Source organism: Novosphingobium sp. AAP83, assembly GCF_001295795.1.
Classification (GTDB): Bacteria; Pseudomonadota; Alphaproteobacteria; order Sphingomonadales; family Sphingomonadaceae; genus Novosphingobium.
The window spans coordinates 1-115,343 of the sequence record NZ_LJHY01000001.1 but is presented as its reverse complement, the minus strand read 5'-3'; the positions used below and the strand labels follow the sequence as shown (position 1 = coordinate 115,343).

The 115,343-nt window shown below is 59.6% G+C and carries 109 protein-coding genes, 1 tRNA gene and 2 pseudogenes (1 of these 112 running past the window's edge); 54 read left to right on the top strand and 58 right to left on the bottom strand.

Going from position 1 to position 115,343, the window contains the following annotated elements:
• Positions 1-35, bottom strand: the 5' portion of a protein-coding gene (locus IP81_RS00565; RefSeq protein WP_054106008.1) for a hypothetical protein. Its footprint begins 1,990 nt before the window's first position; 35 of the gene's 2,025 nt are visible here — the first part of the coding sequence; the start codon lies at positions 33-35; its stop codon lies off the left edge, out of view.
• Complete coding sequence (locus tag IP81_RS00560; RefSeq protein ID WP_082355854.1) at positions 35-304, bottom strand: hypothetical protein; 270 nt, start codon at positions 302-304, stop codon at positions 35-37. The genes IP81_RS00565 and IP81_RS00560 overlap by 1 nt, the downstream gene beginning before the upstream one ends.
• A 205-nt stretch (positions 305-509) precedes the next feature.
• On the opposite strand from IP81_RS00560, the gene IP81_RS00555 reads away from it, so the two are divergent.
• The 3 genes from IP81_RS00555 to IP81_RS21570 are packed head-to-tail and all read left to right on the top strand — an operon-like array spanning position 510 to position 3,353.
• Complete coding sequence (locus IP81_RS00555; RefSeq protein ID WP_157573019.1) at positions 510-1,811, top strand: O-antigen ligase; 1,302 nt, start codon at positions 510-512, stop codon at positions 1,809-1,811.
• A gap of 10 nt (positions 1,812-1,821) precedes the next feature.
• On the top strand, positions 1,822-2,769 hold the full coding sequence (locus tag IP81_RS00550) for a glycosyltransferase family 2 protein (protein ID WP_054106005.1): 948 nt from the start codon (positions 1,822-1,824) through the stop codon (positions 2,767-2,769).
• A gap of 59 nt (positions 2,770-2,828) precedes the next feature.
• On the top strand, positions 2,829-3,353 hold the full coding sequence (locus tag IP81_RS21570) for a DapH/DapD/GlmU-related protein (RefSeq protein ID WP_197274465.1): 525 nt from the start codon (positions 2,829-2,831) through the stop codon (positions 3,351-3,353).
• Between the two features lie 5 nt (positions 3,354-3,358).
• Here the strand turns inward: IP81_RS21570 and IP81_RS00540 are convergent, their stop codons facing one another.
• The 3 genes from IP81_RS00540 to IP81_RS00530 form a co-directional block, all read right to left on the bottom strand.
• Entirely contained in the window at positions 3,359-4,555 is a 1,197-nt protein-coding gene (locus tag IP81_RS00540) for a glycosyltransferase (RefSeq protein WP_054106004.1), read from the bottom strand.
• Between the two features lie 96 nt (positions 4,556-4,651).
• Positions 4,652-6,850, bottom strand: a complete 2,199-nt coding sequence (locus IP81_RS00535) for a polysaccharide biosynthesis tyrosine autokinase (protein ID WP_197274464.1) — start codon at positions 6,848-6,850, stop codon at positions 4,652-4,654.
• Between the two features lie 42 nt (positions 6,851-6,892).
• On the bottom strand, positions 6,893-7,507 hold the full coding sequence (locus IP81_RS00530) for a polysaccharide biosynthesis/export family protein (protein WP_231626185.1): 615 nt from the start codon (positions 7,505-7,507) through the stop codon (positions 6,893-6,895).
• Positions 7,508-7,780: 273 nt separating this feature from the next.
• Here IP81_RS00530 and IP81_RS00525 point away from each other — a divergent pair, with 273 nt between their 5' ends.
• A complete protein-coding gene (locus IP81_RS00525; protein ID WP_054106001.1) occupies positions 7,781-8,335 on the top strand; it encodes a hypothetical protein in 555 nt (184 codons plus the stop codon).
• Positions 8,336-8,348: 13 nt separating this feature from the next.
• Here the strand turns inward: IP81_RS00525 and IP81_RS00520 are convergent, their stop codons facing one another.
• The gene (locus IP81_RS00520; RefSeq protein ID WP_157573017.1) at positions 8,349-9,614 is read right to left on the bottom strand and encodes a glycosyltransferase family 4 protein; all 1,266 of its coding nucleotides are present in this window, start codon (positions 9,612-9,614) and stop codon (positions 8,349-8,351) included.
• Positions 9,611-10,876, bottom strand: a complete 1,266-nt coding sequence (locus tag IP81_RS00515; protein WP_054106000.1) for a nucleotide sugar dehydrogenase — start codon at positions 10,874-10,876, stop codon at positions 9,611-9,613. The genes IP81_RS00520 and IP81_RS00515 overlap by 4 nt, the downstream gene beginning before the upstream one ends.
• A 715-nt stretch (positions 10,877-11,591) precedes the next feature.
• On the opposite strand from IP81_RS00515, the gene rplM reads away from it, so the two are divergent.
• Together rplM and rpsI are read left to right on the top strand one after the other, a co-directional pair.
• Positions 11,592-12,071 (top strand): 50S ribosomal protein L13, encoded by a 480-nt coding sequence (rplM, locus tag IP81_RS00510; RefSeq protein ID WP_054105999.1) that lies wholly within the window; start codon positions 11,592-11,594, stop codon positions 12,069-12,071.
• A 2-nt stretch (positions 12,072-12,073) separates the two neighbouring features.
• On the top strand, positions 12,074-12,622 hold the full coding sequence (rpsI, locus tag IP81_RS00505; RefSeq protein ID WP_054105998.1) for a 30S ribosomal protein S9: 549 nt from the start codon (positions 12,074-12,076) through the stop codon (positions 12,620-12,622).
• 129 nt (positions 12,623-12,751) lie between these two features.
• On the opposite strand, the gene IP81_RS00500 is transcribed toward rpsI, so the two are convergent.
• On the bottom strand, positions 12,752-13,378 hold the full coding sequence (locus IP81_RS00500; protein WP_054105997.1) for an SOS response-associated peptidase: 627 nt from the start codon (positions 13,376-13,378) through the stop codon (positions 12,752-12,754).
• Between the two features lie 29 nt (positions 13,379-13,407).
• Here IP81_RS00500 and IP81_RS00495 point away from each other — a divergent pair, with 29 nt between their 5' ends.
• Positions 13,408-14,172: a class II aldolase/adducin family protein gene (locus IP81_RS00495; RefSeq protein ID WP_054105996.1), complete on the top strand. Its 765-nt coding sequence runs from the start codon at positions 13,408-13,410 to the stop codon at positions 14,170-14,172.
• A 32-nt stretch (positions 14,173-14,204) separates the two neighbouring features.
• On the top strand, positions 14,205-14,714 hold the full coding sequence (locus IP81_RS00490; protein ID WP_054105995.1) for a (2Fe-2S)-binding protein: 510 nt from the start codon (positions 14,205-14,207) through the stop codon (positions 14,712-14,714).
• Positions 14,715-14,789: 75 nt separating this feature from the next.
• Here IP81_RS00490 and IP81_RS00485 read toward each other — a convergent pair whose 3' ends face one another.
• A complete protein-coding gene (locus IP81_RS00485; RefSeq protein WP_054105994.1) occupies positions 14,790-16,877 on the bottom strand; it encodes a TonB-dependent siderophore receptor in 2,088 nt (695 codons plus the stop codon).
• A gap of 193 nt (positions 16,878-17,070) precedes the next feature.
• On the opposite strand from IP81_RS00485, the gene arsC reads away from it, so the two are divergent.
• Positions 17,071-17,412 (top strand): arsenate reductase (glutaredoxin), encoded by a 342-nt coding sequence (gene arsC / locus IP81_RS00480; RefSeq protein ID WP_054106083.1) that lies wholly within the window; start codon positions 17,071-17,073, stop codon positions 17,410-17,412.
• 28 nt (positions 17,413-17,440) lie between these two features.
• On the opposite strand, the gene IP81_RS21485 is transcribed toward arsC, so the two are convergent.
• From IP81_RS21485 to IP81_RS00465, 4 genes are all read right to left on the bottom strand, one after another.
• The gene (locus IP81_RS21485; protein WP_255352407.1) at positions 17,441-17,569 is read right to left on the bottom strand and encodes a hypothetical protein; all 129 of its coding nucleotides are present in this window, start codon (positions 17,567-17,569) and stop codon (positions 17,441-17,443) included.
• Between the two features lie 44 nt (positions 17,570-17,613).
• Positions 17,614-18,744 (bottom strand): M14-type cytosolic carboxypeptidase, encoded by a 1,131-nt coding sequence (locus tag IP81_RS00475; RefSeq protein WP_054105993.1) that lies wholly within the window; start codon positions 18,742-18,744, stop codon positions 17,614-17,616.
• Positions 18,741-19,346 (bottom strand): DUF4136 domain-containing protein, encoded by a 606-nt coding sequence (locus IP81_RS00470; protein ID WP_054105992.1) that lies wholly within the window; start codon positions 19,344-19,346, stop codon positions 18,741-18,743. Before IP81_RS00470 ends, IP81_RS00475 begins: the two co-directional genes overlap by 4 nt.
• Positions 19,347-19,422: 76 nt before the next feature.
• On the bottom strand, positions 19,423-20,094 hold the full coding sequence (locus tag IP81_RS00465) for a hypothetical protein (RefSeq protein ID WP_054105991.1): 672 nt from the start codon (positions 20,092-20,094) through the stop codon (positions 19,423-19,425).
• Between the two features lie 138 nt (positions 20,095-20,232).
• Between IP81_RS00465 and galE the strand changes: the two genes are divergently transcribed.
• The 3 genes from galE to IP81_RS00450 all read left to right on the top strand — a co-directional run bounded on the left by galE (position 20,233) and on the right by IP81_RS00450 (position 22,231).
• Positions 20,233-21,237, top strand: a complete 1,005-nt coding sequence (gene galE, locus IP81_RS00460; RefSeq protein ID WP_054105990.1) for a UDP-glucose 4-epimerase GalE — start codon at positions 20,233-20,235, stop codon at positions 21,235-21,237.
• A gap of 107 nt (positions 21,238-21,344) precedes the next feature.
• On the top strand, positions 21,345-21,470 hold the full coding sequence (gene ykgO, locus IP81_RS00455; RefSeq protein WP_011446910.1) for a type B 50S ribosomal protein L36: 126 nt from the start codon (positions 21,345-21,347) through the stop codon (positions 21,468-21,470).
• A 137-nt stretch (positions 21,471-21,607) separates the two neighbouring features.
• Positions 21,608-22,231: an HAD family hydrolase gene (locus IP81_RS00450; protein WP_054105989.1), complete on the top strand. Its 624-nt coding sequence runs from the start codon at positions 21,608-21,610 to the stop codon at positions 22,229-22,231.
• 13 nt (positions 22,232-22,244) lie between these two features.
• Here IP81_RS00450 and IP81_RS00445 read toward each other — a convergent pair whose 3' ends face one another.
• Positions 22,245-23,549, bottom strand: coding sequence for a UDP-glucose/GDP-mannose dehydrogenase family protein (locus IP81_RS00445; RefSeq protein ID WP_054105988.1), 1,305 nt, complete (start codon positions 23,547-23,549; stop codon positions 22,245-22,247).
• Positions 23,550-23,740: 191 nt separating this feature from the next.
• Between IP81_RS00445 and ung the strand changes: the two genes are divergently transcribed.
• Entirely contained in the window at positions 23,741-24,457 is a 717-nt protein-coding gene (gene ung, locus IP81_RS00440) for a uracil-DNA glycosylase (RefSeq protein ID WP_054105987.1), read from the top strand.
• A 16-nt stretch (positions 24,458-24,473) separates the two neighbouring features.
• On the opposite strand, the gene IP81_RS00435 is transcribed toward ung, so the two are convergent.
• The 9 genes from IP81_RS00435 to IP81_RS00390 all read right to left on the bottom strand — a co-directional run bounded on the left by IP81_RS00435 (position 24,474) and on the right by IP81_RS00390 (position 33,058).
• Positions 24,474-24,890, bottom strand: coding sequence for a DUF3035 domain-containing protein (locus tag IP81_RS00435; RefSeq protein ID WP_054106082.1), 417 nt, complete (start codon positions 24,888-24,890; stop codon positions 24,474-24,476).
• On the bottom strand, positions 24,890-25,411 hold the full coding sequence (gene lspA / locus IP81_RS00430; RefSeq protein WP_231626183.1) for a signal peptidase II: 522 nt from the start codon (positions 25,409-25,411) through the stop codon (positions 24,890-24,892). Before lspA ends, IP81_RS00435 begins: the two co-directional genes overlap by 1 nt.
• Entirely contained in the window at positions 25,408-28,797 is a 3,390-nt protein-coding gene (locus IP81_RS19480) for an isoleucine--tRNA ligase (protein WP_082355840.1), read from the bottom strand. The genes lspA and IP81_RS19480 overlap by 4 nt, the downstream gene beginning before the upstream one ends.
• Positions 28,798-29,047: 250 nt before the next feature.
• Complete coding sequence (locus IP81_RS00415; RefSeq protein WP_157573015.1) at positions 29,048-29,977, bottom strand: bifunctional riboflavin kinase/FAD synthetase; 930 nt, start codon at positions 29,975-29,977, stop codon at positions 29,048-29,050.
• 88 nt (positions 29,978-30,065) lie between these two features.
• On the bottom strand, positions 30,066-30,548 hold the full coding sequence (locus IP81_RS00410; RefSeq protein WP_231626182.1) for a dihydrofolate reductase: 483 nt from the start codon (positions 30,546-30,548) through the stop codon (positions 30,066-30,068).
• 26 nt (positions 30,549-30,574) lie between these two features.
• The gene (locus tag IP81_RS00405; protein ID WP_054105984.1) at positions 30,575-31,633 is read right to left on the bottom strand and encodes a 5-(carboxyamino)imidazole ribonucleotide synthase; all 1,059 of its coding nucleotides are present in this window, start codon (positions 31,631-31,633) and stop codon (positions 30,575-30,577) included.
• Positions 31,630-32,115, bottom strand: a complete 486-nt coding sequence (gene purE / locus IP81_RS00400; RefSeq protein WP_054105983.1) for a 5-(carboxyamino)imidazole ribonucleotide mutase — start codon at positions 32,113-32,115, stop codon at positions 31,630-31,632. The genes IP81_RS00405 and purE overlap by 4 nt, the downstream gene beginning before the upstream one ends.
• 32 nt (positions 32,116-32,147) lie before the next feature.
• A complete protein-coding gene (gene gpmA / locus IP81_RS00395; protein ID WP_054105982.1) occupies positions 32,148-32,834 on the bottom strand; it encodes a 2,3-diphosphoglycerate-dependent phosphoglycerate mutase in 687 nt (228 codons plus the stop codon).
• A gap of 44 nt (positions 32,835-32,878) precedes the next feature.
• Entirely contained in the window at positions 32,879-33,058 is a 180-nt protein-coding gene (locus IP81_RS00390) for a hypothetical protein (protein ID WP_054105981.1), read from the bottom strand.
• Between the two features lie 146 nt (positions 33,059-33,204).
• Between IP81_RS00390 and IP81_RS00385 the strand changes: the two genes are divergently transcribed.
• Positions 33,205-33,279: transfer RNA gene (locus tag IP81_RS00385), tRNA-Thr, on the top strand.
• 65 nt (positions 33,280-33,344) lie between these two features.
• On the opposite strand, the gene IP81_RS00380 is transcribed toward IP81_RS00385, so the two are convergent.
• Positions 33,345-33,767, bottom strand: coding sequence for a MarR family transcriptional regulator (locus IP81_RS00380; protein WP_054105980.1), 423 nt, complete (start codon positions 33,765-33,767; stop codon positions 33,345-33,347).
• 134 nt (positions 33,768-33,901) lie between these two features.
• The gene (locus IP81_RS00375) at positions 33,902-34,216 is read right to left on the bottom strand and encodes a GNAT family N-acetyltransferase (protein ID WP_054106080.1); all 315 of its coding nucleotides are present in this window, start codon (positions 34,214-34,216) and stop codon (positions 33,902-33,904) included.
• A 53-nt stretch (positions 34,217-34,269) separates the two neighbouring features.
• On the opposite strand from IP81_RS00375, the gene IP81_RS00370 reads away from it, so the two are divergent.
• Complete coding sequence (locus tag IP81_RS00370) at positions 34,270-35,286, top strand: low specificity L-threonine aldolase (RefSeq protein ID WP_054105979.1); 1,017 nt, start codon at positions 34,270-34,272, stop codon at positions 35,284-35,286.
• Positions 35,283-36,230 (top strand): DMT family transporter, encoded by a 948-nt coding sequence (locus tag IP81_RS00365; protein ID WP_082355838.1) that lies wholly within the window; start codon positions 35,283-35,285, stop codon positions 36,228-36,230. The genes IP81_RS00370 and IP81_RS00365 overlap by 4 nt, the downstream gene beginning before the upstream one ends.
• Here IP81_RS00365 and IP81_RS00360 read toward each other — a convergent pair.
• The gene (locus IP81_RS00360; RefSeq protein ID WP_054106078.1) at positions 36,140-36,988 is read right to left on the bottom strand and encodes an epimerase; all 849 of its coding nucleotides are present in this window, start codon (positions 36,986-36,988) and stop codon (positions 36,140-36,142) included. The two genes, IP81_RS00365 and IP81_RS00360, sit on opposite strands and share 91 nt — an antisense overlap.
• 55 nt (positions 36,989-37,043) lie before the next feature.
• Between IP81_RS00360 and pepN the strand changes: the two genes are divergently transcribed.
• The 4 genes from pepN to IP81_RS00340 all read left to right on the top strand — a co-directional run bounded on the left by pepN (position 37,044) and on the right by IP81_RS00340 (position 42,102).
• Complete coding sequence (gene pepN / locus IP81_RS00355) at positions 37,044-39,659, top strand: aminopeptidase N (protein ID WP_054105978.1); 2,616 nt, start codon at positions 37,044-37,046, stop codon at positions 39,657-39,659.
• Positions 39,656-40,420 (top strand): peptidoglycan editing factor PgeF, encoded by a 765-nt coding sequence (gene pgeF / locus IP81_RS00350; RefSeq protein WP_054105977.1) that lies wholly within the window; start codon positions 39,656-39,658, stop codon positions 40,418-40,420. Before pepN ends, pgeF begins: the two co-directional genes overlap by 4 nt.
• Complete coding sequence (locus IP81_RS00345) at positions 40,417-41,040, top strand: glutathione S-transferase (RefSeq protein WP_255352406.1); 624 nt, start codon at positions 40,417-40,419, stop codon at positions 41,038-41,040. Before pgeF ends, IP81_RS00345 begins: the two co-directional genes overlap by 4 nt.
• Positions 41,041-41,340: 300 nt before the next feature.
• A complete protein-coding gene (locus IP81_RS00340) occupies positions 41,341-42,102 on the top strand; it encodes a hypothetical protein (protein ID WP_054105976.1) in 762 nt (253 codons plus the stop codon).
• A 333-nt stretch (positions 42,103-42,435) separates the two neighbouring features.
• Here the strand turns inward: IP81_RS00340 and IP81_RS00335 are convergent, their stop codons facing one another.
• The 3 genes from IP81_RS00335 to cysD are packed head-to-tail and all read right to left on the bottom strand — an operon-like array spanning position 42,436 to position 45,568.
• Positions 42,436-42,708: a DUF2061 domain-containing protein gene (locus IP81_RS00335; protein ID WP_054105975.1), complete on the bottom strand. Its 273-nt coding sequence runs from the start codon at positions 42,706-42,708 to the stop codon at positions 42,436-42,438.
• Between the two features lie 35 nt (positions 42,709-42,743).
• Entirely contained in the window at positions 42,744-44,651 is a 1,908-nt protein-coding gene (gene cysN / locus IP81_RS00330) for a sulfate adenylyltransferase subunit CysN (protein WP_054105974.1), read from the bottom strand.
• Complete coding sequence (cysD, locus tag IP81_RS00325; RefSeq protein WP_054105973.1) at positions 44,651-45,568, bottom strand: sulfate adenylyltransferase subunit CysD; 918 nt, start codon at positions 45,566-45,568, stop codon at positions 44,651-44,653. Before cysD ends, cysN begins: the two co-directional genes overlap by 1 nt.
• Before the next feature lie 179 nt (positions 45,569-45,747).
• On the opposite strand from cysD, the gene IP81_RS00320 reads away from it, so the two are divergent.
• From IP81_RS00320 to IP81_RS00310, 3 genes are read left to right on the top strand one after another with little or no spacing between them, the layout of a single operon-like run.
• Positions 45,748-46,365, top strand: coding sequence for a ribonuclease D (locus tag IP81_RS00320; RefSeq protein WP_054105972.1), 618 nt, complete (start codon positions 45,748-45,750; stop codon positions 46,363-46,365).
• Between the two features lie 24 nt (positions 46,366-46,389).
• A complete protein-coding gene (gene lptC, locus IP81_RS00315) occupies positions 46,390-47,034 on the top strand; it encodes an LPS export ABC transporter periplasmic protein LptC (RefSeq protein WP_054105971.1) in 645 nt (214 codons plus the stop codon).
• Positions 47,031-47,582 (top strand): LptA/OstA family protein, encoded by a 552-nt coding sequence (locus tag IP81_RS00310; protein WP_054105970.1) that lies wholly within the window; start codon positions 47,031-47,033, stop codon positions 47,580-47,582. The genes lptC and IP81_RS00310 overlap by 4 nt, the downstream gene beginning before the upstream one ends.
• Here the strand turns inward: IP81_RS00310 and IP81_RS00305 are convergent.
• The 3 genes from IP81_RS00305 to IP81_RS00295 form a co-directional block, all read right to left on the bottom strand.
• A complete protein-coding gene (locus IP81_RS00305) occupies positions 47,579-48,298 on the bottom strand; it encodes a hypothetical protein (protein WP_054105969.1) in 720 nt (239 codons plus the stop codon). The genes IP81_RS00310 and IP81_RS00305 overlap by 4 nt on opposite strands.
• Positions 48,295-49,596: an O-antigen ligase gene (locus tag IP81_RS00300; protein ID WP_054105968.1), complete on the bottom strand. Its 1,302-nt coding sequence runs from the start codon at positions 49,594-49,596 to the stop codon at positions 48,295-48,297. Before IP81_RS00300 ends, IP81_RS00305 begins: the two co-directional genes overlap by 4 nt.
• A gap of 207 nt (positions 49,597-49,803) precedes the next feature.
• A complete protein-coding gene (locus IP81_RS00295) occupies positions 49,804-50,055 on the bottom strand; it encodes a hypothetical protein (protein WP_054105967.1) in 252 nt (83 codons plus the stop codon).
• Between the two features lie 612 nt (positions 50,056-50,667).
• Between IP81_RS00295 and rfbA the strand changes: the two genes are divergently transcribed.
• A complete protein-coding gene (gene rfbA / locus IP81_RS00290; protein WP_231626181.1) occupies positions 50,668-51,573 on the top strand; it encodes a glucose-1-phosphate thymidylyltransferase RfbA in 906 nt (301 codons plus the stop codon).
• Entirely contained in the window at positions 51,570-52,115 is a 546-nt protein-coding gene (gene rfbC, locus IP81_RS00285; RefSeq protein WP_054105966.1) for a dTDP-4-dehydrorhamnose 3,5-epimerase, read from the top strand. Before rfbA ends, rfbC begins: the two co-directional genes overlap by 4 nt.
• 36 nt (positions 52,116-52,151) lie before the next feature.
• Here rfbC and IP81_RS00280 read toward each other — a convergent pair whose 3' ends face one another.
• The 6 genes from IP81_RS00280 to IP81_RS00255 all read right to left on the bottom strand — a co-directional run bounded on the left by IP81_RS00280 (position 52,152) and on the right by IP81_RS00255 (position 60,258).
• Entirely contained in the window at positions 52,152-53,618 is a 1,467-nt protein-coding gene (locus IP81_RS00280; protein WP_054106075.1) for a glycerol kinase, read from the bottom strand.
• The gene (glpD, locus tag IP81_RS00275) at positions 53,618-55,123 is read right to left on the bottom strand and encodes a glycerol-3-phosphate dehydrogenase (RefSeq protein ID WP_054105965.1); all 1,506 of its coding nucleotides are present in this window, start codon (positions 55,121-55,123) and stop codon (positions 53,618-53,620) included. The genes IP81_RS00280 and glpD overlap by 1 nt, the downstream gene beginning before the upstream one ends.
• A 1-nt stretch (position 55,124) precedes the next feature.
• The gene (locus tag IP81_RS00270; protein WP_054106074.1) at positions 55,125-56,213 is read right to left on the bottom strand and encodes an LLM class flavin-dependent oxidoreductase; all 1,089 of its coding nucleotides are present in this window, start codon (positions 56,211-56,213) and stop codon (positions 55,125-55,127) included.
• Between the two features lie 114 nt (positions 56,214-56,327).
• Positions 56,328-57,242: an aldo/keto reductase family oxidoreductase gene (locus tag IP81_RS00265; protein ID WP_054105964.1), complete on the bottom strand. Its 915-nt coding sequence runs from the start codon at positions 57,240-57,242 to the stop codon at positions 56,328-56,330.
• Positions 57,239-58,252 (bottom strand): LacI family DNA-binding transcriptional regulator, encoded by a 1,014-nt coding sequence (locus tag IP81_RS00260; RefSeq protein WP_054105963.1) that lies wholly within the window; start codon positions 58,250-58,252, stop codon positions 57,239-57,241. The genes IP81_RS00265 and IP81_RS00260 overlap by 4 nt, the downstream gene beginning before the upstream one ends.
• Entirely contained in the window at positions 58,249-60,258 is a 2,010-nt protein-coding gene (locus IP81_RS00255; protein ID WP_054105962.1) for an alpha-glucosidase, read from the bottom strand. Before IP81_RS00255 ends, IP81_RS00260 begins: the two co-directional genes overlap by 4 nt.
• Positions 60,259-60,434: 176 nt before the next feature.
• Between IP81_RS00255 and IP81_RS00250 the strand changes: the two genes are divergently transcribed.
• On the top strand, positions 60,435-62,765 hold the full coding sequence (locus tag IP81_RS00250; protein ID WP_054105961.1) for a TonB-dependent receptor: 2,331 nt from the start codon (positions 60,435-60,437) through the stop codon (positions 62,763-62,765).
• 291 nt (positions 62,766-63,056) lie between these two features.
• A complete protein-coding gene (locus tag IP81_RS00245) occupies positions 63,057-64,013 on the top strand; it encodes a M48 family metallopeptidase (RefSeq protein ID WP_082355834.1) in 957 nt (318 codons plus the stop codon).
• A gap of 365 nt (positions 64,014-64,378) precedes the next feature.
• Here IP81_RS00245 and IP81_RS00240 read toward each other — a convergent pair whose 3' ends face one another.
• Positions 64,379-65,608: an MFS transporter gene (locus IP81_RS00240; RefSeq protein ID WP_054105959.1), complete on the bottom strand. Its 1,230-nt coding sequence runs from the start codon at positions 65,606-65,608 to the stop codon at positions 64,379-64,381.
• 116 nt (positions 65,609-65,724) lie between these two features.
• On the opposite strand from IP81_RS00240, the gene IP81_RS00235 reads away from it, so the two are divergent.
• The 3 genes from IP81_RS00235 to IP81_RS00225 all read left to right on the top strand — a co-directional run bounded on the left by IP81_RS00235 (position 65,725) and on the right by IP81_RS00225 (position 68,167).
• Entirely contained in the window at positions 65,725-66,819 is a 1,095-nt protein-coding gene (locus tag IP81_RS00235; RefSeq protein WP_054106073.1) for a YeiH family protein, read from the top strand.
• Between the two features lie 143 nt (positions 66,820-66,962).
• Positions 66,963-67,418, top strand: a complete 456-nt coding sequence (locus tag IP81_RS00230; protein ID WP_054105958.1) for a cytochrome c — start codon at positions 66,963-66,965, stop codon at positions 67,416-67,418.
• Between the two features lie 11 nt (positions 67,419-67,429).
• Complete coding sequence (locus IP81_RS00225) at positions 67,430-68,167, top strand: cytochrome b/b6 domain-containing protein (RefSeq protein ID WP_082355832.1); 738 nt, start codon at positions 67,430-67,432, stop codon at positions 68,165-68,167.
• Here IP81_RS00225 and IP81_RS00220 read toward each other — a convergent pair whose 3' ends face one another.
• From IP81_RS00220 to IP81_RS00205, 4 genes are read right to left on the bottom strand one after another with little or no spacing between them, the layout of a single operon-like run.
• A complete protein-coding gene (locus IP81_RS00220; RefSeq protein ID WP_054105957.1) occupies positions 68,168-68,578 on the bottom strand; it encodes a GtrA family protein in 411 nt (136 codons plus the stop codon). It lies immediately after the preceding gene.
• Positions 68,556-69,284 carry a bifunctional 2-polyprenyl-6-hydroxyphenol methylase/3-demethylubiquinol 3-O-methyltransferase UbiG gene (locus IP81_RS00215; RefSeq protein WP_054105956.1) on the bottom strand — a complete coding sequence of 243 codons (729 nt, stop codon included), beginning with the start codon at positions 69,282-69,284 and terminating at the stop codon, positions 68,556-68,558. The genes IP81_RS00220 and IP81_RS00215 overlap by 23 nt, the downstream gene beginning before the upstream one ends.
• Positions 69,285-69,286: 2 nt before the next feature.
• On the bottom strand, positions 69,287-70,276 hold the full coding sequence (locus IP81_RS00210) for a glycosyltransferase family 2 protein (RefSeq protein ID WP_231626180.1): 990 nt from the start codon (positions 70,274-70,276) through the stop codon (positions 69,287-69,289).
• Positions 70,269-71,771, bottom strand: a complete 1,503-nt coding sequence (locus tag IP81_RS00205; RefSeq protein WP_157573013.1) for a glycosyltransferase family 39 protein — start codon at positions 71,769-71,771, stop codon at positions 70,269-70,271. Before IP81_RS00205 ends, IP81_RS00210 begins: the two co-directional genes overlap by 8 nt.
• A gap of 179 nt (positions 71,772-71,950) precedes the next feature.
• Between IP81_RS00205 and IP81_RS00200 the strand changes: the two genes are divergently transcribed.
• The 9 genes from IP81_RS00200 to IP81_RS00160 all read left to right on the top strand — a co-directional run bounded on the left by IP81_RS00200 (position 71,951) and on the right by IP81_RS00160 (position 83,876).
• Positions 71,951-73,456 (top strand): integral membrane-like protein, encoded by a 1,506-nt coding sequence (locus IP81_RS00200; RefSeq protein ID WP_157573012.1) that lies wholly within the window; start codon positions 71,951-71,953, stop codon positions 73,454-73,456.
• 224 nt (positions 73,457-73,680) lie between these two features.
• On the top strand, positions 73,681-75,477 hold the full coding sequence (gene peaA, locus IP81_RS00195) for a quinohemoprotein amine dehydrogenase subunit alpha (protein WP_231626179.1): 1,797 nt from the start codon (positions 73,681-73,683) through the stop codon (positions 75,475-75,477).
• A complete protein-coding gene (peaB, locus tag IP81_RS00190) occupies positions 75,474-76,928 on the top strand; it encodes a quinohemoprotein amine dehydrogenase maturation protein (protein ID WP_054105953.1) in 1,455 nt (484 codons plus the stop codon). The genes peaA and peaB overlap by 4 nt, the downstream gene beginning before the upstream one ends.
• Positions 76,925-77,251, top strand: coding sequence for a quinohemoprotein amine dehydrogenase subunit gamma (gene qhpC / locus IP81_RS00185; protein ID WP_054105952.1), 327 nt, complete (start codon positions 76,925-76,927; stop codon positions 77,249-77,251). The genes peaB and qhpC overlap by 4 nt, the downstream gene beginning before the upstream one ends.
• 54 nt (positions 77,252-77,305) lie before the next feature.
• On the top strand, positions 77,306-78,394 hold the full coding sequence (locus IP81_RS00180; RefSeq protein WP_054105951.1) for a YncE family protein: 1,089 nt from the start codon (positions 77,306-77,308) through the stop codon (positions 78,392-78,394).
• Complete coding sequence (locus IP81_RS00175; RefSeq protein WP_231626178.1) at positions 78,391-79,425, top strand: hypothetical protein; 1,035 nt, start codon at positions 78,391-78,393, stop codon at positions 79,423-79,425. The genes IP81_RS00180 and IP81_RS00175 overlap by 4 nt, the downstream gene beginning before the upstream one ends.
• Positions 79,422-81,137 (top strand): ABC transporter ATP-binding protein, encoded by a 1,716-nt coding sequence (locus IP81_RS00170; RefSeq protein ID WP_054105950.1) that lies wholly within the window; start codon positions 79,422-79,424, stop codon positions 81,135-81,137. Before IP81_RS00175 ends, IP81_RS00170 begins: the two co-directional genes overlap by 4 nt.
• Positions 81,130-81,843, top strand: a complete 714-nt coding sequence (locus IP81_RS00165; RefSeq protein ID WP_082355830.1) for a S8 family serine peptidase — start codon at positions 81,130-81,132, stop codon at positions 81,841-81,843. The genes IP81_RS00170 and IP81_RS00165 overlap by 8 nt, the downstream gene beginning before the upstream one ends.
• Entirely contained in the window at positions 81,840-83,876 is a 2,037-nt protein-coding gene (locus IP81_RS00160; RefSeq protein WP_054105949.1) for a tetratricopeptide repeat-containing sulfotransferase family protein, read from the top strand. The genes IP81_RS00165 and IP81_RS00160 overlap by 4 nt, the downstream gene beginning before the upstream one ends.
• Positions 83,877-83,882: 6 nt before the next feature.
• Here IP81_RS00160 and ruvC read toward each other — a convergent pair whose 3' ends face one another.
• From ruvC to IP81_RS00145, 3 genes are read right to left on the bottom strand one after another with little or no spacing between them, the layout of a single operon-like run.
• Complete coding sequence (gene ruvC / locus IP81_RS00155; RefSeq protein ID WP_054105948.1) at positions 83,883-84,359, bottom strand: crossover junction endodeoxyribonuclease RuvC; 477 nt, start codon at positions 84,357-84,359, stop codon at positions 83,883-83,885.
• A gap of 4 nt (positions 84,360-84,363) precedes the next feature.
• A complete protein-coding gene (locus IP81_RS00150; RefSeq protein ID WP_054105947.1) occupies positions 84,364-84,915 on the bottom strand; it encodes a hypothetical protein in 552 nt (183 codons plus the stop codon).
• Positions 84,912-85,676 (bottom strand): YebC/PmpR family DNA-binding transcriptional regulator, encoded by a 765-nt coding sequence (locus tag IP81_RS00145; RefSeq protein WP_054105946.1) that lies wholly within the window; start codon positions 85,674-85,676, stop codon positions 84,912-84,914. The genes IP81_RS00150 and IP81_RS00145 overlap by 4 nt, the downstream gene beginning before the upstream one ends.
• Before the next feature lie 36 nt (positions 85,677-85,712).
• Between IP81_RS00145 and IP81_RS00140 the strand changes: the two genes are divergently transcribed.
• Positions 85,713-86,459, top strand: a complete 747-nt coding sequence (locus IP81_RS00140; RefSeq protein ID WP_157573011.1) for a type II CAAX prenyl endopeptidase Rce1 family protein — start codon at positions 85,713-85,715, stop codon at positions 86,457-86,459.
• Here IP81_RS00140 and IP81_RS00135 read toward each other — a convergent pair.
• From IP81_RS00135 to IP81_RS00125, 3 genes are all read right to left on the bottom strand, one after another.
• A complete protein-coding gene (locus IP81_RS00135) occupies positions 86,456-86,773 on the bottom strand; it encodes a heavy metal-binding domain-containing protein (RefSeq protein ID WP_054105944.1) in 318 nt (105 codons plus the stop codon). The two genes, IP81_RS00140 and IP81_RS00135, sit on opposite strands and share 4 nt — an antisense overlap.
• Before the next feature lie 44 nt (positions 86,774-86,817).
• A complete protein-coding gene (locus IP81_RS00130; protein WP_054105943.1) occupies positions 86,818-87,054 on the bottom strand; it encodes a DUF2312 domain-containing protein in 237 nt (78 codons plus the stop codon).
• Between the two features lie 103 nt (positions 87,055-87,157).
• Positions 87,158-87,490 (bottom strand): DUF1244 domain-containing protein, encoded by a 333-nt coding sequence (locus IP81_RS00125; protein ID WP_231626177.1) that lies wholly within the window; start codon positions 87,488-87,490, stop codon positions 87,158-87,160.
• Between the two features lie 100 nt (positions 87,491-87,590).
• On the opposite strand from IP81_RS00125, the gene pyk reads away from it, so the two are divergent.
• A complete protein-coding gene (gene pyk, locus IP81_RS00120; protein ID WP_054106068.1) occupies positions 87,591-89,036 on the top strand; it encodes a pyruvate kinase in 1,446 nt (481 codons plus the stop codon).
• 7 nt (positions 89,037-89,043) lie between these two features.
• On the opposite strand, the gene IP81_RS00115 is transcribed toward pyk, so the two are convergent.
• Complete coding sequence (locus IP81_RS00115) at positions 89,044-90,345, bottom strand: GGDEF domain-containing protein (RefSeq protein WP_054105942.1); 1,302 nt, start codon at positions 90,343-90,345, stop codon at positions 89,044-89,046.
• A gap of 117 nt (positions 90,346-90,462) precedes the next feature.
• Positions 90,463-91,128: a YggS family pyridoxal phosphate-dependent enzyme gene (locus tag IP81_RS00110; protein WP_054105941.1), complete on the bottom strand. Its 666-nt coding sequence runs from the start codon at positions 91,126-91,128 to the stop codon at positions 90,463-90,465.
• Between IP81_RS00110 and IP81_RS00105 the strand changes: the two genes are divergently transcribed.
• On the top strand, positions 91,127-91,687 hold the full coding sequence (locus IP81_RS00105) for a thiamine phosphate synthase (protein ID WP_197274463.1): 561 nt from the start codon (positions 91,127-91,129) through the stop codon (positions 91,685-91,687). The genes IP81_RS00110 and IP81_RS00105 overlap by 2 nt on opposite strands.
• A 94-nt stretch (positions 91,688-91,781) precedes the next feature.
• A complete protein-coding gene (locus IP81_RS00100; RefSeq protein ID WP_054106066.1) occupies positions 91,782-94,172 on the top strand; it encodes a DNA translocase FtsK in 2,391 nt (796 codons plus the stop codon).
• A gap of 150 nt (positions 94,173-94,322) precedes the next feature.
• Here the strand turns inward: IP81_RS00100 and IP81_RS00095 are convergent, their stop codons facing one another.
• Both IP81_RS00095 and IP81_RS00085 read right to left on the bottom strand, forming a co-directional pair.
• A complete protein-coding gene (locus tag IP81_RS00095) occupies positions 94,323-94,724 on the bottom strand; it encodes a thioesterase family protein (protein ID WP_054105940.1) in 402 nt (133 codons plus the stop codon).
• Positions 94,725-94,977: 253 nt separating this feature from the next.
• Positions 94,978-97,053, bottom strand: coding sequence for a S9 family peptidase (locus IP81_RS00085; protein ID WP_054105938.1), 2,076 nt, complete (start codon positions 97,051-97,053; stop codon positions 94,978-94,980).
• 62 nt (positions 97,054-97,115) lie between these two features.
• Between IP81_RS00085 and IP81_RS00080 the strand changes: the two genes are divergently transcribed.
• The 6 genes from IP81_RS00080 to IP81_RS00055 all read left to right on the top strand — a co-directional run bounded on the left by IP81_RS00080 (position 97,116) and on the right by IP81_RS00055 (position 105,175).
• A complete protein-coding gene (locus tag IP81_RS00080) occupies positions 97,116-98,915 on the top strand; it encodes an aminopeptidase P family protein (protein WP_054106065.1) in 1,800 nt (599 codons plus the stop codon).
• Between the two features lie 58 nt (positions 98,916-98,973).
• Positions 98,974-99,342 carry a VOC family protein gene (locus tag IP81_RS00075; protein WP_054105937.1) on the top strand — a complete coding sequence of 123 codons (369 nt, stop codon included), beginning with the start codon at positions 98,974-98,976 and terminating at the stop codon, positions 99,340-99,342.
• 227 nt (positions 99,343-99,569) lie between these two features.
• Complete coding sequence (locus tag IP81_RS00070; protein ID WP_054105936.1) at positions 99,570-100,202, top strand: EF-hand domain-containing protein; 633 nt, start codon at positions 99,570-99,572, stop codon at positions 100,200-100,202.
• A gap of 5 nt (positions 100,203-100,207) precedes the next feature.
• Positions 100,208-100,945: a response regulator gene (locus IP81_RS00065; protein ID WP_054105935.1), complete on the top strand. Its 738-nt coding sequence runs from the start codon at positions 100,208-100,210 to the stop codon at positions 100,943-100,945.
• Positions 100,946-100,992: 47 nt separating this feature from the next.
• On the top strand, positions 100,993-102,357 hold the full coding sequence (locus IP81_RS00060) for a HAMP domain-containing sensor histidine kinase (RefSeq protein WP_231626176.1): 1,365 nt from the start codon (positions 100,993-100,995) through the stop codon (positions 102,355-102,357).
• Positions 102,358-102,496: 139 nt separating this feature from the next.
• Positions 102,497-105,175, top strand: coding sequence for a M1 family metallopeptidase (locus IP81_RS00055; RefSeq protein WP_054105934.1), 2,679 nt, complete (start codon positions 102,497-102,499; stop codon positions 105,173-105,175).
• A 206-nt stretch (positions 105,176-105,381) separates the two neighbouring features.
• On the opposite strand, the gene IP81_RS21600 is transcribed toward IP81_RS00055, so the two are convergent.
• The gene (locus IP81_RS21600) at positions 105,382-105,630 is read right to left on the bottom strand and encodes a transposase (RefSeq protein WP_082355825.1); all 249 of its coding nucleotides are present in this window, start codon (positions 105,628-105,630) and stop codon (positions 105,382-105,384) included.
• A 111-nt stretch (positions 105,631-105,741) separates the two neighbouring features.
• On the opposite strand from IP81_RS21600, the pseudogene IP81_RS21185 reads away from it, so the two are divergent.
• Positions 105,742-105,969: pseudogene (locus IP81_RS21185) on the top strand (transposase); the annotation flags it as partial.
• Between the two features lie 7 nt (positions 105,970-105,976).
• Here IP81_RS21185 and IP81_RS19470 read toward each other — a convergent pair.
• The 3 genes from IP81_RS19470 to IP81_RS00025 all read right to left on the bottom strand — a co-directional run bounded on the left by IP81_RS19470 (position 105,977) and on the right by IP81_RS00025 (position 110,511).
• Positions 105,977-106,755 (bottom strand): IS5 family transposase gene (locus IP81_RS19470; protein WP_157573023.1). Its coding sequence is split into 2 segments (ribosomal slippage): positions 105,977-106,398 and positions 106,398-106,755, totalling 780 coding nucleotides; the frame shifts between segments, so codons are not numbered across the junction.
• A 145-nt stretch (positions 106,756-106,900) separates the two neighbouring features.
• Positions 106,901-109,531, bottom strand: coding sequence for a TonB-dependent receptor (locus IP81_RS00035; protein ID WP_054106062.1), 2,631 nt, complete (start codon positions 109,529-109,531; stop codon positions 106,901-106,903).
• A 431-nt stretch (positions 109,532-109,962) separates the two neighbouring features.
• On the bottom strand, positions 109,963-110,511 hold the full coding sequence (locus IP81_RS00025) for a lipocalin family protein (protein WP_054105931.1): 549 nt from the start codon (positions 110,509-110,511) through the stop codon (positions 109,963-109,965).
• Between the two features lie 266 nt (positions 110,512-110,777).
• On the opposite strand from IP81_RS00025, the gene IP81_RS00020 reads away from it, so the two are divergent.
• The 3 genes and pseudogenes from IP81_RS00020 to IP81_RS21180 form a co-directional block, all read left to right on the top strand.
• Positions 110,778-113,204 carry a TonB-dependent siderophore receptor gene (locus tag IP81_RS00020; protein ID WP_054105930.1) on the top strand — a complete coding sequence of 809 codons (2,427 nt, stop codon included), beginning with the start codon at positions 110,778-110,780 and terminating at the stop codon, positions 113,202-113,204.
• A gap of 183 nt (positions 113,205-113,387) precedes the next feature.
• Complete coding sequence (locus IP81_RS00015) at positions 113,388-113,771, top strand: hypothetical protein (RefSeq protein ID WP_054105929.1); 384 nt, start codon at positions 113,388-113,390, stop codon at positions 113,769-113,771.
• A 160-nt stretch (positions 113,772-113,931) separates the two neighbouring features.
• A pseudogene (locus IP81_RS21180) lies at positions 113,932-114,060 on the top strand (IS5/IS1182 family transposase); the annotation flags it as partial.
• A 55-nt stretch (positions 114,061-114,115) separates the two neighbouring features.
• On the opposite strand, the gene IP81_RS00010 reads toward IP81_RS21180, so the two are convergent.
• Positions 114,116-114,868: a ferredoxin--NADP reductase gene (locus IP81_RS00010; RefSeq protein ID WP_054105928.1), complete on the bottom strand. Its 753-nt coding sequence runs from the start codon at positions 114,866-114,868 to the stop codon at positions 114,116-114,118.
• A gap of 201 nt (positions 114,869-115,069) precedes the next feature.
• On the opposite strand from IP81_RS00010, the gene IP81_RS21175 reads away from it, so the two are divergent.
• On the top strand, positions 115,070-115,343 hold a 274-nt coding region (locus tag IP81_RS21175; protein WP_231626173.1), incomplete at its 3' end, for a hypothetical protein.

The window sequence follows — 115,343 nt, the reverse complement described above, 5'->3', positions numbered from 1 at the left end:
CGCTGCGCGCGAAAGCCAAACGAGAACTGTCCCATTACGCGAGCCCCACGATCTCTCTGGCAGTCGTACCGGTAACCAGTATCCGCCGGACGCGAATGTCCAGTATGCTCCCGGGTGCGATATTCGTGAATGTCACGGGCGACTCGTTGCGGACAGAGATGATCGCCAGGTTTCCACCTTGACCGACATAGATTGCCTTGGTTGCCATCTGGATGTCTGCTGAATCGTTCGGAATAATCTCGAAGCAGGTCTCGGCGGGTGATGTCGGGTTATTGCTGGTGTGAATGAAAGGGTCGACGAACATGATGGTCCTCCAAGTTGAACATAACAAGAACAACTGGCATATCAGAGGGCGCATATTGTAGGAAAGCAGATTCAGGCTTGTTGCATTGCAACAGATGCTTGCGGCAGTTGGTCTAATAGGGCAAGAACCGCCTGAGCCAAGGAGGTCAGGCATTTTGACGGCAATGTCGCGCATTTTGGTCGATGGCCCGGTTCCAGGCGGACATATGGCCCGCGCTGTACCTGTTCCTGCTCGGCGGTCACTCCTCGATATCCTGCCGGTCGTGCTTGTCGCCTATTCGACGCTACTGCCACAAGAAGTGCGCATCACTGTCGCAGAGCTTCAATTGTATCCTTGGCGGATCGCATGCTTCATGTTGCTGCCGTGGGTGCTCTCCCGATTGGCACGTGGCCATTTGAATTATCGGCCAGCCGATCTTTGGATGTTCATTGGCAGCGGCTGGATGATCATATCCTTTGTCGCGGTCTACGGATTTGGCGACGGTTTCGTGCGTGGCGCCGCTCTCGCTTTCGATGTGATCGCACCTTACGTGATCGCACGCGTCAGCATAAAGGACCTTTCTGACCTGCGCAGATTGCTGCTCGCAATCGCGCCGGGCGTTGCTTTTGTCGGTGCGATCATGGCGGTCGAGAGTATAACTCACGAGAAAATCATCAAACCTCTCGCCGCCTCGATATTCGGTGCGCTGTCCCGCTACGAAAACGGTGTCGCAGTAGGCTTGCTGACTGGTGGCTATTATGAAGTTCGTCTTGGGCTGCTGCGCGCGTCCGGACCGTTCAATCACCCAATTCTCGCTGGCATCTTTCTGGCCGCTCTGCTGCCTTTATACTGGACATCGGGCCTGCGGCGCTGGCCGCTCTATGCCGGTATCGCAGCAAGCTTTCTTTCATTCTTCTCGGTCAGCTCTGCAGCGCTCTTCGCGCTCGCGCTGGGAGTTGGGTTGCTGGCTTATGACTATGCCGGCAGATATGCGGCATTTCTGACATGGCGGCTGCTGTTTGTCTTGGCTGCAGCCATGATGCTGTTCATCCAGATCGCTTCCGGCAGCGGTTTGAGCGGTTTTCTAATCCGCGCAAGCCTTAATCCCGCGACTGGCTATTTTCGTCGTTTGATCTGGTATTTCGGCTGGCGCTCGGTTGAAAAATATCCCTGGTTCGGAATTGGTTTTAAGGAATACGAGCGTCTAAGCTGGATGGTTGGGAGCGTGGACAATTACTGGCTGCTGTTGGCGATGCGGCATGGCCTGATTGCCGCAATTGCATTTCTCGCGTTGTCTATTGCAGCAATTTACTCGGTGGCCCGCCTCACACAGTTCGCAAACCTGACTGACCGGACGTTTCTAGTCGGACTGGGAGTCGCTGTGTTCATCCTGGCGGTAGCGGGTTTCTCCGTCGCGCTGTTTGGCCCGATGGCGAGCTGGTTCTTCATGCTGCTTGGCATGGTTCTTTCGCTGCAAGGACCAGCTGCGGTCACCCCGCCCGCGTCAAATCGGGCCACGTTGCGATGAGGGGCGTCCAGTGACGGAGACGACAACACAGCCGCATGATACCACAGTTATCATCGTCAGCTACAATACGCGCGAACTCACGATCAAGGCCATCGAAACCTTGCTTCAAAACGCTGGAGCCGTTTCCATGCGTGTCATCGTCTGGGATAATGCGTCGCACGACGGTTCAGCCGATGCCGTCGCACAGCAATTCCCCGACATCGAGCTGATCCGCAGCACCGACAATATCGGTTTTGCACGCGCGAACAACGCCGTGGCTGAAATGGCAGATACGGAATGGCTCATCCTGCTCAATCCCGACACGGAAACGTATCCGCGCGCAATCGAAAATCTCGTGAATTTCGGTCGCAAACACCCCGAAGCAGGCATCGTCGGCGGGCGGACAGTATTTCCTGACGGATCGCTGAATATCGCGTCATGCTGGAACACGATGACACTTTGGAGCCTGTTCTGCTCTGCGACCGGGCTAACCAGAGTGTTTCGCGATACCACGTTCTTCAATCCCGAGGGTATCGGCGGGTGGAAGCGTGACAGTGTAAGGCATGTCGATGTCGTCGTCGGTTGTTTCTTGCTGATCCGTACGGCGCTGTGGCGCGAACTCGGTGGATTCAACGAACGCTATTTCATGTATGGCGAGGAACACGATCTCTGCCTGCGTGCAGCCAAGCTGGGCTGCCGCCCGATGATCACGCCGGACGCGCAGATCATGCATCTCGTCGGTGCTTCCAGCAACAAGCGGGAGGACAAGGTGCTGCGTGTGCTGCAATCCAAAGTCACGCTGGTCCGCGATCATTGGAGCAAGCCAAGGGCCCGGCTGGGGATTGGCCTGCTGTGGCTGTGGATTGCCAACCGCAGGCTCGGCGCCTGGTTCAAATCGCGCGTCACCGGCAAGAGCGATCAGGAGACCAGTTGGCACAACATTTGGAAGAAGCGCGGCGAGTGGCTGCGGGGGTACTGACTGTGGCTGATCCTTCTGCTCTGCCGAGGAAGAAATCTATTGGACGTATGGGGCGCCTCGTGCGGTTGTTGGCCTCGACATTCGATCCCAGGGCCTGGGCGCACTTGTTCAAGCTGGTCAATTACTACAACTACAGTCACGTCACGCCCTTACGGCAGATTTCGCTTGGTGTATCTCCGAGCATCAGCCCGGATGTGGTGTTTTCCAACCCCGACCGGATTACAATCGGTAACAGGGTGAGGCTGGGTTCGCGCTGCCATATATGGGCAGGTCCGCGCGATGGGCGTATCCGAATCGGTGACGACGTGCTGTTCGGGCCGGAGGTGATGCTCACGGCCGCAACCTACGCTTACAACGAAGGAAGCCCGGTCACGGATCAAGCCATGCGGGAAGCAGACATCGAGATCGGAAATGACGTGTGGCTGGCAACGCGCGCCGTTATCCTGCCTGGAGCAAGGATCGGCGATGGCGCTATCGTCGCGGCCGGCGCAGTCGTGAAGGGCGATGTCCCGCCTTTTGCGATCGTAGCTGGATCACCTGCGCGCATTGTCGGCCAGCGGACAGTGCGGGATGATGCAGGCTGAGGGCGTTAGCTGGCAATCGCTTCAGCGATACCGGCAGCAAATTCACGGCTTATCCATTCCCTCGTGAACCGGGCCGCTTCGTCGGTCACTTGCCACTGGGCCAGTGCTGCTTTCATCGATGACTCATTGACCAGCACATGCTGCATGGCGTCAGCAATTGCTTCGGGATCGTGCGCATCAACCTTGATCGCGAAAGGCTTGCCTTCGAAAAACCCGTCCACGGCGGCACCACGCGGGTAGATGATCGGAAGGCCGCAGAACAGAGCCTCAATAAAAACCAGCCCGAAACTCTCCCGTAATGACGGCATGACGAAGCCTGCTGCCCGGCTCATGTCGTCGCGAATGCCGCTCCGGTCTTTTGCTCCCGGAAACCCGACGACAGACTGCGCGCCCGCTTCCCTGAGGCAAGCTGCGAAATCGGATTGCGACCCGCCGCCCACGACCTTCAGGCTTGTCTCGACCCCGCGGGAACGAAGGACGTTCATGGCACGGCACATGCCCGGCAAGTTCTTTCGCTTGTAATTCTTCAAATGGAATACCGAGATGAACCCGCTGCCGCCTGCCAGTGGCGCAACGGGCGTGTCGATGTCGGTCGGGCAGGGCAGCAGGCGCGATGGCCCTTGACGCGGCCCGAACCTATCTTCCATCGCGTGCAATGCCCAAGGGGCGAAAGGGAATACCGTACTGGCCCGATGAAAAACACGCGAGAAGCTTTTGGCAAGGTCGGGCCGCGCCCTGACGATCTTGGTATCCGTGTCGCCCTGTATCGAGACCGCGTAGGGAATGCCTAGAAGATCCGCCGCCCGCTCTGCTACAAGCCCTTCGGTAGAGAGCTTGTGTCCCACGATCAGGGCCGGTCTTTCCCCCTTGGCCAGTTCACCCGCGAGCCAGTTGCCCAGCTTTACGAGTATCGTCTCGTGGAAGATGCCCTTCGACGGCGCTGCATACTCAATCGCCGTACCATAGGCGAAATCGCTTGATCGGACGCCGCGAAGATCTGCGCGATTACCGGAGAAAACATCTCTCGCAAGCTGACGAGGGCTTGGCGCAAGGCGATTCAAGGAAAAGACGCGGTGCTTGAACTGTGTGGCCGTCAGATCAATCAGAGTGCGGATAACCGGTGTCTTGAAGGGCTCCACCGGATCGGGGAAATCCCCCGATACGTGCACAATCAAAGGCCGGTTGGAGGGAGGGGCGGTCACGTCGTTCCTTGCTCTTGCAGCAGAACGGGTTGAAATACAGCCTCCGAAAGCCACCTCTCAACCCAAAAGATCGCCTCGATCTCCCAACCGGCTCGATCAGTCCTTCTTCCCGTGGCCGTAGGAGTAATAGTTGTAATGGTAATCGTAGGACAAGCCAGCTTCGGCCGAACGATACTTGGTCAGGACGACGCCAAGCACATTGGCGCCTACTGAACGAAGACGGCGCAACGCGGTCTTGGTCTGCCCGAAGTTCGAGCGATTGGCTTCAACGATAAACACGACGCCGTCGACTAGACGCGACACCAGCGGAGCGTCGGCCAGACCCATAACCGGCGCGGAGTCGATCATGATCAGTGCATAATCGCCACGGCACTTCTGGATGAATTCCGCAAGCCGTGGCGAGGATAGGATCTCGACCGGATTATGAGGAATCGAACCAACCGGCAGGACCGAAAGGTTGTCAATCGTACCTTTGATCAATGCAGACTGCAGGTCGATATCGCCCAGCAGGACTTCCACAAATCCTTGCGTCGGCCGCTTGGTCGCTCCGAACATCGCAGAAACCGTAGGCTTGCGAAGATCCGCGTCGATCAACAGCGTCTTGTGACCCAGCTCCGCGTACTTGCGTGCAAGCACGGTTGCGGTCAGCGTCTTGCCTTCCGATGGCTGACTGGACGTCACCATCAATACACGATTGTCACCCGACTGCGCAAAGTCGAGCGAGGTTCGAAGCGAAGAGTAGGATTCCATGAGCGCGCTGAATGGATCGGCTACCTGCGCCTCCACATCCATGCTCTCGACATTGGGGGTAAAGCCCAACAACGGGGTGCCGAGCTTCCGCTCGACGTCGTCGACAGACCGCAACCTGTCATCGAGCGAGTCGCGAAGAACCGCCAGAGCCACGGCTAGGCCAATGCCCACTACCATCGCTGCTAGCAGGTTCTTGGTCAGGTTCGGCGATATAGGCGCCCCCGGAACCGATGCATCATCGACCTTGGTAATCGCGCCCTGCTGGATATTGGCGGCGGCTGCGACTTGATTGTAGCGATCAAGCAAGGCGGCCAACTGCGTCCGCAAAGCCGCGGCTTCGCGGTCGAGCAGGTTGTAACGTACACGGCGGTCTTGCTCGTCCAGCGTGTCGCCCGAAACCTTCTTCAATTCGCCGGAAAGTGCTTCTTCCTGACGCAATGCAAGCTGGTATTGATCGCGAATACTGTTCTTGACGTCAGTGCTTAGCCGGGTGATCTGGCTGTCCAGAGACGTCAGCGTCGCTCGCGCTTCACTGACTTGCGGATAGTTTTCGCCGTAACGCTGGCGCAACTCCGAAATCTGCGCTGCAACCTTCGACCGTTCAGCGACCAGTGCCTGGATCGCGTTGTTAGCCTGCACCTCGGGGAGTTGCGATGCCGCAAGACCTTGCGCGTTACGCCAGCGTTGCTCGGCAGCAATGCGGCGATTGCGCGTTTCAGTGTAGGTGCCCGAAACCGTACCAAGGGTCGCAACAGTAATCGTCGCAGGTGGCGATGCACCATTGGTATCGCCTGCTGCCGGGGCGGTGGTGGCGATAATCCCGTTCGCCTTGGCATAGGCATTGGCTGCCATTTCGGCATTCTGAAGTTTGTTGCCGATTTCTCTGATCTGGGTCGTCAGGTAATTTTGCGCATACGTGCTGATTTCGATACCCCTGCGGGTATCTTCGAGCACAAAGTTGTCGACGTAAGCATTGGCGATGCTCGCCGCGAGGCGAGGGTTTTCGGACTTGAAGCTGATCGTCAGGATGCGAATGTCATCCGGCACGACCACCGAGACGCCACCCTTGAGAATCGCAGCAGCGATTTCGCGACGCCTGGCCTTCCATTTTTCATCGCTCAGGTTTGCAGGGCGGGTAGTGGCAGCATCCCCGAGAAGTTCGTCGTTATCCGCCAGCTTGAGCGTGTCAACAACTTGGTAGGCCATGCGTTTGCTCATGATCACCGCGCCTTGCGTGCTCATATAGCGACTGAATTCTCCACCGCGCATAGCGGGTTCAAGGTCTTGGCCTTCGACAATGTTTGCCTGGCTCGAATCGACCTGCACCGTCGCAGATGCCTGATAAACCGGCTTGGTCATCAAAGTGGCAACGAGACTAAGGACTAAGACTGCCAAAATCACGCCAATGAGCAGGTTCCGCTGGCGAAACGCCAATCCCCTGATCGTTTCAAGGCTGATCAGATTACCAGTTCGGTCGATGGCTGCGCCATCCGTCCTTGGGAGATATTGGTCTACCCAGGATTCGCGGCTGTTGGCCTCTGACATGCGAGCTTGTACCTTTTCATCCATAGCGCAAACCTCGAGCCGTCAAAGGCGTGTAAAGATCGCCAACGCGGGAACGGTCTTGAGGAAATCTTGCCAAAACTGCGAGAGGCCCGACGTACCCACGATAATGCGATCATTAGGCTGCAACACAGGGTCCATCATCGTGCCGAGGCGCACCTGAGCATAGTCGAACTTGGCGACAGCGATGCCATCGGCCCGCTGGCGAAATACAGCAACTTCATTAAGCTTGGCAACACGGCTTGGCCCCGCAGCAAGTGAGATCGCGCCAGAAAGGCGTGTACCCGGTTTGAACGAATACATCCCGGGCTTTTCGACCGACCCCTCGACTGTCACCACGTGCGATGCGAATTGCATCACGTTGATGCTGACCTTTGGGTTGACAAGTATACCCGCGCCAAGCTTCTGCATAACGTACTGCTCGACTTCGCGGGTGGTCATACCTTCGACCTTCAAGGCCCCCACGACGGGTAGAGACAATATGCCGTCTGCGCCCACTGGCACGTTCTGGATCGAAAGTTCAGGCTCCCGAAATACGTTGACCGAAATGATATCGGCAGGTCGCAGCACATATAGCGCCGGTTCAGTGGCAGAATAATCAGCCTGACCATACTCTGTAACCGCGCCGGTCGTAGCCATTCCAACACGAACTGGCGGGCTGCTTCCACACCCGGCAAGCGCACCAGCAAGCGTTATGCCGACAATAATACGGGCGCAAGGCCAAAAACCAAAACTTTGCATCCGAGATAGCGCCCTGAATGAGTACGGAAAGTTGCATATACCTTGGCACATGTTCTTCGCAACCCCTATGCCACAACTGTTGTGCACTGCAACAACAAACGCATCTTTCCGAACAAGAGCTAAAGCGATATCAGGCCTTTTGAAAAGCAACCTTTGAACGGGAATGCACTGATGATCGCGAATGGATACTCGCTTCTGACTCTCGCCGGCAGTACTATCTATCTCACGGTTGCAGCAATTTGCGTACTCGCTTTTATTTATGCTTTCAAACGCGACCGGCCGATGGCCGAAAGGTGTGCGTGGCTTTTTGCCGGCGGCTGCTTCATCGTGCTGGCTTTGATGCGCATTTTGGGAATTGAAGAAATCTTGCGGGATTTGTTGCGCCAGACCCTTTTGGCTAATGGTACTTATACAATGCGACGGACCATCCAGGGACCGATCGCGGCAATTGCAATCCTGACCTTGTTTGCCATCCTTTTTGGCGCATCTGGCGCTTGGCGACCTTCCCGCTCGCGCCTCGATAATGCGGTCAGGTGGGGGCGCTTGGGACTAACCACGATGGCCATGTTGGTAGCTCTAAGGCTGATCTCGTTCCACCCGGTCGACGCTCTTCTTTACAAAGGTCCGCACCTCAACTGGCTGATCGATATTGGCTCCAGCCTGGTTGTCGCAATGGCCGGGTGGCAATACACACGCTTACTCGGCATCATGGTGAAAACTCGTTAAGGGATCGAGGCAGTTACGTTACTGGTGAGGATTCAAGTTCCAAGGCACAACGGTAGGCTGCGACCAATGGCCCAATTTGATGACTCCAGTTCAGCTCTGTCTCGACCCGCCTGCGCCCCAGCGCGCCCATTGCCGCACGCCGTTCCGGATCGCCAAGTAATTCGACAATTTTTGCTGCAAAGTCGACCGGGTCGTTCGCCTTGGCGTAGAGCGATGCCTCCTGCGCCGAAAAGCGACCTTCGGTGACATCGAACTGCACGATCGGCTTTTCCAGCGACATGTATTCCATGATCTTGTTCATCGTGGACTTGTCGTTCATCGCATTGACGCGATCGGGATTGACCCCGACATCCATTGTCGAAAGCACTTCGAACAGGTCCTGATCAGGCGCGCGCCCGGTGAATTGGACGAAGTCGGCCAGACCTTTCTCGATCACTAGCTCCCTGAGCTTGGCCAGACTCGGTCCACCCCCGACGAGGCAGAATTGGATGTCTTCACGAGCTTCTACCTTTACGATATGCTCGACGGCATCGATCAGCAGGTCGATCCCCTCCTGGTCTCCCATTACGCCGACATAGCCGACCAGAAAGCGCCGCCCGTTCTTCCAGCTTTCGACCGGGGGCACACGCTTCAGGCGACTGAGGTCAGGGCCGGAGCGGACCACGAACACCTTCTCGGGCGCCATGCCGCCGCGTTCGATCGCGATCCTACGGTAGGATTGGTTGGTTGCCATAGAAACGTCGGCGAATTTAAAGGTCAGCCTTTCGAACAGGACCATCAATTTCCAGAAAAAGCCGCGCTTGTTGAACTTGGCTTCGTAAAGCTCGGGATTGATGTCGTGGTGATCGAAGATGTACTTGACGCCCAACAGCTTGAACGGGAGAGCCACCAGGAAGATCAGGTCCGGCGGGTTGCAGCCCTGGATCACGTCTATGCCGCGCCGGAAGTAGATCTTCCACGCGAGAACTGTTTCCCAGAATAGCGCCGCGCCATACTCCAGAAGGAAACCCAGCGCGCCGCTCGCCTCGATCGGTAACGGATGGCGGTGAATGTCGATGCCGTCGATCACTTCGAAGCGCTTCTCATAGCCTTTGCCGGTGGGGCAGATAATGGCCACTTCGGCGCCCGCTGCCTTGAGCGTTCGTGCTTCCTGCCAGACGCGCCGGTCGAACGGCAGCGGCAGGTTTTCAACCACAATGAGAACCTTCTTGCCCGCCAGCGGATGTCCCGGGATTTCTGTCGGGAATTCGAAATCCCCTATCGCCACTGGCAGCGTCATGCAATCGAGCTCACATCGACGATGCGATTGTCACCCAGATCGAGATCCTTGATCAGGCGGTTTGTCGCGATAACCGCTCCATACTGGCGTGATTGTGCGGTAGCCTTGTCGACGAGCAAACCGTCGATCGAGGGCAGGATTGCGTAAGCGTACCCAAGGTTTGCACCAATCAGGCTTTCAGGCTTCAGTTGCGGATCATAGATGTCGAGCGCGAAGCCGGCGTCGAGCAGCTTGCGCGCCATATCCACCGCAGGGCTTTCGCGCAGGTCGTCGGTATCGGCCTTGAACGCAAGTCCAACGAGCAGCACGCGTGCGCCCGGCTTCAGACCGTTCGTTACTTGAAGAAACTGGTGATGCTTGTGCGCGTCGTTGCTGCGCAGCAACGAGTCAAACAGGTGCGCCTGCGATCCTGTATCGGCAGCGATATGCTGCAACGCGCGCACGTCCTTCGGCAAGCACGATCCTCCGAACGGACCACCGGGACGCGTATAGTATGGCGAGATGTTAAGCTTGGTGTCCGAGACGAATATCTGGTGGACTTGGCGCGCGGAAATGCCGATGTTCTGGCATACGCGCCCGACCTCGTTGGCAAAGGCGACTTTCACCGCATGCCAAGTGTTGTCGACGAACTTGGTTATCTCCGCTTCACGGATGCCGACATGGAAGATCGGTGCCTCGATCCCTTCGTGCAGCGCGACCATCTTTTCCGACGGCACACCGTCTAGCGTACCCAGCACGATCTTGGGCGGATTGAAATAGTCCTCGATCGCGGTCGCTTCGCGCAGAAATTCCGGATTGTAAACGAGTTCGACCAGCTGGTCCACGGCATCGCCCAGAAGCGCGCGGAAAATCGGCTGGATCATTTGCTCGGTCGTTCCCGGCCGCATCGTCGAACGATAGACGACGGTGAGCGGCGTCCTGCGATCGGGCTTTATCGTTGCCGCAATCGCGCGGGTAACCTGCACGATGTAGCTCATGTTGTGGGCGCCATCGACTCCGCTCGGCGTGCCGACACATACAATCGCGATATCGCAGTCGTCCAGCTTGTCGCCGATTTCCGTTGTCGCTTCGAGCAGGCCATTTGCGCGGGCCTTGGCGATGAGGTCATCAAGCCCCGGTTCAAAGACCGGCGACTTGCCCGAATTAAGCGTTTCGACTTTGCCATTACTGACGTCGATGCCCAATACATGGTGACCTTGGCTGGCAATACATCCTGCTGCTGTGCAGCCCACGTAACCGAGACCGAGAATGGCAATCTTCAACGTTATCTCCTGAACCTTATCATGCTTCAGCCTCGATATGCCTTTGTTCGGGGTTCCACTTAGAAACACCTCCGGGCTCGACTATTTTTGCCGCAGTGCCAAAACCTCGAAAGAAAGACGGTTTCGTCTAGCAAGTAAGTTATGATGGTGCAATGCAATATACTGTATATCCGTGTTCCGGAATTGGCAGTTTTGCAGGAAATTCAGGGCTTCGCGATTATCTGCAAAAGTTTTTTCCACGCCTTATCGGCCAGTTTTTGCTGCGCTACTGCTATTTTCTGTTTTCGCGGCGACTAACGCTGACGAGGCTCCCACGCCATGGCCGGTCCTGCTGCAACACGATCTTTTCAGGGTGGCCATGATCGCATGGCGATTGCGCTCTCTTAGCCGGCAACGCTTGCCCTGTGCAGGCATCGGACGCCGGCATCATTTTTGATGAACATCGGGCATACGACAAGCGTGAGTGGCCGTTGATCGAAACATCGCTGAAGTATCACGAGTTGCAACATTGCCAAGCCGACATTGCGATTCACTTGCCATATGTATCTGTGCATTGTGGAGCGCCTTTGTGGAGAGGTATTATTTTACCTCCTCAAAAACACCCTGATTTGCTTGACTCCGGGGGGCATATGCAACAAAGGCGCGCTTCCTCGCCGTGATGCACAGGCAACCGCCTGTTGTGTCCGGGTATTGAAATTCAGGGAACCGAAGCGCCATGAAGGCACTGAGCAAGGTCACCCGGTCGATTAAACCGGCCGAGGTGGTAAAGAACTGGCATCTGATCGATGCCGAAGGTCTGGTGGTTGGCCGTCTGGCCGTCGTCATCGCCAATCGTCTGCGCGGCAAGCATAAGCCAAGCTTCACGCCTCACGTCGATTGCGGCGACCACGTTGTTGTAATCAACGCCGACAAGGTGCGTTTGACCGGCAACAAGCTGAAGAACAAGATCTACTACAAGCACACCGGTTATGCCGGCGGCATCAAGGAAGTGACTGCGGACAAGGTCCTTAGCGGTCGTTTCCCTGAGCGTGTGATTGAAAAGGCGGTCGAACGCATGATCCCGCGTGGTCCTCTGGGCCGTGCGCAGATGCGCGCTCTTCACCTCTATGCCGGTGCAGAACACCCGCATGCAGGCACTCAGCCAGTGGCGCTCGACGTCGCTTCGATGAATCGCAAGAACAAGGTGGGTGCATAATCATGGCCGACACCGACAACACAGTATCCAGCCTGGCTGATCTCAAGGATCTGACCGCTGCTGCACCCGTTGCTCCTTCGGCTCCTGCCGCAGAAGGCGAAGTTGCCGCTCCTGTCATCCGTACGGGTCCAGCAGCACCGATCCGCGATCGCGAAGTCGATGCACAGGGTCGTTCGTATGCAACCGGCCGCCGCAAGGATGCCGTTGCCCGCGTATGGCTCAAGCCTGGTTCGGGCAAGGTCACCGTCAATGGCCGTGACCAGACCGTCTATTTCGCCCGTCCAACCTTGCGCCTGGTGATCAACCAGCCGTTTCAGGTTGCCGGTCGCGAAGAGCAGTACGACATCGTCTGCACCGTCAAGGGTGGTGGTCTTTCGGGCCAAGCCGGCGCGGTAAAGCATGGCATCGCTCAGGCCCTGTCAAAGTTCGAACCCGAACTGCGCAGCGCCGTCAAGGCTGCCGGCTTCCTGACCCGCGATCCGCGCGTCGTTGAACGTAAGAAGTACGGCAAGGCCAAGGCCCGCAAGAGCTTCCAGTTCTCGAAGCGTTAATCTCGCTCAGGCTTTTGCCGAACAAAATCAAGGGGCTGGCCTTCGGGCTGGCCCTTTTTTTGGTTTACACAATCGTCGGAATGCCCACCCCGCTGCAACTAAGACTTGCCATGCAAGCCTAAGTCTCGCTCAAAACAAGCTCGCCTGCACCGGCGGCTCCTCCGGAAAATCCAACTCAATCATCGCTGCATCGGAATAGGCCCGCTGCATCGCCGCCGCACCCACGCCGTCGGCCGATAGCCAGCGATCTGCCGCCTGCGCCGAACCGATGATCACCGGCATCGCCTTGGGATGAATGCGCCCCACCAGTTTATTGGGCTCGCAGGTCAAAAATGCAAACCGCGCACCGTCCTCTGCCACTCGCCACAGTCCGGCAAAGGCGAACAGCGGTTGCTCTTTCAGCGCGAACCAGTGCTTGCGCTTGCGCCCCGTCACCGGATCTGCCGCGTGCGACCATTCCGAGAACGCTGTCACCGGCACAAGGCACCGCCGCGCCGGATCACCCAGCGCTGTGCGCCACATCGGTGAGCCAAGGTTGCGGATGTTGGTTACCGGGCGCTTTACGTCGCCGGACGGCGGCCAACCCCAACGCATCGTCTCGATCCGCCGTGCGTCATCGCGCGCCACCAAGACAGGCGCCTCACGATCCGGGTAAATCTCGTGAAATGGCGGCAAGTTCACTTGCGTGTTCACCACAGGCGCAAACAACTGCGCGATGGCTTGCACGTTGCTGGTCATGCGATACAAGTTACACATAGTACAAGATAATACCCGGAGAGCGCACGATGGCCACCCAATTGCGACCCAATGTCGAATGTAGCGAAGCCGAATGGCATGCGCGCCAAGAACTGGCGGCGTGCTACCGCATTTACGATCACCTCGGCTGGTCGGAATCGATCTACAATCACATCTCGTTGAAAGTGCCCGATGAAGAGGGCGCGTTCCTGATCAATCCGTTCGGGCTGCTCTACAGCGAGGTGACGGCGTCGAACCTCGTCAAAATCGATATTGATGGCAACACGCTTGATCGCAGCCCTTATCCGGTGAACAAGGCGGGCTTTACCCAGCACGCCTATTTCCACCGCCATCTGCCCTGGGCGCATGCAATCAGCCATGTCCACACCACCGAAACGATGGCCGTGTGCAGCCTTGAAGAAGGGCTGATGCCGGTCAATTTCTATGCCTGCAATTTCGTGAACCAGCTGGCCTATCACGATTTCGAAGGCGTCACCGTCCGCGCCGAAGAGGGCGAACGTCTGCTCGCCAATCTGGGCGACAAGCGCATCCTGATGTTGCGAAATCACGGTCCGGTCGTGCTCGCACCCACGCTGCACTTGATGTTCCTGATGCAGTGGAGCCTCCAGCGCGCTTGTGAAATCCAGATGGCCACCTTGTCGATGGGCCAGCCCGTCATCCGCGTGCGCGATGATATCGTGGCAGTGCACCAGCGCGATCTGGGACAAGTCAACGCAGGCGGCGCTCCCGGTGCAGCAGACTTTGCCGCATGGACCCGGCGGATTGACAAGATTGACCGTAGCTGGCGGGATTGATCGGGAGGCCACAGGCAGGCTAAGCCCCGCCTATGGCCCGCCTCACCGTCAACAACCAGCCCGTCCAGTATCGCCTCGAAGACGATACGCCCCTGCTCTGGGCGCTGCGCGATGGCGCAAACCTGACGGGCACCAAATATGGCTGCGGTACGGGGGAATGCGGCGCATGCATGGTGATCGTTGATGGACAGGCGATGCCCAGTTGCACGCTCTTGCTGGGCGAGGCAGAGGGCCGCAACGTGACCACGATCGAAGGTCTTTCATCAGACCGATCGCATCCCGTGCAACAGGCGCTAGTGGCCGAACAAGCCATCCAGTGCGGCTTTTGCACGCCCGGCATCGTCATGGCCGCCGCCGCTTTGCTTACCGCCAACGCCAATCCGGCGGATGAAGACATCGCGCGGGCCATCACCAACATCTGCCGCTGCGGCGTCTATCCCCGCCTGATCCGCGCCATCCAGCGCGCAGCCCGCGTGATGCGCGGTGAAGAAACGATCAGCGCCGCCCCGCCACCGGCGATCACCGCACCGGGCGCGGGGTAGCTTTGAAAAGTGTGGCGCCCTCCCCCGGTGGGGGGGTGGGGGGGACCGGCGAAGGACGCCAACGGGGGTTAGCTCTTAAAACTTGGCCTTGATCGAAATGCGCGCGTTCAGCGGTTCACCGGTCGAGATGTTGTTGTCAGTGTGCGCGGCGGGGAAATAGTCGGTGTCGGTCAGGTTCTCGACGTTCAACTGCACCGAGAAGCGATCCGATAGGTCATAGAACACCGCTGCATCCGCGCGGGTGAACGCAGGCAGCGTAACCGCGTTGCTGATCGTGGCAAAGCTGCCCGATTGATGCGTCACGCCCAATCCCAATCCAAGCTGTTTGGTCACGTCATAACGCGTCCATGCGGCAAATTGGTGACGCGGGAGTTGCGAGAGCTTTCGTCCGACAGGCGCGGCGGTGGTTTGCGAACGGACCTCGCCATCCTGCAAGGTGTAGCCCATACTCACTTGCAGATCGGGCGTCACGCGGCCCGCCAATTGCAGTTCAATGCCCTTGGTACGCGTCTTGCCTGACAGTTCGGGCAGGCCGGTAACGGGATTGTTAAACCGCGAATTGTCGCGCTCCAACCGGTATGCCGCAGCGGTGAAGGCAAGGCCGGGATTGATGTCCCATTTCACGCCTGCTTCCAGGTTTTCAAACTGTTCAGGCGCCAGCGTTGCCTGCGTTGCATCCAGCGCGCCAAACTGGTCGCCCGATTGCGGCAGGAAGCTGCGGGTAAAGCTGCCATAAAAGCTCACGTTCGGTTGCGGCTTGATCACCACACCAAAGCGCGGTGACCACTTCTTGTCTGTCCGCGAAGCGCCAACGCCGTTGATCGCGTTACGGCCGGTGATCCGGAATTCATCAAACCGCACGCCTGCCACCACTTGCAGGAACGAGGCAAGTTCCACCTGGTCCTGCACATAGGCAGAAAGTGTGCGCACATCGGTGCGGCTGTTGGTGACGAAATTGCCATACGTGAAGGCAGGCGCAACAATCCGCTCGGCCAGCGTCACGGTTGCATTGGCAGTGTTGCGGCGCGTGGCGTGCGTATCCTGATCGGCGGCTTCCACCCCTGCCAGCAAAGTGTGGCCGATGCCGCCGGTTTGCCCTGTCCACACAAGGTTGGCCTGCCCCACCCAGCTATCGCGCAACGTGGCGCTGTCATAACCCGAAAGAACAACGCTGTTGCCAATCACCGGTCCACCAGCGAAAATATTGCCGTAGTACTTGTCGGTGTGGCTGTATTGCCCCAGCACATTGAAGCTGAGGTTTTCCGCCAGTTCATGGTCCACGCGGGCTTGCGCGATGTGCGCCTTGACCGTGGCTGTGTTCAGATCGGTGCGGCCAAAGAAGGTATCGTCAAAACCGGTCAGCGGCTTGCCGCCCAGCGATGGCACCCCGCGATCGGTTATCCGGCGATCATCGTCGTAATTGTACGAAAGCTCTACCCGCGTCGCATCGCCCGGTTCAAACGCCAGCGTCGGGTTTACCCCGATAAAGCGGCCTTCAAATTCCTGCCGGTGATTGTCGAATTCTTCGTAAGTGGCATTCAGCCGCGCGCCGACGGCTTCGGCCAGCGGCTGGTTCCAGTCGGTAGCCAGTGCAAATGCGCCGAAGCTGTCGACATTGGCGGTGGCCTGACCCTGCACGCCATCAAAGTCGGGCGTCTTGCTCACACGGTTGATCACCCCGCCGCCGCCGCCACGGCCAAACAGCAGCGCATTGGCACCCTTCAGCACCTCGACGCGCTCGATGTTATAGAGCGAGCGGTAGTATTGCGTGTCGTCACGCAAGCCGTCGAGATAGAAGTCGGCGGTCGTGTTCTGGCCGCGCAGGGTAATCTGGTCGCGGTGGCCTTCGCCCTGGCCCAGCACCACGCCCGGAACATAGCGCAGCGCATCACCCAGTTGCGTGATGCCCTGATCATCAAGCTGCTCACGCGTCAGCACCGTAATCGTCTGCGGCACGTCCACCAACGGGGTCGGCGTCTTCACAGCATTGGCATCGACCGGGCGATAGCCGTCAGCCGAGCCGGTCACCACGATCACCGGATCGGCAAAACCTGCGTCCGCCGGGATCAGTTCGTCTGCGTAAGCTGCTGCTGGAACCAGCGTGGATCCGGCCAAAAGCAGGCTTGCAAGGCGGTTGAGGGGACGGTGTAGGGGACGGTTCACAGTAACTTCCTGATTTAATTATCATTCGCAAGAAGTTCACTATTGCGAGGCAATCTCATTTGCAAGATATTTATTGCGAAAAATTCGCAATAAGCTTGATCTGGATCAAGGACGCCACAAGACATCAGGCTTGCCGCAGATACGCAGCGCGCTAAACAGCCTGCCACACCAAACGGGCGCAGGGGCAGCAGCAATGAAGGCAACGATCTGGCACAATCCCGGCTGCGGCACGTCGCGCAACGCGCTGGCGATGCTGACGGATGCAGGGGCCGATGTCACCGTGGTCGAATACCTCAAGACCCCGCCCACTGCTGACAAATTGGCGCAGCTTTACCGTGATGCCGGGCTCACCCCGCAGCAGGGCTTGCGCCTGCGCGGCACCGATGCCGGAGAACGCGGGCTGCCCTCTGCCGATGATGCAACCGTGCTTGCCGCCATGGCAGCAGAACCCAAGCTGATCGAGCGCCCTTTGGTTGAGACAGACAAAGGCGTGCGACTGTGCAGGCCCAAAGAAAAAGTGCTGGAGATACTTTAGCGGCCCGAAACGCCATCAAACCCGCCGGTCAGAACGGCAGCGAATTGCCCGCCAGTATCAGCGCCGCAGCGCAGCCCAGAACAATCACCCTACGCGCGGCGTCTTTCAACGCGAGCGCAGGCAAGGGGTCTTGGATAAGGGCAATAGCGCGGGCCATTGCCGTTACATGCGCCCCAAGCCTTTAACAAACCGTAAAGGCGCTTAACCCTCTAGCCATTCATGCAGCGCGGCGAGGCATTCGCGTGCCAGCAGCTTGGACCGCTCGGGGCTCCACCCTTGCGCGGCGCAGGGCAGGTCGTCGTTGTCCTTGAACGGCATTTCCAGCGTCATCGCCACCGCGCCGAAGCGCTCCGCCACCTGATTGGTCGACATCGTCAGGTTGGCGCGGCCTGCACCGGCGGTGGGATAGCCGCGCTTGGTTTGAAAATCGGGCGTCCGCCGCTCAAGGATCTGGCGATAGCGGGTATACCCTGCGCCTTGCGCCTCGGTCCACGAAGGAATGCCCTCGAATCCCGCGATGAACACATAGGGAATCGCTTCGTCGCCATGCACGTCGATCGCAAAATCGACGCCCGTGGCATCCATTGCATTGCGGATCGCCAGCACTTCGGGCGAGCGCTCGCTCGTCGGCTCGCGCCATTCGCGGTTCAGGTTCACGCCCACCGCATTCGTGCGCAAATGGCCCCGGCACGATCCATCGGGATTGGCATTGGGCACCACATGAAACCGGCAGCGCTGGCGCAGCGCGCGTGCGTGCGGATCGGCCGGATCGGTCAGCATATCGAGCGCGCCTTCCATCCACCATTCGGCCATCGATTCGCCCGGATGCTGGCGCGCATAGAGCCAAACCTGCTGCGGCCCGTCGCCCAGCGAAAGGCAATCGATCGGCTGGCCCTCGATGCTCAGCCCCAGATTGCGATACTCCACGCCCTCACACGCAGCCGTTTGCGCCACCAGATCATGATGCCGCTCCATCGAATAGGGCGCGAAATAGGCGAACCAGCATGTCCCCGCTTGTGGCGTGTGACGGATGGTCAGCGTCCCGCCCTCTTCCTGCGCATCATACGCAGTATCTGTCCGTCCCCAGTATTCGCGATCTTCGGAAAAGACCGCGCGATAGGCAGGCCAGCCGCCGGGATAGGCCGACGCGCCAAGGCCGGTAATCTTCAGCGTCACCTCCCTGCCCGCAGCGCCATCCACGCGGAAATGGAACCACTGGAAGAAATCGGACGCTTTGTCCTTGCGGATCGCCAGCCGCGCAGTCGTGCCCGCAACGGAGAGGACGTTGATGTTGCCGGAATCAAACGCGGCGTTTATGGAAATATCGCTCATTTGGTGGTGATAGTCTCACCCGAGGTTCCGGGGAAGCCCGCGAACAGGGCGTGCGCCAATCGGGTTGCGGCCAGCGCCGGAGCAGCTTCCTTGGCCTTGGCATTCTCGCGCGTTTCGGCACGGCCTTCCCACAGCGAATCGCCAGTCACCCGGTCCCGGATGCGCACCGAAAGCCGCGTCAGCACCACATCCTTAGGCCCGCCGCCAAGGTTGAACCCCAACCCGACGCCCAGCCCGCTGCCAAATCCGCCAGTCTGTCCACCCACGCCCACGCTTACCGGATTGCGCCGGTTGGCCCGCTGGATCGTCTCGCGCTCGACCATCACTTGCACGATGCCGTCCGCCGCGCCCGGCGTTGCCGTGCCAAAGCCAGCAGCGGTCAATTCGCGCGCCACAGCCTCACGCCAAAGGCCCTCCTCCAAGCCCTGTCCGTTTTTGGCGGGATCACTCCCCGGCGCCATTTCCACGATCACCGCCGCACCCTTCAGCCGGGGCAAAGTCTGCGCGGTGTGAAAGCGCGTCACATCAACCGGCGCAGGCTTTGCGGCCAATGGAGTGGCGATCAGTGCCGCAAGGGCAAACGTGGCAGCAAAGCGTTTCATAAACGGGGCATCCCTCTATCCTGGTGCCAAGATGGCGTGCGTGCCGCTTCGCCGCAATGGCAAACGGCACAACAGCTCACCCGGCAGGCGCAATCACCGTTGCATCTTCAAACCGCGCAAACAGGGCCGAGGCCAGCCGCGCCGCAACCGCGCCGTTGTTCAGCCCGTCATCGTCCTCGCGTGTCTGGGCTTCGGCATGACCCTCCCACAGCACGCGGCCCGAAGCCTTGTCGCGGATGCGCACGTCCATGCGCGTTGCCACAATCGCCTTGCGCGGTTTGGAAAGGTCCACGTTGAGCGCCATCGCGGTGTAATTGCCGCGATTGGAAACGCCCACTTCCATCGCGCCTGAAACGGGTTTGCGCTTCTCCTCTTCGGGCACCAGCACGTTATGCGTTATCCCGATCTGCGCAATCTGCCCGCCATCAGCGCCGCTCACCGCCGTATCATACCCCAGCTTGGCCAGTTGATCGACGACCGCCGCTTCATAGACCGGCAGCTTCCACTCCGCTTCGGCCCCTGATGTTGCCGCCACCGTAATCGCGCCTTTGCCCAGCACTTCGCCTGCATCGCTGGAACGGAAAGCCTCCACGGTGATTCGCTTGTCCGGCTGGCTGGCTTGCCTGCTATCAGGGCCACGCCAGCCTTGGCCCATCATCGGCCCGCTCCGGCCACCAAAAGGCTGAGCCTGTGTGATCGCTGGCACCGGCAACAGCAAGGCTGCGCATATAAGCAATTTCACGTTCATTCCGGTACATCCTTATAGGGACTTTGGCGCAGCAAGACGTTAAGCGCGGCCACGGACTGGCGATAGCCGCGCCGCGCTGTCACTGGTATGAATGCGTCGGCACGCGTAAAGCCGCCACAAATTTGGAGTAACACGTTGATGACCAAGGTTCCCGTTCTCGTCACAGGCGGCGCAGGCTATATCGGCAGCCACGCCGTGCTTGCCCTCCAGGACGCTGGCTGGCCGGTTTGCGTGATCGATAACCTTGTCACCGGTTTCCGCTTTGCCATTCCCGAAGGTGTGCCTTTTTATCAGGGCGATATCGAAGACGCTGCACTGGTTGCGCGGATCATCGCCGAACAGGGCGTGAAAGCAATCATGCATTTCGCCGGATCGGTCGTCGTGCCCGAATCGGTCGAAAATCCGCTCAAATATTATCACAACAACACCGTCAAAAGCCGCGCACTGATCGAATCAGCAGTGCAAGGCGGCGTGCCCCACTTCATCTTCTCGTCCACTGCCGCCACCTATGGCATGCCCGATGTGTCCCGCGTGGACGAGTCCTGCCCCCAGCGTCCGATCAATCCTTATGGCATGTCCAAACTCATGACCGAGGCGATGCTGGCCGACGTCTCCGCTGCCCACCCGCTCAACTTCTGCATACTGCGCTATTTCAACGTCGCAGGCGCTGATCCGCAAGGGCGCGTCGGCCAATCCACCGCTGGCGCCACGCATTTGATGAAGGTCGCAGTCGAAGCGGCACTGGGCAAACGCGAATCGGTTGGCGTGTTCGGCACCGATCTGGCCACGCCCGATGGCACCGGCGTGCGCGATTACATTCACGTCTCCGATCTTGCCGCCGCCCATGTCCTCGCGCTCGGAGCATTGGTGGCAGAGCCCGAACGCTCTCTTATCTTGAACTGCGGCTATGGTCGCGGGTTCTCGGTCCTCGAAGTGCTGGATGCTGTGGATCGCGTGACCAATCGCAAGATTGTGCGCCACATGCAGGGCCGCCGCGCCGGCGATCCCGAAGCGCTGATATCGGACAACCGCCTTATCAAGGCCACGCTGGACTGGGAACCAGCCTATGCCGATCTCGATACAATCGTCGCCCACGCCGTCGCGTGGGAGCGTAAACTCGGCGAAATTCTTGATAAAGGATAAGAGTCTTTTGCCGTTTGGTGCGGTGAAAGGTTGACTTGCGGCAATGCCCTCTTTAACGGCCACGCTTCAGTTTTCAGCCCGGTCAGCTTCGGGCAAAGGGATTCGACATGAAGATTCGCAACAGCCTGAAGTCGCTCAAAGACCGTCATCGCGATAACCGCGTGATCCGTCGCCGTGGCCGCGTCTATGTGATCAACAAGACCCAGAAGCGCTTCAAAGCGCGTCAGGGCTGATTTTATCAGTTTCGGTGCAGTCTCGCGACGGCGGGGCTGCATCGGAAACACGGCCAACGACAGATTTTGGCTTCTTTGCGAAGCGCATAGCCCCCGCCTAACAACGGGGGCGCTGTCGTTTGTAGGGCGCAAAAAAGATGATTGAAGCCGTCGTCTGGGACATTGGCCGCGTACTTGTCGAATGGGATTTGGGGCGAATCTATCGCGATGCCATCCCCGACGAATCGGAACGCCGCCGCTTCATAACCGATATCGTCTCCGAACACTGGCACATGCAGCACGATGTCGGCGTCCCCTTCGCGCAGATGGTCGCCTCCCGGCAGGCCGAATTCCCGCAATACGCCAGCCTGATCGCGCTCTACGCCACCCACTGGCTCGAAAGCATCCCCGGCCCCGTCGCAGGCACCCACGCACTGATCGAACGCCTGACGCAGAGCGCGGTGCCCCAGTATGCCATCACCAACTTCGGCACAGACGCATGGGCGCTATTCCGCCCCACCTTCCCGATCCTCGATCACATGCAGGACATTGTCGTTTCGGGCGTCGAGCGTCTGGTAAAGCCAGATGAGGCAATCTTCGAATTGGCCGCACAGCGCTTTGACCGCAACCCTGCCACCATGCTGTTCATAGATGATAGCGCCGCCAATGTGGCAACAGCCAGCCGCCTTGGCTGGCACACCTTTCACTTCACCGGCAACGCTCCCGCGCTTGAGGCGGAAATGGTGCGGCTAGGGTTGTTGCCTGAAGGCCGGAGCCAGTAAACCAGGGCAGGCTTCAGGGCCGCCCCACGCTGGAATAGGCAAAACCCGCCGCGCGCAATTCGCCAGGATCATAGACATTGCGCAGGTCCACCAGCACGGGCGCTTTGACGAGGCGCTTTACGCGGCTGAAATCGAGCGCGCGGAAGGCATCCCATTCGGTGACGAGCACCACCGCATCCGCGCCCTCGACCGCTTCATATGTGTTTGCCACCATGGTGACGCCGGGCATGATCGCAGCCGCGGCATCCATACCTTCGGGATCATAGGCGACCACCTCTGCGCCTGCATCTATCAGCGCCTGCACCACCGCGATCGATGGCGCATCGCGCATGTCATCGGTGTTGGGCTTGAACGTCAGCCCCAGCAGCGCCACGCGCTTGCCCCGCGCCTCGCCACCCAAGGCCTCGATCACCTTGCGGCCCATCGCGCGCTTGCGACTGTCGTTGACCTTGACCACGGCTTCGACCAACCGCACCGGACTATTATAATCCTCGGCGGTTTTCAGCAGCGCCAGCGTATCTTTGGGGAAGCATGAACCGCCATAGCCCGGCCCGGCGTGCAGGAACTTTGCGCCGATGCGCCCATCCAGCCCGATCCCGCGCGAAACGTCCTGCACATCGGCACCAACCTTTTCGCACAAATCGGCCATTTCATTGATGAACGTGATCTTGGTCGCCAGAAACGCGTTGGCGGCATATTTGATCAGCTCGCTACTACGGCGCGAGGTGAACAGGATCGGTGCCTTGTTCAGGAACAGCGGGCGATAGACCTCTTTCATCACCCCTTGCGCCCATTCTTCTTCGGCGCCGATCACGATGCGGTCAGGCCGCTTGAAATCGCCGATGGCCGCGCCTTCGCGCAGGAATTCAGGGTTTGATACGACAGCGAATTGTGCGCTGGTGCCGCTCTCGGCAATGATCCTCTCCACCTCGTCACCTGTGCCAACCGGCACGGTCGATTTGGTAACGATCACCACAGGATCGGTCAGATGCTCGCTCAATTCCTGTGCCACCGCATAGACATAGCTGAGATCGGCATGGCCATCGCCGCGCCGTGACGGCGTGCCCACCGCGATGAAAATGGCCTGCGCACCGGCAATCGATCCGGCAAGGTCGGTCGAAAATGTCAGCCGCCCGCCTTTGACGTTGCTGGCGACCAACTCGGCAAGCCCCGGCTCAAAGATCGGCATCACGCCCTGATCAAGGCTGGCGATCTTGCTGGCGTCCTTATCGATGCACACCACGTCGTGCCCGAAATCAGCAAAGCAGGCACCGGACACAAGCCCTACATACCCAGAACCAACCATCGCAATCTTCATGCGCTTATCACCACTTCGCTAAATTGGACGCGCTGCCCGGGCTTGCAGCCCTATGCACGATCACATTTGTTCGCACTAGCAGCATAGAGACTAATACCAATGCTGCAATTGCTGACAAGCCCAGCAATAACCTTCTGCAAAATGCAGGCGTTGAAGTTGCTACATAGTGCATGCGGCCATAAACAACAATTATGACAGTTTTTCCCAACGCGGCATGGCATCAATCGTTAGGCTGGCTTGATTCAGATCCCGCCATCACATCCTTGTGCATCTTATTGGAAAGAGAAGAGCGCAGCGGCAAAACGATTTACCCACCTCGCTCGCAGAGGTTGGCCGCGCTTGATCTGACCCCGCCCGAACATGTGCGCGTCGTTATTCTGGGGCAAGACCCCTATCACGGCCCGGGTCAGGCCCATGGCCTTGCGTTTTCAGTGCCATCGGGCGTGAAAGTGCCGCCCAGCCTTGTGAACATTTACAAGGAACTGGATAACGATCTGGGCATTGCGCGCGCAGACCACGGTGACCTCACGCATTGGGCGCAGCAAGGCGTACTGCTACTCAACAATGCGCTCACCGTCGAGGCAGGCAAAGCAGGCTCGCACCAGAAATACGGGTGGGAGCCGTTTACCGATGCGGTGATCGCTGCTGTGGCACAGCAGGATCGCCCTTCCGTGTTCATGCTGTGGGGCAGCCATGCGCAAAAGAAGGCAGCGCGCATTCCGGCGCTTGTGGCTGGCCCCCATCTTGTGCTGCAAGCGCCGCACCCCAGCCCGCTATCGGCCTATACCGGCTTTTTCGGATGCCGCCATTTCAGCCAAGCCAACGCCTTTCTCGAACGCCACGGGCGGGGCAGCATCGATTGGCGTCTGCCAAAGAAAAACCCCGCACAAGCGGGGCTTTTCGACTAGCGCCTGACCGCAGGAATCAGCCCGGGATCGATGCCGATGCGGCTTGCCCATCGCCCTCGGGCGCAGCAAGGATATCGCGCACAACCTGGCCCTTGGCCACGGTCTGCGTTTGCGGATCACCCACGGTGGAACGGATCGAGGCTGCTGCCGTACCGGCACGGTTGAGCGAATCGGTTTCAATCCCCGAACGCGCCGATGGGCCACCGAACAGTGCATCCAAAGCCTGACGGCCTGCATCTGTATCTTGCGGGCGCGGCGAGCCAGGGTTGGGCGGGGTCAGCGAAAAGTCTGGCGGCACCACCAGCGGGGCGGCGCGGGTCACGGCCATTTCATCCGGACGATCGCGGTTAAGCAGCGAATTGCCGCCGCCGCCACAAGCAGAAAGCACAGCCGATACTGAGACGACGAGGGCAAGGACGGCAACTTTACGCATCATGCATTCTCCGTGGCGCCATGGTCGCCGCTATCAAGGGGCTTTTCGCGCGATTTGAACGAGCGGGCAAGCAGTATCAGAACGCCGAACGTGATCGCCACATCGGCAAGGTTGAAAATCTGGAACGGACGCCATTCCCCGATATGCAGATCGGCATAGTCAATCACATAGCCAAACATCAGGCGATCATAGATATTGCCGATGGCCCCGCCCAGCACTAAGCCGAGGCCGAGGATATCGCCGCGCGCCGTTTCGCGCAGCATCCAGATGCATACACCCGTGGCGATCAGCGCGGTAACGCCGATTAGCCCGAACCGCATTTCCAGCGATGTGGCCGAAAACATCCCGAACGAGACGCCATAATTTTCAGCATAGCGCAGATCGAACATCGACAGCAGATCGATCAAGCCCACTTCGCGCAAGGTTAGCGGGCCGACCATCAGCGCTTTGACCGCACGGTCGATCACAAAAACCGCCAGCGCGAGACCCACGCCCTCGATGCGCAAACGCTTCAAACTCACGCCGCAGCACCTGCGTCAATTTCAGCGACAACTTCCTCGCACCGCCCGCACAGATCGCCATCATGCGAAACTTCGGGCAGCGAGCGCCAGCAGCGGCCACATTTATGGTCAGTCGTCCGGGTCACCTGAAGCGTATCGCTGTAGGATACTGGACCGGTGATGAACAGTTCAGCCAAAATGTCGACAGCCTGGGAAAATGGCCCGGAAACTTTGGCTTCGAGGCTGGATCCGACGACCTTTTCGCGGCGCAGCGGTTCAATCGCCTCGCTCACTTCGCGGCGCATCTCGCGCAGCGACGCCCACGAAACCAAGGGCTCGCCATCTTCGAACAGCCACAACTCGCCATCATCACCATCGCGCCCTGCCGAGGGCACTTTGGGCCATTCGAGCAGATGGACGCTGTCCGCTTCGGGATAGCGCGAGGCCCACACTTCTTCCGCAGTGAACACCAGCACCGGCGCGCCATAGCGCACCAGCGCGTGGAACATCGTATCAAGCACGGTGCGATAGGCACGGCGCTTCAAATCCGTCGGCGCATCGCAATAGAGGCTGTCTTTGCGGATATCGAAGAAGAAGGCCGAAAGGTCTTCGTTGCAGAACTCGGTCAGCGCACGGACATAAGTGTTGAAATCGAAGTCATCCACCGCCTGCCGCAATGTGCCATCCAGCCGCTTCAGCAAGCCCAGCATATAGCGCTCAAGCTCGGGCATTTCCGATACGGGCACGCGCTCGTCTTCCGAGAAGCCCTCAAGCGCGCCGAGCAGGTAGCGGTAAGTGTTGCGCAGCTTGCGGTACTGGTCGGCCACGCCGCCAAGGATTTCCTTGCCGATGCGGTGGTCTTCGGTGAAATCGACCGAGAGCGCCCAGAGCCGCAGGATATCCGCGCCATAATCGCGCATCAGATCGATCGGGCTGATCGTGTTGCCGAGCGACTTGGACATTTTCATGCCCTTCTGGTCCATCGTGAAGCCGTGCGTCAGCACCGCATCATAAGGCGCGCGGCCACGGGTGGCGCAGGATTCGAGCAACGAGGACTGGAACCAGCCGCGATGCTGGTCAGAGCCTTCGAGATAGAGATTGGCGGGCCATGACAGATCCGGCCAGCGCCCTGATTCCAGCACGAAAGCATGGGTGGAACCGGAATCGAACCACACGTCCAGAATGTCGGTGACGCGCTCAAAATCGTCGAGCTTGTAGGCATCGCCCAGATATTCCTGCGCGTGCTCCTCGTCCCACGCATCCACGCCGCCTGCCATGACAGCGGCGACGATGCGCGCGTTCACGTCCGGATCGTTCAGATACTGGCCGGTCTTGCGATCCACGAACAGCGTGATCGGCACACCCCATGCGCGCTGGCGCGAGAGCACCCAATCGGGCCGCCCTTCAACCATCGCACCAATGCGGTTGCGGCCCTTTTCGGGCACAAAGCGCGTGTCGGCGATGGCCTTGATCGCCTTTTCACGCAGCGTGGCCGCAGCCGCTCCGATGGAAAAGCCGGTGTTGCCTTCGGGCAGCACGTCATCGTCCTGCACCAGCATATGGCTCACGCCATCCAGTTCAGCGGTGGCCCCTGCCAGCAGCGCACCTTTGAACAGCGCCGCGATTTTGAACTTTACGCCCGCTTGCGCGCAATACGCCTCGGCATACGATTCGCGCACAACATGCAACTCATCGCCAACAGGAATCGCGATGTAATCAATGCTGCGGTGATAGCCGATGGTGCCCGCAGGCGCGCCATCCAGCACCAGCCGCGCGCCGACGGTATCGGCGTCTTCGGGCACATGGGTAAGCACAGGCAGAACCGTGCCACTGGAAGCCGCACCGGCCTTGTCCATCGGCACGAACCACTGCGGCGTGCAGCGATAGATCACCTTGGCCTTCGAACGCCACGAATGCGGGTAGGAATGCTTGTAATCGGCACTCGCCGCCAGCAACCCGCCCGCTTCGCGCAAGGCGGTGCAGATCGGGCCATCAGGTGCGTTGAACTTCGGATTGATGACCGAGCCTTGCCCGCCGAGCCATGCCCAGTCCTCGCGGTACTTGCCATCGTCCAGCACCGCGAACACGGGTTCGATGCCGTTCGCCTTGCACAGCGCAAAGTCGTCCTCACCATGATCGGGCGCCATGTGGACGAGGCCAGTGCCGCTTTCGGTGGTGACGAAATCGCCTGCGAGCAGGGGGCGCGGGCGTAGGAAAAATTCGGCGAGTGGTGAGTTCACATCAACACCACCGTCGCCCCGGACTTGATCCGGGGCTTGGCTTTCCCCTTCCGGCGCGGCGCTTGAAGAAGAGCCAAGCCCCGTGTCAAGCACGGGGCGACGGAAGAGTTTTGCCATCGGGTGCTGGCAGATGGTTCCGGCGAGGTCGGCGCCTTTTAAAGCATCAACATAGAAAGTGTCTGGAGCCACTCCGATTTCACGGGTTAGCTGTGGAATGACTCGATGCTCATTTCCATCAACTTCAATAACTGGGGCTAAGCTTTCTAGGCGGCGGCGAAAGTCGTCCTTGAGAGATGACGCAATTAGCACCTTCTTGCCATGTAATGGATATGCTGCTGCTAGTGCGTCAAAATGATCTGGATGCCCGCCAGCGACAATCTCATAAAGCTGATACTCAACCTCCGGCCCATAAGCCAAAGCCTGGTTCACCGGGATCGTCCAAGGCGTCGTCGTCCAGATCACCGCATAAGCACCAACCAGTTCCGCAATCGGCGACTCAACAATCTCGAACGCCACGTCGATCTGGGTCGAGACGATATCCTCGTACTCAACCTCGGCCTCGGCCAGCGCGGTCTTTTCAACCGGTGACCACATCACCGGCTTGGCCCCGCGATAGAGCTGGCCCGATTCCGCAAACTTCAAAAGTTCGCGCACGATGGTGCCCTCGGCCTGCGAATCCATCGTCAGGTAGGGGTTGTCCCAATCGCCATTGATGCCGAGGCGCTTCAATTGTTCGCGCTGCACATCGACCCATTTCTGAGCATAGGCGCGGCATTCGGCGCGGAATTCCTTTGGCGGAACCTCGTCCTTGTTCTTCTTTTTCTTGCGGTATTCTTCCTCAACCTTCCATTCGATGGGCAACCCGTGGCAGTCCCAACCGGGAACGTAAGGCGCATCTTTGCCGAGCAGGTTCTGCGTGCGGCAGACCATGTCTTTCAGGATATGGTTCAGCGCGTGGCCGATGTGCATATCGCCGTTCGCATAGGGCGGGCCATCATGCAGGATGAACTTTTCGCGGCCCTTCCGCGCCTCGCGCACCTTGCGGTAAATGTCTTCTGCCTGCCAGCGCGCCAGAATGCCCGGCTCCTTCTGGGGGAGCCCGGCTTTCATCGGGAAATCGGTCTTCGGCAGGAAGACAGTCGGGCGGAAATCGCGTGGTTCGGTCATAAGCCCCGCGCGTTAGAACAATCCGGCGCTTTGGGGAAGTGTTTGGCGCGTTGATCTTGGTTTGAAGAATAAGAGGTTCACGCAGAGACGCAGAGAAGAAGGAGAGACGCGGAGGGGAGCTTTGGGCGCAGCCGCTTTTCAATCTCAACCATAGCGATTTACGCAAGGTCCGATATTGCAGCGGCCTATCGGCCTAAGCCTGCTCCTCTGCGCCTCCCTTTTCTTCTCCGCGTCTCTGCGTGAACCCCTCTTAAACCGAACCCAACAACCGCCGCGCCTCGTCACAATCCCGCGCCATTTGCGCCACCAGCGCATCCAACCCGTCAAACTTCGCCTCGGGCCGCAGGAAATGGTGAAACGCGACTTCGATTTCCTGCCCGTACAAATCACCCGAAAAATCAAAGAAATGCGGCTCCAGCAATTCCTTGGGTGGATCAAACGTCGGGCGGATGCCGATGTTGGCCGCGCCCTTCAGCACGCGGCCATCTGGCAAACGCCCCGTCACCGCATAGATGCCATAGCGCGGGCGCAGATAGGCGCCGATATCGAGGTTGGCGGTGGGGAAGTTAATCGTGCGGCCCACTTTATCACCGTGCTGCACCGGCCCGCGCATCGCGAATGGCCGCGTGAGCAGGCGCGTGGCGGTTTCGCAATCGCCCGATTTCAGCGCATCGCGGATGCGGCTGGACGAGACGACCTCGCCCTCAAGCGTCACCGCGCTGACCGCTTTGGCACGCAGGCCAACGGTTGCGCCATGATCGACCAGCACTTGCGGATTGCCGCCGCGCCCCTTGCCGAACGTAAAATCATCGCCGGTAACCACGCCCACCGCGCCCAGATGGCCGACCAGTCCCTGTTCGATCCATTGCTGCGCCGTCATCCCCGCAACTGCTGCGTTAAACTGGATAACCAGCATCGCATCGGCCCCGGCAGCGGCAAACAGTTCCTGCCGCTGATCGAGCGTGGTCAGGCGGAAGGGCGCGGCATCAGGCGTGAAATGGCGCACGGGATGCGGATCAAACGTGGCGACAATCGCAGGGCGGCCCTCGGCCTTGGCCCAGCGGATCGCCTCGCCCACCACGGCCTGATGGCCCAGATGGAAGCCATCGAAATTGCCCAGCGCAACGATCCCGCCGCGCAAGTTTTCGGGCACCGGTTCAAGGCTGTGCAGGCGAATCATTGCGTGGCCTGCGTTGTTTTGATTGCGTTACGGTCCATCACGCCGCGTATGTCGTCGCACATATCGGCAACGTCAAGCCGGACACAGGTCATGTTTTAGGCTTATCGCGGACGAGTGTGACGAAGGCATGGGCGGGGCGATTGTCGATCGCATCATGTTCTTCACGCGCGGCCTCGCGCCATTCTGCCCCAAGCGGCGGCATCACGGTATCGCCTGCAAAGTCCCCATGGACCTCGGTCAATTCCACCCGCGCCGCCAGCGGCAGGAACAGGCGGTAAATCTCTGCACCGCCGACCACAGCCACTTCGCCGGAACCGGCAAGGGCCAGCGCCTCATCAACTCTCGCGGCCACCTCTGCGCCGTCTGCCGACCAGCCTGCATCACGCGTGAGCACGATGTGGCGACGGCCTGGCAGCAAACCGGGCAGGCTTTCGAAGGTTTTGCGGCCCATGATCATCGGCTTGTTCATGGTCAGCGCCTTGAACCGCTTGAGGTCGGCCGGAAGCCGCCAGGGCAGCGCATTGTCGCGCCCGATCACGCCGTTATCGGCGCGAGCATAGATCAGAAACAAGCCCTGCCTGACTCTGGGATGAACCGTCACAGCACCAGCCGGGTGACATGGCCCATCTTGCGCCCCGGACGGACGGCGGCCTTGCCATATAAGTGCAGATGGTTGGCGCTGTCTGAAAGGATGGCGGGCCAATCGTGCGCATCATCGCCGATTAGATTGTCCATCACTACGCCTTTGGCGGCCAGTTGGGTTGAGCCCAAGGGGAGCCCGCAAATGGCGCGGACGTGGTTTTCGAACTGGCTGGTAAGCGCACCCTCGATGCTCCAGTGCCCGGAATTGTGCACGCGCGGCGCCATTTCGTTGAACACCGGACCTTGTGCCGTGGCGAAGAATTCCAGCGTCAGCACGCCGACATAGTCCAGCGCATCGGCGACTTTGGCGGCCAGCGCCCGCGCTTCGTCCACCTGATCGAGGATCACTTGGGAGGCGGGCACGGTGGAACGATCAAGAATGCCGTTCTTGTGGACGTTTTCCGCCGAATCCCAGAACCGCACTTCGCCCGCAGCGGTGCGCACGAGGATGACCGAGAACTCCGCCGCGAAGTTGACGAAGCCTTCGTAAATCTGCGGCACACCGGCAAGATCGAGCGCATCGGCATCGGCGGGCGTCATGATCCGCCACTGGCCTTTGCCATCATAACCATCGCGGCGCGTCTTGAGGATACCGGGCGCGCCGATTTTGGCGACGGCAGCCTTCAGATCATCCAGCGAATCGACTTGCGCCCATGGTGCGGGCCTGCCGCCCAGCGCCTCGACAAAGGTCTTTTCGTTGACGCGGTCTTGCGCCACTTCGAGCGCGCGCGCTGGCGGGTGCAGGCGGGCGTGGGGCGCAATCGCGCCCAGTGGCCCTGCGGCGACGTTCTCGAATTCGTAGGTGACGACGGCGCACTGTTCGGCAAAGGCCGAGAGCGCGGCCTTATCGTCAAACGCGCCTTGGGTGAAGGCGGCGCAGACATCGGCGGCAATCGGATCGGCTTCGGGCGCGTAAACGTGGCAGCGATAGCCAAGATTGGCTGCGGCCAGTGCAATCATGCGGCCCAGTTGTCCGCCGCCCAGAATGCCGATGGTCTCGCCCGGAGCAATCATCCGACCGGCTTCTCCGCAACCGAATCGGTCTGCGCCGTGCGGAAGGCGATCAGCCGCTGCGCCAAAGCCTCGTCCGATGTGGCGAGGATCGAAGCGGCGAGAATTCCGGCGTTGGTTGCCCCCGGAACGCCGATGGCCAGCGTCGCCACGGGAATGCCGCCCGGCATCTGCACGATCGAAAGCAGCGAATCCATGCCCTTGAGTGCTTTGGATTCCACCGGCACACCCAGCACCGGCAGATGCGTCATCGATGCGACCATGCCCGGCAAATGCGCCGCGCCGCCTGCGCCTGCGATGACAACGCGGAAGCCTTCAAGGTGCGCGCCCTTGGCAAAAGCCACCAGCCGGTCTGGCGTGCGGTGGGCCGAAACGATGCGGCAATCATGCGCAACGCCCAGCTTTTCCAGCACAGCGGCGGCGTTCTTCATCGTTTCCCAGTCAGACTGGCTGCCCATAACAATTGCAACGGCTGGCTTGTGCATGATCCCCGCCCCTCAACAGCGTGCCTTAGCGCTCAACGCTCCGACAGGTAATAGCGTTCGATTTCAGCCAGATTGTCATCCAGTTCATAGATGATCGGCTGGCCGGTCGGGATTTCAAGGCCGGTGATGTCCTCGTCCGAAATGCCGGACAAATGCTTTACCAGCGCGCGCAAGCTGTTGCCGTGGGCCGAAACGATCACCGTTTCCCCCGCCTTCAGCGCAGGCGCAATCTTTTCTTCCCAGCACGGCAAAACGCGCGCGATGGTGTCCTTCAGGCTTTCGGTGGCGGGCACCGTGATCCCGGCATAGCGCGGATCTGAGGCCAGATCGAATTCGCTGCCTGCTTCCAGCGGCGGCGGCGGAATATCAAAGCTGCGGCGCCAGACCTTCACCTGATCATCGCCATGCTTGGCCGCGGTTTCCGCCTTGTCGAGGCCCGTAAGCCCGCCATAATGACGCTCGTTCAAACGCCAGTCCTTGTCTTCCTGCAACCACAACCGGCCTGCCGCCTCAAGCGCCAGATGCAGCGTCTTGATCGCGCGGCTTTGCAGCGATGTGAAGGCCAGCGTTGGCAGGATACCCTTGTCTTTTAGCAGCTTGCCCGCAGCAAAGGCTTCAGCCGCGCCCTTTTCGGTCACGTCAACATCCCACCAGCCGGTGAAGCGGTTTTCAAGGTTCCATTGCGATTGGCCGTGGCGGATCAAGATCAGGCGGGGCATCAAGGCTTCTCTATTACTGTGAAGATTTGAGCAGAGCCCTAGCGTTACGCTGCTGTTTTGGGAAGGCCACATTCCTGCGATTCGGCTTCGTTTTGTCCGTCATCGCCTAAAGCGCGGGCCTGTGCCTTGCGCCGCTTGAGATTTTCACGAAGCCGCGCGGCAAGTCGTTCCTCGCGGGTAACAGGGCGTTCCTCGCGGCCTAAAGGGGATTTGGTGTCAGTCATCGCCCTCTTTAGTGCCCGCCTTGGCGTTATCCTGCAAGTTCTGCCAAACCCGCTGCTTGACAAAGCATCCCCCCACCGTCATTAGCCCGCCCCTGCCCACCCCGTCCGTCCGCGGACAAACGGTCAGGCAGTTTTGGAAATGGTGTGCTGCTGTAGCTCAGTGGTAGAGCGCATCCTTGGTAAGGCTGAGGTCGGGAGTTCAATCCTCCCCAGCAGCACCATTTCCCCGAACCGGTACCTTACCCGGTGATGGCCGATCTCGAAAGCATAACATCATCCGCTCGGCCTAGCGGATGCATGCCCACAAGCAAAAATCCAGCTTCTCGATGCCAAGCGCGGTAAGCGAAATCCATGTTCGCCTGCGATCTGTGGTGTCAGGCTGGCGCACAAGGAGTTGGCGCTGTTCAAGCAAGGCAATCCACCGGACCAGCGTGGCTGTAGGAATATGCCCGTCCAGCCCGATCGCGGTAACATTAAGTTTGCGCCCTTCAGCCTCGGCTATGTAGAGTTCCAACAGGATTTCCCAACCGGTTTCATGAAACGGCAGGCCTTCAAAATGGGCTTCGCGCAACAGTCGCGTTTTGAATTGATGCCGGGCCTCGCCCAGAAGCTCGTCCTTTGTGGGCTCAAGCCTGATGTTTTCCGGCTCACCAGTGCTATTGGCCAACGCGTGCAGGGCACGTGCCAGTTCCAGAAGCTTTTCCCGCATATCCCCCTGACCTCATTTTTATAACTTTATAGGTCTAGGTTAAAAATGATTAATGAATTGGTCAACTTAGCCTGAAGGGCAGATCTAGGCCACTTCCGCCAGGCACCGTGCGGGGCTGGTTGCGCGCAAGGCTGCTACGCCCGCAAATCGGCCCATTCCGGGTTCCGGCGGAATGCGGCTTCGATATAACTGCACTGCGGCACGATCCTGAAACCCGTCTTGCGCGCATCGGCGATCAACGCTTCCGCCAGCTTGGCTGCCACGCCGCGCCCGCCGATTTCGGGCGGTACAATGGTGTGATCTGCGGTCACGACATCGCCCTGCTGGCTATAGGTCAACCGGCCGATCACATCGCTGCCCGCCACTTTCGCATGATATTCCCCGCGTGCGCCCTGATCAAAGTGGCTGATCGTTACCCCGAAGGTTCCCTGGGCCGCCTTTTCTGCCATAGTCTCCGCTCCTTGCTTGACCGGAAACGCACGCACAGACATTGCGGTTTCCAATGAAATTTTTTTCCGACAACACCGCCGCCGTCCATCCCCGCATCTGGGAGGCAATGCACGCCGCTGACAACCCCGATTCGGGGTATGATGGCGATGCCCTTTCGGCGCGGATGGATGATGCCTTCTCCGATCTGTTCGGGACGGAATGCGCCGCAATGTGGGTCGCCACCGGCACCGCTGCCAATTGTCTGGCGCTGGCCGCGATGGCGCAGCCCCACGGCGGCGTGGTGTGCCACCGCGAAGCGCATATCGAAATGGACGAAGGCGGCGCTCCGGGCTTTTACACGCACGGGGCCAAGCTCATGCTGGCCGACGGCGAGGGTGCCAAGCTGACGCCCGATGCCATCCGCGCGGTGATCGATCCGCTGCGCGATGGCGTGCATCAGGTGCAGCCCCACGCCATATCGATCACACAAGCCACCGAATATGGCCGGGTCTATACGCCGTCCGAAGTCGCCGCCATAGGCTCGCTCGCCCAAGGGCGCGGGCTGGGCTTGCATATGGACGGCGCGCGCTTTGCCAATGCGGTGGCGCATCTGGGCTGCCATCCGGCAGAATTGACCGCGCAGGCAGGCGTCGATGCGCTCAGCTTTGGCATGGTCAAGAATGGCGGGATGAACGCCGAGGCAATGGTGTTCTTCGATATGGAACTGGCCGATGTGGTCCGCTTTCGCCGCAAGCGTGCCGGGCATTTGCAATCGAAAGGCCGCTATCTGGCCGCGCAGATAGTGGCCATGATCGAGGGCGATCTGTGGCTGGACAATGCGCGCGCGGCCAATACCGCCGCGCAAGAACTGGCGCAAGCTTGCGGAACGCGGGTGTTCCATCCGGTTGAGGCGAACGAGATTTTCGTGATCCTTTCGCCCGCAGAACAAGCCACACTGCGCGCCCAAGGCTTTGATTTCTACGATTGGACAGCGCCCGCAGGGGCAGCAGGGGCCGTCCGCCTCGTCACCGCATGGAACAGCGACCCGGCGCATGTTGCCGCCCTCGCCCGCGCGATTGCCGCCTTATGAACTCACCGCCTGAACACGAACTACCCGGCACAGAGATACCGGGGCAGGCGCGCTTCTGGCAGTGGAACGTGGCCGGGCCATTCTTCATCGTTGCGCTGATCTGGGGATCGACGTGGCTGGTGATCAAAGACCAGATCGGCAGCGTTCCGCCAAGCTGGTCGGTGACTTGGCGATTTTCGGTCGCCGCCATGGGCATGGCTGCACTTGCGCTGGTCCGGGGCGAATCGCTGCGGATAAACGGGGCTGGCCTGCGGATTGCAACCTTGCTGGGTCTTACCCAGTTCGTGATGAACTTCCAGTTTGTCTATCGCGCCGAACAGCACCTGACGTCGGGCATCGTGGCGGTGCTGTTCGCGCTTTTGCTGGTGCCCAATGCCTTGCTTGGCTGGTTTTGGTTGAAACAACCGGTGACGCGCGGCTTCATGACCGGATCAAGCGTGGCGGGCGCGGGCATCGCGCTGCTGCTGATCCATGAATACCGCATGGCCCCGCCCGAAGGAAAAGTCCTCGTCGGCATCTTGTTGACTGTCGCTGCCTTGTTGAGCGCCTCGCTCGCCAATGTCTTGCAGGGCAGCAAAAGTGCGCGCAGCCAGCCGATGATCCCGTTGCTGTGCTGGGGAATGCTGTTTGGCGCGGCGATGGACGGCTTGTTTGCCTTTGCCGTGGAAGGACCACCGCAATTCGATACGCGGCCAAGCTATATGTTCGGTGTGCTCTATCTTGGCCTGATCGGTTCGGTAGTAACCTTCCCGCTCTATTTCAGGTTGTTGCAACGTCTTGGCACCGGGCGAGGAGCCTATAACGGGGTTCTGGTGCCGGTGATCGCGATGATCTTGTCGACCATATTCGAAGGCTATCGCTGGTCCGTTCTGGCAGCATCTGGGGCCGGTTTGGCGATGTTGGGGCTGGTGCTGGCACTCAATGCGCGCAAGCCTTCGCGGTAAGTCGGGAACGCGGGCTTCCACCCCAACACGCGCTTGGCCTTGCCATTCGCCACGCGCCGGTTTTCGGCATAAAACGCCAGCGCCATGGGTGAAAGGTTCGCCTCCTCCAGCGATTGCATCGGCGGCGGCGCAATGCCCAGCATACGCGCGGCTGCTTCGATCACCATGTTCTGGCTGCACGGCAGGTCATCGGCCAGATTATAGGCGCCCGAAGGCCCGGCAAATCCGGCCATCACGCCGCTGACGATATCTTCCACATGGACCCGGCTAAACACCTGATCGGGAATGGCAATACGGTGCGCGCGGCCCTCGGTCACACGGTCCAGCGCGCTGCGCCCCGGCCCGTAAATGCCGGGCAGACGGAACAAGCGCACCCGTGCATCCAGCGCCTGCCAAGCAAGGTCGGCATCGGCCCGCGCGGTGCGGCGGCCCCTTCCCACGGGCGTGCTTTCATCAACCCAGGCCCCGCCCGCATCGCCATAGACTCCGGTGGACGAAAGGTAGCCGATCCATTGCACCCCGCTGCTGGCAATATCCGCGCCATAAGCGTCAAGCACCGGCTCTGTGCCATCGCGCGCTGGCGGCACGGATGACAGCACATGCGTCGCTTCGGCAAGCGCGGCGCGCACCGCAGCACCATCGGCAAAGGCCAAATCCCCCACGCTGCCGGTGCCGCGCACCTGCCATCCAAGAGTTCGCAACCGTCCGGCCAGCACTTGTGCGGTGTAGCCCATTCCGAAAATCAGCATGCTATTCATACAAAGCACTATAACCGCGATTGCCGCATAGGCCATCGCTTCCTAAGTTGGGGGCATGAACGATCTGTCCAGCGCCCCCTTCGCCCCCCCATCCGTCATCCACCGTGCGGACTATCGCCCGCCCGAATGGCTGGTGCCCGAAATCGCGCTCGACTTTGCGCTGTCGCTCAATGCGACGGTCGTGAAATCGGTGCTGAAAGTGCGCAAAAACCCCGCTGGCACCGGCTCTCCCCACTTGCGCCTCAATGGCGAAGGTATTGAGGCAAAGGCCGTTTCCGTTGACGGTGTGGCCCACACCGCATGGAAGCTAGATGGCGATGATCTGGTGATCGATCTGCCCGGCGGCGCGCATGATGTGACAATCGAAACCGTAATCGATCCTGCCGCAAACACCCAGCTTTCCGGGCTATACGCCTCCAATGGCCTGCTCTGCACCCAGTGCGAGGCCGAGGGTTTCCGCCGCATCACCTTCTTCCCCGACCGGCCCGATGTGCTCTCGGTCTATTCGGTGCGGATGAGTGGCGAAAAGGCCGCGTTTCCGGTGCTCTTGTCGAACGGCAACCCCGTGGCGGCGGGTGATAACGGCGATGGCACGCATTGGGCGGAATGGCACGATCCGTGGCCCAAGCCTTCGTATCTGTTCGCCCTTGTGGCGGGCGATCTGGTGGCTTCGCGCGACCATTTCATAACAATGTCGGGCCGCAAGGTCAGCCTTGCGATCTATGTCCGCGCCGGTGATGAATCGCGTACGAGCCATGCCATGAACTCGCTGATCGCTTCGATGAAGTGGGACGAGGAGGTTTACGGCCGCGAATATGACCTTGATGATTTCAACATCGTGGCGGTCAGCGATTTCAACGCGGGCGCGATGGAGAACAAGGGGCTTAACGTCTTCAACACGCGCTATATTCTGGCTGATCCTGAAACCGCGACCGACGGCGATTACGACGCGGTTGAGGGTGTGGTCGCGCATGAATACTTCCACAACTGGTCGGGCAACCGTGTCACCTGCCGCGACTGGTTCCAGCTGAGCCTCAAGGAAGGCTTTACAGTCCTTCGCGATCAACAGTTTAGCGCGGATCGCGGCTCGCCTCCGGTGAAGCGGATCGAGGATGTGCGGATTTTGCGCGCGGCGCAGTTCCCCGAGGATTCCGGCCCGCTCGCCCATCCGATCCGCCCCGATTCCTATCAGGAAATCAGCAACTTCTATACCGCCACGGTCTATAACAAGGGCGCAGAAGTGATCCGCATGATGACCGTGATGACCGGCATGGAGCGGTTTCTGAAAGGCACCACGCTCTACTTTGACCGCCACGATGGCGAGGCGGCGACCTGCGAGAACTTTATCCAAGCCATTGAAGACGGAGCGGAAATTGATCTGGCGCAGTTCCGCCGCTGGTACGAACAGGCAGGCACACCCAAAGTGGGCGTAAAGGTGGCGTTTGCGGGCGGAACGGTGGCGCTGACGCTGTCCCAGACGATGAATCCCACCCCCGGCCAGCCGGTCAAGCAGCCCATGGTGATCCCGCTGCGCACCGCGCTGTTCGATCATGCTACAGGCCAGCATAACGGCGAGCAATTGCTGGTGCTGACCCAGCCCGAGGAGACCTTCACCTTCGAAGGCTTCACCGCGCCGCCGGTGCTGTCGATCAACCGTGGCTTCTCCGCACCGGTCGAGATCATCGCGCCGGTCAGCGCCGATGATCTGGTGTTCCTCGCCGCGCATGATGACGATCCCTTCGCGCGCTATGAGGCGATGCAGCAGTTGATCGTGCGCCATCTGGTGGCCGCGGTTTCGGGCGCGATGTCCGATGCCGAGCGCGCATCCGGGCGCGCGGCGATTGGCGATGCGATGGCGGCGATTCTCGATGACACCGCCCTTGATGATCTGATGCGCGGCGAATTGCTGATCCTGCCGGGCGAGGCCTACCTTGCCGAACAGCTGACCCGCGCTGATCCGACCCGCATCTTTGCCGAGCGTGAGGGGTTGAAGCGCTGGCTGGGTGAGACATTGCAGGACAAGTGGCTGGCCCTGCATGACCGGTGCAGCGCGGTGCCGTATAGCCTTGATGCCGCCGCGCGCGGCGCGCGCAAGCTGAAGACGCAGGCGCTAGTCTATCTCGCGCCCGCCAACCCTGCGCAAGCCGCGGCCCGCGCCAAGGCGCAATACGACACCGCCACCAACATGACCGACCGCCAATCCGCGCTGATGGTGCTGTGCAGCCTAGATTGTGCGCAGCGCGAAGCCGCGCTGGCCGATTTCCACGCGCGGTTCGATGGCAACATGCTGGTGATCGACAAGTGGTTCTCGCTTCAGGCCGGATCGCTGAACCCCAACGCCACAGAACACGTCAAGGCTTTGGCGAGCCACGCCGATTTCACCCTGACCAACCCCAACCGCGTGCGCGCGCTGTGGATGGCCTATGCGGTCAATGCGCAGGCGTTCCATAAGGAAGGCGGCGAAGGCTATCGCCTGATCGCCGACCTGATCCTCGCGCTTGATCCGATCAACGGCAACGTCGCCGCGCGCTTCGTGCCACCGCTCGGCCGCTGGAAGAAGGTGGACGAAGCCCGCGCCGCCTTGATGCGCGCAGAGCTCGAGCGGATTGCCGCTGCGCCCAACCTTTCGCGCGATGTGCGTGAGCAGGTGACCAAGAGCCTTGAAGGGTGAGCGTCGAGGCGCTGACCCATCCGCTGCTGGCAGGCGCGGCGCACGGCTTTCTGGGCCGGCGCGGCGGGGTGAGCACGGGCGAACTGGCGGGGCTGAACGTCAGCTATAGCGAGGATGACCCCGCGCTGACCGCGCAGAACCGCGCGCTGGCGGTGGCGGCGGTGCGCCCGGGCGGCACATTGCAGACCTGCTACCAGATCCATTCCGCCGATGTGGTAACGGTGGCTCAAGCCTGGGCGGATGCTGACCGCCCCAGGGCCGATGCACTGGTGACCGACCGCCCCGGCATTGTGCTGGGCGTGCTGACCGCCGATTGTGCGCCGGTGCTGTTCCACGATGCCACCGCAGGCGTTGTCGGCGCGGCCCATGCGGGGTGGAAGGGCGCGTTCACCGGCGTGTGCGAGGCGACGCTGGAGGCGATGGAAGCGCTGGGTGCCAGTCGCGCAAACATCGCCGCCGTCGTCGGGCCTTGCATCGCACAGAAAAGCTATGAAGTGGACGCCGTGTTCGAGGCGCGCTTCCTGGAACAAGCGCCAGAGAACGCGCGCTTCTTCCGCGCCGGACGCCAAGGCCACGCATGGTTCGATCTGGAAGGCTATGTCGCCTCGCACCTGCGCGATGCGGGCACCGGCAAAGTCGGCATGCTGGGCGAAGACACTTATGCGCAAGAGGCGCGGTTCTATTCGTTCCGCCGCGCCACGCACCGCGCCGAGGCGGGTTATGGGCGGCAAATTTCGCTGATCGGGCTTGCCGCCGGGTGACGCCGGTCCTCTATAGCTTCCGCCGCTGCCCATATGCGATGCGCGCGCGGCTGGCGCTGGCGATCAGCGGGACGACCTGCGCCTTGCGCGAGGTAAAGCTGGCCGCCAAACCCGCCGCCATGCTCGCCGCATCGCCCAAAGGCACGGTGCCGGTGCTGGTCCTGCCCGATGGAACGGTGATCGAACAAAGCCTTGAGGTGATGCACTGGGCGCTGGCGCAAAGTGATCCCGAAAGCTGGCTTGCCCGCAACGATCCCGCCCTGATCGCGCGCAATGACGGCGCATTCAAGCACGACCTTGACCGCTACAAATACCCCGACCGCCACGGCTCGGATGCGCTGGCCCACCGCGAAAACGGCCTTACCTTCCTGCGCGATCTTGAGGCCCGGCTGGCCGCCCATGGCCAATTGTGCGGGCCACAACGCGGGCTGGCCGACATGGCCGTCATGCCCTTCGTGCGCCAGTTCGCCAGCGTAGACGCCGCATGGTTCGCCAGTCTCGACTTGCCCCACGTGCAACGCTGGCTGGCGGGCCACGTGGAATCGGCGCTATTTGCGGCAGTCATGGAAAAGTTCACGCCCTGGACAGAAGGCGATGCGGTGGTCCGCTTTCCGGAATAGGCGCGCGTTTGGCGCAGGCATTGGCAAATCAGGTTCGCGCCGAGGCGCGGAGAAATTGTGCTTCTTGCTACGAGGACCGTTAAATCATGAATGCTCTGAATGGGGGTTTTCAAACTTGTCACTGGAATCCGGCACTGCAATCCTGGAACCCACACCAGACAAAAAGCGCCATTAATCGGTGTATTTGTCCTGCGTTTTTTGGGCTCCGGACTCGACTCTTTTGGCGGTTTATGTGGGTTAGGTGGTGTGCTCAGCATCCGGTGAAGCACGTCATCTTCCTGCTGGTGGTCATTTTCGGTTATGGATAATCCCTTCGACAGTCCACGCATCCTACTAAAAGAGGCGAAGGAACACATCGCCCGCGTCGAACTTGGAGCAGAAGCCTTTCTCAACAACAAGGGTAACATCGGCGGAACCGAGGTCGACCCAAAAAGCGGAGAGATACTTCTCTATGTCCAGTTTGCTTCTGGCATCCCCATGCGGATTAATATGGACGTCAAGGCAGCCGCAAGAGACCTACGAGACGCCCTCGATCATGCTGTTTACGCCAGTGCTGTCGTGATTTCTGGCGGTGACCCTGAAAAGACCAAATTCTTGGTGGCCGACACAACCGATGGCATCCAGCAAGCTATCAAGCGAAGAACGTGCAAAGATGTCCATGAAGATATCATCGCCCTCATGGTCAAAGAAGGCGCCTGCGAAACCGGGAACCGAACTATATGGACCCTTAACAAGCTGCGGAACCGGGATACACACAAGGTTATATCGGCTGCACACCTCACATCCGAAGGTTTTAAGACGCAGAACGGAATAATTGATGCCGAGTTCACCCTTATCAGTGAATGGCGCACTACCCGAAATCGCGTGTATTTTGCTCGATGCTCCGCAAAATCTCAGTTCCACGTCGAGATAGGACCTACCTTGGCAGTATGCTTCAATAGGGCTTTGAATACCTCCCGTGAGCCAGCTTCTACGTTTCTGCATCGCGCTGCGGATGAGGTCGAACGCATCATTGGGGACATCGAAAAAGAGACACTCCGCATTATCGCGGACCGCCCTTAGCGCTGGCCTGTCATGAGCATCACTAGCAGGATTCGGCTGCTTTGTCGTCTACATCACCCCGGGGCTTGAACCGGGGTTAGGCTTTTCTTTGCGGCGTGCGGCAAGAACGGTAGTTCACGCAGAGAGCGCAGAGGCCGCAGAGACCTATCGTGGGGAAGCACAGGGGATCGTGGATCGATGGGAGGCTTTGTACATTCTCCACATCTCTGCGCTCGTGGCGGTCTCTGCGCGAAAAAGAAAAGAAGCGGGACCCCGGGTCAAGCTGTACAGACCGGGGGGACGGTGAAAGGGGGGAAAGAGTAGCCCTCCCTGGCCTGCCAGTCCAAAACCGCGCTAAACCGTGCCTGCCCCGTCCGGTTGAGACGCTGCTTCCGTCCCTTCGGGCCCGCGTTTTGTGCCCCAGTGGATCGAGCTCCAGACGCGTTCGTGGAAGTAATAGAGGCCGATCTTGGTGATCACTTCGGTGCCCGCAATCGCGCCTGCCTGGGCCGGGCTGCCGGTGAACAGCCAGCCCAGCAGGAACGTATCAATGCTGCCCAGCGTGCGCCAACTGATCGCTTTGACGATGGAACGGCTGTGGTCTTCGTGACCGCGAAACAGGATCATTCAGACAGTCCCCCAAAGCACCGTTGCCCCCGGCTCTACCCGATCAGCAAAGCAACGATGCGCTCTGCGGCATCTTCGGGTGTTTCGCGCGTGGTGTCTACCCGAATTTCAGGAGCCTCTGGCGCTTCATAGGGGCTATCGATCCCGGTGAAATTCTTGAGCTGGCCAGCGCGCGCCTTTTTATACAGGCCCTTTACGTCACGGCGTTCGGCCTCTTCCAGCGGCGTGTCGATGAACACTTCGTGGAATTCGCCCTCGGTCAAAAGGCCGCGCACCATTTCGCGCTCGGCGCGGAACGGGCTGATGAAAGCGGTCAGCACGATCAGGCCGGCATCGGTCATCAACCGGGCCACTTCGCCCACGCGGCGGATGTTTTCGATGCGGTCCGCCTCGGTAAAGCCCAGATCCTTGTTCAGCCCGTGGCGCACATTGTCCCCATCCAGCAGGAAGGTGTGCTTGCCCAGCGCGTGCAGCTTCTTTTCCACCAGATTGGCGATGGTCGATTTGCCCGAACCCGAAAGGCCGGTGAACCAAAGCACGGCAGGCTTCTGGTTCTTCGATGCGGCATGGGCCTCGCGGCTGATGTCCAATGCTTGCCAATGCACGTTCTGTGCGCGACGGAGGCTGAAGTTCAGCATGCCCGCCGCAACCGTGGCATTGGTGATCTTGTCGACCAGCACGAACCCGCCCAGCGTGCGGCTTTGCGCATAAGGTTCGAACACGATGGGCTTGTCGGTGGCCAGTTCGGCCACGCCGATTGCGTTCAGTTCCAGCGTCTTGGCGGCAAGCTGTTCCATCGTGTTGACGTTCACGACATATTTGGGCGCCTGTACGGTGGCCGATACGGTTTGCGTGGCAAGCTTGAGCCAATAGGCGCGGCCCGGAATCATCGCTTCGTCGTTCAGCCACACGAAAGTCGCTTCAAACTGGTCGGCGGCCTGTGGCGGATTGTCGGCCAGCGCGATCACATCGCCGCGTGAACAGTCAACCTCGTCGGCAAAGCACACCGTCACCGATTGTCCGGCAACCGCCTGATCCAGATCCTGATCGAGCGTGACGACGCGGGTGACCGTGCTGGTCTTGCCCGATGGCAGCACACGGATCGCATCGCCCGGCTTGACCGAACCTGTTGCGATCAGGCCGGAAAAGCCCCGGAAATCAAGGTTCGGACGGTTGACCCATTGCACCGGCATGCGGAACGGCTTGTCCACGTCGGCAGACGACAGAACTTCCACAGTTTCCAGATGCTCGATCAGCGTCGGGCCTGAGTACCAAGGCGTGTTGTCAGACTTCGTGGTGATGTTATCGCCCTTGAAGCCCGAAATCGGCATGGCGGTGAAGGCTTCGATCCCGATGGAGCGGGCAAATTCGGTGTAATCCTTGACGATGGCGTCGAAGATGACCGGATCGTAATCGACCAGATCCATCTTGTTCACCGCCAGCACGATGTTCTTGATGCCGATCAAGTGGCACAGATAGGAATGGCGGCGCGTCTGGACCAGCACGCCCTTGCGCGCATCGATCAGGATCACGGCAAGGTCGGCGGTTGATGCGCCGGTCACCATGTTGCGCGTATACTGTTCGTGGCCGGGGCAATCGGCGACGATGAACTTGCGCTTTTCGGTGTTGAAAAAGCGATAGGCCACGTCAATCGTGATGCCCTGTTCGCGTTCCGCCGCCAGACCATCGACCAGCAGCGCGAAATCGATCTCTTGGCCTTGCGTGCCAACCTTCTTCGAATCGTTTTCCAGCGCGGTAAGCTGGTCTTCGAAGATCATCTTCGAATCATACAGTAAGCGCCCGATCAGCGTCGATTTGCCATCATCCACCGATCCGCAAGTAATGAAGCGCAGCATCGTCTTGTGCTGATGCTGGTCAAGATAAGCCTCGATGTCCTCGGCGATGAGGGCTTCGGTCTGATAGATCACGTTATCGTCCGACATCAGAAGTACCCCTGCTGCTTCTTCACTTCCATGCCCGCGCCGCCGGCATCCTTGTCAATCACGCGGCCTTGACGTTCGCTGGTGGTGGTCAGCAGCGTTTCCTGGATAACTTCCGGCAGCGTCTTGGCGGTGCTTTCGACAGCGCCGGTCAGCGGGAAGCAGCCCAGTGTGCGGAAGCGGATCGAGCGGTTGGTTATCTCGGGGCGATAGCCGAGCACTTTTTCCAGCCGCTCGATATCGTCGGCCATGAACAACTGGCCTTCCCACTCGAATGTCGGGCGCACGTCCGCAAAGTAGAGTGGGACAATCGGCACATCGTTGAGGTGGATGTACTGCCAGATGTCGAGCTCGGTCCAGTTGCTGATCGGGAACACGCGGATCGATTCGCCCTTATTCTTGCGGGCGTTATACAAGTTCCACAGTTCGGGGCGCTGGTTCTTGGGGTCCCAGCCATGGCTGGCGGTGCGGAAGGAAAAGATGCGCTCCTTGGCGCGGCTCTTTTCCTCATCGCGCCGCGCGCCGCCGAATGCTGCATCAAAGCCATACTTATCAAGTGCTTGCTTCAGGCCCTCGGTCTTCCACATATCGGTGTGCAGCGCGCCGTGATCGAACGGGTTGATGCCGCGCTCGGTCGCTTCGGGGTTTTGATAGACCAGAAGTTCCATGCCGCTTGTCGTCGCCATCTTGTTGCGCAGCGCGTACATTTCCTTGAACTTCCACGTCGTATCGACATGGAGCAGCGGAAAGGGCGGTGGCGATGGGTAAAACGCCTTGCGCGCCAGATGCAGCATCACCGCGCTGTCCTTGCCGACAGAATACATCATCACCGGGTTTTCGGCCTCGGCCACAACCTCGCGCATGATATGGATGGCCTCGGCTTCAAGGCGCTGCAAGTGGGTGAGTGTTGAACTGGTCATGGGTCGGTATTCCGCTCCGCTATTGCGTGATGCGACATTCGCGCACTGTTATGATGACTTATGCTCCCATTTGGAACCATGGAGGCGAATGCAAAACTTTGCAGGCGGCAACTCCAGCTTCCTCCTTCCAGTCAGACTGAAAGCTTGCAGCGCAGCGGGTGAAGGCCTAAGCGCATTGCATGGCCGTATACTTGCATGAAAATGACCTTCCCGACGGCGCTCTCGCGCCCGGGCCGGTTGCCGTCGATACTGAAACAATGGGGCTGATCACGCCCCGCGACAGACTGTGTCTCGTGCAGATTTCAGACGGCTTGGGCGATGAACACCTCGTCCGCTTTGCACCCGGCAGCGATTTCGCCGCACCCAACCTGAAAGCCGTTCTGGCCGATCCCGCCCGGCTGAAGCTTTATCACTTCGCCCGGTTCGATCTTGCAGCGGTCGAACATTATCTTGGCGTTGTCGCAGCGCCGGTATTCTGCACCAAGATCGCCTCAAAGCTGGTCCGCACTTATACCGATCGCCACGGCTTGAAAGACCTTGTGCGCGAATTGCTTGGCAAGGAAATCTCCAAACAGCAGCAATCCAGCGACTGGGGAGCGCCCACTTTGAGCGATGCGCAGCAGGAATATGCCGCATCCGATGTGCGCCATCTCCATGCTATGCACAAAATTCTGGTCGAGCGGCTGGAACGCGAAGGCCGCACCGCCATTGCGCAGGCCTGCTTCGATTTCCTGCCGATGCGCGCGCGTCTCGATCTGGCCGGCTGGGCAGAGCGTGACATCTTCAGCCACGAGTAATGTGCAAAGGATAAGGCTGCCACGATGACCGTGCAAGCCGACATCATGCGTACCAAGCGCCGGGGCTTTGCTGCCCCCGGCAGCTTTCATGATCGCCTTGTCCATTTTCTAGCGCGGGCATTGCCAGCGGCCGTCGGCGCGATGGTCGCGATCATGATCATTTCACCCTTATCGCCGCGCGGGGAAATCAGCTTTCTGCTTGATCGCCGCAAGGTGGCCGTGCTCAATGATCGCGTGCAAGTGTCGAGCGCGATGTATCGCGGGCAGGACGATGACGGGCGCAGCTTTTCGATAAGCGCAGGCTCTGCAGTACAGCACACGCAAGCGGTGCCAACTATCGAACTCGATCAGCTCACCGCGCGGATTTTGCTCGATGATGGTCCGGCGCTGCTCACGGCGGGCAAAGGCTCCTATGATTTCGGCAAGGAAATTGTCGACATTGTGGGGCCGATCAATTTCCAGACCGCCGATGGTTACCGGATGACCGCAACCAACGTCGACATTGATCTGGGTTCCAAGCTTCTGAAAAGCCGTGGTCCGGTGGAAGGCCGCATTCCCGCTGGCACATTTTCTGCCGACACGATAAGCGCCAACTTGTCGGAACGCTCGGTAACGCTGCAAGGAAACGCCCGCCTCCATATGGTGCCGGACAGGATGAAAATGCCATGACCAGATTTGAAATCATCCGCGCTGCCCGCCCCTTGCGCATGGCTGCGTTGGGCTTTGCCGGATCGGCCGCGCTGGTCGCGGGCGCACAGCATCTGTCAGCGCAAGGGATCGCCAGCCACAACAGCGATGCCCCGGTCAACTATCTGGCGGACCGGATCGAGGTGCAAGACAAGGCCAAGCGCGTGGTCCTATCAGGCAACGTAGACATTTCGCAAACCGACTTGCGCCTGCAGGCTGCCCGCACAACTGTGGCCTATTCAGACGCTGGCGGCATCCAGATTGACCGGATTGATGCCACTGGCGGGGTGCAAGTCACGCGCGGCAGCGAAAGCGCGCGTGGCGATGTGGCGGTTTATGATTTTGGCCGCAATATCATCACGATGACGGGCAACGTCGCACTCCGCCGTGGTGGTGATACCCTGAATGGCGGACGGCTGGTGATTGACCTTGATTCAGGACTGTCGAGCGTGGACGGACGTTCAGGCGCTGCCAATGGGGCAGGCAGCAGCCGGGTTTCAGGCACATTCAAAGTGCGCGAACGCGATTAACTGACCCCGCGCACGCAGTTTTTGCGCGCTTCAGCTATCAATCCGGCTTCGGCATCGAGCTTGCGCCGCGTGTAAACACTTTCGATCCGCTGCAAGGTCGAACATTCAAACCGCGCACCTTGCCTGGCCGCCAATGCCAAAGTTTCAGCCAAGTGCTCCGGCTGCACAGCTCCGCTTTGGGCAAGGAAGGCATCCATCCAACGGCCGTTATTGGCCATTGTGGCCGCCATAGCCTTGCGGCCATCCGCGCTGGCCATTAGCTTGGCCGTAGCAGCAGCAAGTGGCATCTGGCTTTCACCCATTCCCCAGAGTGCCGCAAGCCTCCTTGTTGCTTCGGGCAAGTCACCCGCTTTGGTGGCGATTTCCAGCATCGTTTGCTGGGCAACCGAATCGCGCCAGCCGCGCTGGGCAGCCTTTTGCAGCAGCAAAAACGCCTTCTCGTTGTCACCATTGCGTACCGTTGCGATGGCCAGCAACGACAAGTGCTCGGCAGGTATGGGGCGACGTTGGACCAGAAGCTGCGCTGCCTTTAACGCCTCGGCCGGATCGGCCGAGCGGACAGTGGACAGCACCAGCCGCGCTTGCGAAAAGCTCCTGAACATTTGCGGGACAACCGGCGCCAACATCGGGGTACGCCGCGCTTGGCGATCCAATTGCGCGCCTGCAGCGAGAAACGCGAGTGCCACCAGAAGGCCAATCCATGCATAACGGATCATGACGTTGGCTCCCCGTTACTGACGGGTTCAAGTTTGCGCGGGGGCGCAATCAGCAGAAGCGCAAATGCGGCAAGGCATAGCATCGTTTGGTTTCGCAATGGAAAATCGAGCGTTGATTGCAGCGCCATGGCCACAAGTATCCCGGCACCCGCCAGAGCGGTCCAGCGTTGCGGCGTCAAAACGGCGCGCCATGCGGCAAAAACGATCCACGCCACCCAGCCCAGCACCACGGCAAGACCGAAACCGCCTGCTTCAATGGCGAGTTCGATATAATCATTGTGCGCCCGCCCCGCCCGCCGGGGGGAGATGTACTCCAAAGATTCGTCGACCTGAAAGACTTCGTCAAAGGTGCCCATACCTGAACCGACAGGCCAGTAACGCTGCGCTGCAAACCGGGCATCTTCCCAAATCAAAGAGCGTTGCCCGTCCCCTTGTTCGAAACGGTCAGCAATGGTGCCAAGACGTGTTTCACCCAGCATCGGGATCAGGCCGATGAGGACAACGGAGGCAAGGCCCGCGGCAACAAAAGCGCGCGATATGGTTGCGAAGGTGAACGTCGATGTCTTGGCGTATCCGGTTATAGCTTTTGCAGCGGCAAGACTGGCAGGCAAAATCAGCAAAGCGATGCTGCTTCTGGATTGGGTCAGAAAAACACCCAAGGTTAGCAGGATGGCAACCAAAAGTTTGCCCAGCGTACCAAGCGCAGTGCGCTTGGCTACAGGCAAGGCAACGAGCAGCAGCAAGCAGCAATCGAGGAAAAGGCCCGTCGAATTGCGGTTCGCAAACAGGCCGAACATGATCCCGGGCTTTGCGCTGGCAGGATACAACAGGCTTAGCCCATCCGTGCCCAGCGCTTCGGCAATGCCGGGCACGAGGTTAAGCATTCCCAAGCCGATCAGGACAGCCATGATGCGCTGGCGCTTTTCGCAATCCAGCGACCAGCCAAGCGCGATGACCGTGAACGGCGCTATCAAACCGATAAAAGCAACAAATGTCCGAGCCTGGCTGACGGTGAGCGCTGACCAGGTGTGGCCACCTGCAAAGCCGTAAGCTTCGGCAACCAGTTGCCTGCCCGGGAGTCCGGACCAGATCGCGGCCGGGAGCGGGACGAGTTGGATCAGCGGCAGTGCCAATGCCGCAAGCACCAGCGCAATCATCGCGCGCGGTGCCGAGGCAAAGAAGCTGCGCACAGCTTCATAGGACATCGCGAGTATTGCCAGTGCGGCAAGTTGCACCACGAGGTTGGACAAGCCATAGCCAGCCCCGCCGCCACCGAACAAACCGGCCAATATCAACAATATAGATATCTGTCCAAGGGGCGTTTTGAGCATGCCTCGTGATGACATTTATTTGGCTCTATCACAAGATACGTTTGAACGAAGCCAGCGCGTGATTCACGTTTATTGGCACAATCAGCAATAGAAACAGCCCATTGCCCAAAACGCCAAAAACCCGGCCACTACAAAAGTGACCGGGCTTTGCCAGCTCAAAAGGAGCTTAAACGATCAATCGCCGGGTGTTTTTGCGATTTCGTTGACAACAACCGCAGTTGCTGCAACCGAGCCAACGATTACAGCGAGCAAAAGCAGCGGTGCCAGCGAGTTGTCGGCAGCAACCTTAGCAGATGCGCGGTTGGCCGAATAGACTGCGGCAGGATAGATCGAAGATCCGCTCGCGCGGGTTCCGGCTTGCGCTGCAATCGGCGTAACCAGCAGTGCAGACGCAGCAAGCGCCGAGGCAATCTTTGAGAAACTCATTTAAATTCTCCTAAAGCAGTACCGCTTCCGTCTACCGCCCTCTCGACTAAAGTTCATACTGCGATGCAAAATGATTCGCAACAAAAACTAGGTGTTAACCCTTACTTTTAGCAATTTAAGGGAAAAATCCCATCGCAGCCAATGGACATGTCAACCCTTAAGTAGCTCGATTATCGAGATTTTACGTTTGTTTAATGCCTCTGAGATGCTGATTCTAGTTGAATTTTTTACGGCTTTCCTGGGATCTATCGATATCGGAAGCATCTCGCGTCTGCACTCGCAAGGCAACATCTGTGACAATCGGCACAATGCTGCAATGCGTCATTCTCTCCTCGCAGTCTTTCAGCAGCCTGCGAATTTTGGCAAGCATGTGCCACTTTGGACCATCAGCGCCATCACTTGCCGATGCGGAGTCAGGCTTGACCCATTGCTACAATGCTGCGATGCAGCGTCCGTTTTGGAGATACTGTTCCAATACCATGCGGATATTCGGGTTGCGCCATGTTTGGAGCGATTGGTGCTAGCCCTGTTGGATCTGGAACCGGATCTACACTTTCTGGGGGAAGTGTTTCAGCTACAGAGGGCTCACATAATTCGGAAGTGGGATAGTACGTGGAAAATACAGCAAATAAGCCTGCCCGCAAAGGAATCATTCTGGCAGGCGGATCAGGAACAAGACTCTACCCACTGACGCGCGGTGTTTCAAAGCAGTTGATGCCCGTATTCGACAAACCGATGATTTATTACCCGCTGAGCACGCTCATGCTCGCGGGTATTCGCGACATACTGATCATTACCACGCCAGAGGATGCTGCGCAGTTCCAGCGTGTCTTGGGAGATGGATCTGCATTTGGTGTGGCGCTATCTTACGCGGTTCAACCGACCCCTGATGGCCTTGCGCAAGCCTTCCACATTGGCGCCGACTTCATTGGCGGCGATCCAAGCGCGCTCGTGCTTGGCGATAACATTTTCTATGGTCATGGGCTGCCGCAATTGTTGCAAAGTGCAAGTAGGCAGAGCAGCGGCGCCAGCGTCTTTGCATACCGGGTTAACAATCCCGAAGCTTATGGCGTTGTTTCGTTCACCAGCGATGGCCGTGCCGAAACGATTGAGGAAAAGCCGCTCACCCCCAAGTCGAACTATGCGGTGACGGGGCTTTATTTCTACGACAACACCGTGGTTGACCGGGCGCGGGATTTGCAGCCTTCGCCGCGCGGGGAACTTGAGATCACCGACTTGAACCGGCTCTACATGGATGAGGGCGCGCTGTCGGTCGAGATCATGGGACGCGGTTTTGCCTGGCTGGATACCGGAACGCATGGTTCCTTGCTGGATGCCGCCACTTATGTGCGCATCACCGAAGAGCGGCAGGGATTGAAGATTTGCTGCCCGGAAGAAATCGCGTGGCGGCAAGGCTTCATCACCGATAGTGAGCTTGAAGCCATCGCACAGCCATTGCGCAAATCGGGTTATGGCGAATATCTGTTGCAATTGTTGAATGATCGGGGCGCGAGATGATCATTACCGCATGCGACATTGCCGGACCGCTTATCATCGAGCCCAAAGTGTTTGGGGATGAACGTGGCTTCTTTATGGAAAGCTGGAACGCAGCCGCTTTTGCGCAAGCAGGGCTAGACCTGACCTTCGTTCAGGACAATCACAGCCGCTCGCAAAAAGGCGTGCTGCGCGGCATGCACTTCCAGAACCCCGCACCGCAGGGCAAGCTGGTGCGCGTCGTATCGGGCGCGGTGTTTGATGCCGTGGTCGATTTGCGGCGGTCTTCGCCAACATTCGGCAAATGGACGGGTGTGCTGCTTTCGGCAGAGAACAAGCGCATGTTCTGGGTGCCCGAAGGCTTTGCCCACGGCTTCCTGACGCTGGAAGAAAACACCGACTTTCTCTACAAATGCACGTCTGCCTATTTGCCGCAGAATGAATGCAGCCTGGCTTGGGACGATCCCGAGGTAGGCATCGATTGGCCGCTGGACGGGATTGAGCCTAAACTTTCGGCCAAGGACGCGGTTGGCGTGCCACTGGCGCAAGTGCAAGCATTCGCATAAGGCGCGCCAATCACCGCCGCTGCTGCTGCGGCGGCACTATAAATGCCGCCCCACGGCGCTGCGCCAGCGGTCCAGCCTGCCCTCGCGCGCTGGTGCCAACATATCCGGCTCGAACACATCGCGCGGGGCGATCATCCCGCGCGCCTGGGCCAGATCCTGAAAATGGCCGAGGCCGATAGCGGCAAGGATCGCAGCACCGCGTGCTGTCGTCTCCACATCCGCGGGCCGTTCGCACCGGATGTCCAGCATATTGGCGATGTCTTGCGCCAGCCAGTTGTTTGCGCTCATCCCGCCATCAAGCCGCAGCAATGACCAGCCCGCCCCATCCGCCGCAAACGCCGCGCCGAGGTCATGGAAAACGTGGCCGATCGATTCCAGCGCCGCCCGCACAATATGCGCGCGTGTTGCGGCAAACGACAGTCCGGTAATGCTGCCCCGCGCATCGGCCAGCCAATAAGGTGCGCCAAGGCCAGACAGGGCCGGCACCACCACCACACCCGCGCTGTCTTCCACCGATCGCGCCAGTGCCTCGCTATCGCCTGCACTGTCCAGCAATCCGATGCTGTCGCGCAGCCATTTCACAAGGCTTCCGGCGACGAAGACCGATCCTTCCAGCGCAAAACTACGCTCGCCATTCACTTCGCACAGCACGGTGCCCAGCAGACGGTGCGTAGATCGCGGCGGCTGCTGCCCCATGTTGGAAAGGATAAACGCGCCCGTGCCCAGCGTCGCCTTGGCCTCGCCTTTGGCAAAGCAGCCCTGCCCGATGGTGGCGGCCTGCTGATCGCCCGCAAGCCCGGTAATCGGGATCGCGCTGCCAAACAGTTCCGGCACGGTCTCGCCAAATCGCCCGCCATTGGGCACAATTTCCGGCAAAGCGGATTGCGGCACGCCGAACATAGCGCACAGCCCTGCGTCCCATGTCGTCCCGGTTAAGGCCATAAGCATCGTTCTGCTGGCATTGGTCACGTCGGTGATATGCAAGCCGCCAGTCAGGTTCCACACCAGCCAGCTTTCCACCGTACCAAACGCCAGCCTATCCCCCAGCGCCGCCGCATCGGGCACATTGCGCAACAGCCATTCCATCTTGCTGGCCGAGAAATAGGGATCGAGCAGCAAGCCGGTGGCTTCCTGCACCGCCGCCTCGTGCCCGGCCTGCCGCAAGGCGCGGCAGCGTTCCTCGGTGCGGCGGTCCTGCCACACCAGCGCCCGGCTGATCGGCTGGCCCGTCTGCCGGTCCCATGCCACCACGGTTTCGCGCTGGTTGGTAACGCCAATCCCCGCAATCCGGTCTGCCCCGCCCGCGCGCTCCACCATCGCGCGGGCACAGCGCAGCGTGCGTTCCCAAATTTCGCTGGCGTCATGCTCGACCATTCCGGGCGCGGGATAGTGCTGCACCAGTTCCTCTTGCGCCGATGCCAGAACCGCACCGTCCAGCGAATAGAGAATCGCCCGCGTCGAGGTCGTGCCTTCATCCAGCACCAGGATGCAGCGTTCATCGATCATCGCGTTTCATCCCCTGCCATAAACCGCCGCAAGCTTTCCTGCTGGCCCGCATCCAGCCGCAGACCCAGCTTCGTCCGCCGCCACAAAACATCATCGGCCTCAACCGCCCACTCGCGGTCCATCAAATAGCGCACTTCGCGTGCCGTCAAGCCATGGCCGAAGTGGTGGCCACATTCCGCCAAAGTGGCCGCGTCGCCCAAAAACTCATAGGCCAGCGTGCCATAGCAGCGGATCAGCCGCTCTGCCCACGCAGGCTCAAGGAACGGATAGCGTCGTTTCAGCGTGGCGATAACGTCATCCACATCGCCCACCGCAAAATCGCCGCCCGGCAAAGGCTGGCCATCGGTCCAGGGCGCGCCAGCCAGAGCCTGAATACGCTCGCCCATGCGCTCCACCGCTTCTTGCGACAATGTGCGGAAGGTGGTGATCTTGCCGCCAAACACCGAAAGGATCGGCGCACCTTCTTCGGCCTCGCTCACATCAAAACGATAGCCGCGCGTCGCTGCCTCCGGCTTGCCCGAGCCATCATCCACCAGCGGCCGCACGCCCGAATACGTCCACACCACATCGGCAGGGGTTACGGGAACCTTGAAAAACCGGCTCGCGCCCTCGCACAGATAGGCGATTTCTTCCGCGCTTGCCTCGATCTTGTCCACCCCGCCCTGATGGTCGCGGTCGGTCGTGCCGATCAGGGTGAAGTCATGCTCATAAGGGATCGCAAAGAAGATGCGCCCGTCGGGAAGCTGGAAGAAATAGGGGTGCGGATGATCGAACAGTTTGCGCACCACGATATGCGATCCGCGCACCAGACGGATCGACTGGCTGGAAGGCTGGCCGCTGCGGTCGAGAATTTTGAGGACGGAAGGCCCAGCCGCATTGATAACAGAGCGCGCTTTGAAGCTGCCCTGCGGCGTTTCGACCAACCATAAGCCAGCTGTACGTTCCAACCGCGTCACCGGGCAGCGCGTGCGCACATCTGCGCCGCGATCTGCCGCATCACGCGCGTTCAACACCACCAGTCGCGCATCATCCACCCAGCCATCCGAATAGACAAAGCCATGCACGAATTCCGGCTTCAGCGGCGCTCCCGCCGGATGCCGGTCAAGTCTGACCGATTGCGTTGCAGGCAGCAGCTTGCGCGAACCAATATGGTCGTAAAGGAACAGCCCCAGCCGCAGCAGCCAGCGCGGCCGCAAACCCTTCACCCACGGCAGCACAAACCGCATCGGCCAAATGATATGCGGCGCGATAATCCATAGCTTTTCGCGCTCGCCCAGCGCCTCGCGCACCAGTCCGAATTCGTAATGCTCAAGATAGCGCAATCCGCCGTGGATCAGCTTGCTGGAATTGGACGAAGTGCCGCTGGCCAGATCGCGCGCCTCCAGCAGCAGCACTTTGGCCCCGCGCCCCGCCGCATCGCGCGCAATGCCCGTGCCGTTGACGCCGCCGCCGATCACGGCGACGTCATAAATTCCCGTTTCGCTGTCCACCACAATTGCCATGTCAGATGTCTAACGGACCGTGCTGGATGTGCGGCAAGACATGCCGCGCAAACATGTCGGCCTCTTGCAAGTGCGGATATCCCGACAGGATGAACGCCTCGATGCCTTCAGCCTGATAGGCGCGCAGCTTGGCCAGAACCTGATCGGGCGTGCCAACAATCGCCGCGCCACAGCCCGAACGCGCCCGCCCGATGCCGGTCCACAGGTTCTCCTCCACAAAGCCGTCACCATCGGCGGCCCCGCGCAGTTCCTGCTGGCGCTGCACGCCAAAATTCTTGGCATCCAGCGATTTTTCACGGATCGCCTTGCCCGCATCGTCATCCAGCTTGGACAGCAACCGGTCGGCATAGGCGCGCGCCTCGTCCTCGGTTTCGCGCACGATCATGTGGGCGCGATAGCCAAACTTCAAAGTACGGCCATAATTGGCGGCCCGCGCCTTCATGTCGGCGATGGTTTCGCGCACTTTGTCCATGGTATCGGGCCACATCAGATAGACGTCGCTCGCCTCTGCCGCACATTCGCGCGCATCGTGGGAAAGGCCGCCGAAGTAGAATGCGGGGCACTTGCCCGAAAGCGTGCCGATACGCGGCGGATCAAGCTTCAACTGGTAAAACTCGCCCTGAAAATCGAGCGATTCGCCATTGAGCAGCGTGCGCACGATCTTCATGATCTCGGTCGCGCGGGCATAGCGCGGGCCGCTGGCAATCGTCTCGCCAGGCATATCGGACGAGATGATATTCACGTTCAAACGCCCGCCCGTGCCCGCAGCATTAGGGCCAAGGATGCGGTCCAGCGTGGCGATGCGGCGTGCCAATTGCGGCGGCCAATCCTCGCCCATGCGCGTGGCCCACAGCAGCTTGATCCTGCGCACTTGCGTGGCCACCGCTGCGGCAAAGGCCGTGGTATCAAGGCCGAGGCTGTAGCCCGATGGCAGCAGGATATTGTCAAACCCGCCCTCTTCGGCGCGCAGCACGATGTTGCGGCAATGCTCCCAGCTTGATTGCAGATACTTGTCCGGAACCCCGAGGAATTCGTAGTCATCGTCGCACAGCGCCGAGAACCAGGCGATTTCACAGTTTTGTTCGGCCATCATGCCTCTCCTTCAGTCTGCACACGCAAACATCCACCGGCTTCCCGCAGGTGCGGTGCCGCTTATCGATTGAACCACGCCGGCCCGCACACGAGCCGGCCATTCCGACTCGCCTTACGGCAGCCGCTCGCCGCGTGCCGCTACCAGCACGGCGTACCAATCTTCGCGCGTCCACGTGACCTTCAGCGCTTCCACGCCTTCGGCAATGCGCGTGGCCTGTTGCGATCCGATGATCGGGATGATCCCCGCCGGATGCGCCATCAGCCACGAATAGGCCGCAACCGTGCGCGAAACACCTTGCGCCTGCGCCACCGCATCAAGCGCGGCTGCCACCGCAATTTCTTCGTGTGTCTGCGGGTCGGCCAAGCGTCCACCGCCCAGCGGCGACCACGCCATTGGCGTCAACCCCAACATCATCGCCTGATCCAGTTCGCCGTTTTCAAAGCAGGTGATCCGCAGCGGGCTGATTTCGGGCTGCGTCGTCACCAGCTTCACGCTCAGGAAGTGGCTGAGCGCCGCAGTCTGGTGGATCGTGAAATTTGAAACGCCGATCGTGCGGATTTTGCCCGCCGAAACCGCATCTTCCAGCGCGCGCGCCACTTCTTGCGGGTGCGCCAGAATATCGGGGCGGTGGATTTGCCACAGATCAACGCTATCCACTTTCAGGCGACGCAGCGAAGCATCAATCGCTTGTGCCAGATATTGCGGGCTCTGATCATAGGGCAGCGGCGGAAGGATGCCGCCCTTGGTAGCCAGCACCATGCGGTCCCGCAAAGCAGGTTCTGCCGCCAGAACTTCGCCCAGCAGCGCCTCGGCATCGCCAAAGCCGCCCGTGCCATCAAAGCCATAGATATCGGCGGTATCGAGGAAGTTGATCCCGGCATCCAACACCGCATGGACCAGCTTTGCCGCATCGGCAGCGCTACGTCCGTTTTCGGCAAGCCGCCACATTCCCCAGGCGATGGGCGATACGGCAATATCGCTGGAACCGAGGGCACGGAAACTGGGCGGCAAAGGCAATTGGCTCATGAATTGGTCCTGACTGGTGGCGCGACCGATGCGCGCTCTACGAGAGTATGGGGCAGGCGGCGGTGATTGATATCGCCCCCTGCGATAAGGATTTCGGTGGCCGTGCGGGCAAGCTCGATCATCGGCTGGTGGATCGTGGTCAGCGGCGGCCAGACGGTGCGCGCAAGCGTGGTATCGTCAAACCCGGCAACCGAAAGCTCTGCCGGAACATTGATGCCGCGATCATGCGCCACCGCCAGCACGCCTGCGGCCATATCATCGTTCGAAGCGAAAATGGCGGTGGGCCGGTTGGACTGGTCCAGCAAAGCGCGCCCGCCGCGCACGCCGGAATCGAAATCGAACTCGCCTTCGCACACCAGCACGGGGTCATAGGGCAGCCCCGCCCGGTCCAGCGCGCGGCGATAGCCGAACAGCCGGTCGTCCGATGCCATGTGGTTCTGGTGGCCCTTGATAAAGCCGATCCGGCGGTGTCCGGCGTTGATCAGATACGTGGTCATATCGTCGGCTGCCTGGGCATCATCCATGAACACCGAACTGGTCAGCGCGTGATTGGTGCCGGGGGATATGCGGACAAACGGAATATCCATATATTCCAATGCTCTAAGCACCGGATCACAGTCCGTAACAGGGGAAGACAGGATGATCCCGTCAACATGTGTTTCATCAACTAAACCCCGCACCTGCTCCCCCACCAGCGGGTCCGCCACATCCACCGGCTGCGCCAGCAAGCGGATGTTGTTGGCGCGGCAATAGTCCCAGCAGCCGGTCTGGATCTGGAACATGTAATAGGGGCTGTGATTGTCATAAATCAGCGCGATCTGGTTAGACTTCGCGCCCGACAGAATGCGCGCGGCAACGCTTGGCCGGAAATCCAGCGCGCGCATCGCCTCTTCCACTTTGGTGCGCGTTTCCAAGCTGACATAAGGGTGGCCGTTCAGCACGCGGCTGACGGTTTTCACCGCTACACCGGCGCGTGCTGCCACATCCCTGATGTTTGACCGCTCGCTCATCCTTCCAATACCCCCCGTAGTCCGGCGAGCAGCGGCGCAAAGACGCTGTCTGGCCGGTAGAATACAGGTGGCTGGCCAATCGGAGCCGCGATGTCATGCGTGCCGGGCGCAAAATCCTTACCCGACCAGCAATGCCGCCAGATCCCTTCGCCCGGAAGAATAACCTGACGTTGACGCGCGCCCTCTTCAATCACCGGTGCCACCAGCAGATCAGCACCGTAGAGGAACTGGTCCTGCACCGTAAAGAGCGCGCAATCCTGCGGATAGTGCAGGAACAGCGGGCGTTGCGCGGGCAAACCCTGGCTGCGCGCTTCATCACACAAGTGGCGCACATAAGGTGCAAGTCGGGCGTGAACGCGGCTCCAGCGGGCAAAGCACGCGAGCAGCACATCGTTGCTGTCATATTGCAGGTTGTCGTCGGGGCGATTACCCTCGTGGCTGCGCATGACCGGCGCAAACGCGGCCAGTTCGCACCAGCGCTGCATCAGTTCTGCCGTGCGGACATTGCCGTGCAACGATGTGTACCCGCCGCAATCGGAATGGCTATAGGCATTGCCAACCAGCCCTGCTGAAAGCGCACCGGTAATAACCGTACCGATCCCGTCATGGCGGGTGAAATCCACCGACTGGTCACCCGCCCACAGCAGCGGACAATGGCCCTGCACGCCCGAAAAACCGGCGCGCATGAAGAATACCGCATCGCCGGTTTTGCCCCGGCTTGCTACAGCGCGCGCGTTTACTTCGGCCCACAGCACCGGCCAAAGGTTGTGTGCATCCATCGCATCCGAACCATCGGCCAGTCGCAAGTTGGTGGGCAGGTACTCGCCAAAATCGGCCATCCAGCCCGATATGCCGATATCGAGCATTTCGCGGCCCAAGATACGTTCGGCAAACCATGCGCGCGTCTCTTCGCGGGTGAAATCAACCACACCGCAATCGAACTCGCCAAAATCGACAAGGTGAACCGCATCATTATCACGGTTCAGGCAAAAGTGGCCGCCCGCCCGCGCCTCTTCATACAAATCGCCATCCACAGCGATGTAGGGATTGGCATAGGCCAGAAAGCGGATGCCGCGCGCATTCAAATCAGCAATGCGGGTGGCCAGATCGGGATAGCGCTCTGCACTGCGCGCGCCGCTGTGCCAGTCCCAGAACAGGCGGCGTCCGAACGTGGTTTCGCGAATGCCCGCCCAGTCTTCACACCACAGGCCTGAAACCGCAGCGCCCGCTTCGATGAAACGCTCAAGCCGGTCAAAACTGGAAGCGCCTGACTTCAAACCGACAATCGCCCCGCCTATCGCCCAGTCGGGCAATTCGGGCTGACGACCAAAGCGGCTGGACAATTGCGCCACCAGCCCTGCCGGACCATCGCTGGCGTAGAGTTCAAATCGCGCAGCGCCGCTCCACACGTCTACTGCATGGGCGGCAGGGTCGGTGAAATCGAGGACGCTGTAGCAGGTGGCATCGAGATGCACCGCCAGCCAGCGCGAAGTGAGGAACGTGGGCTGCGGGTAATTGGTGTTCCAGTAATCGCCGCCCGCCATGCCCTCGGCGTCCATCCGCTGCGTCAGCGCGGTAGATTTGTCGCGGCCAACACCGGGCTCGCTGGTCCAGATCGGAAAGCTGCGGCCATTGAGCGCCAGATAGCTCATCTGTTCGCCGCCGCCCCACACGCATTCGCCGGGTTCGGCATGGAACAGGACACGCAAGCGGTCATATTGCGGATCAAGCGCGCGAATTTCGAGCGCATTGCCCGAAATGGCGATGCAAGCGACTGCATGACCCTGATCCAGCAGTTCAACCCCACCTTCGCACAAACGCCAAGCTTGCGGAGTGATCGCATCGAAAGGATTGTCAGATATACGGAAATTGCCGCGAAACATCTCAACATCGGCTTGTCCACGCGCCATGACCACCGCAGGACAGACGGGAGTATGGCGCAGCACGAGTTGCTCTCCGAAGCGGAGATCAAACCCATCGTTTTCGGCGATTAGCCGCAATTGCAAAGCAATTTCCTCACCATATCCAGTAGTGTGGCGAAATGGCCGCACCCGCTATCTGCTTTTTCTGACACCGCTTGACATATCGGGACAGCCATAGCATTTCAAGCGCCAATCGCGGTCGATCGACGAGGGAGCACGACTACCCTTGGAAGACCGCTTTTTGCAGGGAGAGTTCCACGATGATCAAGCATTCCGCATCCGTGCGTGCACTGGCACTATCCGCCAGCGCCCTTTCGCTCGCCTTTACCGGCCAAGCCAGCGCTCAAGAAGCGGCTGAACAATCCGGCGGCATCGCCGAAATCGTCGTCACCGCGCAGAAGGTCGCGGAAAACGTGCAGGACGTGCCGATTGCGATCACCGCGATCACGGCAGACCGCCTCGAATCCAGCGGCGTCGTCAGCCTTGAAGGGCTGACCCAGCTTGTCCCGTCGGTCACTTTCCGCAAGGGCACGACCAGCGCGAACAGCGCCATCGTGATGCGCGGCGTGGGCACGATCACGTTCTCGGTCGCGGCTGAACCCAGCGTTTCAACCGTGGTCGATGGCGTCGTGCTTTCCCGTTCGGGCCAAGCCTTCATGGACCTTGTCGATATCGAGCGTCTTGAAGTAATGCGCGGACCGCAAGGAACGTTGTTCGGCAAGAACGCCTCGGCTGGCCTCGTCAGCATGATTTCCAAGGGCGGCACTGATACGCTGCAAGGCGAAGTGCGCGCCGAATACTTCGAAGACGAGGAATACCGCCTGCGCGCCGCCGTCTCCGGCCCGCTGGGCGAAGGCCTCAGCGCCCGCGTCACCGGCTTTTATGGCAGCTATGATGGCAACATCACCAACGTGTTCGGTGGCCGCAACAACACGGTCAACGGCTATGAACATTACGGTGCGCGCGGCATCATCGATTATGAAAACGGCACGTCCAAGTTCCGTCTGATCGCCGATTACTTCAAGGCCAATGACGATTGCTGCGCCGATGTGACCACGGTCAGCCGTGGCGCAACGCTCGATGCCGAACTCGGCCTGCCCGGCGGTGTGGCGCAAGGCGTAAACCAGCGCTTCGTCAATCACAACATCGTCACGCAAACCAAAGACCGCCAGTGGAGCCTGACCGCAACGGGTGATTTCGATGTGTTCGAAAGCCACTCGCTCAGTGTGGTTGCGGGCTATCGCAACTGGCAGAACGAAGAAATTCGCGAAGGCGATTTCCTGCCGCGTGCCATCGTCGGCACTGGCGAACTGCACGATAACGGCGAAGTGCGCACGCAGCAGCTGAGCCTCGAAGTGCGCCTGGCGTCTGACCAGACCCAGCCGTTCTTCTATCAGGTGGGCGCGTTTGTTTGGGGATCGGACAACCAGCAGGACTTCACCCGCCGCAACATCACTTGCACCACGTCGACTTTGCCGGTTGCGGCATCGGGCGCAACGCCTTGCAACACCGCCGATACGGTCAACACCCTGTTCCCCACCGCCACTTCGTTCAGCGATGTACAGTCGCGCAACTATGCGGTGTTCGGCCAAGCCACCTACCGGCTTAGCGACATGTTCGCGCTGACCGGTGGCCTGCGCTGGACCAAGGATGATCTGGACTACACGCACACCCGCGCGCCAGCCGTCAATGCCACCAACGGCCTTCCCGCCAGCGGCCCCGGCACCAACGGCAACCCTGCTGGCGGTACGTTGGCAACAGGCGGCAACGGCACAAACACCTCTGCCGGATCAAGCAGCAACGACAACATCTCGGGCCGCGCGGTGCTGCAATTCACCCCGTCTGATGATGTGATGCTCTATGGCAGCTATACGCGCGGCTATAAGGGTCCTGCGTTCAACGTGTTCTTCAATCACACCGCGCCCACCAACGCCGTGCCGATTGATGAAGAAACGTCGGATGCCTTTGAAATCGGCATCAAATCGCAGTTCCTCGATAACCGCGTGCAGTTCAATGCCTCGGCCTTCACCGTCACCTATAACGGCTTCCAGGCCAACAATTTCGTGCTGCTGAACGGCGCGGTCGTATCGAACCTGACCAACGCCGGGTCGGTGCGCAGCCAGGGCTTCGAAGCCGATCTGCTGGCCGTGCCGATGGACGGGCTGACGCTGCGCGCCAGCGCGGCCTATGCCGATGCCACTGTGCGCCGGTTCAACCCGAACCCTTCGACCAACGCGCCTGACGCGCGCAACGGCACGCGCCTCCCGCTCGCGCCGAAGTTCACTTACACGCTGGGCGGCAGCTATGAGCGCGATCTTGGCGGCTTCAAGATCTACCTCGACACCGATTTCCGCCATGTCAGCAAGCAGTTCTCGGATCTGGGCGAAGCAGGCCCGATTGATGCTTACGGCATCTGGAACGCCGGGATCGGCTTCTCGGACGCAGAAGACAACTACCGCCTGACCTTCCTTGCCCGCAACATCACCGACAAGGCCTATGCCCTGCTCAACGTGAGCGCCGGCCAACGCCTGCAAATCCCGCGCGACGCAGACCGCTACTTCGGCGTCAGCCTGCGCGCCAAGTTCAAGTAACCGCCCATCCCTCCCAAGGGCGGACGAAGAGGCTCCGGACTACGGTCCGGGGCCTCTTTTTGTTTGGGGTGGCTTATGGGATTGGCGGCTTTGCGGGGTTGCCGGATAAATGCTGCCGTTCTGGATACGACGCCGAAGCAGTCATTCCCGTTTAACTCGCGTGATCCCGAATGCTGCCGTGCCGCTACAGCGGTGATCGCGGTGATAAGCTGGCATTCAGCTAGCGACACCTAGCAATGGGAAGGCCGCAGGAAGCATCACTCTGTCGCCTTTAAGTTACGGGGGGACCTCATGCGATCAAACGTGATTTTCAGCTCAACTTTTGCGATTGTCGCAGGCTTGCTGCTCTCAGGCGCAAAAGCCCCAACGGTTGATGATTTTCGCGCAGCCCACAAAGCCAATGCCCGGGTCCAAGTTGTTACAAGAAAGATCCTTGCCGCTAACACTGATATCTGTCCCGCCACTCATGCGGACTTCGGTTTCTCCAGATTCGAAATCTACCCGACTGCGAGAGCTTCTACCTTGGCGGCCTGGAGAGAAGCGATGGGGTTTCCCGAAGATGTCAGCGGTACGGTTGTTAGTTATATCAATGCCGATGGGCCGGCACGACTGGCTGGCTTGCGATATGGCGATCAGATTACTGCAATAGGCGGCGTGGCACTGGTTCCGACCACCGAAGGGCGGGCAGCTGTGGCAGAAGCCAGCAAAGCCGCCTTTGAAAAAGGACATCTTGCACTATCGGTTCGCCGCGGAGATGCTGAATTGGATTTGGCCATAGCAGGGCAGCAAATCTGCGCAGCCAATGCAGTCATAATCAACAAGAAGCGAACAAATGCTTATGCGAATGGATCGAATATCCTGGTTACGCAGCGAATGGAGCAATTGCTGCCTTCCGATGATGAGCTGGCATATATAATTTCACACGAGGCTGCGCATGTATTTCTGGGTCATACATCAACCGAAAACGAAGCCGACCTTCGCAACTCTGCAACGCGGAAAATTATGGAACGGGACGCTGACGCGCTGGCCGTGCGCCTGATGCTTAAGGCTGGCTATGCACCCGAAGCTGCCGCAACCGCCCAGCAACGCATTGAAAAATCGGACACTGGCCCAATCACGCGCTTTGTGTTTCGAGATCTGCTCGGAATGCACGGGCCCTATTTGCCGCCAAAAGAACGGACCGCGTTCTTGATTGCCCAGGCAGCTGAAGTCCGAGCGGAATTAGAGGCAAGTATAACGGCTCAGTGATCGTCCGGCCGAAATAGGAATTTCGGGATTGGCGAACCGGTATGGCAGCTCCTCCCCGCTATGAAAAAAAGCCGACGTTCGCCTATCCACCCACTACTTGTCATTCAACCCAAACAACTGACGCCCTAAAAGCTGCCGTTCCATTTATCGTCGCCCCGGGCTTGACCCGGGGTTAGGCTTTTCTTTGCTGCGTGCGGCGAGCGAAGGGGTTCGCGCGAACCTCTTCTCTGTGCGCGGAAAGGAAAAAAGCGGGACCCCGGATCAAGTCCGGGGAGACGATGGAGGAGGGATAAGCGTATCGCCGAGGGTGCGCCTCGTTCCCCCCTCTCCCAACCCTATCCCCTGAAGGGGCGAGGGTTTTTTACCTACTCACCCGCCGCCAGTTCCAACTTCGGCATCATCACCTGAATGAATGCCAGCGCCAACAGATAGGCACTGCCGCAAATCGCGAACAAAGGCCCATAGCCCATCCCGTTCGTCAGCGACCAGCCTGCGAATTCGATGATTCCCGTGCCCGAAAGGTTGCCCGCAACCGCGCCCAGCGCGATCACGCTGGCGACGCGGGTGGCGGGGATGATGTCTGCGGTCATGCCGAAGACGTTGGTGGAAAAGCCCTGATGCGCAAAGAGGCCGAAGCCGATCAGCACGGCGGCTGCCCAAGGGTTGCCGGTAAACAAGGCCAGCGGCATGGCCAGCACAACCAGCGCATAGAACAGCATGGATGTTTTGCGCGCGGCGTTCACGCTTTTCCCGCGTGAGAGCAGGATCGGGTAAAGCCCGCCCGAGGTCAGCGCGCCCATTGCCGCCAGCGTAAAGATGATCGCGATGGGCCAGCCGAGCGCGCCCTGCGTCATGCCGAACTGGCGGTTGAAGAAATCGGGCATCCAGAACAGCACGAACCACCACACCGCATCGATGCAGAACTTTGCGCCGATCACCGTCCACGTCTTGCGATCAGACAGCAACACGCCCCACGGCACACGCGCGCGTTCGGGCATATCGCCCAGCGGCTTGAGGTTGCGGGTGCCAAACCACCAGCCTGCCAGCCAGATAAAGCCGAGCGCGCCGGTCACCCAGAAGGCCGCTTGCCAGCCGAACGCCAGCGCAAAAGGCGGGATCAATAGGGGGGTGAGGATTGCGCCGATATTGGGCGCGGTGTTGATCAAACCGATGGCGAAATTGCGTTCTTTCAACGGCAGATACATCGCCGCTGCTTTGAGGCCCGCAGGCGTGCTGACCGATTCACCCGCCGCCAGCACGATCCGCGCGGCAACGAACTGTTGCACGGTCTGCGCCAGCGCATGGGCCATGCCCGCCGCGCTCCACACGGTGACCGCAATGGCGTAAGCAACGCGCACGCCCAGCCGATCCACAAACCAGCCGACGAACAGCAAGGTGCCCGCAGCGGCAATCTGGAACGAGGAGCCCAAGTGCGCGTAATCGGCATCGCTCCAGCCGAATTCGGCCTCAAGCGTGGGCTTCAACAGCGCCAGCACCTGCCGGTCGACATAGTTGAGCGCATTGCCAAGAAACAGCAGCGCCACTAATGCCATTGCGGTGCCACGCGCGATCTTCTGCCCGCCGCCAGCGTTCATGCATATTCTCCGGTCAACCAAAGCGTCGCCTACGCTTCCTGCTTGCACATTACCCAACCTCGTGCGTAATGAAAGAGGCATATGACACCGCAGGACAGAAAACGCAGGAGATCATGATGGCAGGGCAAGGTGACAGCAGAAAGGAAATCGACTGGGCGAGCCTGCCATCGGCGGCAGACCTGTTCGGCGAAATCCACCTTGCGGAACACAAACCTGTCGCACCCGAACAGCGCGACACGGTGTTCCACGGCCTTGCCATTTGCGCAATTGCTGCGGCTGCGGCTGCGTGGCTATCGGAACATTACCACTTCCCGATTATTCTGCTCGGCCTGCTGATCGGGCTGTCGCTCAGCTTTGTCGCGCGCGATCCTTATAGCCATAAGGGTCTGGACTTCGCCTCGCGCACCTGCCTGCGGCTGGGCGTTGTGCTGCTTGGCATGCAAGTGACGTTCGGGCAGATCGGATCGCTTGGGGCAGCCCCGTTCGGCGCGCTGATCGTCGTGATGGCGCTGACATTCTTTGCCGGAATCATCGCGGCACGCCTTGCCGGACAATCGGGCTATGTCGGCATATTGGCGGGCGGCGCGACGGCGATCTGCGGCGCGAGCGCGGCGATGGCGCTTTATGGCATCATCGGCAAAGAGCGGCTCAACCAGTCGCAATTCGCGATCACGCTGGTCGTCGTATCTTTGGCCAGCGCGCTGGCGATGTCGGTCTATCCGATCCTTGCAGCTTATCTTGGCCTGAGCGATCAACAGGCAGGCTTCCTGATTGGTGCATCGATCCATGATGTGGCGCAGGCCATTGGCGGGGGTTATGCCTTTTCCGAACCCGCCGGAAGCTATGCCACAATCGTCAAGCTATCCCGCGTGGCGCTGCTCGCTCCTATCGTCATCATCACCGGCCTTGCCATCGGCAGTGCCGAAGATGCCGCTAACCGGCCCGCGTGGAAGCGGTTGGCGCTGCCGTGGTTTATCACCGCGTTCTTTGCGGTGGTGCTGCTCAATTCGCTGGTCAGCATGCCCGTGCCAGTTCGTGATACAGCGTTGGGCGTATCAAAAGGGCTGTTGCTGGTAGCGGTGATCGCCACGGCTATGCGCAGCCGCCTTGATCTGTTGATGGAGACGGGCCTGAAACCGGTGCTGCCGGTGATCGCGGCCACAGTGATCAGCTTTGGTGCCTCGTTGGCGTTTGCGCTGCTGTTGCTGTAAGGTCATACAAAGGGTGGCGCCGTAGCCTTGCCAATCGGGAAAATATCGCCATACTTTTTGATACACTTTGGCGAATTGCTGAAAAGCAAATGTTTGGCTATTCCGAAGCGCCTATTGATCCGATCTCGTGGAGTTTTTGAGTAATGAAAAAGCGTTATTTGATCGCGGCTACGCTTATGGTTCTGCCTGCGGTGAGTGCAATTGCAGCAAACCCGAACCCTGCATTCAAACTGCGCCATCAGAACTTCGAAGCGATGGGCAAGGCGATGAAGGGCATTTTTGACGAATTCAAAAAGCCTGCTGTCAATATGGCCACAATCAAGGCAAACTCGGCCATACTTTCCCAAGCGGCCAAGAAGGTCAGCGGCCATTTCCCCAAGGGAACCGGTCCTGAAGCTGGCGTTAAGACCGAAGCCTTGCCCGCAATCTGGGAAAAGCCTGTAGAATTCAAGGCTGCGACTGACCGTCTGGTAACCGCGACCGCAGGTTTGCAGGCCGCCGCCGCATTGGGCGATATGGCCAAGATCCAGGCCGCAGCGGGCGCCGTTGGCGGTTCTTGCAAGGGTTGCCACGAAAGCTTCCGCAAGCCCAAGGCGTAATCGTAACCGCCATGACTGAACAGGCTCAGCCCAACAAAGTGGTGGTGTGGGACGTTCCCGTGCGCGTGGTGCACTGGAGCTTTGTTGCGCTTCTGCCGGCCCTGTGGTGGTCGGCAGAGACGCGGCAAATGGACCTTCACTTCACCCTTGGCCTGACGATGCTGGGGCTGGTGGTGTTCCGTCTGGTTTGGGGCGTTATCGGCAGCAGCACGGCGCGCTTCAAGCAGTTTGTAACGGGGCCGGGCGCGATCCTGCGCTATCTCAAAACCCCCGAAAACACGCCGCATATCGGACACAATCCGCTGGGCGCGCTTAGTGTTGTTACGCTTCTGGCTTTGCTGGGTGCGCAAGTCGGGCTTGGGCTGTTTGCGCAAGATACCGATGCGGTTAGTTCAGGGCCGCTCAACCATCTGGTATCGTGGGACACGGCGACTGCGGCGAGCGATGCGCATGGCATCGTGTTCAACGTGCTGCTCGCGATCATCGCCCTGCATGTGGCCGCAATCGCGTTTTACCGTTTCGTGCGCAAGAATGATCTTGTGACCCCGATGATCAGCGGTCGCCGCGCGGTTGCAACAAGCGTTACCCAACCGTCCATCGCTTCATGGATCAAGGCCTTGAGCGTGGCGATCATCGCAGCGGCGCTTGCCCTGTGGATCAGCTTTGGTGTGCCGCCGTGGGGTGCCAAATTCCCGTGGGAGCAGGCAGATATGCCGGTCGATGTGCCCTCGGCAGACAGTTACATGTAATCAACGATCGGGCAGCGCGCTGAAAGCCCAGAGCTTTGCCAGCAGGAACGTGGCAGGCGGTACCGTGCACAGCACGATCAGGACATAGGCATAGGTCGGCCAGCCATTGTGCCGGACCAATGCCAGAATGCCGCTGGTCATGATGAAGCTGGCGGCAGAAACAAACACATAGCGCCGTGCACAATCGCGCAGCAGGCGGTTTGTGCCGAAGGTCAATCCGGCGTTGCCAACGAACGATACCGAAAAGGCCGCGCAAGTGCCCAACAGGTTGGCAAAATAGGGATTCAGCCACCCTTGGCCGATCAAAAGCCACACCAACGCCACATGCGCCAGCGTTGCGCCAACCCCGACCGCGCCAAACGACACGAGTTGCCGGATCAAGCCCAAGCTAAACGCGGCGCGCAACGGCATAGAGCGACAACCCGATGGGCAAATTGATCCTGCCTGCCAAGCGGTTTTCAAACGCGAATATGCGCTCCAGCACGCCGTTCACAAACCGGTTGGGCATCGTATCGGCTGCAAACTTCTTGCCCGAAAAGCGCGAGGCAAGCCGCTGGGCCAGCGCCAAGGGAAACAGCAAGGTGTTGAAATAGCTGACGTCTGCCACCTCAAACCCGGCTTGTTGCAATACCTTCTTGAGGCCTACTTTGGTGTAGCGGCGCTTGTGATGGTGGATTTCATCGTGTTCTGACCAAAGCCATGGCACCGCCGGAACGGTGATCAGGATCGATCCGCCATCGCGCAACCGCTCACGCAAGGTGCGCAGCGACCCCACATCGTCATCAATGTGTTCGAGCACATCCAGCATCGCCACCAGATCAAAGGCTTCCCCGGCAAAGCCGATGTTGTCTGGCAGAAAGCCGGGGGCAACCGGCTTGTTGAGCAGGCCCGAGGCATAGTTCCGCGCGCCCTCTTCATATTCGAAAGCGTCGAGATCCCCGAACCGGCCCAGCATGGCAAGGTTCCCGCCGTAACCGCAGCCCGCCTCAAGAATGCGCGCGCGCTTGGGCAGGGTGACAAGGCGGCGGATCAGTTCCGAAATGATCTTGCGGCGGCCCACAAACCACCAGTGCTTGTCCTGCAAATCGCGCAGCGAATGATAGGCGACGGCATCCATCTTCAGAAACCTTCCGTGTCAGACACGATATAGAGCGGGCGACCCCGCACTTGTTTGGAGATACGGCCGATATACTCGCCCATCAGGCCAAGGCTGAGCAAGTTGAGCCCGCCAAGGAACAGCACAGCGACCATCAGCGAAGCATAGCCCGGCGTATCGACCCCGTAGGCCAGCGTGTGGATGATCAGGAATGCGGCATAGAAAAAGGCGGAGAGCGATATGAGCGCCCCCAGCGCTGTCCATATACGCAAGGGGAAAGTGGTCGATGCCACTATGCCATCGAGCGCCAGCGCCAGCAGCTTTGACACGTTCCATTTGGTATCGCCAACCGAGCGCGAAGGGCGGGTATATTCAATCGTCTCGGTACGGAAGCCGATCCACGAAAACAGGCCTTTGTTGAAGCGCGAATGTTCGGTCATGCGGTTCAGCGCATCCACCGCAACACGATCAAACAGGCGGAAATCACCCACATCATTGGCAATGGGGTATTCGGCCAATGAGTTGATAGTCTTATAGAAAAACCGTGAACTAGACCGCTTGAACAGGGTATCGGCGCTGCGATCAGCACGCTTGGCGTTTACCACTTGCGCCCCTGCACGCCATTGCTCGATCATCGGACGCAGCAGTTCTGGCGGGTCTTGCAAGTCTACATCCATCGGGATCACCGCATCGCCGGACGCGGCCTTCAACCCGGCGCTGAGCGCTGCTTCTTTGCCGAAATTGCGCGAGAGCGAGACGAGTTTGATACGCAGATCGGTGCGGCACATCGCACGCACGGTTTCGCGCGTGCCATCGCTGCTGCCGTCATCGACAAACACGATTTCGAAGCGTGGCGGCATTTCGGCACCAGACCAGCTACCTGCAATCGCAGCGTTAACCGCTGCGACGAACGGGCCGACGCTGCCGCATTCATTGAACACCGGCACAACAAGAGAGACGAGCGGACCTTGCCCGTCCATTCCAGCGACGGGAAACTTCAGGTTCTCAATCACTGTCTCTCTCCAGTTTCACGCAAGCAATCGCACCCAACTGCTGGTTCAGGCCAAGGTCCGGCGCCGGATTTTGGCAGGACCACGCGGGGTCATCTGCAAACGATGGCGGATAGGTGCGGGCAGATGTCTGCTCTGTCCGGTTGTATAGCCAGATCACTGCCGGACGTGCGCCGGAGGCCGTTTTGCGCAGCACGGCATTGGCATCGGCGCTTTCCGGCACGATCACGGTGCGAACCGGAAGGTTCAGGCCCTGCCTGCGCAGGAAATAGCCGCCAAGCTGCTCCAGCGACTGGCGATCAAGGATCTTGGCCGCAGGGTGATCCCACAGGAACACGACCTGATCAGCGCGGCTTTTACCGACAAAGTCGCTAGCCCTTTCAAAGCCATAGACCGCGCGCATTTCAGCGGCGGTGCTGGCCTGTTTGGCATTGAGCGCGGGCGGCAAGAACACGGCCAGCAGCATGGCGCCATACAAATGCGGGCGCGCACTGCGTTGAAAGATAAACGTCAGCCCCAGCATCGCAGGTGGGATCAAAGGCACGAGATAGCGGTTGACGAGCGATGCCTGAGCCACCCCGATCAGCAGCGCAATGCCAAGCCCGATGACTGCTGTACTAGCCACAAGCCCCAAGTTTTGCGGCTTTGCGGACTGCCGGTCACGCTGCACCAGCGCCGCAATCACGATCACAATGATCGCGGTGAAGAGGACCAGATTGACCGCGCCCAAAACGTACATCACATGGCCCAGCGCGGCCTCGGCAGTGGTTGTCTGCTGCCACACAACATCGCCGCGCGCATATTCCTGCAAACGCGCGAAATGATTGGCAAACCATGCAAGGCCTGGCAGCGCCAGCAGGGCGGCAGGCCAGATCCGCAGCATCCCCAAGCCATAACGGCACGCCAGAACCAGCGCTTGGGCGATAACCAGCGCAGCAGCATAGTAATGCGTCAGGAACATCAGCGTGCCCAACGCCACCCAAGCCACTGCCCATTGCAACGACAAGTCTTCCAGCAGCTTGGCGAGCACCAGCGTGGACGCAACCGAAAGCAGCAGCATCAGGCCATAACCGCGCGCATCAAGCATCAAGGCCAAGCCTTGTGGCCATAGCAGGATCAAGCCCGCCCAGACCGCTGCTGCCGAACGGGTCAGGCCGCTGGGTTGCCAAATGAGCGGGAGCGCGGCGGCGGCGAGGACGAACACGATGCTCGGAAGGCGCAGCATCGCATTGCTATCACCAAATACGCTTACCCAGCCATGCAGGAAAACGTAATAGAACGGCGGGTTGCAATCGAGCCATGCCTCGCGCCAGAATGCCGCCCAATCGGGCTGCGTGGCGATCATCGCGCTCCATGTTTCATCCATCCACAGCGGAGCATCAGCGGCCACTTGCAAGCGCAATGCTGTGATGGCGAGCACAACCACGGCGGCCACAGCACCCAGCCATCGCTGCGCTTTGATCGGCGCTTGATCCATCGTGGCGGCGGGTGAAAGCACTTATGTTTCTGCCTATCTCAGTCGAATTACTTCTTAAATTTTGTTGGTTAAGGAATTCCTAATTTCCAGGCGGCACGGCATCCGGCGCTTTATGGGCGAATAATCGATTGCCCCTTTCGCAACAGGGCGAACGCGGTATGGTTGGAGGGCGCGTTGAAGGGTCTGAAGTGAGAGCCAATGTGAACCACAAAAGAGCTCAACTATCCCTTGTCCTGCTGGCCGTTTTTCTTCACCTGCCCGCGTTATTCTATCCAGACGGCGCATCGCATAGCAGTGTTTACAACTACATCTGGACCACCCAGTTCGCCGAGGCCTTTGCCAGCGGCGAATTCTATCCACGCTGGTTTCCCCAGAGCTTCGAAGGGCTGGGCGGGCCGACGTTCTATTTCTATCCCCCACTGACCTATTGGGTATCGGGCAGCATCGCCGCATCGGGCCTGAGCGCCACGGTTGCCAACGTGATCGCGGCGATGATGTTCAGCGCGGTTTCGGGTCTTATGATGTACCGCTGGCTGAGACCGCAAACCCCGCACGCGCTGTTGGGTTCGCTGGCCTATATGGCCGCGCCCTATCACCTTTACGACTTTTACGTGCGCGGGGCCTTGGCGGAATATGCCTCGTTCATGTGGCCGCCGCTGATCGTGATGGCCATCCGCAACTTGCGCGGGGCACGGTCGATTGCCGCCTTGGCAGCGGCCTATGCAGGCCTGTTGATCACGCACCTTCCGGTCGCCCTGCTGGCCACGGTTTTTCTGATCGTGCCCTATGGCATCAAGACATTTCTGGATGACCGGCGGGTGCTGATACCGGGCCTTGTCGCAGGTGTGCTCGGCATCGGACTGGCATGTTTCTATCTGGTCCCGGCATTACAGCTGCAAGGTGCCATTTCCACCGATCTGCTGTGGTCCGATTACTATAAACCCGCGACATGGTTTCCTTGGAACCGGCCTTATATCAGCTACTTGCTGGGAATTCCGGCGCTTGCACTGGCGCTGATCGTTTTTGGCGCTGCCATTCGCGGATATTGGGGAGCTGCCACAGCCCTGACCGCTGCGGCCTCCATCGGGCTGATCCCGTTTATCTGGGATATCCATCTGTTGGCGCAAGTGCAGTTTCCGTGGCGCTTACTGGGTCTGGTCGAGTTTACCGCGATTATCGCCCTCGTTCTGAAGCCGCAGATGACACCCTTGCTCAAGCTCGGCTTCGCCATTGCGATACTGCCGGTCACCATGTTCAGCGTTGCCGCCATTGCCACGCTGCGCACGCCGATGGATATGGCTCTGGTTGAGAACAAACGCCCGGACGCGCCCGAATACCTGCCGCGCGGCATCGACAAGCGCGGGATTACAGGAACGCAGCGGATCCCCAACCTTGATGTTTTTGCCGGCATTTCGCGCAATGCTGCGATCACGGTTACCCAACCCGGTCCTATCGTGATGGGCCGCGCCGATTTCCCGATCTGGCAGGTGATGCACAAGGGCCGCGAAATCCCGCATTCCGGTCCGCTGATCAGCTTCAATGCAACGGAGCCCGGTGTCTATACGATCGAACGCAAGACATTGCCCAGCGAGACACTGGGTTGGGCGGTCTCATCGCTTGCCCTCGCGATTCTGGCATTGCTGTGGGCGTTTGCGCGACGTTTTGACGCCCTGTTCGCGCACGGTTACGATCAACCCGTCGGATAACACCCCCTCAAGCCTTGCGCGAAGTGCGTATGGCCGATTGCCGCACATGAGCGGATGGTTCTGCGCGAACACTGGAGGGATTTGACCACAAGCCTGCGCCAGATAATTTTTTGCAGATGCAAACAAAGGCGTTGACCAATTTTTGACATCTGTCCAGTCTTGGGTTGGAGCCGCGTTCGACTCGTCTGAGGCGCGGCCCAGCCTTCAAGGGGGAAATTGCGACCATGAGCGTGGCCGAGACCGTTACCCGCGATACCGCCAACCGTCGGCTAAAGCGCTTGATGCGCAGCCGTTTGGTGCAGTTTGTCGGACTTACCGCCCTGCCTGCTTCGCTCGTGCTGGCCCAAGCAGCCAAAGACACCGGACGCCATCCTTCGAACCCGGTTGAGACCGAAACCGGCATTCCGGTGAAGGCTGCCATCGTCACCGAAAAGTGCGGAACGTGCCATACCGCAGATGCGAAGGGCAATCTCTCGCGCATCTCTTGGGTGCGGACCACGCCTGAAGGTTGGGCGCAAGTGATCAAGCGCATGGTCGCGCTGAATGGTCTGTCCATCACCCCATCGGAATCCAAGGCTGTCGTGCGCGCGCTATCGGCCAGCCACGGCCTATCGCCTGAAGAATCCAAGCCGGTTATGTATTTGACCGAGCATCGCCAGTTGAACGAAACCAACATCCCCAACGAAACGATCCGCCAATCGTGCGCATCGTGTCATGCCTTCGCGCAGCCGCTCTCATGGCGACGCTCGAAAGCCGAATGGGGCCTTCTGACCAACCTCCACGTTGCCATGTATTCCCAGGCAGATGCGCAATATCGCCGCGCAGTGGAAGATCCCACCCAGCCCGTCCCCGCCGCTGGCGCGAAAAAGCCGCTGCCGGTCGAAGTGGCGCTGGAGTACATGAACAAGAACGCGCCGCTGATCACGCCAGAATGGGCAAAATGGGATGCGCGGGTGCAATCGGCCAAGCTGGGCGGCAAGTGGTTGGTCAGTGCCATGCTGCCGGGCAAGGGGCTTTATGCGGGCGAAATGATCGTGACGCCTGCGAGCGGCGAGGATGATTACACAACGTCTATCACGCTGAAATCGTTTAAGGATGGCTCGACCCTCACCCGCAAGGGCAAGGGCCTTGTCTATACCGGCTATTCATGGCGCGGCACATCATCAAGCGGCCCCGAAGGCAGCCGCGCCGATGCGCCGGAAGATCACGAAACACGCGAAACGATGTGGTTCTCGCCCGATCGCAAATCAGCGCAAGGCCGCTGGTTCTGGGGCGATTACAAAGAGTTCGGTTTTGACGTAAAGCTGACCCGCGCCGCTGCCGAACCCACCATCGCCGCCGTGTGGCCTTATGCTTTGAAGGCCGGAAGCAAGGGCGCAACTCTCAAACTTATTGGCGATGCCTTCCCCGCTGGACTGAAGCCTGCCGACATTGATCTGGGCAAGGGTGTGGTCGTGAGCAAAGTCGTCTCGGCCAGCCCGACCGAAGCCGTGCTGACCGTAGATGTTGCCGCAGACGCCGCCGTCGGCGCGCACGATGTCGGGCTTGGCGGATCGGTGCTGGCTGCTGGCTTGCCGGTCTACAAGAAGGTCGATTACCTCAAGGTCGTGCCCGACACCTCGCTCGCCCGCCTTGGCGGCAGCGAAAAGCACACACCGGGGTACTCCCAGTTTGATGCCCTCGGCTTTGACAACGGCCTTGATGGCAAGCCCTACACGGTGGACGATGTGGCGCTCGGGCCCATCGATGTGACCTGGGCGATGGAAGAATTCCAGACCGTCTATTACGATGACGACGTGAATTATGTCGGCAAGTTGAGCGCGAACGCGCTGTTTACCCCGGCGATTGACGGGCCAAACCCCGAACGCAAGTGGGGCCGCAACAATTACGGCGAAGTCTGGGTCGTTGCCACCGCCAAGTCCGAAAAGGACGCGCTGGGCAAGCCGCTGACCGCCAAGTCGTTCATGATCGTGACAGTGCCCGCTTATAAGCGCTGGGATCAACCGGAGGTGGCCAAGTGACAACGGTTCTCGCCCCAAAATACCGTCGCGGTGACATTCACCTGTTCGATGCCCAAGGTCAGGGCTTTGTTTATCTGGCTTCGGCCGGGGCCATCTTCGCGCTTGATGAAGGTGCGGCCAGCGTCATGGCGCTGCTCGGCGAAAAGCAACTGGCCTATGGCGAGATGGTCGCCGCGCTGATCGAAGCGAACTATTCGCGCGCCGATGCCGAAGACCTGATCCGCGAGCTGCGCGCGGTGCGCGGCATCATATCGGACGAAATCCGCGAAGCGCCGCTGGCACCGCCTGCGCCGCCCGAAGACTATCCGTTGCAGGCTTTGGTGCTGAACGTCACCAACCAGTGCAATCTGGCCTGCACCTATTGCTATGAATTCGGCGCAGACAAGATCGCCACGCCTGCGGGCAAGCCAAAGTACATGACGCTGGAAACCGCCAAGACATCGGTTGATTTCCTGCTTACCAGTTCAGGCGACCGCGAAAGCCCGCACATCACGTTCTTCGGTGGTGAAACGCTGATGAACTTCAAGCTGCTGCGTGATGTGGTACTCTATGCCAACGAAGCCGCTGCCGCCAAGGGCAAGCGGATGACCTACAGCCTGACGACCAACGCCACGCTGCTGACCGACGAGATCATCCAGTTCCTGTCCGATCAGGCGGTGGGCGTTACCGTATCGATGGACGGCCCGCCCGATCTTCAGGACAAGCGCCGGGTCTATAAGAACGGCAAGGGTTCTTATGCGGTAATGGAACCGCGCCTGCGCAAGCTGATTGCCGGACACAAGACCCGCGCGATTACCGCGCGCGTCACCCTGACCGAAGGCGTGACCGATGTAATCCGCATCTATCGCCACCTCAAGGACGATCTAGGCTTCCACGAAGTCGGCTTTGCACCGGTAACGGATTCAGGCGAGCAGACTTATACGCTCGACAGCGATGGCATGGACACCGTGGTTTCTGCCTTCCATGAACTGGCCGCCGAATGGCTCGCCTTCGCATTGCGTGGTGAAATGCACGGTTTTTCGAATGTGTCGGAAACCATCAGCGAACTGATCCAGGGCACCAACAAATCGCATCCTTGCGGTGCAGGGCTTGGCCTTGTCGGCGTCAGTCCATCGGGCGATATTTCGCCCTGCCACCGCTTTACCGATGCCGATACGCATGTGCTGGGCCATGTCACAACCGGGCTCGACAAGGAAAAGCGCACCGACTTTCTCACGCGCGGCCATGTCGGGTCGAAGTACGAATGCTCATCGTGCTGGGCACGGCCATTGTGCGCGGGCGGGTGCCACCACGAAGCCTTCGTGCGCTATGGCGATACCGGCCATGCCAATCTGCATTATTGCGACTGGATCCGCGAATGGACCGATGCGTGCCTGAAAATCTACGGCACCGTCGCTGCGCGCAACCCCGAATTTCTTGAACGCTTTGCTGCACGAAAGGGCTTGTCATGAAGCACCTGACACCACTGAACAAGAAGGCCAAGCGGATCGAGGAGACAATTTCCTCGACCGAAGAAGACGTTATCGCGCTTCAGCAGAAGCCGATGCACACCCCGATGGGGTGCTCGATCTCGTTCTCGCCCGGTTGGGAAGTGGATGCAGGCGGCGGCACGGCGGGCCTATGCCAACCGGCAGAGCGCGATATCTACGATTGCTATGTCACCTGCTTCTGGCCGGTCCAGGTGCCCGATCATGTGAACTATTCACCCGATTGGGCCAGCAATTGCGCCACGGCGGCCAAGGACTGGCGGAGCCTCGACATCATCTTCCCGTGATGTTTTGCACCCGATCCATTCTGCCCTGATCATCCTGACCGGAAGAGCGTTTCCATGAAGAAACTCGGTGTTTTTATCGCTGTCCTCCTTGCCGGAACAAGCGCCGCGCAGGCCTCGACGCTGTTCATGGGGTCTTACCCCGACAAGATGTTGGTGCTGGATGAAGCCACCGGCGCGGTGCAGGACCGGCTGACGCTGGCTTCAGGGCTGCCGACCTCGATGCGCTTGTCTAACGACAAATCGAAGATTTACGTGACGACGATCACCACCAGCGGGATCGAAGTGATCGACACGAAAACCAAGAAGGTGATCAATTCGTTCAGCCTGAACACGCCCACGGTGCGTTATCGCTTCAACGGCGGCGTGCCCGATCCTACGGGCCGTTTCTTCTACACGATGATCCAGAAGTTCGAAAAGCTGCCTGATCGTTATACCGTCAGCCCGCAGATGTTCGGCGTGATCGATTTGCAGAAAAAGGCGGTTGTCCGCACCGTCGACGTGCCTGAAGAAGACGTGCGCAACGGTGGCGGGCGCGGCAATTACATGATGTCTGCCGATGGCAAGACCATGTTTCTGATCCGCGACAAAGTTCTGGTGATCGACACCGCCGAACTCAAGGTCAAAGACCGGCTGGAGTTTTCAAAGCCCGAGGCCACCGGCATCGAGGGCGTCAGCTTTGGCGGCGGCGTGGAGACCTTGCGCAACCCGAACGAGTACGTCTCGCTGTTTAACGCGCAAGACCCGTATATCCGCAACAAGATCTTCGGCGTGGGCCGTTTTGATCTGGCGACCAAGACCTTTGCCTTCCGCCCGATTGGCCCCGCGCCGGTGGGTGGCGGCATGGCCGGTTTGCAGGTTTCGGCCGACATGAAAGAAGGCTGGACCGTTGTCACGCAAGAGAAGGTGGGCAACAAGCGGTGCGAATTCTGGCACTTTGATCTTTCGACCAATCTGGTGAAGAACAAGGCTGAATTCCCCTGCCGCACGCGCTTCCAGTTCGGCATGTCGGGCGATGGCAAGATGCTGTATATCTACGGCGCAAGCTACGACATCGAGATGTACGATGCGCAAACGCTGCAACACATCAAGACGGTCGACCTTGGCAATGACACTACCGGCGCGGGGATGATCATCACCCAGTGACGGGCAGCGTTCTCCTTCGCGGGCGCTCGATTGCGCTGCGCGGACAGGGTGTAGCGGTAGCGACCGCAGCCAATCTGTTGAACCGCGCAGGCGTTACCTTGGAATTGGAACCTGGCTCCAGACGCCCGGTGCCGGTCATCATGTTGAGCGATCCGGCGCTGGCGCTGCTCCGCGATGTTTTTAGCAAGCCCGATTTGTTTGCCGGGAAAGCCCGGATCGAGCGCCGCGTGGTGCGCTGGGGTGCCGGTGAAGCAGTGGCGATGCCGCATGGCGCTGTGGTCGTATCCGAAGATGATTTGACTGATGCTCTTGCGGCAGCGCCTCAGGCCAGCCTAGCAAATGCGGGCAACACCAAAGCCTTCGCCACCATTCACGGGATGTCGCCGTTCCCGGTTTCCAACATGCAGCGCTTTGGCGAACGGCTGTCCTCCACCGCGCTCGTGCGGCTTTCAGCCAAGGCTGATCCGGCGACATGCTGGGTTGAATCCGTCGATGATGGCTGGCTGTTCCTGATCCCGGACAGCGTTGGCGGGGCATGGCTTCTCAGCGTAGGTGGCGCGCCTGAGGAACTGGCGGCGCAAGCACCGATGATCGCACCGCTGATCGATACGATGGAGCCCGCCAGCGGCGCGTTCGACACATCTCCGCGCATGCTGGAACAGCTTGCCGGGGAAGGCTGGCTGGCGCTGGGCACCGCCGCGCTCGCGTTCGATCCGATCTGCGGCGATGGCACTGCGCAGGCGACGCGCGAGGCGATTTTGGCCAGCGCCGTCATCACCGCGCTGGGCCGAGGGGAAGATCAGGCGGCGCTCATCACCCATTACCATTCGATGCTGCTGGCCGCGATGCGCCGTCATTTGCAACTATCGCTGCCATTCTATGGCGGGGCAGGATCATCGCCGTGGTGGCGCGAACAATATGCCGCATCGCGCGCCGGATATGACTGGTGCACCGCGCGTCTGGCAACCATGCCCGAGCCGCGCTTTGCCCTGCACGGCTTTGATCTGGTGCGCCGGGAACTGGCGGCGTGAGAGGATCGCCGACGCCCCCCCCTGCCCCCAAGATTGCACCGTGGAGCACATATGGGCGGCTGTGGCCTTGGCTCAAACCCTATGCGCCGCGCCTCGCGCTGGTGCTGCTCGCCAGCCTTGTGGCGACCGCGCTGAACCTTGCGCAACCACTGATTTCCAAGCTGATGATCGATGAAGCGCTGATCAAACGCGATTGGGACATGCTGGTGAAAATCGCCACGCTGATGGTGGGGGCGACCATCGGCGGCTTCGCGGTCAACGCGCTGGTGTCCTACCGCTATGTCGCCATTTCCGCCGCGATGTTATTCGATATGCGCGTATCGTTGTTGCGGCACTTGCAAACGCTTTCCCCCCGCTTTTACGGATCGTTCCGGCTGGGCGATCTGATGTCGCGCCTCAACAGCGATGTGTCCGATGTGCAGCGCGTGGTGGGCGATACGCTGCTTTCGGTGGTCAGCAACGTGCTGTTCTTTGCAGGCAGCGTGGGCATGATGCTGTGGCTGGATTGGAAGCTGTTTCTGGTGGGAACCGTGCTGGTGCCGCTGGCTGTGGCAAGCTTCCTGCACTTCCAGCGCCGGATGACCGACCTTTCGCGCCAGATGCGCGAAAGCGGCGCGGACATCGGCAGCCTGCTGGTCGATACGATCATGGGCATGCGCACGGTCAACACTTTGGGCGCCGAGAACCATCAGGCAGAACGGTTTCGCGCCGCCAATGGCGGTTTCATCGCCACGATGCTGAAGATGCAGACCGTTTCGTTCATGACGGGCGCACTGCCCGGAACGATTGTCACCGCTTCAAGCGCGGCGGTGATGATCTATGGCGGCAAGCAGATCATCGATGGCACGATGACCATCGGCGCGTTGGTGGCCTTTATCACCTATCACGGACGCCTGCTGGGGCCGGTGCAAGCGCTGATGGGCCTCACATCCAGCCTTGCCACCGCGCGGGTGGCCCTGGCGCGAATTTTCGAACTGTTCGATACCGCGCCCGAAGTGACCGAGGCAGCATCGCCCAAACCCTTGACCGGGGTGAAACGCGAAATCCGGTTCGAGGGCGTTTCGATGGATCATGGGCGCGAGGCGGTGCTGCGCGATGTAGACCTGACGATTCCGGCGGGCGCGATGACCGCGATCCTTGGGGCCTCGGGCGCGGGCAAATCTACTCTGGCCGACCTGCTGGTGCGGTTCCACGATCCGGTGACCGGGCGCGTGACGATCGATGGCACGGATATCCGCGAGCTATCTTTGGCCGATTTGCGCGCGCGGGTCTTGCTGGTGGATCAGGCCCCGTTCCTGTTCAATGCCACGATTGCACAGAACATCGCCTTTGCGCGCGAGACAGCGTCGCGTGCCGACATTGAGGCGGCGGCAGGAGCGGCAGGGCTTGCACCACTGATCGCGCGTCTGCCCGAAGGGCTGGACACGCGCACGGGCGAACGCGGCCTCGCGCTGTCTGCCGGAGAGCGTCACCGTATCGCCATCGCCCGCGCACTGCTGCGCCAGCCCGACGTGCTGATCCTGGATGAACCGACAGCGGCACTGGATGAAGCGACCGAAATGCTGGTGGCGCAAGGGCTGCGCCGCGCATTACCCCACGCCACGCTGATCGTGATCACGCACAAGCCCGCGCTGGCCGACATGGCCGACCACGTGCTGCGGCTCGACCATGGCCTTGCCAGCATCGCGCCACAGGTGACAACGCATGGTTGAGCCCTTGCGCATAGCGGTGATCGATAGCGGGGTTCATCCCACGCATCCGCATATTGCTGCCGACCGGCTGCTGCCCGGCCTGTCGCTGCTGGCCGACGGGACAGTGCTGAGCGGTGAGGACGAAGCGCTTGACCGGCTAGGCCATGGCACGGCGGTGACAGCGGCGATCCAGGAGCAGGCACCAGACGCCTTGATCCTGCCGATCCGGGTGTTCCGCGAAGGCTTGCGCGCCAGTGCGCGTGCGCTGGCAGGGGCGATCCGCTGCGCGATTGAGGCGCAGGTGGACTTGATCAACCTGAGCCTTGGCACACCCAATGCAGCCCATGCCGATGTCTTTGCCGCGCTGGCTGATGAGGCGGTGGCAGCGGGCGCGTTGATCGTTGCGGCGCGCGAGGCCGAAGGTGCGCCGTGCTGGCCGGGGTGCTTGCCCCAAGTGCTGGGCGTGGGGCTGGATTGGGATGTGCCGCGCGGGGGTCCCGGGCTTGGCGCAGATGGCGCGGTCTATGCCTCGGGCTATCCCCGCCCTATCCCCGGTGTGCCACAACAGCGCAATTTGTATGGCATCAGCTTTGCGGTGGCGCAGGTGACAGGTTGGGTGGCGGCAAACTGTCAATTGCGCCCAATTGCACGCGCCGATGTCTTGGCGAGACTTGCGCCGATTGACGTACACGCGAGTCCTGATGCGCAGCCTAAGCAAGAGGCATGATTCAGACGACCCGTCCGCCTCTCCGCAGACCTGCGCCGCCTCCTGCCGCACTGGCCGAGGCTGAGGCTTTATTGGACGGGCAGCCGCATAAGGCGCTGACCAAGGCCGAGGCCATTCTTGCCAAAGCGCCCGGATATCCCCCCGCAGAGTTCATCGTGGCGCGCGCATTGCGCCGGATCGGCAAGGGCAAGCAGGCGCTGGCGCGGCTGGATGCGCTGGCGCGGGCCAATGCACGCGTGCCCGCTGTGCTGTGGGAACTGGGCGAGTTGAGCGCAGAGCTTGGCGATAATCCGCGCGCGGTGGTGGCGCTTCAGACGCTGACGCAAGTGCAGCCGAGCATTCCTTCGGGATGGTTCCTGCTGGCGCGTTGCCTGCGCAAGCTGGGTCATTCCGGCGATGCTTGGCGGGCGGAACTATCCGCGATCTACGCATCATCGCACGATGCCGAATTGCAGAAGGCCGCTTTGGCGGTGAACGATGGGCTATTGGACGAGGCGGACGCGGTGCTGAAAGCACGGTTGGTGCGTTTGCCCGATGATCCGCCCGCCTGCCGCATGGTGGGCGAGATTGCATGGCGGCGCGGCGATATGACCACCGCGCTCGAATGGGTGGAGCGCGCGGTTCTGGCGGCTCCCGGCTTTGATCTGGCGCGCGATTTCCTGATCCGCCTGCTGATGCAGACCAACCGCCTGCCCGATGCCTTGGCCCATGCCGAAGTGCTGATCGGATCGCCGGTGGAATCGCCGGGGCACAAGCTGATTCTGGCATCGGTATTGGTGAAGCTGGGCCATCAGGAACGCGCGCGCAGCCTTTATGAAGAACTCTTGGCAGCGCAACCCGAACAGCCGCAAGTCTGGCAGAACCTTGGCCACGTACTCAAAACATTGGGCGCACAGACCGAGGCGGTGCATGCTTACCGGCAGGCCGTGAAGTATCAGCCGACGATGGGAGAGGCATGGTGGAGCCTTGCCAACCTGAAAACGGTACGGCTCGACGCTGATGATATTGCCGCAATGGAAGCGGCATTGGCATCGCTGGGCGCTGCGACGGACGAGCAGAATGAGGACGTGTTCCACCTGCACTTCTCGCTCGGCAAAGCGTTTGAGGATGCCAGGGACTATCCCGCATCGTTCCGCCATTACGATGCGGGCAACGCCTTGCGCCGCACGATGGTGCTGCACGATGCCGATAGCTTCAGCGCCGAAGTGCGCGCGACGGCGGAGACATTTACTGCGGCGTTCATTGCGCAGATGGGAGACGGCGGGTGCCCTGCCCCAGATCCGATCTTTGTGGTGGGCCTGCCGCGTTCGGGATCGACGCTGGTGGAACAGATTCTGGCAAGCCACAGCCAGATCGAGGGCACGATGGAACTGCCCGAGATGATGATGATGGCCGCCCGCCTGCAATCGCGCGTGGACGAGGGCGAGTTTGCCGATTTCGCCACGATGGTCGCCTCGCTGACACCTGATGACCGCACGCGGTTGGGCGAGGAGTATATCGAGCGCACGCGGGTCCACCGGCAGACCGGCCGGCCGCTGTTCATCGACAAGATGCCCAACAACTGGCAGCACGTGGGCCTGATCAAGCTGATCCTGCCCAATGCCAAGATCATCGATGCGCGGCGGCACCCGCTTTCGTGCTGCATATCGGGCTGGAAACAGCATTTCGCGCGCGGCCAGACATTCACGTATGATCTGGGCGAGATCGGGCTATACTACAGCGATTATGTGGGGCTGATGGCTGCGTTTGATGCCCATGCGCCCGGCGCTGTGCACCGCGTGATTTATGAGGACATGGTGGCCGATACCGAAACACAGGTCCGCTGCGTGCTTGATTATATCGGTGTGCCGTTTGAACCGGGCTGTCTTGAATTCTACAACAATGATCGCGCGGTGCGCACCGCCAGTTCCGAGCAAGTGCGCAAACCGATCTTCCGTGACGGGCTGGAGCCTTGGCGGAACTATGAGCCCTGGCTTGGACCACTGGTTGAAGCGCTAGGTCCGGTTTTAACGGCTTACCCCGAGGCGCCATAGCCCGTTTCAGCGGTGGCTGCCGAGCATGTTGGCGTGGGTGATCGCCACGGCGAGCGCATCCGCGGCATCTTCGCCCGCCAGCTTTACCCCGGGCAGCAGGATCTTGAGCATGTGCTGGATCTGCTGCTTTTCCGCGCCGCCCGTACCGACCAGCGCCTTTTTGATCACTTTGGTCGAGTATTCCTCAACCGGAATGCCCGACCGTGCGATCGATAGCATCGCGACACCGCGCGCCTGACCAAGCTTCAGGGTCGATTGCGGGTTCACATTCATGAATACTTCTTCGACCGCGCCCGCATCCGGGTTGTAGAGCGCAATCACTGCGGCAAGCGCAGCATCGAGTTCGACAAGGCGTTCGGCCATGCTGGTCTTGGCATTGGTGCGGATCTGGCCATTGGCAACATGGCGCAAATTGCTGCCCGATTTAGAGATCACACCCCAGCCGGTAACGGTCAGGCCCGGGTCAATACCGAGGATGATCATACGTTTAAAACCACGCGTCGAATGGGCCGTCAGCCTCTTCTGAAAGATCGGTATCATCCGGCGAGCGACTGTTCACGGCATCGACAATGCTGCCGGAGCTTGTGCTCCCGCTACTGCAAGACAATGAAGCCAGCGTCGTTTCACCCTGCGGGCCAGTTTGTACCGAAATACCCGAATAGGTCCGCCCGGGCCGATCCGCCAGTTCGCCATCCTGGCCCTTGAACACGATGTAATGCGTCTGTCCGTTCGAAAAACGCACGTGTTCCTGATAGCCGCCAGCGCCTTGGCCGCGAACAGTGCCGACGCGCACGTTCGACCAGTCAGACCGGTTGGCAAGATCAAGCGCCGGTTGGCCAAGCGGACCATAGCGATAATGCACTGCTGATTTTGATCCGCACACGCTGCCGACCGACTTACCGAACTTGCACGAATAGATCACGGCTTCACCGGCGCGACATTGGCTGACCGCCGGATTGACCGGCTGGGAATGCAGCAGCGAACCACTGGCCAGCCCCGCTATCAAAGCGGCGACCGGCCAGAGGCGATGCAAAATCAACCCAACTTCTCCATCACGTCGTCGGGGATTTCGTAATTGCCCCACACGGTTTGGACGTCGTCATCGTCATCAAGCACGTCAATCAGCTTGAGCAGCGTGGCTGCGTCGTCTGCTGAAACTTCGGTCTTGAGGCTGGGCTTCCACGCCAGTTTCACGCCTTCGGCTTCGCCCAGCGTCTTTTCCAGTTCGCGGGCAACTTCGTGGAGGTTTTCCACCGCAACCCAGATCTGGTGGCTGCCGGGATTTTCATCGCCATCGCCCATATCTGATTCGACATCATCGGCGCCCGCTTCAATCGCGGCTTCGAGGACTTTTTCCTCGTCACCCACCGAGCCGGGATACTCGATCAGGCCGAGGCGTTCGAAGCCGTGGCTGACCGCGCCGCTTGCGCCAAGGTTGCCGCCGTTCTTGGAAAACGCGGTGCGCACGTTGGTGGCGGTGCGGTTACGGTTGTCGGTCAGCGCTTCGACGATCACGGCAACACCGCCGGGGCCATAGCCTTCGTAGCGCACTTCTTCGTAGTTATCGCCTTCGCCTTTGGTTGCCTTATCAATGGCGCGGGCGATGTTGTCCTTGGGCATCGACTGCGCTTTGGCCGCGTTGACGGCGGCGCGCAGACGCGGGTTCATGTCGGGATCGGGCATGCCCATCTTGGCGGCCACAGTGATTTCGCGGCTGAGTTTGGAGAACTGCGCCGAACGCTTTTTGTCCTGCGCACCCTTGCGGTGCATGATGTTTTTAAACTTGGAATGGCCTGCCATGGTCCGTGCTTCTTGCTGATCTTGCGGGAATGTGAGTTGCCCCTAGCGGACGACGCGCTTTCGGGCAATGATTGCGCGATGATCCTGCCGACGACAGTTTTCGCCACCTTGATGGAACCCATCGCCTTTTGGCGCAATCCCCAGCCGATGCGGCCTGATGGCTTGCGGGCAGCGGGTGCTTGGCGGCGATGGGCGTTGCTGACCGCTATGCAAGTGGGCGGGCTGATGGGCGTGGTGGTCCCTGTAATGCTGGCGTGGCGGCAGATATTTGATTTGCCATCCCCCGATGCCTTCAATGGCATGACCCCGCTGGCGCTGTGGGGAGGCACGGTTTTGCTGGCCCCTGTGCTGGAAGAGTTGTTCTTTCGTGGCTGGTTGAGCGGATTGCCGCGCGCGCTGTGGGCTATGGCGATAACGCTTGCCGGGCTGGCGCTGTTTATGGGCTTTGGCAAAGCCAATCCGCTGGCAGGCGGCGGCATCCTGCTGGCCACGACCGCTGCGGTGATCGGCGTGTGGTTTTGGCTGCGCCATAAGCAGGAGCGGCCCGGCTGGTTTGACGGGGCGTTTCCATGGCTGTTTCATATCAACGCCTTGGCCTTTGCCGCGCTGCATCTGGCGAATTACCCCAAGTTTACGCTTGCCGCGATTCCCTTGGTTCTGCCGCAATTCTGGACCGGCTTGATGCTCGGGTTCCTGCGCCTGCGCATCGGACTTGGCGCGGCGATCCTGACCCACATCATATCAAACGCCATAGCGCTAACGCTGGCCATGATCGTGGGTTAGACGATTACTGCTGTTCCACTGACGCTGACCATCAGCATCGATCCGCGCGCACCAATGGTTTCGTAATCGATATCAACGCCAATCACGGCATTGGCCCCCAAGGCGCGCGCCTTGTCTTCGAGTTCACGCATCGCCTGTTCACGCCCGCGCGCGAGGACTTCTTCATACTTGCCCGAACGGCCACCAAAAATATCGGTAATGGAGGCAAAAAGGTCGCGCACGATGTTTGCGCCAAGGATCACCTCGCCGGTAACAACGCCAAGATAGCGCTGAACCGGACGACCTTCGATAAGGCTGGTGGTGGAAACGAGCATGACAGGCCTTCCGTTATCACGAAGAGGTAGCCTTACCCGATTTGTTATTCGATGCCGAGAGCAGTCTTGTAGAGTTCAAGCACGGCTTCCATTTCACGGCGATCATCGGGCTTCATCTTGCGCAGGCGGACGACTTGGCGCATGATTTTGGCATCATAACCAACGGCTTTGCCTTCGTTGTAGACGTCCTTGATGTCGTCGCCGATGCCCTTCTTTTCCTCTTCGAGGCGTTCGATGCGCTCAATCAGCAGGCGCAGGCGGTCGTCGGCAGTTTCGGCCATCGGGCTATCTCCGGGTAACGGGTGAATCGGTTGCGGCGCTGATAGACGCGCCGCCGCCTATCGGCAAAGTGCAGCTTGTGGAAATCTCGGGAATCGGGTGGCACTATCCGTGCATGCCGCCGTTTTTCTTGAGGCTTTCGTCCATGCGCGCCATTTGTTCGGGCGTGGCTTCGGTCTGGAAGCGGGCCTTCCATTCGGCTGCGGGAAGCCCGTGAATGACCTCGCGCGCGGTCGCCTTGTCAAAACCGGCGCCTGCATCATTGATCCAATCGGCAAGGCAATTGCGGCAAAATCCGGCAAGGCCCATCAAATCAATGTTTTGCGCGTCATGGCGGTGGCGCAGATGGCGCACCAGACGGCGGAAGGCGGCGGCGGCGACCGCATCGGGAAGTTCATCAAGGGCATCGCTCGGTATAAGTGTTGCATTCGTATCCACTGTAATGGTCCTTGGGTTTTTTTGGGGCATACGCCATAGCGCGTGACATTGTTTCATAAGGAGTACCAGAGCTGTGGCAAAGATCGATCCGAGCGCTGTCATGACCAGGGGCCGCAAGGTAAAGATCCTCGCTACCGTAGGGCCTGCCAGCAGCGATCCGGAAATGCTGGAAAAGCTGGTGCGTGCAGGCGCTGATGCGTTTCGCGTCAATATGAGCCATGGCGAGCACGCCATTCACGCCCAAACCATCGCCAATATCCGCGCGCTCGAAAAGAAGTTGGACCGCGCAATTACCATTTTGTGCGATTTACAAGGGCCGAAGCTGCGCGTTGGCAAGTTCAAGGAGGGGCGCGCGGTCATCCGCCATTCCGGGCACTTTACGCTGGATCGCAACCCCGAACCGGGTGATGAAACCCGCGTATGCCTGCCCCATCCCGAACTGTTCGGTGTGCTGCAAAAGGGCCAGCGCCTGTTGATCGATGATGGCAAGCTGCGGCTGCGGGTGATTCGCGCAGACGAGAACGAGATCCTGTGCTCTGCCGAAGTGGGCGGGGTGATTTCGGACCGCAAAGGCGTGAACGTGCCCGATGCGGTGGTGCCTGTGCCCGCGCTGACCGAAAAGGACCGCCGCGATTTGTCGTTTGCAGTGGAACATGGCGCAGACTGGATCGCTTTGTCGTTCGTGCAGCGGCCCGAAGATGTGGCCGAAGCGCGCCGCTTGATGGGCGGATATGGCGCACTGATGGCCAAGATCGAAAAGCCTGCTGCAATCTCAAGGCTGGAAGAGATTATCGAGCTGTCCGACGGAATCATGGTGGCGCGCGGCGATCTGGGCGTGGAACTCAATCCTGAAGAAGTGCCGCCGCTGCAAAAACGCATTGTCGAATCGGCGCGCCGGCAGGGCAAGCCGGTGGTTGTCGCCACGCAAATGCTCGAATCGATGATCGAAGCGCCGACGCCAACGCGCGCCGAAGTTTCCGACGTTGCCAATGCGGTTTATGATGGCGCAGACGCCGTGATGCTTTCGGCAGAAACAGCCGCTGGTGCCTGGCCCGAAGAAGCGGTGACGATCATGCACCGGATTGCGGCACAAGTGGAAGCTGATCCCGGCTATGCCGCGCGCGTCCACTTTATCGAAACGCTGCCCGATCCCACCACCGCAGACGCCTTGGCGCAAGCCGCTGCCAGCATTGTAAACACGGTGCCGATTGCCGGGATCATCGTTTTCACCGGCTCCGGTTCGACTGCGCGCAGGGTTGCGCGCGAACGCCCGGGCGTGCCGATGCTGGTACTGACGCCATCGGAAAAGACGGCACGCAAGGTCGGCCTGCTGTGGGGCGCGCATGCGGTCAGCACAAAGGACATCGGCAGTTTTGAAGAAATGATCGCCAAGGGCAAGCGTATGGCGCTGCGTCATGGCTTTGGCACGGCGGGATCGCGCCTTGTGGCTTTGGCCGGTGTTCCTTTTGGCACTCCGGGCGCAACCAACTTGCTTCATGTGGTAACGCTGATCGGCAACGAACTCGATCACTATAACGGCGGTTAAAACACCCTCAAGATTGCCCGACTTTAACCGAGGCCAAGCGAAGACCATCACGGCCCAAGCGTTTTTCCGAAGCGAGAACGCGGTTCTTTCCGGCTTTCTTGGCAGCATAAAGCGCTGCATCGGCAATGGGCAAAATGTCTGTTGCCGATGTTGCGGTTTCGGGCACGGTGGCAACGCCGAGGGATGCGGAGATGGCGCATTCGTGGCTGTTGCTGAGCGATTCGATCCGTTCGCGCAGGATTTCGGCTTTCTCCATCGCATCTTCCAGCGAGCAATCCGGCAGAATCGCCACCAGCTCTTCTCCGCCATAGCGGCAAACGACGTCAGTCGGGCGTAATGCACCCACAAGCTGGGCCGCAACATCGCGCAGCACAGCATCGCCCTTGGCGTGGCCTTGTTCGTCATTGAGTCTTTTGAAATCATCAAGGTCGAGCATGATGACCGCCGTGCTTCCGCCGGTGCGCGAGCCTAGTGAGACGAACCGCTCCAGCGCGTCTTCCATATAGCGCCGATTATAAAGCCCGGTGAGCGGATCGCGCAGCGATTGCGTGCGCAGCTTTTCGCGCAGGGAAATGTTAGACAGCGCAAGCGACATCGAGTCCGAAAGGGCACGGCCTAACTGACGGATCTCCATAAGCCGCTCGAATGCCCCCTCTTGGTCGTCGTGGGCAATCACCAGTAGGCCGTGCAATTGGCCGCATGCCATCATCGGCATTTCGACACTGGCCGTTTGCGAACTGTGGTGATTGCAGCACAGTGATCCTTCATGTGGCGCGTTGATATGGGGCTTGCCGCGTTTGAGTGCCCAGCAATTGGACGGGGAAAGCATTTCAGGCGCAGGAAGTTCTTGTGGCATGTCCCAAGCTCGGGCCAGATCAAGCCGGTCGCGCGAATTGTTGAAAACATAAAGCGCCACACCGTAGCCCGGCAATAGCCGCCGGGCTGTGGCCATCAGTACGGCACCAGCATCCTCGTATGTTTCGGCGGCCTGAAGCATGTCGGTCATCGCAAACAGTTCCTGAATCTGTTCGCGCGAATCGCTGGTAACGCGAAAGTGGTCCCGCTCCCGCTGTTTAAGTGTCAGCGCAGTGCGCCGCAGGATCATCTGCACGCCGAAAGTAAGGCCAAGCGCAACCGCTGCGATTCCCGCAAGGCTGTCATGATAGATGTCGGCGACAAAAAGAGTTAGCAGAACCGTAACGAGCACAATGATCTGCGCTGCCATTGCCGCAAGATGGGTGCGCTCGAGAAGCGTATCGTTCGCCACCGACATCTGCTGCAGTTGCACCGCCTGCTTGCTCTTGGCCATACCTTCACCCTATCTTTCACGAAGGTATAGAGCGAAGGAAGGCAGAAAATCGTTAAGCAAGACAATAGTAGAAAGCCCCCTCAGTTGGTGGCCCAAGGTTAACGATAAAAGGTTTTTTTAACGCGATCCGAACAGAGCCGCGCCAACCCGGACATGGCTTGCACCAAGCTGTACCGCAGTTTCCAGATCGTCGCTCATGCCCATCGAAAGGCGTTCAAGGCCGCTGTCGTTCGCCAGCTTGTCGAGCAATGCAAAGAACGGAGCAGGTTCGATGCCAGCCGGTGGCACACACATCAACCCGATGACTTCGATATCCATCGCTTGTGCCTTCCCGAGAAGATCAGGGAGATCGCTCACGGCGCAACCGCCCTTCTGATCTTCGTTGCCGATGTTAACCTGGATGAAGCAAGGCACGCGCTTACCCAGTTTTGCCTGCGCAGCCGCAAGAGCTACAATCAGGCTGGACCGGTCGAGCGAATGGATGCAATCAAACAGCGCTACCGCGTTTTCTGCCTTGTTAGATTGCAGTTGGCCGACAAGGTGCAGTTCCACATCAGGATGAACCGCACGAATCGCAGGCCATTTTTCCTGCGCTTCCTGCACGCGGTTCTCGCCAAACACGCGCTGGCCTTGCGAAATCAGGTCAAGGATCGCCTCTGCGGGCTTGGTTTTTGATATGGCGACAAGCGTCACCTCTTTGGCCTGACGGCGAGAGATCTTTGCAGCGGTCGCAATGCGGGCGCGGACATGTTCAAGGGGTGATGAAGGGGCTGCCTGTTCCATGGCGCGGTGCTATAGCGCAGAGATGGCAAAGCGCCAGACCAACAAAGGGACGGCTGTCCCACGCCTCATCCTGATCAGCGATCGCCGCAATGATGCCGCGCTGGAGCGTGCCCTTGCGCGCCTGCCGCGCGGGAGCGCACTGGTGTTCCGGCATTATGATTTGCCAGCGTCGGCGCGGCAGCGGCGGTTTGAATGCCTGAAGCGCATCGCCCGTGCCCATGGCATCTGCATGATCGGGGCCAGAACGCCGCGTGGCTGGCGCGTCGACGGCACTTACGGAAGTCCGCGCGAGGTTGCGGGCACCAAGGGCCTGCGCCTTGCCACCGCGCATTCGTTGGCTGAAATTGCTGAGGCCGTGCGGGTAAAGGCAGACGCTGTGCTGCTTTCACCTGTTTTTCCCACGCGGTCGCATCCGGGCGGTGTAGTGCTTGGGCCGGTGCGGTTTCTGCGCATGGCACGGCAATCGCCGATCCCGGTGATCGCCTTGGGCGGGATGACGCGTCGCCGTGCCGCGACTTTGCCCGTCCACGGCTGGGCCGCGATTGATGGGCTGGTTTAACGGTTTGAATCACAGCAAAACCCGTCGGGATTCTTGACGGTGAGTCCCCTTCGGGCGCATGATGGGGCAAGTAAAGGCAGGGATAAGCGTAATCATGGCAAGCCGGGCAGGATCAAGCGCACGCGGAAGCGGTGCAGACTGGCGCGCCGTACTGCGCCGGTCTTTGCGCCGCAGCCTTGAGCTTATCGGCGGCGGGGTGCTGGTCGCCGTATTGGCATTCCTCGCGCTGGCACTGGTCAGCTATACCCAGACCGATCCTTCGGGCAGCACCGCTTCGGGCAGTCCGGTCGAGAACTGGATGGGCCTGCCCGGTGCCTGGGCGGCAGAACGCGTGCTTTTGTTTTTTGGCGCGCCCGGAGCCTTGCTTTTGCCCCTCCTGTGGGTGTTCGCACGGCGGTTATGGGATGCCGAAAGCGATCTGATCGACATTGACGAAGAAGATGGAGAAGTTTCATCGCCACGCTGGTGGCGGCCAACCCTGCTGTTGTTTCTGGCAATGGCGCTGATCGGCACGGCGCTGGCCCTGTGGGGGCCGAATGCGGCAAGCCGTTTGCCGGCGGGCCTTGGTGGTATGGCAGGATTGTTGGGCGCGGCAGGGATTACGAGATTGGCAAGATTTGCCCCGCAAATCGAAATGATCTGGTTCACCGCACCACTGGGACTAATCGCGCTGGGCAGCGGGATGGCCATTGCCAGCCGCGTGTTCGCTTTTGACTGGGCACGAATGTTAAGCCTGCCGTCGTTCCTGCGCCGACCTGTACGCGACGATCTGGATGATGACGAGGAAGAGGACGCCCCGGTTGCGTCCCCTGGCACAAAGGGCAAGCGCGACAGAGAAGCGAGCGCCTTGGCCGACTCCATCGATATCGAGGCCGCGCTTGCCCCTCGCAAGCCGACCGAGATTTCCGATCCGACACGCAATCCCGCGCCTGCCGCCGTCTTCCCCAAAGTCCGGCAGGGCGATCTGTTTGATAAGTACGAATTGCCCTCGATTGATATCCTGATCGAAGCACCGCCGGGATCGGAACAAAAGATCGACAAGCTGGCGCTGGAACGCAACGCGCGGCTGCTGGAAAACGTGCTCGACGATTTCAACGTGAAGGGCGAAATCACCGCCGTCCGCACCGGGCCGGTTGTCACCATGTATGAACTGGAACCGGCGCCGGGCATCAAGGCCAGCCGGGTGATTGGTCTGGCTGACGACATTGCCCGCAATATGAGCGCGATTTCGGCGCGTGTTTCGGCCATTCCGGGCCGCACCGTGATGGGCATCGAATTGCCCAATGCGATCCGCGATATGGTTTCGTTCCGCGAACTGATCGCGTGCGAAAAGTTTGCTAATTCAAAGGCCTTGCTGCCGATCATCCTTGGCAAGGATATTTCGGGCGAACCCATCGTGGCCGATCTTGCCACAATGCCGCACTTGCTGGTGGCAGGGACCACCGGTTCGGGTAAATCGGTCGGGCTCAACTGCATCCTGCTCTCGCTGCTCTACCGGCTTACCCCCGCACAGTGCCGCCTGATCCTTGTCGATCCCAAAGTGCTGGAACTGAAGTCATACGACGATATCCCGCACTTGCTTTCACCCGTAGTGACCGAGCCTGCCAAGGCGGTGCGCGCGCTGAAATGGGCGGTTGAGGAAATGGAGCGGCGCTATCGCCAGATGTCGTCAGTGGCGGTGCGCAATATCTCGGGCTTCAATGAAAAGGTGCGCGCGGCCCAAGCCAAGGGTAAGCCACTGGGCCGCCGCATCCAAGTCGGCTTCGATCCCGATACCGGCGAGGAAATGTTCGAAGAACAGCAGCTTGAATACGAAGTCCTGCCGCAAATCGTGGTGATCGTCGACGAACTGGCCGACCTTATGGTGACGGTCGGCAAGGAAATCGAAGTGCTTATCCAGCGGCTTTCGCAAAAGAGCCGTGCTGCGGGTATCCACCTGATCATGGCCACGCAGCGCCCGTCGGTTGACGTGATCACCGGCGTGATCAAGGCCAACTTGCCCACGCGCATCAGCTTTGCCGTGACCAGCCGCATCGATAGCCGCACGATCCTTGGCGAACAGGGTGCCGAACAACTGCTGGGCAAGGGCGATATGCTCTACAAGCCCAACACCGACCCGATCAAGCGCGTCCACGGCCCGTTCGTTTCGGACGAAGAGGTTGAGAAAGTGGCCGATCACTGGCGCAGCCAGGGCAGCCCCGATTACGTCGATTCGGTTACCGAAGAGCCAGAGGATGGCGGCTTCGGCTTTGACGATATCGATGGCGCGTCAGATAATCCCGAGGACCGCAAGTACCGTCAGGTCTGCCAGCTCGTGTTCGAAAGCCAGAAGGCATCGGCAAGCTGGATCCAGCGCCAGATGGGCGTGGGCTATAACACCGCTTCGAAGTGGATCGAGCGGATGGAATCAGATGGCCTCGTTGGCCCATCAAACCACGTCGGCAGACGCGAGATCTATCGCGACAAGGACGGCAACGTACTGTGATGCAACGCTGATTGCGTACTTCAAACCACGCTCACCCTAGGCCTTTCGAAGGGTGAGCGCCCCCAAGCCGCGCCAGATGCTTCGATAAGCTCAGCATGAGCGGGTGTGATGGATTGCGAAATAAATAGGGACTGTCCCCATTTATTGACCCTATTTTTGAGTCATGAATGGTTCCGCGACGTCCTTGGGCACGCGCAGAAGTCTACCTGAGGCGCGATCAATCAAGGCCCATGTGGTTTTGGCGCTGACGATGATCTTGCCCGCTGCATTGGTAAAATCCACCCGCCGGTCAAACCGTGCGCCGGTTGGGCCTTCGGGCAGGAACGTCACCGCATCGACGCTTTCACCCAGCGCGATATTGCCGCGATAATCGATCTCGTGCCGCGTTACGACCCAGACATAGGCCTGCTGGTGCGCCAGCGGGGCCACCGCCTCCCAATGCGCGGTGGCCATGTCCTGAATCCAGTTCACCCACACCGCATTGTTCACATGGCCCAGTTCATCGATGTGCTCGGGTCCAGCAGTGAAGCTGCGGGTGTGGCTGTTGCTCATAAGCAATTACCGTTCAGACATTGGAACAACAGCGTTCCCCACAAGGTCAAGGGAAAGGCCAGAACTGGAAGCGTGAGGATTAACCACCAGTACCTATACCGGTACAGTGAAATCGCAAGCATCAGCAGCCCAAATACTTGCAAAGGAAACGAAATAAGCAGTCGCTGACCATCTCCCGGAAACGCGATGAGCAGCGCGGTCGCAATTGTGGCCAAAACGGCCAGTTTTGACGGCCACTGAAGCTCGCGTAGCGTCACGCCTCCACGCCCAACTGCCACAGGACAAACGCGAATTCCTCGGCGGTTTCCTTTAAGGATTCGAACCGGCCTGATTTGCCGCCATGGCCTGCGCCCATGTTGGTCTTGAGGATCAGTTCGTTGGTGTCGGTCTTCACCTCGCGCAATTTGGCGACCCATTTGGCGGGCTCCCAATAGGTAACGCGCGGATCGTTGAGGCCTGCGGTGACCATTAGCGGCGGGTAGGCTTGGGGTTTGACCTGATCGTATGGCGAATACGACCGGATCAGTTCGAACGCGGCCTTGTCCTCAATCGGGTTGCCCCATTCGGGCCATTCGCCCGGCGTCAACGGCAGATCGGCATCGAGCATCGTGGCCAGAACATCGACGAAGGGCACATGGGCTACGACCGCGCCCCACAAGTCTGGGTCACTATTGATCACCGCGCCCATCAGTTCGCCGCCTGCCGATCCACCCGAAATGCTGATCTTGCCCGCTTCAGTGAAGCCGCGATCAATCAGGCCTTTGGCGACATCGACGAAATCGTTGAAGGTGTTGGTGCGCGCTTCCAGCTTGCCCGCTTTATACCACGCCCGGCCCAGATCATCGCCGCCCCGGATATGCGCGATGGCATAGGCAAAACCGCGATCGACAAGGCTGAGCCGCGTGGTCGAAAAGCCGGGGCCAATGGCGATGCCATAAGCGCCATAACCGTAAAGGTGAAGCGGGCCACCCGCTGCACGATCCTTGCGCCAGACCACGCTGACCGGAACCAAAGTGCCATCGCGCGCTGCGATTTCCAGCCGTGCGGTTTCATAAAGCGAGGCGTCATAGCCGCTAGGGATTTCCTGCACTTTCAGAAGCTTCAGGCTGCGTGTGGCGACATCGTAATCGAACGATGACGCTGGGCTGACCATCGATTCATAGCCAACCCGCAGCACGGTCATCGCCCATTCGGGGTTATCGCCCAGCGACGCTTCATAGCTGGCTTCGGGGAATTCGATGGGCTCGATGCGCGCCGGATCATCATAAAAGCGCACTTCGATGCGGTCCAAGCCGCGCACCCGGCCTTCGACCACATAGAAATCGCGGAACAGTTCAAAGCCGGTGAGGTAAAACTCGTCCGACCCTTCGATCAGCGTGGTCCATTCGCCGGGGTTGCTGAGGGACGCGGTAGCGAGGCGGAAGTTTTCGTGGATGTCGTTGGTCTGGATATAGAGCACGCCCTCGCGCTCATCGACGTCATATTCTACGCCCTTTTGCCGCGCTTTGACCAATATGGGTTCGGCCAAAGGATCGTGCGCAGGCACCAGCCGCGTTTCGCCGGTTTCATGATCGCCGGTCGAGATGATAAGCCACTGTTCATTGGCCGAAAGCGCCGCGCCGACGCGAAAGCCTTCGTCGTCCTCGTGATAAAGTTCCACATCGTTTTCGAGCGGCTGGCCGATCCAGTGCAGCCGCGCATTGTCAGTCCGCCAGTTTTCGTTGGCGAGGCTATAGACAAGGCCGGTATCGTTCTTCACCCAGATCAGGCCGGACAAGGTGCCGGGGATTTCGTCGGGCAGGACTTCGCCGGTTGCGATCACCTTGATCCGCGCGGTGAAGCGTTCCGAGCCATTGTCATCGACAGACCACGCCAGCTTGGTGCCATCGGACGACACCGCAATCGCGCCAAGGCGGAAGTATTCCACGCCTTCGGCCAGCGCTACTTCATCAAGGATCAGTTCGTCCGCGCTGCCATCATCGGGCACACCCACAGGGCGGCGCCACCACTTCTTGTATTCCGCGCCCTCTTCGTATTCGATCCAGTAGAGGAAATTGCCGTCCTTTTGCGGGACCGATTTATCGGCCTCTTTAATGCGCGCGCGCATTTCGGTGAACAGGCTGTCGATTACCGGTTTGCGTTCGCCCATGCGGCTTTCAAACCACGCGTTTTCGGCCTCAAGGTGACCGAGAATTTCCTTGTCGGTCACTTCCGGATAGCCCGGATCGCGCAACCACGCGTAATCGTCGGACACGGTCAACCCGTGGTGCGAAAAGGTGTGGGGCTTTTTGGGGGCGAAGGGAGGTGTGGCAAGTGTCATTCCTCGCATCTATGGTGTGTCCATGACGCCCGCAAGGCGGGCTTTCGACGATTCAGGAATTGCCCATGTTGATGCACACACACGAAGCCCGTCTCGATGCCCTGCGCAAGCAACTGGCGAAGGACGGACTGGACGGCTTCGTTATCCCGATTTCCGACGAACATATGAGCGAATATGTAGGCAGCTATGCCCAGCGGCTGGAATGGTTGACCGGCTTTGGCGGATCGGCGGGCACGGCAGTGGTACTGGCTGACAAGGCCGCGATCTTTGTCGATGGGCGCTATACCCTGCAAGTGCGCGATCAGGTGGACGGCAAGTGCTGGTCCTACGAATCGGTGCCGCAAACCAGCGTTGCGGCTTGGCTGGGCGAACATGCGCCGCAAGGCGCGCGGATCGGTTATGATGCATGGCTCCATTCCAAGGGCTGGGCCGATGGCGTGGCCATGGCGCTGAAACATAGCGATGCGACATTGCTTCCGGTGGCCCGCAATCCTGTGGATTCGGTGTGGGAAGACCAGCCCGCGCCCTCGCTTGCGCCCGCGGTGCCCCATGCCGATGCACACGCGGGCAAATCGGCGCATGAAAAGCGCGCCGATATTGCCGCATGGCTCGCCGCCAACGGCCTTGATGCCGCTGTCGTAACCGCGCTCGATTCCGTGGCATGGCTGCTCAACATTCGAGGGAGCGATGTGGACCGGACGCCGGTCGCGCTGTCATTCGTGATTGCCCATGCCGATGGCACGGCGGACTTTTTTATCGCGCCCGAAAAGGTGACAGCGGACCTCACCGCGCACCTGGGCAATGCGGTGCGGGTGCAGCCGCGCGATGCTTTTGTTCCAGCGCTGGAAGCGTTGCGGGGCCGCAAGGTGGCGGTTGATCCCGAACGTGCGGTGGCGGCCGTGTTCCAAGCGCTGGAGGGTGCAGGCGCGAACATTATCGCGGTCACCGATCCGGTGGTCCTGCCCAAAGCGATCAAGAACCCGGTCGAGCAAGCGGGCCACCGCGCCGCGCAATCACGCGATGGTGCCGCTATCGCCCGTTTCCTGCATTGGGTGGGACAGGAAGCACCCCGAGGCGAGGTTACCGAATTATCCGCCGCTGACCGGTTGCAAGCTTTCCGTGCCGAAGGTGGCCTGCTCAAAGACTTGTCGTTTGATACGATCTCAGGCGCCGGCCCCAACGGCGCGGTGGTGCATTACCGGGTGAGCGAAGAGACCAGCCGCACGCTGGAACCAAACAGCGTCTACCTCGTCGATTCAGGCGGGCAATATGTTGATGGTACAACCGACATCACCCGCACGGTGTGGATCGGCCCAGATGCGCCGTCTGTAGAAGTAAAGGACCGCTTTACCCGCGTACTCAAAGGCCACATCGCGCTGGCGCGCGCGGTGTTCCCAAAAGGCACGGCGGGCAGCCAATTGGATAGTTTTGCGCGCCAGTTCCTTTGGAGCGCAGGCCTTGATTACGCGCATGGCACCGGCCACGGCGTTGGCAGCTTCCTGTCGGTCCACGAAGGCCCGCAGCGCATTGCCAAAGCAGCGGGCGGGCAAGCCGGAACGGGGCAGGAACTGCTGCCAGGCATGATCCTGTCGAACGAACCGGGCTATTACAAGACCGGCGAATACGGCATTCGCATCGAAAATCTGGTGCTGGTCGAACGCCGTGAGATCGCGGGCGCGGAAGGTGAATTCTTCGGCTTTGAAACGCTGACTTTCGCGCCGATTGACCGTACGCTGGTGGAAGTGGCGCTGCTGACGGCCGAAGAACGCGGATGGCTTGATAGCTATCACAGGCGAGTCCGCGCGGTTCTTGCACCGCAACTGATGGGCACCGATTTGATCTGGTTGGAAGCTGCCTGCGCCCCCTTATAAACGCCTATTTGTTCACTTATTGTTCTTAATATGCGATTCGGTGGACAGGAGAGAGGCAATGCTTGGATACGTAACGGTTGGCACCAATGATCTTGCGCGTGCAGCCAAATTCTATGATGCGATTGCAGCAGAATTGGGCGTTGGCAGGATGATGGAGTTTCCTACGGGCATCGCGTGGGGTGCTCCGGGCGGCGGGGCCGGGATTGGCGCAATGGTGCCTTTCGATGGCAACCCGGCAACGGTCGGCAATGGCGTGATGTTCGCGTTGGAAGCCAAGGATTCTGCGCAGGTTGATCGGCTCTATGCCATGGCGATGGCCAATGGTGGCAGCGATGAAGGTGCGCCGGGCGTGCGCGGTGGCGGCTTTTACGCTGCGTATTTCCGCGACCCCGACGGCAATAAACTCAACGCCTTTGTAATGGGCTGAAGCGCCAGCTTGCAGGCTGGTGAACGGCCTGCCATTGGCGCGACAAATTGCGACAAAGAACCGGCCTTCCGGGCATAATCGCGCGACAATATGCTCTTAGATAAGGGAAATGGAAACTGCGGTTGTCCCCAACCAGTCCCCTCTGGGCAAGGTCTCCCTCTCCCCTCCTTGCCGTGTGGCGGATGGCCGCAGTTTCTCCTCTTTTACGCTCACAGGAGCACCCCGACATGAAAACGAAATTCCAGATCGCCGCTGTTGCTGCCGTTTTGGCAACAACTTCGATGGCGCTTTATACCGCATCGCCTGCTTCGGCCCAAAAGATGGACGCCGATGGCGACAAGGCCATTTCGTGGAGCGAAGCCAAGGCAAAGGCTGACACGATGTGGACCAAGCTTGACGTTAACAAGGACGGCAAGCTCGATCCGGCTGACCGTTCTGCCAAAATGGGTGAGAAATTCGCATCGATCGATACGGACAAGAACGGCACCATCAGCCGCGATGAATTCATGGCACATCACAGACAGATGGAAGCGGGCAAAGAGGCGCGCGCCGAAAGCCGTGGCAAAGGTCGCGGCAAACATCGCGGCATGGGCCATTACGGCATGATGGGTGGCGGCATGGGCATGCTGGCCATGGCCGATACGAACAAGGATGGTGCTGTTTCCCGTACCGAATTCGATGCCGTCACCAAAATGCACTTCGACATGGCCGATGCCAACAAGGACGGTAAGATCACAGCCGACGAACGCCGCGCGATGATGGGCAAGATGGGCATGAAGCGCGGCTATCGCGGCCCAATGCTTAAGGGCGGCATGGGTGTAATGGGTGATGGACCGCCGCCCCCACCTCCGGCTAACTGAATGTCATGAACGACACGCCGATCCGAGTCCTCGTCGTCGATGACGAACCAGCCCTGCGCGAGCCCTTGGCGGACTACCTTGTCCGCCAGGGGTTTGTCGTAACGCAAGCTGCGACCGCAGCCGAGGCGCGCAGTCGGCTGAACGAAATGGGCTGCGACATTGTCCTGCTAGATATCATGATGCCGGGCGAGGATGGCTTATCGCTGTGCCGCCATCTGGTTGAGGCGCGCAAGCTGCCGGTGATCTTCATCACCGCAAAGGGTGAATCAACCGATCGCATCGTGGGGCTGGAAATCGGCGCTGACGATTACGTGGTAAAGCCGTTTGATCCCCGCGAACTGGTCGCGCGCATCCGCTCGGTATTGCGCCGCGCAAACAAGCAGTCGAGCGAGATTGCCGATGCCGTTGTTTATGAGTTTGAAGGCTGGCGGCTTGATCCGCTAAAGCGCCGTCTGATTGATCAGGAAGGCGCGGTCGTGGCGATTTCGTCGGCTGAATTCCGCCTTCTGCTCGCCTTTCTGGATCATCCCCGTCAAGTGCTGGACCGAGATCGCCTGCTGGATATGGTGCAAGGCCGCGAGGCGCACTTGTTTGACCGGGCGGTAGACAACCAGATCTCGCGCTTGCGCCGCAAAATCGAAGTCGATAGCCGCAACCCGCAATTGATCCAGACAGTATGGGGCGGTGGCTATATGCTGGCCGCCGAAGTGCGAAAACGCGCACCCACGGTGGAAGAGGTGTAACCGGCTTGCCATCGTTCTTTTCACGCCTGCGTTTTTGGCCGCGCAGTTTGCAAGGTCAGGTCCTGTGCGCGATCGCGCTTGCCCTGCTGGTGGCGCAGACGATCTCGGCCGTGCTGATTTGGCGTGAACAGAGCCATCGGCGCGAATCTTCGCTGGTAAGTTCGGCCGCTTTCCGTTTGCTCGGGCCATCGCCCGAACGCCGCCGGGAGCGTGATCGCGACAATGAGGACCGGACGAGCGGACGCTTCAAGCTTACCCAGAGTGACCAATCCCCTCGACGCGCGGACGAGGTTCGGCTCGGGCATGTCGAGCGCGAACTGGCCGAAATTCTCGGTGCGCAAGGCTTCGATGCTGCCGAAGTGGTTGTGTTTGAGCGTAATCCTTTGAATGACCCTGTCAGCATCCGCTTTATACAGCGCCATCGCCGTGAATTAGCAGTATTTTCAAACCAGCCGATGCCGCGCCTGATTGTCGCTGCGGTTCGCCAAAACTCTGGCCAGTGGCTTTCCACCCGCGTGCTCAGCGAGCGCGGCGGCATAATGGTTCTGGCCCCTCTCGTTGGGCAGACGATCGTGCTCTACCTCGTTCTGGTAGGCGCAATGGCCCTGCTCGTGCAGCGCATCGCCCGCCCGCTCAAAGCGCTCACCCACCGCGTTGAGGACTTTGCCGGGAACCGCAAGCTGGGCGGGCAATTGGAGCCGGATGGTCCTGAGGATATCCAGCGCCTGATCACCGCGCACAATGCCATGGAAGCCCGCATCGCGGCGATGCTGGATGAAAAAGACGTGATGCTGGGTGCCATCGGCCACGATCTGAAAACACCTTTGGCGGCGCTGCGCGTGCGGATCGAAGCGGTTGACGATGATGTTGAACGCGGGCGCATGGCTGCCACGATTGAAGACATCAACCGCTCGCTTGACGATATTCTCTCGCTTGCGCGCGTAGGCCGCCCGTCAGATCCGATTGAGCCGAACGAGATTGCCGCTTTGGTAGCCGATGTCATCGGCGAATTCGAAGACATGGGCGAAGCGGTCGAGCTGGGTGAAACCGATCGCATCGTGCTGCTGATCCGCGCCACATGGCTGCGCCGCGCTTTGCGCAATCTGGTGTCCAACGCACTGCGTTATGGCCAGCGCGCGCGCATTTCTCTAGCGCGCGAAGGCCATATGGCTGTGTTGCGGATAGAGGATGATGGCCCTGGCATTCCCGAGGGCGATATTGCGCGGATGATGGAGCCGTTTACCCGGCTTGAGGCCTCACGCAATAGTGGCACCGGCGGCACCGGCCTTGGCCTCACGTTGGCGCGCGCCATTGCCGATCAACACGGCGGCACGTTGGCGCTGGTCAACCGGCCCGGTGTGAATGGCGAGATTGCAGGGCTTACCGCGATTATACGCTTGCCCATTGGTTAAGCTTAAAGTCATCGTCCATCGTCTTGAATATGCCATATTGGGCAAGACCCGCTCGCGCGTTTCCTTAAAAAGATTCGCAGAGCACGGGGCGGGGCGTTAGGGCTGCAACATATAATTGCGCCGGGGAGTTAGATTTCAAATGCATGCCATTTCCTTTGTTTCGGCGATTGCGCTTTCGGTCGCGGGCCTTGCGGCCCCGGTTACAGCCCAGCAAATCCCGGGAAATCCGTCGGCAGCCGCCGGTGTGCACACCGATCTGCCGCGCGTTGCGCACCCCTTGCATTACACAATCGCAATCACGCCCGACGCTGCAAACCTGACTTTCGCCGGCACATCTTCGGTCGATTTGGAAGTAACCGAAGCGACGCCGTTCCTAACGCTGCACGCGCTTGACCTCAAGATTTCATCGGCCACGCTCACCCCCGCAGGCGGCAATGCCACGCCGGTGACCGTAACCATGGATAGCGCCAGCCAGACGGCAAAGTTTGCCGCAGCCCAGCCGCTGCCCCCCGGCAAGTACCGGCTCGAAACAGTCTATACCGGCGTGATCTATACCCAGCCTTACGGCATGTTCGCGCTCGATTACCCTGACAAGATCACCGGCAAGGACGTGCGCGGGCTGTTCACGCAATTCGAAGCACCCGACGCGCGCCGCTTTGCCCCGATGTTTGACGAGCCGATTTACAAGGCAGCCTTCGATCTTTCGGCGGTTGTCCCCGCCACCCAGATGGCGATCAGCAACATGCCGGTGGCCAAAGAGGAGAGCCTCGACAAAGGCCTGAAGCGCGTCACTTTTGGCACCAGCCCGAAGATGTCGTCGTATCTCCTGTTCTTCGGACTTGGCGATTGGGAAAGGATGGCCAAGGCAGCCGCCCCCGGCGTGCAGGCGGGCATCGTCTCACCCAAAGGCAGCGGCGAACAGGCGCGTTATGCGCTGGACGAATTGGCCCCGCTCATCCCGTTCTACGCCGATTATTTCGGCCAGCCTTATCCCCTGCCAAAGCTCGACAATGTGGCGGCACCGGGCCAATCGCAGTTCTTTTCGGCGATGGAAAACTGGGGCGCAATCCTGACGTTCGAGCGGATCTTGCTGAATGATCCGGCGATCACCAGTGCGGCGGCGCGGCGGAACCTTGTTTCTACACAAGCGCATGAAGTGGCACACCAGTGGTTTGGCAATCTGGTGACGATGGCATGGTGGGAAGACCTGTGGCTGAACGAAGGCTTCGCCAGTTGGATGGAAACCAAGACCACCGCCCATTTCCACCCCGATTGGTTCCCGCTGCTTGACCGCGTGGACGGGCGCGAAACCGCGATGGGTCTTGATGGCTTCAAGACCACGCACCCGATTGTGCAAGACATCAAGACCGTGGAAGAGACCAATCAGGCCTTCGATGCGATCACCTATCAAAAGGGTGAAGCGGTGATCGCGATGCTGGAGGCCTTTGCCGGTGAAAGCGTTTGGCGCGATGGGCTGCGTGCCTATATGCGCGATCACAAATTTGCCAACACGCGTTCGAAAGACTTGTGGCAAGCCGTTGAAAAGGCCGGTGCTCCCGGCCTGACCGCTATTGCGGCAGATTTTACCACGAAGCCCGGCATCCCGCTGGTCAAAGTAGACCGTCTGACCTGCAAGAAGGGTGTCTCGACCCTCACCTTGACGCAAAGCGAATTCAGCGTCGACCGCAAGGACGAAGTGGCTGCAAAGCCCACGATGTGGAAAGTGCCGCTGCTGGTTTCCGCAGGTGGCGAACCAGTACGCGCGATCCTTGATGGTAGCCTGAATGGCGGCAGGAGCACGGTTACCGTGAAGGGCTGTGGCCCTGTCGTGATCAATGCGGGGCAATTGGGCTATTACCGCTCGCTATACACACCAAAAATGCTGGGCGCGCTGAAGGCGGCGATGCCCAAGCTGCAACCGGTCGATCAGATCGGCCTGTTGCAAGACAATCTGGCACTGGCCAGCAGCGGCTATCAGCCATACGGACCTGCATTCGATCTGCTGGCAGCGGTTCCGGGGAGCGGCAATCCGGTTGTCGCCGCCAGTGCGTTCGGGCGCTATGTGGGAGCTTGGCGCGCATTGGAAGCCGATCCGGCTGCAAGGCAGAAGCTCGCGGCCAAAGTGACCGCCAATTATAAGCCACGCCTGATCGCGCTCGGATTTGAGCCTGTGACCAGCGAAACCCTGCCCGATGCCGATCTGCGATCAACGCTGATCAGCGGCTTTGGCGCGATGGGCGATGCCGATGTGGTGGCGCAAGCCCGCAGCCGCTTTGCCGCGCTGGTCAACAACCCCAAAGCGATGGACGGCCCTCTGAAAACCACGTGGCTGGGCATCGTTGCACGCAATGCCACCAAAGCCGATTGGGATGCGATCCTGAAGATGGCGGGCGCATCGAACAGCCAGGTAGAGCGCCAGTTCCTTTACACGCTGCTGGGCCGTGCAGCCGATCCGGCGCTGGCCAAAACCGCACGTGATCTGGCGTTGGCCGATGCGCCGGGCAAAACTACCAGTGCCGCGATGATTGTGGCATCTGCAGCGCTGTTCCCTGAAGCGACTTATGATTTTGCCATCGCCAACCGCGCGCGAATTGAAGAACTGGTCGATGCACAAAGCCGCGTGACCTTCATCGCCAGCCTTGCCAGCGGTGCAACCGACCCGGCGATGATTGCCAAGCTGCAAGAGTTCAAGGCCAGCCTTCCGGCAGATGCCGCACGCCCGGTCGATCAGGTCATCGGCGGCCTGTCCGAAAAGGCCAAGGCACGGCCAATGTTCGTGAGGGGGCTGACAGGCTGGCTGGCGACGGCACGGAAATAGGCAGACGCATCTTTTGCGAACAGCATAGATGCTACGCTACCTCTCGTTCATCTTTCCTTCGTCATTCCCGCCTTCGCGAGACCTCTGCGAAAAGCGTCATGCGTGAGGATGAAGTGCGTGTTGAGGGGTGACAGCACTGGGTTTGCGAATGTTTGGACTGGCCCATGGGCTTGATGGACGTGTAATCGGTTGATTTGGTTGATCGTTCAGCCTGCTGCTCTGCGCAGATTATAGGCGATGGCGGCGAGATCGGCGTGGAGGCGGCATCGTTCAAGTCCGCGATAGCGCATTCGGATGAAGCCGTGTGGTCCGCACTTGATCTCACTGAAGGTGCGTTCGACAGCGGTGCGGACTTTACCATGTAGCCCGCAGCATCGAGCTGGCGCGACACTTCGGCAAACAGCGCATCGCCCAGACCCGGCAGGCAAAAACGCTTCGGCAAATCCACCCGGCATGAAACCCTCCTCGCTCTCACAAAAAGAATCACAATTGTGCGCCCGCGTCAGCTACTTTCGCAGAGGTCTCGCTCTACGGGACATACCATCACCCGGGTCAATTCTCAGCGGAAATCTACAGACATGGTCATCCTCGACAATCTCTCCAGCCACAAAAGCGAGAAAGCTGCCGCGATCCTGAAGGCGCGCGGGGCGTGGTTCCTCTACCTGCCACCCTAGAGCCCGGACCTCAATCCCATCGAAATGGCCTTCGCCAAGCTGAAAGCGCACCTGCGAAAGGCAAAAGCCCGCACAGTCGATTCCCAGTGGAAGGCCGTCGGATCAATCTGCGAACGCTAGGTGGTGTTTACATGCAGAGGCAACATTTTATTGCGGCGACGAAATTGACGAAGCCAGCGTAGTTTCTTGCCAGTTTGTCGTATCTTGTTGCGATGCGTCCGAAGTGCTTGATCTTGCTGAAGAAGCGTTCGATCAGGTTACGGTCCTTGTAGATAATCGCGCCGAATGTGCGCCGTTTGGCGGTGATGGTCCAGGCTGGGACGACGGGCTTTGCACCGCTGGCAGCGATAGCGTCCATGGCACGTCGGCCGTCGTAGCCTTTGTCTGCCAGCACATGTCCGGCTCTCAGCCCGTGGAGAAGCGTCTCTATCTGCGTGATATCGTTACGCTCGCCGCCGGTCAGAATGAAGCGTACCGGATTGCCCAATGCATCGGTGGCGGCTTGAACCTTGGTGCTCAAGCCGCCTTTTGATCGTCCCAGCGCGTGATCTTCAAACCGATCTTCGAATCAATCGCTTTTTTTGGGCCACCAGCACTTTGCTGATGGGCGCGCACGATGGTGCGGTCGACGAGGATGTATTCGAAGTCCGCATCATCGTTCAACGCCTTGAAAAAATTCTCCCAAACACCGCTACGGCACCATCGGTTGAAGCGCTGATACACGGTGTGCCAACGGCCAAACTCGTTCTGCAGCACTCGCCAACGCGCTCCCGACCGGGCCAACCAAAGGATCGCCTCCACAAATAGTCGATTGTCTCGCCCGGTCCGCCCAGGGTCGGTCGCCTTGCCCGGCAAATGCGGCGCTATCCGCTCCCAAACCGCGTCACTCAGTTCCTGTCGATCTATCCATGCTGACCTCCATCCAGCCAGAAACTTGGAACAGAATTTCATTGCTTTGGGAATCCTGAATGTAAACACTACCTAACATCCAGACGAATGCTGGAACTATCTCAGCGCAGCAGGGTACCTTGCAGATTAAACGCACGATGCTCTAGTAACGCTGGCCCCAGCGCATGCCGAAGAACTGGGGACGGATGGTGAAGGTACGAGCCGATTCAGAGCAGAACGTGATCGAGCAGAAGGTGTTGCGCGTAAGCTCGCCACGTTTGTCGAAAGCGTTCTGGAGGAAGACATCAAGCGTCCAGTTTTTCTTCTTGATACCTGCCGAGAAGTCAAAGCTGACAAAGCCTGCCGTGTTCCCGTAAAGGTTGTTGTTGAACACGTTGAGGTCTTGCGTTGCGCTGGTTTGATAAAGCGCTGCACCTTGCACATAGGCGTCCATGTCACCCATTTGGGTGTCATAACGGATTGACGACGTTCCTTTGAACTTGGGCTGGCGTGGCAAGCGGGTACCATCGGCAGCCGCAACCTGCGGGGTGGGCGGTGAAGAACCCGCTACGGTCTGGCCAGCGGCACACGTTGGAAGCTGCGCAATAGAGAGGGAAGCAGGATCAAACGCAAAGTTGCAGAAGTCCCCCTTCAACTTGGCATCGTTGTAAGCGCCGCTAGTTGAGAAAGTGAACTCTCCAAGCTTGAGATCAGCATCGAATTCAACACCATAGACGCGGGCCTTACCAGCGTTGCCGGTCATGCCTGCGCCTTGCGCGCCAGAAACAACCACTGAGTACTGGATGTTATTCCAGTCTTCCATGTAAACCGCAGCGTTGAAACGGAACATATTGTTCCATGTGCCTTTGAAGCCCAATTCGTAGTTGGTCAGCGTTTCAGACTGGAACGGCGGAACCGTGGCGATACCGATATTGCGAATGCGCAGAGGACGGTTGAAGCCACCGGGACGGAAACCGGTTGAGTAGTTGGCGTAGAGCATCTTCGACGGGTCGAACTGCCAGTTCAGCGCAACCTTATGGGTTTGCCCCTCTTCCTTATAACGGCCTGTCTGATCGGCGACCGCAAAGTTTGTGTTCAAACACGTAAGCCGCGTCCCGGCTGGTAACGGGACCGGGCACCCCCTCGCACCGGTTGGCACAAACGTCGAGGTAACGGCATTGCGCGCCGAACCTGCAACACCGGCGAAACCGACAATGTCAAATTCGGTCCAGAAGTAGCGGATGCCTCCTGTCAACTTCAGTTCGGGCGTTATGTTATAATGCCCTTCAGCGAAAATCGCATAGTCTGACCAGTTGTTGTTGTTCTGGGTCATGTAGAATGCGTCACGCTGAACCGCAGGCGTTCCCAGAATCATCGTACCGCCCGCGGTGGTTGGCACGCCAAACCCGGCAGGATTGGTATCACCGCCGCCTGAACGCGTATAGCCGACGATCTTGTCCAGACCATGGATCGAATAGTCGTTGTTCGCTTCGTTGTTCTGGCGATGATAGAAGCCACCCAGGGTGACATCGAACGGCCAAGATTTGGGCGTCGAGATGCGCAATTCTTGTGTAAACTTCTTCTGTTTGTTCAAATTGCGGAAGAACTGTGTGGGATTGATCAGGCTGGTGCATTTCAGTGCCGCGCCAGCACCCGTGCAGCCGTTCTGGTCAAAGAACTGGAGATAGTTTTCGTACCCAGCACCGAACTTGTCGTAAGTGACGGTGTAGTAGGTATAATCGTTGCGCAGCCTGACCTCGCGCTGATAGTAGCCCGTTGCAGAAACGATATCCCAATCGCCGATGTGACCATTGATGGTCAGTGCAGCCTGATAGAACTGGTCGTTCTGTTCGGTGATATCGTAATCATGCACGGCCAAATCGCCAACATCGGGATCAAAACCGAAGTAGCCAGCGGCGATCTGCTTCTGCGCAGTGATCTGCGGCATGATCGACCAGCCATCAGCGGGTTCCCACAGCACTTGCAAACGACCGCCGTATTGCTCGATCGTGTTGTAATCGTCTTGCGCAATATCACCATTGTCGAGCAGGAATTTTGTGTTCGGGTTGTTGTCACCCAGTGTCAGCAAGGCTGGTGAGCCATCGGCAAACTTGCCGTTGTTGGGCAGGTTGTCGATATAACCGCCATCCTTGCGGTAGAAAGCCATCGCGCGGACCGCCAGCGTGCTGGAGATTGGCGCGTTGATGAAGGTCTGGTAATTGCCGCCGAAATCGCCCTCGCCGTACTTGTTAACTTCGGCATCCCAACCGAATTCGAACGTATCAAGCTTTGGCTTGTTCGAGATAAAACGGATCGTACCGGCCAATGAACCTGCGCCATAGAGCGTACCCTGTGGACCCGATAGTGCTTCGATACGCTCAACGTCATAAACGTAAATATCAGGGAGCGCGGTGCCGGTGATCGGAATATCGTCGATATAGTATCCGACCGATTCACGCGCGCCGCCAGCTGGCACAATACCGCGGAAGAACGGCGTGTTACGGCCCGGGCCGATGCCTGCAAAAGTGACTGACGGCAGCATTGCTGCGAAATCGGTGAGGCCGCGGATCTGGCGCTGCGCGAGCACTTCGGTGCTCAGCGCCTGCATCGAAATCGGCACTTTCTGGATCGAAGTAGCATCGCGCGTGGCGGTGACGATGATTTCGCCAAGGCCACCGCTTTGGTCTTCGGCCTGATCGGCGGCTGGCGCCGGTGCTTCCTGCGGTTCGGCTGCATAAGCCGTCATTGGCAGAACCAGCGTGGAAAGGATCGTGCTTACGCCCAGTGCCCTCATGGCCCGTGATTTGAACCCGGTCTTCTTGTTCATTCGATTAACCCCCTTATGCTGAAACGCAGGTCTTCCGCACCTTCATCACACCTGCTCCGTGGTCTCCGACATGGAGGCTCTGTTGCGTTGCAACATGAGCTTACTTGCTACTTCAGCGGCCAAATTCCGCGAGGCAAACATCTCCACCGGGCAAAAGGCATATGCGCCCTCAGCCCCCGCCACGCTCGACGCGGCAAGATCAGTTTCGGTGTTTTACCCCGGCACAAAGCGCGTTTTTTTGCAGTTCCCTGACGCTTGTCCGGGATTGATAATGCTGCACGGCAACATGGAGTCAACTTCCTTTTTGGAAGGACTCATACGCAATTACGGCACATTGCAGTCGAAGGCGGCATCGCGCATCTTAGCAAAGGCGGTAGTGTCTCGGTGATGATTTGGCGTTATTGGCGGGTTTCGCGCACCAGTGACCAGTCATAGCCCAGTTCTTCCACACGGCGGCGCAGCAGGGTTTTCAAGGCATCTGAGGGCTTGGGATCGCGCGAAAGGACCCAGAGGTAGCGCCCGGACGGTTCACCCACGATGGACCATTGATAATCCTCGGCATGGTCCATCACCCAGTAATCCCCATAGAACGGCCCGAAGAACGAGACCTTGAGTTTGGCACCGGAGGCGGCATCGACCACTTTGGCTTTGCCGGTTACTGTTGTCACAGCGCCGTCCACCGCGCCTTTATGGCAGGTGTTCAGCACGCGGATCGAGCCATCGGCATTGCGCGAATAATCGGCAGACACCGCCTCGCAATCCCTCTGGAACGCCGCGTCATAACGGTAAAGTTCATACCAGCGGCCAAGATAGCGCTCGATCAGAACGGACTTGGCCGGCTGCGGCACCTTGGGATTGCCAACCGGCGGCTTGGAAAGGACCGTGCACGCTGAAAGACCTGCGGCCATGCAGATCAGCAGGGCAGTCTTGCGTGATTGGGGTGTCATCGTGGTTCTGTCCGATCGCGTAAAACAAAGGCTTATCACGTAAGAAGCAATGGCACGACTATTCTCGGTCATGTCAGGTGAACCGACCGTGGCTACATCTGCCCAGCCCATCACCCTTGTGCATTATCCATAGCACCATTTGGCCCGATACGCAGCCCTACACGGCCATTCGCGCCCGCCAAGCTATTGTGTTTGTGATTTTTTGTGTAGCTCCCGGCCCTATAGCAGGTGCCATGCAAGGCGCTGGAATTCGAGGCGCATTACCTATGAACAGCACGTCTTTGAAGGCTGTTTTGGCAGCGGCAACGACTGCGGGCTGCCTATGCTGTGCAACCACGCCCGCCTGTGCCGACACCACGCCCGAAGGCGATATCATCGTTACCGGTACCCGCACGAGCAACCTGCGCGCCGAGGACAGCCTTTCTCCTGTCCAAATCCTTGGCGCTGCAATGCTCAGGCGCGATGGCAGCGGGGCACTGATCAATACGCTGGCCAACGCCTTGCCTTCGCTGAATGTTCAGGCCGTGGGCTTTGACCTTGCCAACGAGACACTGTCGGTGCGGATGCGCGGCCTTTCGCCCAATCACACGCTGGTGCTGATCAATGGCAAGCGGCTCCATGGCACGGCCAACCTTGCGGTGCTGGCAGGGCCGTTTCAGGGCGGCGCAGCGCCAGACCTCAATTTCGTGCCGCTGACATCGGTCCGCCGGATCGAAGTACTCCAGGACGGAGCGGCGGCGCAGTACGGATCGGACGCAATTGCCGGCGTGCTGAACATTATCCTCAGTTCCGAGGCTTCGGGCGCGAATGCAACGCTTACCCATGGCGGCTATTACCGGGGGGATGGCATTACTACCGAAGGCACGGCCAACTTCGGCTTGCCGCTGGGCACATCGGGCTATGTCAATATCACTGGTTCTATCCGCGATCATGGCTTCAGCAATGCCGGTGGCCCCGACCAGCGCGTGGAACGCGCGATCACATCGGGCGAATATCCCGAGTACCGGGAACTTGCAGGCTATCCGCTAGTCACCAAAGTCTTCGGTGACGCGCGCGCTCGCACCTACCTTGCCACGATCAATGCCGGTGTGCGGCTGGCGGGTGAGGGCGAGGCCTATGCTTTTGGAACTTATGGCAACAAAAAATCGGGCGGTTGGGCTAACTTCCGCCTGCCAACCAAGCTGCCAGCGCTCTACCCTGATGGCTTTTCGCCAATCGACTGGGTGATATCCGACGATCTGAGCATCACCTCAGGGTTGCGCACGAAGGTCGGCGATTGGTCGCTGGATTTCAGCTCGACATATGGCATCAATCACAACCGGGTAGAAGTGACCCGATCCGCCAATGCCGATCTTTTCGCCGATACCGGCTCAACGCCGTTCGATTTCTACAATGGCAATCTCGATAACAGTCAGTGGACGATCAACTTTGACGCGCACCGGTCGCTCTCCATCGGCCTGCCAACCCCGACAACGCTAGCGTTTGGTGCCGAATACCGCCGCGAGACTTATGCCATCACCGCTGGCGATCCGGCATCGCGGTACAAGGCGGGTTCGCAATCGTTTCCCGGTTTTTCACTCACCGATGCCGGATCAACCCGCCGCACCGTCAAGGCCGCCTATGCAGACCTTGTCTTTGCTCCGCTCGCCATGCTCCAGCTTGATTTCGCGGCACGCTTTGAGGACTACAGCGACTTTGGCGATGCGCTGGTGGGCAAGGTGAGTGGCAGGCTGGAGATCAGTCCGGCGCTGGCATTCAGAAGCACTTACAGCACCGGCTTTCGCGCACCGACCCTTGCCGAACAGCGCTATTCTGCAACCAACGTCCAGCCCAATTCGGCATTTGTCCAGTTGCCCCCCAATTCCTCCGCCGCCCGCCTGATCGGGATTGATCCGCTGATGCCGGAGAAATCGACGAACCTCAATTTCGGCATCGTGGCCAAGCCCGCAGCGGCTATAAGCCTCTCACTTGATCTCTATCAGATCAACATTCGGGACCGTGTGGTGGGCAGCGGCACGCTTTATGGCACTTATGCCGGAAGCCTGCGCTCGGCGGCGGTCAACGCGGCGATCGTCGCCAACGGCAATACGCTCGAAGCCGTGCCGTTCTCTGGCGTGAACATCTTTTCGAACGGCATCGACACCCTCGCACGCGGCATCGACCTCGTTCTGGGCGTCCGCACGCCTTTGGGCAAGGGCCTGTTCGACTGGTCGTTGGCGGCCAATTACAACCACGTCGAAGTCACCCGCATTCGCAACGCGCCCTCACAGCTTGCGGTATCGGGGCAACAGCTTTTCGATCTGGTAGCGATCTCGAACCTCGAAACCGCCTCGCCACGCCTGAAGATGGTTCTGGCCACGAACTTTACCGCAGGCCCGCTGATGATCGCTTTGCGGAACACGGTTTACGGCCAATCATCGCGCTATGCCGATCCTGGTGACGGGCGCTACTACATTGACCGAACCGGTGCGAAAGTCATAACCGACCTGACCATAAGCTACCAGCTTGCCCGAGGTCTGACGTTCAGTGCCGGTGCAAACAACCTGTTCAACGTATTTCCTGACCGGGTCGATGCCCAAGGCCTTGCTGCAAGCGCAGCCGCCGGAAACCCCGCCGTAGAAATCTACCCGAGCTTCTCGCCGTTCGGTATCAACGGCGGCTACTACTTTGGCAGGGTCAGCCTAGATTTCTGATCTCTGCGCCACCCACAGCCGGTGCCGATGCCGATGCCGGATCGGGGAGGAAGTTGATCGTGGAAACCGCAACAGTTATTGATTATATAATGATAAAAATAATTTTTGTGGAAATCGTGCCTTCAGCCAAATATTGCAAGGAAGCAAATGCAAATGGTTCGATCTCTAACTTGTGCGTGCTTCTTGAGCGCCTTCATAGCTGGCGCCGCTATCGCCAATTCGCTGTCGGCAGGACCTGCATACCTTAATGAAACCCACGCTGACGGGGCGAGTTGCGTTTTCTGGTTGAAGGAAGATGATAATCAAGCCTCACCGCGCAAGGTCATCGAAACAGATTTCCAGACGTACTGGATCAATATTGGTGGCAAAGATCAAGGCTTTGCCGATACAAGCCCCTCACCAATCATGAACATTCTCGAAACCCCGGCCGGCAACTACCGGCTTTTGGAGGGTAACCCATTGGATCGCGAATGCGAAGAATGTACGGTCCGAGACTATAAGCTTTTTATAAACTACACAGCAGGAAACCAATCCTCCACCGATCTTGTTGGATTGTGCGGATCGTGATCTCTGGTCATAAAATGGACCATAGCGATGAATATTGGGATCTATGTTTTAAGGATCAGCAAATAGTCCCTAGTTTTTCAAAGGCCGACCGAAAAAGACGTTGGGTGATATCAGGTTGATGTGATTCAGTCGTAGTTGCGAGACTTAGACGGAGTTGCACATCTGGACCGCCACCACCCGGCGGCGGCATGCCAGAGCGGGACTGCTTTTGCCAAGCGATCTGACCAACGCCGAGTGGCCAATTTTGGAGCTTCTACTGCCGCCGCGTTTGAAGTTGGGTCGCCAAAAATTCACCTCGAGAATCGTAAGAATCTGTATTAAAATATCTTTTGTGATTCAGCCTCTCAGCCCACAAATGCCCGTTCAAGAACATAAGTTCCAGGATGCGAATGTGCGCCTTCTACAAAGCCTAGATTTTCGAGCAGCGCACCAGTCTCCTTAATCATTCCCATACTTCCACAAAGCATTACGCGATCTGTTTGGGGATCGAGCGGATAATCTCCGGACTCGATACGTGTGGTTATGCGACGATTTTCGTGGATCCAAGTCGGACATTTCGTGACGGATTGATCATAAACAAGCTTCTGTTTTGCTTCGTCAGCAATAAGAGGGTCGTTCATCATCCGGCTTTCCAGCATATCGCGATATGCCAAATCCTCGATTAGTCGCACCGTATGCTGGACCGTGATTTGTTCAAAACGTTCATAAACGTCAGGATCGCGAATGATGGACATCCAAGGAGCCAGTCCAGTACCTGTGCCAATGAGGTGAAGCCTTTTTCCGGGCAACAAGGCATCGAGTGTGAGGGTTCCCGTGGGCTTTGAACCTAACAAGATCTCGTCGCCCGGTGTGATCTTGTACAACTGGCTGGTCAACGGACCATCCGGGACGATGATGCTCAGAAACTCGAGCCTGTCATCCCATGTGGCTGACACAATTGAATATGCACGAACCAATGGCTTGCCATTTATCATCAGGCCGAGCATCACAAATTGGCCACTGACAAAGCGGAATGACGCAGGACGCGAGACTGAAAAAGAAAATAAGCCCGCATTCCACTGATGCGTGGTCAAAACCTTAACAGTCGCAAACGCCATGTCATTTTCCTAATTCAAACAAACGCTTGGGTCATCAACAAGCTACAATTGGAATGACTTCATACCTTGGTCGAAACCACAAGCCTGTCAATTACGGCCTTAAGACCGCCTGTCCGTTGTCAAACGTTTGGCGCCACTCACGGTGTAAACTAGCCGGTTGGGAGCTTCTTCTGGACAGCGCTATTAAGCTGCGAGCTCGTGGTGATGCAAGCGCCGATTTTCGCTGGTTTGTGGCTTGATCCTTTGGTGATGCGTGATCATTTCAGTACCCTTGCCGAAGTAAGCGTCGGCAAGGGTAATGTTGACACAGCTTTCATAGCGTCGTCGGCGCCTGTCATGCTCGATGAAAGAAGCGATCTAGAAGTTTGGTCCCGGGGATTGATGGTGCATTATCCATGCAGGAATGGAAGGATGCGCTGTGGGCCAAGTTTTGCACGGGCGCGCCAGCACGACAGCGGCAATCCGTCGAGCAATA

Bases quoted from the DNA above. Each gene is read 5' to 3' on its own strand.
- IP81_RS00560 (WP_082355854.1), bottom strand. From the start codon at position 304: ATGTTCGTCGACCCTTTCATTCACACCAGCAATAACCCGACATCACCC.
- IP81_RS00555 (WP_157573019.1), top strand. From the start codon at position 510: ATGGCCCGCGCTGTACCTGTTCCTGCTCGGCGGTCACTCCTCGATATC.
- IP81_RS00535 (WP_197274464.1), bottom strand. From the start codon at position 6,850: ATGTCAGAGGCCAACAGCCGCGAATCCTGGGTAGACCAATATCTCCCA.
- IP81_RS00530 (WP_231626185.1), bottom strand. From the start codon at position 7,507: ATGGCTACGACCGGCGCGGTTACAGAGTATGGTCAGGCTGATTATTCT.
- IP81_RS00525 (WP_054106001.1), top strand. From the start codon at position 7,781: ATGATCGCGAATGGATACTCGCTTCTGACTCTCGCCGGCAGTACTATC.
- IP81_RS00520 (WP_157573017.1), bottom strand. From the start codon at position 9,614: ATGACGCTGCCAGTGGCGATAGGGGATTTCGAATTCCCGACAGAAATC.
- rplM (WP_054105999.1), top strand. From the start codon at position 11,592: ATGAAGGCACTGAGCAAGGTCACCCGGTCGATTAAACCGGCCGAGGTG.
- rpsI (WP_054105998.1), top strand. From the start codon at position 12,074: ATGGCCGACACCGACAACACAGTATCCAGCCTGGCTGATCTCAAGGAT.
- IP81_RS00500 (WP_054105997.1), bottom strand. From the start codon at position 13,378: ATGTGTAACTTGTATCGCATGACCAGCAACGTGCAAGCCATCGCGCAG.
- IP81_RS00495 (WP_054105996.1), top strand. From the start codon at position 13,408: ATGGCCACCCAATTGCGACCCAATGTCGAATGTAGCGAAGCCGAATGG.
- IP81_RS00490 (WP_054105995.1), top strand. From the start codon at position 14,205: ATGGCCCGCCTCACCGTCAACAACCAGCCCGTCCAGTATCGCCTCGAA.
- arsC (WP_054106083.1), top strand. From the start codon at position 17,071: ATGAAGGCAACGATCTGGCACAATCCCGGCTGCGGCACGTCGCGCAAC.
- IP81_RS21485 (WP_255352407.1), bottom strand. From the start codon at position 17,569: ATGGCCCGCGCTATTGCCCTTATCCAAGACCCCTTGCCTGCGCTCGCG.
- IP81_RS00475 (WP_054105993.1), bottom strand. From the start codon at position 18,744: ATGAGCGATATTTCCATAAACGCCGCGTTTGATTCCGGCAACATCAAC.
- IP81_RS00470 (WP_054105992.1), bottom strand. From the start codon at position 19,346: ATGAAACGCTTTGCTGCCACGTTTGCCCTTGCGGCACTGATCGCCACT.
- IP81_RS00465 (WP_054105991.1), bottom strand. From the start codon at position 20,094: ATGAACGTGAAATTGCTTATATGCGCAGCCTTGCTGTTGCCGGTGCCA.
- galE (WP_054105990.1), top strand. From the start codon at position 20,233: ATGACCAAGGTTCCCGTTCTCGTCACAGGCGGCGCAGGCTATATCGGC.
- ykgO (WP_011446910.1), top strand. From the start codon at position 21,345: ATGAAGATTCGCAACAGCCTGAAGTCGCTCAAAGACCGTCATCGCGAT.
- IP81_RS00450 (WP_054105989.1), top strand. From the start codon at position 21,608: ATGATTGAAGCCGTCGTCTGGGACATTGGCCGCGTACTTGTCGAATGG.
- IP81_RS00445 (WP_054105988.1), bottom strand. From the start codon at position 23,549: ATGAAGATTGCGATGGTTGGTTCTGGGTATGTAGGGCTTGTGTCCGGT.
- ung (WP_054105987.1), top strand. From the start codon at position 23,741: ATGACAGTTTTTCCCAACGCGGCATGGCATCAATCGTTAGGCTGGCTT.
- IP81_RS00435 (WP_054106082.1), bottom strand. From the start codon at position 24,890: ATGCGTAAAGTTGCCGTCCTTGCCCTCGTCGTCTCAGTATCGGCTGTG.
- IP81_RS19480 (WP_082355840.1), bottom strand. From the start codon at position 28,797: ATGACCGAACCACGCGATTTCCGCCCGACTGTCTTCCTGCCGAAGACC.
- IP81_RS00415 (WP_157573015.1), bottom strand. From the start codon at position 29,977: ATGATTCGCCTGCACAGCCTTGAACCGGTGCCCGAAAACTTGCGCGGC.
- IP81_RS00405 (WP_054105984.1), bottom strand. From the start codon at position 31,633: ATGATTGCTCCGGGCGAGACCATCGGCATTCTGGGCGGCGGACAACTG.
- purE (WP_054105983.1), bottom strand. From the start codon at position 32,115: ATGCACAAGCCAGCCGTTGCAATTGTTATGGGCAGCCAGTCTGACTGG.
- gpmA (WP_054105982.1), bottom strand. From the start codon at position 32,834: ATGCCCCGCCTGATCTTGATCCGCCACGGCCAATCGCAATGGAACCTT.
- IP81_RS00390 (WP_054105981.1), bottom strand. From the start codon at position 33,058: ATGACTGACACCAAATCCCCTTTAGGCCGCGAGGAACGCCCTGTTACC.
- IP81_RS00380 (WP_054105980.1), bottom strand. From the start codon at position 33,767: ATGCGGGAAAAGCTTCTGGAACTGGCACGTGCCCTGCACGCGTTGGCC.
- IP81_RS00375 (WP_054106080.1), bottom strand. From the start codon at position 34,216: ATGGCAGAAAAGGCGGCCCAGGGAACCTTCGGGGTAACGATCAGCCAC.
- IP81_RS00370 (WP_054105979.1), top strand. From the start codon at position 34,270: ATGAAATTTTTTTCCGACAACACCGCCGCCGTCCATCCCCGCATCTGG.
- IP81_RS00365 (WP_082355838.1), top strand. From the start codon at position 35,283: ATGAACTCACCGCCTGAACACGAACTACCCGGCACAGAGATACCGGGG.
- IP81_RS00360 (WP_054106078.1), bottom strand. From the start codon at position 36,988: ATGAATAGCATGCTGATTTTCGGAATGGGCTACACCGCACAAGTGCTG.
- pepN (WP_054105978.1), top strand. From the start codon at position 37,044: ATGAACGATCTGTCCAGCGCCCCCTTCGCCCCCCCATCCGTCATCCAC.
- IP81_RS00340 (WP_054105976.1), top strand. From the start codon at position 41,341: ATGGATAATCCCTTCGACAGTCCACGCATCCTACTAAAAGAGGCGAAG.
- IP81_RS00335 (WP_054105975.1), bottom strand. From the start codon at position 42,708: ATGATCCTGTTTCGCGGTCACGAAGACCACAGCCGTTCCATCGTCAAA.
- cysN (WP_054105974.1), bottom strand. From the start codon at position 44,651: ATGTCGGACGATAACGTGATCTATCAGACCGAAGCCCTCATCGCCGAG.
- cysD (WP_054105973.1), bottom strand. From the start codon at position 45,568: ATGACCAGTTCAACACTCACCCACTTGCAGCGCCTTGAAGCCGAGGCC.
- IP81_RS00320 (WP_054105972.1), top strand. From the start codon at position 45,748: ATGGCCGTATACTTGCATGAAAATGACCTTCCCGACGGCGCTCTCGCG.
- lptC (WP_054105971.1), top strand. From the start codon at position 46,390: ATGACCGTGCAAGCCGACATCATGCGTACCAAGCGCCGGGGCTTTGCT.
- IP81_RS00310 (WP_054105970.1), top strand. From the start codon at position 47,031: ATGACCAGATTTGAAATCATCCGCGCTGCCCGCCCCTTGCGCATGGCT.
- IP81_RS00305 (WP_054105969.1), bottom strand. From the start codon at position 48,298: ATGATCCGTTATGCATGGATTGGCCTTCTGGTGGCACTCGCGTTTCTC.
- IP81_RS00295 (WP_054105967.1), bottom strand. From the start codon at position 50,055: ATGAGTTTCTCAAAGATTGCCTCGGCGCTTGCTGCGTCTGCACTGCTG.
- rfbC (WP_054105966.1), top strand. From the start codon at position 51,570: ATGATCATTACCGCATGCGACATTGCCGGACCGCTTATCATCGAGCCC.
- glpD (WP_054105965.1), bottom strand. From the start codon at position 55,123: ATGGCAATTGTGGTGGACAGCGAAACGGGAATTTATGACGTCGCCGTG.
- IP81_RS00270 (WP_054106074.1), bottom strand. From the start codon at position 56,213: ATGGCCGAACAAAACTGTGAAATCGCCTGGTTCTCGGCGCTGTGCGAC.
- IP81_RS00265 (WP_054105964.1), bottom strand. From the start codon at position 57,242: ATGAGCCAATTGCCTTTGCCGCCCAGTTTCCGTGCCCTCGGTTCCAGC.
- IP81_RS00260 (WP_054105963.1), bottom strand. From the start codon at position 58,252: ATGAGCGAGCGGTCAAACATCAGGGATGTGGCAGCACGCGCCGGTGTA.
- IP81_RS00250 (WP_054105961.1), top strand. From the start codon at position 60,435: ATGATCAAGCATTCCGCATCCGTGCGTGCACTGGCACTATCCGCCAGC.
- IP81_RS00245 (WP_082355834.1), top strand. From the start codon at position 63,057: ATGCGATCAAACGTGATTTTCAGCTCAACTTTTGCGATTGTCGCAGGC.
- IP81_RS00240 (WP_054105959.1), bottom strand. From the start codon at position 65,608: ATGAACGCTGGCGGCGGGCAGAAGATCGCGCGTGGCACCGCAATGGCA.
- IP81_RS00235 (WP_054106073.1), top strand. From the start codon at position 65,725: ATGGCAGGGCAAGGTGACAGCAGAAAGGAAATCGACTGGGCGAGCCTG.
- IP81_RS00230 (WP_054105958.1), top strand. From the start codon at position 66,963: ATGAAAAAGCGTTATTTGATCGCGGCTACGCTTATGGTTCTGCCTGCG.
- IP81_RS00225 (WP_082355832.1), top strand. From the start codon at position 67,430: ATGACTGAACAGGCTCAGCCCAACAAAGTGGTGGTGTGGGACGTTCCC.
- IP81_RS00220 (WP_054105957.1), bottom strand. From the start codon at position 68,578: ATGCCGTTGCGCGCCGCGTTTAGCTTGGGCTTGATCCGGCAACTCGTG.
- IP81_RS00215 (WP_054105956.1), bottom strand. From the start codon at position 69,284: ATGGATGCCGTCGCCTATCATTCGCTGCGCGATTTGCAGGACAAGCAC.
- peaA (WP_231626179.1), top strand. From the start codon at position 73,681: ATGAGCGTGGCCGAGACCGTTACCCGCGATACCGCCAACCGTCGGCTA.
- qhpC (WP_054105952.1), top strand. From the start codon at position 76,925: ATGAAGCACCTGACACCACTGAACAAGAAGGCCAAGCGGATCGAGGAG.
- IP81_RS00180 (WP_054105951.1), top strand. From the start codon at position 77,306: ATGAAGAAACTCGGTGTTTTTATCGCTGTCCTCCTTGCCGGAACAAGC.
- IP81_RS00165 (WP_082355830.1), top strand. From the start codon at position 81,130: ATGGTTGAGCCCTTGCGCATAGCGGTGATCGATAGCGGGGTTCATCCC.
- IP81_RS00160 (WP_054105949.1), top strand. From the start codon at position 81,840: ATGATTCAGACGACCCGTCCGCCTCTCCGCAGACCTGCGCCGCCTCCT.
- ruvC (WP_054105948.1), bottom strand. From the start codon at position 84,359: ATGATCATCCTCGGTATTGACCCGGGCCTGACCGTTACCGGCTGGGGT.
- IP81_RS00145 (WP_054105946.1), bottom strand. From the start codon at position 85,676: ATGGCAGGCCATTCCAAGTTTAAAAACATCATGCACCGCAAGGGTGCG.
- IP81_RS00135 (WP_054105944.1), bottom strand. From the start codon at position 86,773: ATGCTCGTTTCCACCACCAGCCTTATCGAAGGTCGTCCGGTTCAGCGC.
- IP81_RS00130 (WP_054105943.1), bottom strand. From the start codon at position 87,054: ATGGCCGAAACTGCCGACGACCGCCTGCGCCTGCTGATTGAGCGCATC.
- pyk (WP_054106068.1), top strand. From the start codon at position 87,591: ATGACCAGGGGCCGCAAGGTAAAGATCCTCGCTACCGTAGGGCCTGCC.
- IP81_RS00115 (WP_054105942.1), bottom strand. From the start codon at position 90,345: ATGGCCAAGAGCAAGCAGGCGGTGCAACTGCAGCAGATGTCGGTGGCG.
- IP81_RS00105 (WP_197274463.1), top strand. From the start codon at position 91,127: ATGGCGCGGTGCTATAGCGCAGAGATGGCAAAGCGCCAGACCAACAAA.
- IP81_RS00110 (WP_054105941.1), bottom strand. From the start codon at position 91,128: ATGGAACAGGCAGCCCCTTCATCACCCCTTGAACATGTCCGCGCCCGC.
- IP81_RS00100 (WP_054106066.1), top strand. From the start codon at position 91,782: ATGGCAAGCCGGGCAGGATCAAGCGCACGCGGAAGCGGTGCAGACTGG.
- IP81_RS00095 (WP_054105940.1), bottom strand. From the start codon at position 94,724: ATGAGCAACAGCCACACCCGCAGCTTCACTGCTGGACCCGAGCACATC.
- IP81_RS00085 (WP_054105938.1), bottom strand. From the start codon at position 97,053: ATGCGAGGAATGACACTTGCCACACCTCCCTTCGCCCCCAAAAAGCCC.
- IP81_RS00080 (WP_054106065.1), top strand. From the start codon at position 97,116: ATGCACACACACGAAGCCCGTCTCGATGCCCTGCGCAAGCAACTGGCG.
- IP81_RS00075 (WP_054105937.1), top strand. From the start codon at position 98,974: ATGCTTGGATACGTAACGGTTGGCACCAATGATCTTGCGCGTGCAGCC.
- IP81_RS00070 (WP_054105936.1), top strand. From the start codon at position 99,570: ATGAAAACGAAATTCCAGATCGCCGCTGTTGCTGCCGTTTTGGCAACA.
- IP81_RS00065 (WP_054105935.1), top strand. From the start codon at position 100,208: ATGAACGACACGCCGATCCGAGTCCTCGTCGTCGATGACGAACCAGCC.
- IP81_RS00055 (WP_054105934.1), top strand. From the start codon at position 102,497: ATGCATGCCATTTCCTTTGTTTCGGCGATTGCGCTTTCGGTCGCGGGC.
- IP81_RS21600 (WP_082355825.1), bottom strand. From the start codon at position 105,630: ATGCCGGGTGGATTTGCCGAAGCGTTTTTGCCTGCCGGGTCTGGGCGA.
- IP81_RS00035 (WP_054106062.1), bottom strand. From the start codon at position 109,531: ATGAGGGCACTGGGCGTAAGCACGATCCTTTCCACGCTGGTTCTGCCA.
- IP81_RS00025 (WP_054105931.1), bottom strand. From the start codon at position 110,511: ATGACACCCCAATCACGCAAGACTGCCCTGCTGATCTGCATGGCCGCA.
- IP81_RS00020 (WP_054105930.1), top strand. From the start codon at position 110,778: ATGAACAGCACGTCTTTGAAGGCTGTTTTGGCAGCGGCAACGACTGCG.
- IP81_RS00010 (WP_054105928.1), bottom strand. From the start codon at position 114,868: ATGGCGTTTGCGACTGTTAAGGTTTTGACCACGCATCAGTGGAATGCG.